The sequence below is a fragment of the Streptomyces sp. NPDC001852 genome, assembly GCF_042891825.1.
Taxonomy (GTDB): domain Bacteria; phylum Actinomycetota; class Actinomycetes; order Streptomycetales; family Streptomycetaceae; genus Streptomyces.
This window is the reverse complement of the sequence record NZ_JBIATN010000024.1, coordinates 56,887-146,239: the sequence shown is the minus strand read 5'-3', so window position 1 is coordinate 146,239 and position 89,353 is coordinate 56,887. Positions and strand designations below refer to the sequence as shown.

Genomic DNA, 89,353 nt, shown 5'->3' with positions numbered 1-89,353 from the left:
GCGATGAAGCAGGCCTGGAAGGGCCTGGCCCAGCTGGCCACCGGCCTGGCGTTCATGTCGAACCCGTTCCTGGGAGCGCTGTTCTGGGCGACGCCGGACAAGTACATGCCCTCCTGGCTGCGCGAGTCACGCAACACGATGAAGCAGACCGGCAAGGCACTGCTGGCGTGGGACGAGTGGGGCAAGAACCCCGCCCGCGCGGCCGGAGCGGTCACCTTCAACGTCCTGACCACCGTCTTCACCGACGGCGCGGGCGCGGCGGCCTCGGGTGCGGGCAAGGCCGGCGCGGTCGCCAAGGCCATCTCGGTCGCGGGCAAGGTCGGCAAGTTCATCGACCCCATGACCTACGTCATGAAGGGCGCGGGCGCGGGCCTGTCCAAGATCGGCGACATCACCAAGGCCCTCAAGGGCGCCGGGAAGATCGACATCCCGAAGCTCCCCGACAACGCCATCACCCTCCCCGAAGGCACCGTCCACCTCCCCGAAGGCACCGTCCACCTCCCCGAGGGCGCACCGATCCCGAAGGGCGGCATCGAACTCCCGAACGGCACCGTGCAGCTGCCCCACGACGCACCACTGCACCCCGCGGGCACCGACCCCCTGCACACCCCCGAGGGCGAGCCGCAGCTGTTCGCCGACAAGGACGGCAACATCGTCGACGAGCGCGGCAACGTGCTCATGCACCACGAGGGCGGCCCCCCGGACATCACCACCCCCCACACCGGCCCCGACGCCCCCACCCCCTCCCCGGCCAAGGAACCCGCCCTGGTCGGCGCGGGCGCCCACACCGCCGACACCACCGCCCACGCCGGCGACCACATCAACCTCGGCAACAGCCTGGATCACAACCTCGGCGACACCGGCCGCACCGGCGAACACGTCCCGACAACGCCTGGGGTCCACGCGGGCGGGGAGATACCCGGCATCCACGCAGGCGACCACCTGCCCGGCGGCGGCCATCTGCCGGGCAACGGCCCGGGCGACCACCTCCCCGGTGGAACGGCCGACCACCTCCCGGGCGGAACCGCCGACCACCTTCCGGGCGGCAGGGCCGACACCCACATGCCGACGAACAGCGTCGACAGTCACGTCCCCGCCGGTACGACGGACCACCCTGCGCCCGGTTCCGGGGCGGGCGAGCACGCGGCGGGCGGCCACACCGGCGGCCCCAACACCCCCAGCCACGACCTGCCGGGGCACGGCGGCGACACCCATGTGCCGGGCCACGGTGGCGAGCCACCTACGGGCGGGAGCGGCCTCGGCGACGGTGCACCTGGAGCAGGTGACCACGCCTCGCCCGGGTCGGATGCCGGTACACCCGCGCACGACGCTCGCCCCAGCTTCATGCACGACGGCGACAACCCGTACGGGCCTGCGGGCTCGCTCACCGACAAGCAGATCCACGACATCCAGGTCTACCGAGCCAACCACGAGCCCGGTTACTTCGAGGACTTCTACAAGTCCAACGGCAACCGGAAGAACTTGAGCCTCTTCGACGAGAGCAACACGACCCCTCCCCAGCTCACCCGAGAGTCACCCGGGCACCCGTGGGTATCGGTCAAGGACGCGCCGGATCCTCTCAAGCCGCACTACCTCGGCGACTGGATCAAGCGGGACCACAAGGGCTTGGCCGACGAGCCGCTGTCCAAGCTGAACGCGGCGGCCGAAGAACGCTACTTCGCCATCAAGCACGACACTGCCATGGACCACTGGAAACAGGATGTCAAGCACGCCCACGAGCAGCACCCGACATGGGAAACCGAGGTGGAGCAGCACGAGAGCCGGGCCGCATATCGGGAATCTCACATCCGCATGCGAGACGCCTCCGAGCACTACGGCGAGGCGATAGCCGAACACCACGTCATCCCGGAGCACTACGAGGGTGCCACCCCGGAGACACTGCACGGCCCACTGAACGGAAACGACCAGTTCGACCAGGTATGGCAGCGGAAAGACGGCGGTTACGTCGTTGTCGAAGCCAAGAGCAGCGTGAACACCGAACTGGGCGCCCGCAACCTTCCAAACGGAAAGCGCGTCTCGCAGGGCACCAGGGAGTATTTTCTCGACATTCTTGAGGAAATGCGCAAACGTGGCGCGGATCACCCGAGCGAACTGGAGCTTGCAGATCGGCTCGAGGCTGCGCTGAAGGATGGCAAAGTCGACTACATCGTCGTCAAGGGGGAGAAGAACACGGGCACGTACGCTGGTTACCACATGCGCAAGTTCGACATCGCAGACAGGAGCAGGCCGTGACCGTCGTCGCAAGGCATGGCACCCCCCGCCCAAATGCCGAAGCCTACGCCGAAGCCCTCGGCAAGAGCCTGGCCATGTCAGTGGGATGGCTCGACGAGTCGGCCTCCATGATCGACTCCACGTTCTCCAAATCCTTGCTTCACGTACAGGCTCGCTGTGCGGCCGACCCCCAGGCGGCGAAAGTGGAGACCTGGGAGGCGATCGTCACAGCGCTGCAGATCGGCACCGCGCTCTTCGCCGTCACCCGTTCGGATCAGGGTACGGTCCGGTGTCGCGTCGGCCATGAAATGCGCACCATCCCAGCCCTCGGCCCCCGACCCTTTGCGGACGCCGGCAACTGGATCACCACCTTCTGGCTGGCTGTCATCTGCCGTGACCGAAGCCGCCTCGACACTCTCTGCGAGATCCCCCTGGAATGGCTACGCTCCGACGACGCCGCCTATGACGAGTACATCTATCACTGGGTGGCCGCGCTCCAATCCTATTGGCTGCAACGGCCGGGCCTCGTGGAGGAGCTGACAGCCGCTTTCCAGAGTTCCCATCCCGACACCGCCCGCATCGCCCCTCGCGACCTACTGCAGAACATCCTTTATCCACCGATCAACCTCTTCTATCGGTTCCTGCGGCAGGACGGCCCGGGTGTAAACCAGGCCCTTGTCGAGGCGCTCGCGTTGCACAAGGCGTACTGGACGGCGGATGAAGACCGAGCCAAAGACCCTTCAGGTGCTGTCGCTCTGGGGCCCTTGGCCGTAGCGTGCCTCGCTTACGACGGCGGCATCCCCATCGAGGTGGAATCCGACTACCTTCCCAAGCACCTCCTGATGCGCAGCTGGCTCGGCGAGTTCGAAACCTGAGCCGTATCCGGGCAGGAAGGCTTGCTTTCGCCCGGGCCGGACGATGAAGGTGCGCGGCTGGCCCCGGTGAGAGCTTGCTGCGAGATGTGCAGCCACTCGAATGGTCGGGAAGCGGCCTGGATCGATCGGTCTGGGGGTGGCGACAAAGCCGCAGGAGTGGGCGACCACGCCATAACCGGGCGGAGGACCATACACCGAGGCCGGACTCCCGCACGCGAGACGCCTTGGGAGGATCATGCAGCCCCCAGCACCAATCCGTCATGATCAAGGCTGGCCACAGCAGGTAAGGCGCCAACGATGCTCTCCGTGCCCCGGCACACCTTCGGCAGGCAAGACACCCCAGGGCGTGAGCCGGTGCTCAGCCGGGGAGTCGTCTGGGCTCTGGAGGATCTTCAGGAGTCCCCGATGGCGGTCAGGGACGCCCTGTCCGACTCGCTCCTTCTGGCGCAGGGACGAGGAGCCGCCGATCCCACGGCGGAGTGGCTGGAGACGTGGGAGGCGTGGGTGACGGCCATGCAGTCCGGTTCGGCGATGTTCGCCGCGGCGACCACGACCGAACCGAGCGTGTCGTGCCTCATCCATCACGAGGTGCGGTCCATTCCCGCCACGGGTCCACGGCCGTGGGTGGACGCCGGGAACTGGCTCACCGTCTTCATGTTGTCGGTGATCTGCCGAGACAAGGACAAGCTGGACGCGCTGTGCCAGATTCCGCTGTCCCTGCTGCGGGAGTCGGGTGCCGAGTACGACGCCTACGTCTACCCATGGGTGGAGACGCTGAGGGCGTACTGGCTGAGCCGGCCGGATCTCGGCGACAGGTTGCTCGAAGCCGCCCAGGGCCTTGCGCCCGAGGCGGCCCCGATCGCCGGGCCCGAAGCCACCACCCGGATCCTCTGGCCGGTCGTCGACCTGTTGCACCGTTTCATCACGTCCGACCACGAGCGCTTCAACCAGTCCCTGGCCAACGCCCTCACCCTGCACAAGCAGTACTGGACCAGGGACGAGGGACGCACGAGGGACGCACGGGGCCTCGTGGCCGTCGGCCCCCTGGCCATGGCCTGCCTGGCGCACGACGGGGGCTTCCCCATCGAGGTCGAGTCCGACTACCTCCCCAAGCACCTGGTCAAGGGCACGTGGGTGGGCGAGTTGCCTACGTAGCAAACGCACTTCCATATCTTCCACGGAGAACACGTTGGTCTCGACCTTCCCCCGGCACCCCTACCCCACAGGGAATGCTGAACGCGGCCTCGCCCTGCTCCAGGGGAACGCGCAGGAGCTGATCGACGATCTGGAAGCAGACTCCAGCAGCCTGGGCGATGCACAGCACATCACGCTCACCCTGGCCAAGTCGCGCTGCCTGCTGGACCCACGGGCAGCGATCTACCCGACATGGGACGCCTGGGTCACCGCTATGCAGGTCGGCTCCGCTGTGTTCGCCGCGGCGACCACGACCGAGGACCAGGTGCAGTGCCGCATCACGCACGAGGACCGTACCCTTCAGGCCACCGGCCCGCAGTGGTACGTGACCGAGCTCCTGGATCAGCGCCTTCTACCTGGCCGTGGTGTGCCGCGAAAGGGACAGGATCACCGCCCTGTGCCAGGTGCCCATGTCGCTGCTCCGGGAGAATGGTTCGCGTTTCGAGGAGTACCACTTCGCCTGGATCGAGACGCTCCAGACATACTGGCTGGGAGGCCCGGATCTCCTCCAGAAGCTGGTAGCCACGGTAGACGGAACCGACCCGCAATCCGTCGCCGACCCGGAGACAGTGGGCAGACTGCTGTACCCGCCGATGGAGATGTTCCACCGCTTCATCGGCAAGGACCACGCCGGCTTCAACCAGGCCCTCGCCAACGCCCTGAAATGGCACAAGGAATACTGGAGCGAGGAAAGCCGAACCCTGCAGGCCTCGGGCCTGGTGGGGCTCGCACCTCTCGCCATGGCCTGCTTCGCCCACGACGCGGGCATCCCCATCGAAGTCGAGTCCGAGTACCTGCCTATCGCCCTCCTCGAGCGCAACTGGTGCGGTGAGTTCGCTACGTAAGACGCACACAGTCAGTCCGTTCAAGGAGAGCAAGTGGCCACCCGCATCGACCGTCATGAGTTCCGCACAGACAACGCGACCGAGCTCATGACCCCAATCGTCAAGAGCACCGAAGACATCCTCGCCCACCTCGAGACCTCCGAAGACGACCGCTACGACGCCCTGTCCACCACCCTCACCCTCGCAAAGTGGCGTTGCCTCACGAACCCGACGGCCGGTGAGTTTCCGACCTGGGAGGCATGGGTCACCGCCATGCAGGTCGGCTGCGGGCTCTTCGCCGCCGGTACGGCCACCGAGGGGCCCGTGCCATGCCGTGTCGGCAGCTCGGGCGAGGTGAAGCACCTTCCCGCCACCGGTCCCCAGGACTATCTCCACGCGGGCAACTGGCTCACCTCGTTCTACCTGGCGGTGATCTGCCGCGAGAACGACCGGGTCAACCAGCTGGCCCAGGTGCCCGTGTCCTTCCTGCGCGCGTCCGGCGCAGAGTTCGACGAGTACATCTACGCCTGGGTGGCAACCCTGCAGAACTTCTGGTTCGGGCGGCAGGAGACCTGGGACACCTTGGTCACCGCCATCAACGGCACCGCCCCCGAGGCGGCCGGGATCGCCGGCCCGGAGCTCATGCTGAAGATCCTGTACCCGCCACTCGAACTCTTCCACCGCTACCTGCGCCGCGAGACGCAAGAGTTCAACGCGACCCTGGTCGACGCCCTCACCTGGCACAAGGAGTACTGGACCGCGAACGAGGCACGCTCCGCCAGCGGCGAGGGCCTGGTCGCCCTCGGCCCGCTCGCCATCGCCTGCATGGCATTCGACGCCGATCTGCCCGTCGACGTCGAGTCCGACTACCTCCCCAAGCACCTGCTCAAGCGCACCTGGGTGGGCGAGTTCCTCACGTAGCGAGCGGAACGGCCTCAGAACAGGCTCAGCAGCGCCTCCGCCGGATCGGTCAAGCCGTGTTCGCCGCCGGGCAGCGGCAACTCGAACCACACCGTCTTGCCGCGAGGCGTCCGGCGGGAGCCCCAGGCGGCGCTGAGGAGGCCGACCAGTTGCAACCCCCGGCCACCTTCATCCGTGTCCCGAGCGCGCCGCCGACGCGGCTGGACCAAACCGGAGTCCCACACCTCGCAGACCAGCGTGCGGTCCAGCAGCAGCCGTAGCCGTATCTCCCCCTCGCCGTACCGCAGCGCGTTGGTGACGAGCTCGCTGACGAGCAGTTCCGTCGTGTCGACCAGCGGCTCCAGGTCCCAGCTCAGCAACTGCCCACGGGCGTACTCCCGCGCCCGCCCCACGCTCCGCGGCTCACGCGGCAGCGTCCAGTCGCCGACGGAATCGGCCGGCAGCCCCTGCACCCGGGCCATCAGCAGGGCGATGTCGTCCTCGCCGTGGTGGGTGTCCAACGTGTTGAGGACGTGGTCGCAGACGTCCTCCAGGGGACGGGAGGGATCGGTGAGTGCGCCGACGAACGCCTGCAGGCCCTCGTCCAGCGGATGGTCGCGGGACTCGACCAGGCCGTCGGTGTAGAGGGCCAGCAGCGCGCCCTCCGGCAGTTCGACCTCGACCTCCTCGAACGGCTCGCCGCCCACCCCGAGCGGCATGCCGGGCGGCACGTCCAGCATCAGGGCCGACTCGCCGGGCTCGACCAGGACCGGGGGCAGATGGCCGGCGTTGGCGAACGTACAGCGTCTGGTGACGGAGTCGTACACGGCGTAGACGCAGGTCGCGAGGTAGACCTCGGACAGGTCGGCGGCCCTCGGCTGACGGGCCGTACGCGTGGCCTGCTGGACGCCGCCCGGGGTGCCGAGCCCCCGTGCGATCTCGTCCAGCGCCGAGAGGACCTCTGCGGGTTCGAGATCCAACAGGGCCAATGTCCGTACGGCCGTGCGGAGTTCGCCCATCGCGACGGCCGCCCGCAGGCCCCGCCCCATCACGTCGCCCACGACCAACGCCGTGCGGTGGCCCGGCAGTTCGATCACGTCGAACCAGTCGCCGCCCACCTCGGTCGCCGCGTTGCCGGGCAGATAGCGGCAGGCGATGTCCAGCCCGGAGGCCTCGGGGTCACCGGGCGGGAGCAGGGAGCGTTGCAGTATCAGCGCGCGCTCGTGTTCCCTGCGGTACAGGCGCGCGTTGTCGATGCAGACCGCCGCGCGCGCCGCCAGCTCCACCGCCAGGTCCCGGTCGCGGTCGCCGAACGGCTCGCTGCCCTTGGTGCGGGCGAACTGGGCGAGGCCGACGACCGTGTCGTGGGCGACCATCGGCACGGCCAGCGTGGACTGCACGAGGCCGCCCTCCTCGGGGGGCACGGCTTGCGGCCGGGCGGTGCGCAGGGCGTCCGCGCAGGGCGAGTTGAAGGGGAAGTGGTGGACCGCGCCGACCTCGACGGGCTCGCCGGAGCCCGCGAAGGGAGCGCCGGAGACGGCGCTCGCGAAGGCGACGCGGCGCATTTCGGCGCTGCCGTCGGCGAGTCCGGGCGGGGTTTCGTCGCCGGTGAGCAGGCCCTGGTAGAGGTCGACGGTGGCGAGGTCGCAGAAGCCGGGGACGACGACGTCGAGGAGTTCCCGGGCCGTGGTCTCCAGGTCGAGGGAGTTCCCTATGCGGGCGCCGGCCTCGTTGAGCAGGGCGAGGTTGCGCCGGGCGGCGGCGGCCTCGCGGGCGGCGGCCCGCCGGGAGGTGATGTCGGTGCCGAGCCAGGCGATGCCGATGGGCCGGCCGCTGCCGCCGTGCACCCGGTAGAGGTTGACGGACCAGTGCCGGCGTTCCTCGGAGCCGGGGACGTGCCCGGTGATGTGCATGTCGGTGATGGACTGGCCCGTCTCCAGCACCCGCCGCAGCGTGGCCGAAACCCGCTCGGCCTCTCCGCGCGGCAGATAGTCGTGAACTCCCTTGCCGCGGTGGTCGTCCGGGGTTCCGCCGAAGGTGGAGGCGAAGCGCTCGTTGGCCCGACGGACCCTCAGATCGGTGTCGATCAGCAGGAATCCGAACGGGGATTGACCGAAAATGGCCTGCGAGGCGGCCAGGTCGGTCTCGATGCTGCGCAGGGTGCGGACGTCCACCACGATGCACACGGCGGCCTTGTCGCCCTCGGCGGTCCTGGTGGGCATGACGTAGACCTCGGCCAGGCCTTCCTCGCCGCGCGCGCCGTCCGCCGCGTCCGGCATCCGGAAGGGCACGACCCCGGTCCACTCCCGCCCGTCGAGAATTTCGGCCATCTTCCGCTGGCCTCGCTCCCGCAGATCCGGGTCGACGAAGGCCTCTATCGGGTCCACGCCGACGGCGCGTGCGGCGGGGATGCCGAAGAGCTGCTCGGCGCGCAGGCTCCACTGGTCGACCAGCCCGCCGGGGCCGATGGAGAAGGACGCGACCTTGATGTAGTCGTAGATGGAACCGGGCGGACTGCTCTGCCACATGGCGTCGCCGGGTGCGGCGGCTTCCGCGGCCTGGTTCATCGCGCCGTCCGACGGGTCCTCGGACTCCGTGGCCTTCGCTGGTATCTCGCTCACGCGAACCGTCCCCTCCAGCTCACCGCGTCCGGCACCGGTCACCGACAGCGGCTGCCCGCAGTATCCAGCACTACGGCGCCGCACGACACGGTGTTCACGATCACAGCTCGGTCCAGATGTTTTTCGGACCGGTCCGTGACAACACATCCACTCTTCTAACCAGGGAACACGCCGCCGAATCACGCACACCGGAACCGGCCGCGCGCCCGCGGCGCACGACGGACGCGCCCCCGCCCGCGCCACACCCCCGCGCCCCCGGATGCTTCCGGCTCACCCCGGCACCGTCAGTTCGAACCAGACGGTCTTTCCGCTCGCGCCGGGCCGGGTGCCCCAGCGGCGGGAGGATCCTGCGACCAGCTGCAGACCGCGCCCGCCCTCGTCCTCGTCGTGGGCGACGCGCTCGCGCGGCGGGTCGGGCAACGGGTCGGAGACCTCCACCAGCAGCCCGTCGTCGAGCCGGACGGGCCGTACGAGCCGTACTCCGATGGGGCCGGTGGCGTGCCGCAAGGAGTTGGTGACCAGCTCGCTGACCAGCAACGCGGCCAGGTCGGCGAGGCAGTCGAGGTGCCAGCCGTGCAACTGCCCGCGGACGGCGGCGCGTGCGGTGCGCACGGCGCCGGGTTCCGCGGGAAAGGTCCACTCGGCGCAGTCGCCATCGGTGTCGATCACGCCGATCACTTCCCAGGCCAGCGAGCCCACCCATGTCCGGTTTCGTGGGGTTAATGGGCACATACCCGATATCCCGGGGGCAGTACCGCGCGGGAGGGCGCACAGTGGCACGAACGGCGTAGGGAGCGCTCAGCGCAGGCCGGCGGTGAGCCGGGGCATGACTTCCCGGACCGCCGGGACATCCTGGTCGAGCCAGTCCACCTGCCAGATCTGGTCCGGGGTCAGCCAGCGCAGTTCGTCATGGTCCTCGAGGGGCCTCGGCGCGGGCGAGCCGGGGCGCAGGCGAGCGGTCCACACCTGCAGGACGTACGGCGTCCGCAGCGGCCACTGCCCGGGCACGCGCTCGACCGCTTCGGCCTCGATGCCGAGTTCCTCGCGCAGTTCACGCACCAGGGCGTCCTCGGGCCGCTCGCCCGGCTCGACCTTGCCGCCGGGCAGCTCCCAGCGTCCGGCCAGGTCGGCGGGTGCGCTGCGGCGTGCCGCGAGCAGCCGGCCTCCGTCGAGCAGGGCGGCTCCCACCACCACGATCCGGTCCGTCATCGGTGTGCCGGGTGTCATGGGCGTCATGGGGCGGAGCCTACGGCAGGGCGCGCGAGGTCAGTTGCGGGTGCCGTCGTTCTGGCCGATGCGCTCGACCCAGTAGACCTGTTTGTGTCCCCGGTCGTCGAGGCTGTCGGCGATCTTCTGGGCCTCGGCGCGGGTCGCGTACCGGCCGACGCGATAGCGATTGCCGTTGTCGTCCTGCCGTATCACGATCCAGGGCAGTGAGACCGTCCCCTCACTCATGGCCCCCACCGCCCGCATCGCTCCTTCTCGCACCGCCCCACCTTCCCCCATGCTCGGCTTCGCTCGCGCGGGGGGACTCCCATCCTGTGGGACCCCGCCGTGTCCCGCCTAAGGAAACCGCAATCCGCATATGCCCGAGCGTACGCCCAACCTTTACTCAGCGAACACGCCTTTTCACAAAGAGGTACGCAACCAGCCAGGACGCAGGGGGCGCACAGAAGCGAACGCGCCGTCGTGAGCGCCGCTGTCCCGAGTCGGGGGCATATCCGAGGGACCCCTGGTCACCTGCGAAAACGGCCGGATTCCGGCGGCGCCTCGGCCTCGACCGCGGGCCAGGCGCCCGCCCTGCCACCGCCTAGTCACCCGAAGGGTGTGCGCTACCTCACTCGGGGGGCGCGCACCGGGCCGGCGTGAGTGATGGGCAGATCCGCTCCGGGCGCTGCGCGCGTTTCCGCTGATCCGACCGTGCCCCGCCCCCGCCGGGCGCCCCCGTCACTTCACCGGCAGGTGATACGACACCTGATACCGATCCGCAGGAATCACCACGTCAGCCGTCTCCACCGGGCGGCCGGAGGCGTAGTAGGTGCGGTGGACGACCAGGACCACATGGCCGGGGACGCCGCCGAGCACGTGCAGTTCCTCGGCGAGGCCGGGGCGGGCGCCGACCTCCTCGGTGACGTTGTCGACGATGACGTCGATGGCGCGCATGCGCTCGACCACGCCCATGCCGCCGAGCGGACCCTCCTCGGGCAGCATCACCGGGGTGCGGCCGGTGACGGCCAGGGGCTCCCAGGAGGTGGAGAGCATCATCGGCTCGCCGGCCTCCCGGAACAGGTACTTGGTGCGCATGACCCGGTCGCCCACCTGGATGCCCAGCCGCTCGGCGATGGCGGCGCCGGCCTCGGCCTGCTCGCTGCTGGACTCCCAGGTGCCGCGCACCGAGGCGTCGGCCTGCTCCTGCCGGAAGGGGGTGGCGCCGCCGGACGGGCGGTATCCGGAGCGGGCCACGCGGCGCGGCACCGGTCGCTCGCGGACGTACGTCCCCGAACCGGAGCGGCCCTCCACCAGCCCCTCGGCCATCAGGACCTTGCGGGCCTCCAGCGCGACGGTGTCCGAGACGCCGTACTCCTCGCGGATGCGGGCCTGGGAGGGCAGGCGGGTGTGGGGCGGCAGCGAACCGTCGACGATCTTCTTGCGGAGATCACCCGCGACACGCAGGTACGCCGGCTGCTCACCGAAAGTCACTGGCCGCTCCCATCAGATTGTACAGACAGCAACAGCGTGGCAACCGTGGGTTGTGCCGTGCAAGTAAAGGCCAGAGAATCACTCGATGTGATTACGTGGGGTGCGAGAAGGCTTTACGCAGGCACTTTCTCCCTATAAATGCGCTCACCCAACCGTGCTCACACCTCGTCCGGGGACACCGGTACCGTGCTCCTGGGCGGGGAGGCAGCTCGAACGGGGCACGAACGGGGGCGGAATGAGGGTGGACACCCTGGCCGGGGGACGGGTGGGCAGTGACGTCGTCCGGGCGGTGAACGGGCTCACCACGCGGTGGGCGGCGACAGCGCAGGGCGGCACGGTCTTCTCGGCGGCCGGGGTCTGGCCGCTGCTGGCCCTCCTGGCGGACGGCGCGGCCGGCCCGGCGCGGGCGGAGCTGAGCGAGGCCGTCGGGCTGCCGTCGGATCAGGCGGCCGGTGCGGCACGGCAGTTGCTCGGCGCGCTGGGCGCCCTGCCCGGTGTGGACTCCGCAGTCGGCCTGTGGACCAAGCGGACGCTGGAGCTCGTCCCGGAGTGGGAGGCGGGGCTGCCCGCCGAGGCGCACGGCGTGCTCACCGGGGACGTCGGCGCCGACCGGCGGGCGCTGGACTCCTGGGCGGCGGACCGTACCGGTGGGCTGATCGACCGGATGCCGGCCCAGCTGACCGAGGACACTGAGCTGGTGCTGGCCGGTGCGCTGACCATGCGGACCAGATGGCTGCGCCCCTTCCACGAGGTTCCGCTGGCGACGGCGTACGAACCCTGGGCCGCCACCGAGCGGTTGGGCCTGTTCCGCAGGAGCACCCTGCTCGACCGGGTCGGCGTCGCCGAGACCCCGCACGGCTGGGTCACCGAACTGAAGGTGCTCGGCACGGACGCGCTGGACGTGCATCTGCTGCTGGGCGAGGAGGGGACGGCGCCGGGCCGGGTGCTCGGCGCGGGCGTGGACCTGCTGCACCGGCCGCGCACGGTCGTACCGGGCTCCCGCCTGCCGTACGGGGAGGTGGGGCCGGGGCTGCGGGTGGTGAAGGAGCGGAGCGCCCGGCGCGAGCCGCCGACCCTGGACGTCCGGACCGCCGCGTACGACGTGACGGCGGAGCACGACCTGCTCAAGCGGCACGAGCTGTTCGGGCTGACGACGGCGCGGGACACCCGGCAGGGGCACTTCCCGGGCATCAGCGGCTTCCCGCTCGCCATCGGCTCGGCCGCGCAGAGCGCCTTGGCGCGGTTCGGGGCGCTGGGCTTCAGGGCCGCGGCCGTCACGATGTTCGGGGCGATCGCGGGTTGCGGGATTCCTCAACTGCGGTACGTGACACGGCGGGTGGACGCCGTCTTCGACCGTCCCTTCGGCTTCCTCGCCCTGCACCGGCACTCGCGGCTGGTGCTGGCGGCGGGGTGGGTGACGGATCCGCTGCCGTTCCCGGAGTACTCCGAGTACGCGGAGCACCCGCAGGATCCGGACGGTCCGTGGGACGACGAGTGAGCAAGGCCCTGTGGAAGGACGAGCAGTGAGCAAGGTGACCGCCGAGACGGTCCGCCGGGTGAACGGGCTGACGGCCCGCTGGGCGCAGGCCCTGCCCGAGGGCACGGTCTTCTCCGCGCCGGGGGTCTGGCCCCTGCTGGCCTTCCTGGCCGACGGCGCCGCGGGCCCGGCGCGGGCGGAGCTGAGCGAGGCCCTCGGCCTGGCGGCGGACCCGGCGGCCGGTGCCGCCAGGGAGTTACTGGGGACGCTGCGGTCGGTGTCCGGACTGGACGCGGCGCTCGGCCTGTGGACGCACCAGGCGCTCCCCCTGCGGGAGGAGTGGCGGTCCGGACTGCCGGCCGGGACGTACGGGGTGTTCGGGGACGACCTCGTCACCGCGCAGGAGCGGCTGGACGCCTGGGTGGCCGAGCGGACCGGCGGGCTGGTGGAGCGCATGCCGGTGACGCTGACCCGGGACGCGCGGATGGTGCTGGCCTGCGCCCTGGCGCTGCGCACGACCTGGCGGCAGCCTTTCACCGAGCTGCCGCTGCGGCCGGATTCCGGCCCCTGGCAGGGGCGTACGCTGCGCGGACTGCACCGGCGCAGCGTACGCCCGGACCGGGTGGGCGTGACGGGCACTGCGGACGGCTTCGTCACCGCGCTGACCGTGCCCGGCGACAACGGCATCGACGTCCACCTGGTGCTCGGCGAGGAACGCATGACGCCCGGTCAGGTGCTGGCTGCCGGGGTGGGGATCGTGGCGCGAGCGCTGCCGCTGACCGGGGGCGGCGCGCTGCCGCACGGGCACGTGGGGCCGGGCCTGTACGTGGAGCAGCAACCGGCCGTCGAGCCGGGGCCGCTGACGCTGGACGTGCGGACGGTGGCGTACGAGGTGCGCGCCGATCACGATCTGCTCGCCCTGGCGGGGCTGTTCGGGCTGACGGCAGCGACCGATGCCCGCCACGGCCACTTCCCCGGCATCAGCGACCACCCGCTGGCCATCGGCGCGGCCCGCCAGTCGGCGCTGGCCCAGTTCGGTCCGCTGGGGTTCCGGGCGGCGGCCGTGACGGCGGTGATGTCGGCACCGGGCAGCGCCCCGCCGCAGTACCGCTACGAGACAACGGTCGTCCGCGCCGTCTTCGACCGCCCCTTCGGCTTCCTCGCCGTCGACCGCGAGTCCCGGCTGGTGCTGGTGGCGGGCTGGGTGACGGATCCGGCGCCGGAGCCCGTCATGAGCTTCCCGGGCGCTGCTCCTCCAGGACTCTGACGCAGCGGGCGAGCAGCCCGGTCAGGGCGTCGCGCTCGGCGCCGGTGAACTCCGCGGCGAGGGCCCGTTCGACGCGTACGGCGGCCGTGTCGGCCTCGGCCATGACGGCGCGGCCCTCGTCGGTGAGGCGGGTCTCCAGGACGTTCTTGTGCCACTCGTGCGGGCTGCGGGTGATCAGGTCGCGGTCCTGGAGGTTCTTCAGGACCGTGTTCATGGTCGGCGGTGTGACCCCGCACAGCCGGGCCAGGGCCGCCGCGGAGATGCCGGGGTTGTCGGAGAGGTGCAGCAGCGCGGCGTACTGGGCGACGGTCAGGCCCGCGGGTTTGAGGACCGCGGTCTTCGTGGCGTTGAGGGCCTGCTCGGCCCGCTTGAGGTGGGAGCCGAGGCGCTCGGACGCGGGCATGGAGGTCACCCGGCCCAGATTAATGCCCGTTGATGCCGGTCAAGGCCCGGGCGGCGATGAAGACCCCGGCGGTAATTAATACCCTGGCGATGATTAGGGCTCTAATGTAGCTTCGTACTCATCCTAGACTGAGTAGCCGAACCGAGAGGCACTGTCGTGTCCCGTTCGATCCACCGCCGTACCTTCCTGACCGGTGCCGCCGCCGCGGCCGTGGCCCTCGCCGCACCCAGGGCCACCGCGGCGACCACGGCCACCGGCGCCCGCATCTCCACCGCCTTCACCCTCCCGGACGACCGGGCCTACCCCGAGGGCATCGCACTCGACCCGCGCACGGGCGACGCGTACGTCGGCTCCTTCACGACCGGCGCGATCTACCGGGCCGCCGCCGGCAGCCGCGCCGCCGACGTCTTCCTGCCGGCCGGCGCGGACGGCCGTACGACGGCCAAGGGGCTGAAGGCCGACCGGGCGGGCCGCCTGTGGGTCATCGACCACACCACCGGCATCGACGTCTACGACCTGCGCGACCGCTCCCTGCTGGCGCGCTTCGAGGTGCCGGAGGGCGACGCGCGCTTCATCAACGACCTGGTGATCGCCGCGGACGGCACGGCGTACGCCACCGACAGCGTGCGTCCGGTGCTCTACCGGGTCACTCCCGCCGAGGTGACCCGCGGTGGCAGCGCACCGCTGGTCGCGCACTACGACCTGAGCGGGGCCGTCCCCCCGCAGTCGCCGGGCACCTACGCCCTCAACGGCCTCGTCGCGGACCCCACCGGACGCCTGCTGTTCGTGGTCGACATGACCGGCGGCGGCCTGTACCGGGTCGACGTGACCGACGGATCGGTCCGCCGGGTCGCCCTGCACGGCGGCGACCTGGTGAACGGCGATGGCCTGGAGCTGTCCCGCCGCACCCTGTGGGCGGCCCACAACAGGTCCAACACCCTGACCCGCTGGCACCTCTCCGCCGACGGCACGGAGGCCCGCCTCGCCCGCACCCTGACCGATCCCGCCCTCCAGATCCCCACCACCCTGGCCCGCACCCGGCACGGCCTCCTCGTCGTCCGCTCCCAGTTCGACAAGGGCGGCCCCATGGGGCAGGGGACGCCGACGACGCCGTTCACGGTGGCCCGGGTGACGGGGATGTGAGCCGGAGTGGGCACCGATCAGGTCGTGGCAACTCCCGGAGAGCCGGGCGCTGTTCGAGGTGATCGACGAACTGCGGCCGTTCCTCCGGTGCTCCCTTCCCGACCGACATGGCCGATGACCACCCAGCACCGGCGACAAGTCCCGGACTCCAGGACGACAGGAACGGCAGCCGCCCGATGACGATCTCGTGGCCCACGCCTCGTCGAATCGCTACGGTTGAGCCATGACCGCACTGCCCGACTGGATGCGCCCGCCGCGCGAGGAAGGCTGGTTCGCGGAAGACCTGGACAGCCTTCCCGAGGCACCCCGCCACACCGAGCTGATCGACGGCGCGCTTGTCTTCATGATGTCGCCGCAGAGGTGGTGGCACGGCCACCTCGTCACCATGCTCACCGTCGCTCTCATGGAGCAGGCGCCCGGCGATGTCAGGGTGGGCCGCGAGATGACCATAAAGCTCGACGAGCGAAACCGGCCCGAGCCGGATCTGCTGTTGACGACGGCCGACTACGACGGAGACCGCACGTGGTTCGCGCCGGACGAGGTGCGACTGGTCGTCGAGGTCGTCTCACCCGAGTCCGCGCACCGGGACCGCACGGTCAAGCTGCGCAAGTATGCGGAGGCCGGCATCCCGCACTACTGGTGCATCGAGGACGAAGACGGCGCCCCTGTCGTCCACGTCTACGAACTCGACGAACCCACTGGCGTCTACGCGCCCGCCGGCATCTTCCGAGGCACCCTGAAGCGCCCTGTGCCTTTCGGGATCAGCCTGGATCTCGACAGGCTCACGCCGCCGACGAGCAACTAGGAGCCAGCACCACGTCAGCACAGGAACGCGGAAGGGGCTGAGCTCGCCGGAGCTCAGCCCCTTCTGATCTGCGCGCTCGGCGAACCGCTCAGCGCTTGGTAACGAGTCGATTACACGTTGAAGCGGAACACATGAGGGCAGATCCTGACCTGCGGCGGGACGCCGATGATGCTCCTGACCAGGTATTTTGCTGTTTGCAAGCGATGGCGTGCGACGGCCGCTCTCGACCGTCCTGCGGACTGTCTGCGGACTCATGGTGAGCAGTCGGGCCGCCCCGAGCAGAAGGCCAGCCGTCTGGGCTCCCGGGCAGCGAGGAAGCGCCCGCGCGGCCATCCGACTCTGGACGCGCCCCTGTCGGCTCGGCCGGTGGACCATCGGCGTCCGAACCTCAATCCACTGGATTACAAGTCCTGGTCACGGCATGACGAGTGGTTCCGGACGGTGCTTCGGGGTCCGGAACCACCAGGTCAGAGCACATTCACAGTGACGAGCGATCTACCTCGTGACGGCACGTGCTACACCGTGCGCTTACGCATCGCTCGCGCAAAAGAGGCTGCTGACCAGTGCGTGAGCCCCCTCCGGGGCGCCTCAGCTTTCGATCAGACTCAGGCAACATCAAGCCCTACGCCAATGGACCGGTGCAGTGCCCGGTTATCGGGGCTCGAGCCTCACCCACCTGCCCAGGCGTGATGCGTGCTCGGATCTTGGGCGGGGGGCAGGGGAACGTTGAAGGGCGCGGCCCGTCCTGATCATGTGATTCCACTCGCAAGATCGTGAAGGCCGCGCCCGTAAGCCACCTTGCCCGACCCTGCCCGCCTCTCGTCAACTCGCCGATCAACTCCGCGTCGAGGATGAGGAGTTGTGCACGCCCGCGAAACTCCCCTCGCTCCTGGAGGCGGTCGGCGCCGTGCCCGACCCGCGTTCTGCGCACCTGGTCACGTACCCTCTCCCGATGCTGCTCGGCCTGGTGGCCTGCGCCCTGTTGTGCGAGGTGCGCTCGCTGCGCAGTGTGATCCGCTGGGCGAACGGCCAGGGAGCAGGCATCCTGGCGGCGCTCGACGTCCCCGACGGTGATCTGGCGCAGTTGCCGGTGGCCACCACGCTCACCCGCGCCCTTGCCCGGATCGACGCCCACGCACTCCGTGCGGCCGTCGGCGCCTTCGTGCAGGCCCACGCCGCCGACCCGCTGGCCGGAATCGCGGGGGATCCGCCCATGCTGCAACTGGCCGCGGACGGCAAGACGGTTCGCGGCGCCCGCGACGCCGACGGCCTGCAGCTTCACCTGCTCGGTGTCTACCAGGTCTATCCCGGCGTGATGCTCGCTTAGCGCGAGATGCGCCACAAGCCCCACGAGACCGTGCACTTCACGCCGCTCTGACCTGATCGCAAACATCACCGGCGCGACGGTGACCGCCGACACCCTGCACACGGTGGCCGATCACGCCCGCTACCTGCACCGACGCGGCGCCTTCGGACTCTTCCCGGTCAAGGAGAACCGCGCTGCCCTGTTCGCCCAGCTCGACGCGCTCAACTGGGACGAGACCACGAACCCGCAGATCAGCATGGTCCGCACCGAGGAGACCAACAGCGGCCGCCACGAGACCCGCATCGTCCGAGTCCAGGCACTGGAAGACGGTCAGGTCAACTTCCCGCACGCCACCCAGGCTCTGCTGGTGGAGCGGTACACCACCGGCCGGGGAGACCAAAAGGTCCACGCGGACGCCGAACTCGGCATCACACCGCACCTGTCCAGGCCGCCGACGCGGCCACCCTCGCCCGCTGCGTGCGAGGCCAATGGGCCATCGAATCCCAGCATTTCGTCAGAGACGTGACCTTCGGCGAAGACGCCAGCCGGGCCCGCACCGGCAGCCTTCCCCGAGCCCTCGCCACCTTCCGCAGCCTGGCGATCAGCCTCGCCCACCTCTCCGGATGGAAGAACAACGCCGCCGCACGCACCGTCAGTTCACCTGATACCGCGTGCGGGTAGACCCCAACGATCTCGGCCCACTCCGCGTCTTTGGCCCGGGGCGTCGCCCTGCAAGGGCGATGGTGACGCGAACGGCCAGCCTGCACGTTTCGGCCAGATCGCCGGGCAAATCTCTCGGTTACAAGACGCTATTTGCCCACCGGTTGTCTGCCGACCCGTCTCCTGACCAGGTCCAATGACAACCGTAACGAATTCCGGACACTCTGCTGCTTCTAGCCAATCTCGTTATGCCTTCTGTGGTGACAGTTTACAGAGAGCTTACTGTGTCCTAGCGCGCTGTGATCATTGAACGCTTGCCCAGACCGAGACTCCATAAGGACGGCAATGATTTTTCTCTACTCGCGCTCAATCAAAATTCTGCTCGCTAGCCTTTCAGTCTGGGCGCTCCTTTTAACCGGAGTGGCCATATCCGCCGAGGCGCTTCCGCCTATCCAAAAAAATGGAGGGCTTGATGAACCGATAGGGCGCGACGTTCCTCACGCCGTAAGCCCGCAGAAAGCCATGAGCCTGAACCAGCGCCGCGCACAAGTTGCACGTGACGCAGAAATACGGTCTAGCCATGATTTTCAGACACAGAGAAAGAAGGGTGCCGCAAATTCACCAGGCTCCCACGAGCCTTCTGTGCGTCACCATGCCAGCACAACTCCGAGATACACATATTTCGCAGATGAGCTGCAACTGCTAAGAGAGGACGGCAGTGTTGCCAGCCTGAGCCACTTGGCGCCCAAACCTTCCTATGACACGGGTGACTTCGTCCCAATGGACGGCGAGAAGCTGACCATTCGTGCTGGCGTTTACTACGATCCAGGGGTGCCAGGACGACTGCAAGATCTAGATTTCGGCCTACAGAACGTACAGCTACGCGTCTCCTATCACTGTGGTTTCGACTTCTCACACGTAGCGGACTCCGTGTGGTCATCACAGACAATAAATATCAAGGCGCCATCATACGTTCACAGTCACTTCATTCTAGATGACCCTCCTGTCGACCCAACCGATCCGCGACCTCTTCCGAAATATCAGGCAGGGGCGCCGCTCGACTTTAGTTTTACCTATGATGCGACGCAATGCAGAAGGGCTCTAGCTGACGGCGATTTCGATCTAACCTCTGAGCCAGTCATCAGTATTGGCATAACAGAGCCGAACACTGACGGCACCTGGCCAAATGGTGGACCTACTCTCGGATATGGATGGGACGTCCGATCGCGTGCCCTCGCAAGCATTGGACCGAACCAGACGTACGGAAACTGCTCCAGTAACTCCGCAAGCACAGCGCACTGCCAGAGTGTCGGCGGGTTCGACGTCAATACTGCTACCGGGGCCTTCGGCCAGGTTCTGAATGATGGATCCACCCTGGGCGGATCCGACCAGGACTTCCAGCGAACGTACTCATCAAACAATGATGCGACGGGTTCTTTGGGCAGTGGATGGGCCGCATCATGGGACACCAAGCTCACGGTCTCAGACAAAGGTGACGCCACATTCCTCGCAGAAGATGGCTCCCGATACATCTTCACCAAAAACGCGGATGGCACTTACTCCTCACCCGTCACCTCCCATGCCGAGTTGAAGAGCGAAACTGACGGATACACCTTGCAGACCCGAGAGGGAAACAGCCTCCAGTTCGACAAGTCAGGCCTCCTTATTTCGCGGACCGACAAGCAAAGCCACACAACAAGTTACGACTACGACGCCTCAGGTCACCTATCTTCCCTGACAAACCCTCTCGGACATCGCGCAAACTTCAGCTACTCTGGTGACCTGCTGTCGGAAATCAGCCTTTCGGACGGCCGGAAAATTCACTACGGATACAACGATGGCCGGCTTACTTCCGTAAGTGACGCAAACGGCCTCGCCATGTCGTACGCCTACACCGGCGGAAGGCTTTCCAGCATTCAGGATGAGCGTGGAAACTACACCATTCGCAACTCCTACAACGTGGCTGGAAGAGTCTACGAACAGACCGACCCCACCGGAGAAAAGGTCAAGTTTTCATACAAGGGCGGCGAGACCGACGTAACGATGCCGGACGGCGGGGTCTGGAGCGACGTCTACAGCAGCGGCAACGTCCTACTCAATAAGTATGACCCTTTCGGGAATAAGACCTCATTCGAGTACACGTACCGACTCGACCCTCTCAAGGTCACCGACGCCGAAGGACATACAGTTACGACAGAGCCTGATGAAAAGGGACGACTCCGAGTAATTCATGCGCCGCTACATGATGAGCGATGGGACTACTCGTCGGACGGCGACATCCTCGACTACTACAACGGAAACAAGAAGGCATCCGGGTACTATTACGATGCCGATCATAAACTCACAAAGTCGACGGACGCGCTAGGAAAGCGAACTTCGTACACGTACAATTCTCGTGGACTGATCGAAACGGTCACCGATCCCCGGGGCAAGACTATATCGTTCGGCTATGATGACGGCGGCAACCAGACATCGCAAACCCTCCCCGACGGTTCCCGCATCACTCGCACCTTCGACGCAGCCGGACGCACAGCCAGTCTGACTGATCCACGAGGGAACGAGCCCAACGCCAATCCTGCAGATTTCACCACGACGTACGATTTTGATGCTGGCGGACGACTGAAATCCACCACGGACACTAAGGGAAACGCAAGCCACCGTGACTACGACGCCGCCGGTAATCTGACCGCAGTAACCGACGCGGCTGGCGAAGTCACCAATTTCAGCTATGACGCCGCCAATAGGTTGACCGATATTAAGGATCCCGACGGTCACACATCAAAGATCTCCTATGACGTGATGGGGAACGTCGCCTCACGTACTGACGCCTCCGGCGCGAGGACGACCTACACGTACGACAAGGCCGGCCACATGCTGACCATGACAACGCCGCTGGGCAACGTCTCCGGGGCGGATCCTGTCAAGTACACGTGGAAGTACGGCTACGACAAGGTCGGCAACCAGGTCACCGTCACCGACCCCGCGGGCAACACCACCAAGACCGACTACGACGCGGAATACCGGCCGATCGCCGTCACAGACCCGCTCGGACACGTGCGGAAGACTGAGTACGACGGCGAGGGCAACGTCACCAAGACCACCGATGCCCTCGGCAAGACCACCGTCTACGCCTACGACGACGACAGCCAGCTGCTCACCACGACAGACCGCGGTGGCAAGACCATCACCTACACCTACGACGACGCCGGCAACCTCGCCTCCGAGACGTCACCGCGGGGCAGCAAGACCACCTACGGCTACGACGACAACGGCCGCCTGACCACCAAGGTGGAACCGCGCGGCAACGCCTCCGGCGCCGACCCGTCCCAGTACACCTGGCGCACCGTCTACGACGCCGCCGGCAACATCGCCAGCCAGACCGACCCCTACGGCGTCAAAGCCGTCTCCAACACCTACGACGGCGACGGTCGCCTCACCGAACGCGCCGACGCCCTGGGCAAGAAGACGGTCTACGGCTACGACAAGCTGGGTCGGCTCACGACCGTCACCACCCCCGACGGCGGAACCACCACCCTCGGCTACGACGACCTGGGCAACCTGACGTCTCGCAAGGACGCCAACGGCCACACCACCAGCTACGGCTACGACGACTCTGGCCGCCTCAACAAGGTCACCGATCCCCTGGGCCGCGCCACTGCCTTCCTGTACGACGTCAACGGCAACCGGACTAAGACCACCAACGCCCGCGGGCAGACCATCACCAACACCTACGACGCCCGCAATCTGGTCACCAAAACCACCTACTCCGATGGCACCCCGGCCGTCTCACACACCTACGACGCGGCCGGCCACCCCAAGACCGTCACGGACGGCACCGGCACCAGCACCTTCACCTACGACAACGAAGACCGGCCGCTGACCATCACCTCCCCTGGGGCCACAAACCCCTACAAGTACACCTACAACCCCAACGGGGCCCTCAGCAGCCGGACCTATCCCGACGGTCGTGCCATCACCTACGCCTACGACGACGACGGCCACATCACGGGCCAGACGGCAGGCGGTAAGACCACGTCCTATGCCTACGACGCCGCAGGGAACCTCACCGCGACCAAGCTGCCCACGACCACAGCCGTCACCGAAGCTCGCACCTACGACAAGGCAGGACGCCTCGCCTCGCTCTCGGAAGGCACCGGCGCCCGCTACTTCCAACGGGACGACGACGGCCGCATCACCGCCGACTACTTCAAGGACGCCACCACAACCGGCCTCGCCGACCGCTACGCCTACGACGATGCCGGCCGGATGACCCGCGCCTGCACCGACGCCTCCACCACCGACTCCTGTCTCACCGGCAGCAGCGGCAGTACCTATAGCTATGACAAGGTGGGCAACCTCACCACCTCGTCCACCTCCACCAGCACCCGGACCAACACGTACGACGCTGCCGACCAGCTCACCAAACGCGTCGAAGGCACAACCACTGTCGACTTCACCTACGACGCCGACGGCAACCTCACCAAGGACGACAACGGCACCTATGTCTCCGACCCGGCCGGACACCTCAAGTCCGCCACTCTCGGCACCGACACCTACACCTTCGTCAACGATGCCGACGGCAACCGCACCACCACCAACAAGAACAACGCACTTTGGCGAACGACCCGGTGGGACCTGGTCGGCCCTCTGGCGCAGATCGCCACGGAGACCAACAGCAGCGGTGCCTTGATCGCGGACTACCAGTACAACCCCGGCGGCGTCGCCGAAGCGCAGAACCGCTCCGCTGGCGTCTTCTACATGCGCCACGACCGCCAGGGCTCCGTCACTGCGGTCTACGACGCGGCTGGCAAGGAGAACTACACCTACACCTACACCGCCTGGGGCGTGTCCACGGGCAAAGCGAACATCACCAACGGTCAGAGCAGCATTTTCGGCTACACCGGCCAGTACAAGGACCCCGCTCTCACCAGCCGCCTGTACCTGCGCGAGCGTAGCTATGATCCCGATAACCGGCGCTTCACCAGCCCCGACCCTGCTCCCGTAGGCAACGACAGCCCCAACCTGTCGACCTACGCCTACGCCAACAACGACCCCGTCAACCATGACGACCCCTCCGGCCGCTGCCCCGTCTGCGTCAGCGCCGGCATCGGTGCCGCCGTCGGCGCCGCCATCGAGGGGGGCATCTACGGGTGGCAACACCGCAATGGCGGGTTCACCTGGGGTGGCTTCGCCGAAGCTACCGGAGAGGGTGCCGTTACGGGCGCCATCGCCGGCGCCATCATGCCCGGCGCCGGCAACGCCGCCGCTCGTGCCCTCGGCCTGAGTGGCGGCCGTGCCCTAGCCACTTCCTCCGTTGTCAACGCCGGCGTGGGAGCTGGCCTTTCGTGGGCCGTCAACGAGGCTCATTGCCAGCCGACCACTCCCTGGGATCTACTGTTCGGTGCTGCAGGCGGCGCCAGCAGCAGCCTCGCCGGCCCGGCCTTCGACTGGCTCAAGGGCAAGTTCACTCCGCGGACGACGCCCCCACGTTTTGGTCCTGGGGCGGCTCACGCGGATGACCCCGCTGTTGCCCCAGTCAAGCAGCCCGGCCCGCATCTCGCTCTTGGCCTCCGTGACATCCGTGGTGGAGAGCGAGGCATCCTGCAGAAGTTCGCTCAAAAGATGGGAGCGATTCTCTACAACGATCCCATCTTCAACCTTCCCGGCGGTGGAGCCACTATGACCCCGAAGATGGTCAAGGACATGATCGACGTAGTGGTCGCGAAGAACGGAAAGATTTCCTTCAACATGCAAGGCATCCAGGGTGTCGACCAAATGCTGTCCGATGCACCCACGTACATCGGACAGTCTGTGACAGCCCACGAGCTCCGGTACGTGTGCGGGAACAAGGCAGCGCGCGCCATCACCACGTTCTACAACGGCGAAGCACCCTGCTAGATCAAAGGTGCCGATCCGTGCCTACGGCGAAAGGTGCCGCCCTCAGGTCTGGAGGGCGGCACCTTTCGCTGCACTTGACCTCGCTCACCAACACCAAGGATGATCGCGCTATGAGAAACCGTGATGAAGAGTGGGACGCCCTACTGGAGGAGTTCAGTCCGCCGCATGCATCCGGCAGCTTGGCCACCGACGAGATGTGGAAGCTAATCTCGGCGGCCTCAGAGAATCCCACGTTGAGATCGCTCTACCCTGCCGTATCGATGTGGTCACTCACATTCTCAGAGGCCGACTCACTCGAAGACATCAAGGATGCATTGCCCGCGATCTCCGCCACCAATGGAGAATACCGGGTCCTTTCCTGGCCTTATCCGGAAGAGACCTGCCTATTCCTTACAAGCGATCCGACTGAAGCGGTTGAATATGCAGCAGAATGGATCGGAAGCCGCGAGCCCCGCCAACGTGACGGAGAATAGAAAACAGTGCGATCTACTCAGTACAGCGACTGAGGTGAATTCCGTAGATGTAGATTTACTGATCGCAGACCTGAATACGATGAAGCGCCTGACCGAAATGCTGATCACCATCGCAGAGCGCCGATAGGATAATTGAGGGCTCTGCTCCGGGCAAGCGAGCTGGAAGGACTCACTCTCGTTCGGCATCGTGAAGGGTGGCAGCTCACCCTGATTGCGTGCGGCATCGTGCCTTTGTCCTTTCTGGCCACGGTGACGCCGTAGGTCTCTACTTCCACCCGTCCAGCGACACCTGAGGGCCATCGGTGAGATATCGGTGGAGGGCGCTCGCAGTGGTGTCCACGAAAATTTCTGGGATGGTCCTGGCGTCGATCCAGCAGACCTGGGCGTGCTTGCGAGGCTCGCGGTTCTGTGGTTCACCGGACCACTCGTGTGCGGTGAAGACAACCGTCAGGAAGCCGTTGGGAGCCTCGACGCCCCAGGCACCGTGGATGATGTGGGCGACCTTCAGGGACTCCGGCTTCACGGTCAGACCGGTTTCCTCGTACAGCTCGCGCACCGCGGTCTCGGTAATCGGCTCACCGGGCTCGCTTTTACCGACAGGCAGGTCCCACATGCCCTGAGCGAACTTGGCATTCTGGCTGCGCTGGAGGAGGACGACGCGGTTGGTGGCCTTGTCGTGGACGATGACAGCGGGGACCAGCAAGGTCATGGAATCGAGCGCGGGCTTGAGGGCCTTGGGCTCGTCGTCGGTTGTCCGCTGAGCCACTCTCAGGCCGTCCTCTCATACGCCGTCTCCAGGTACTCCTTCACCGGGCCCACCAGCTCCTTGTAGAACGGCGTGCGGTCGGCTGCCTGAAGGATCTGGGCGCAGACAGTCAGTTCTGCCACGCGTGCGGCCCGGGTGTCGAGGATGTGGGAGAAGGTCTCGCGGACGCGGGCGGCCGTGACGGGGGTGTGGAGGGAGTAGAGGTAGAGCTGGGCGGCATCGAAGGCGACCGGGGCTCGCCCCCAGCCCTCCCAGTCGAGGATGGTGAGGTCGGGGCTGCCGAGATTGGACCAGTGGAAATCGCCATGGGCGGTGGACCACTCGATCTGACCGACATCGCAGCCCGTGTATTCGGGGACGGCTCGGCGGATGTACTCCTCGCGTACGGCGATGCGTTCTGTGGGGGCTTCGGCAAGGTGGTCGAGTGCCGTCCGCAGCTTCGCCCACCATGCCTCGGGGAGAGCCGGGTCGTGTTCGAGGACCGGTGAGCGGGAGATGACGGTGGCGTCCGTGTGCTGGTACAGCTCCGCCCGGTGCGCCCAGCCAGCGTCCTGCCAGTCATGGACGTCGTGGAGGACAGGACGGGGGATCGCCGGAGGAAGCAGCTCCTGAGCAGTCTTCGGGCCGTCCCAGAGTTTCCCGTACGCCTTGTCGGGCCGCTCCGCGACGACGCGGAGCCAGCCGGTGCCCTGCGCGCTGGTCACGGCGCCGGAGAGGGTCCGGCCGGCGTAGCCCCAGACGGGCTCCTCGGCAAGGTCGGTCAGCATGAGAGCGGCGCACGCAAAAGCCCTGGCGGTACGCATGCGCTGGGCGGTGGCGTCGTCAGGCGCCGAGAACATCGATCACCTCGTGCAGGGTCTTGTCCGGGAGCGGAGGTAGAGCGAGGACGCGCTGGGCGGCCTCCCAGTGTTGCGCATGCCCGGACCCCAGCAGGACGTGATTCACCCCTGGGGTGGACGCGGCGACGCGCAGCGCGGCCTCGGCAGGGGTAGCGCCTGGGTCAATGAGCAGGGCGAGTTCGTCCGTGACCATGGTGGGGAGTTCTCCGCCATGCAGGGGCGCGGAAATGAACGTGTCCAGGCCAGCTGCGGTCGCCTCAGCGAGAGGGCCGGTGCCCTCCAGAGCCTGGGCTACCGGCTTGAGCATGACCAGCGATACGGGGAGTTGGATGGCGGCCAGGTGATGGCCGGGGCCTCCGCAGCGGGTGGCGATGTCGAGGAGGTCGGCAACGCTGAACACACCGTCGAAGCCGGTCCAGGTCGCGATACCGTAGCCACCGATCCGTCCGGCTCGCGCCTCGGCTTCGAGAGCGGTGAAGGCGCTGGTGATTGCGTCGTGAGGGCGGTCGGCTCGTTCGGGGTTGTGGATGAAGACGATGTCCGGCACGCGGCCCAGCTCTGCGACGTTGTGGCGGCTCTGCCAGGCGACGTAGCAGTGTGTGAGGCAGTGGCCTGAAGCGGCTTCGGCTGGTGTGAGAACTCCGGCTTCCTTGGCGGCCGTAGCGATGTCGGGGGTGAAGAACCCGACCTTCGTCGACACACGCAGCTCCGGGTTCCCGGCGAGCACGGGCTGAAGCTGGGCCTGGGCGCGGCCTTGGTGGTAGTTGGGGGCGGTGTCGATCCAGGACGCCCCGCAGGCGACCGCGTGGACGGCCGCCTGCGGTATGTCCCGGCACCGGTACGTTCCCAATGCGAGGTCGGGGCTCACGGCTCGCTCACCGCCGCGATGTTTGCGTTGACCAGTTCGGTAATGAGCCTGGCAACCTGTCCGACTGTGAGACCGCTCGCTTTCGCCAGGTACCCCAGCGATGTCGAGGAGCCGTCGAGGAGTGGCGACAGTACAGCGCGTACGGACGCGGTGAACGTCCACTCTTCGCCGCCGGCGAGGAGCACGACCTGGTCCTGATCGTTGTCGGTGAGCTGGGCTCGGGCTGTGGTGAGCCGGACGCTCAGGTCCTCTCGAGCCGGTACGGCGTCGAGGAAGGGCAGTGACGGCATGGGGCGGCCCGGTTCGATGCCGTCCCTCGCGGTGAGGAAGTCTCTGATCGCGCCGTCGTGGAGGGCGTCCGTGACTTCCTTGCGGAGGAGTTCGAGGTAGGCGGCCTGTTCCTGCGGCGGGGCGAAGACGGGCAGGTGCGCGCGTACGGTTTCCGAGGTCCGCAGCCGGTCTGAAAGCCAGCCCAGCAGATCGGCGCCGGTCGTGGTCTGGAGTCCGCACGTCAGGTGCAGGGATCGGCCCTCGGTGGCCGCCACCGTGTGCCACCAGCCCCGGGGCAGGTACAGCATGTCGCCGGCGTGCAGGACGAGCTCTTCGATGGGCTCGTCGGCCGGAGGTTCCGGGGCTTCGGTGTCACGGTGCATCGGGTTGGTCCGGGTCGGCCCGTACAGACGCCACCGCTTGGCTCCTTCGAGCTGGACCACGATGACGTCGTGATCGTCCCAGTGGGTGCCGAAGCCCTCCGTCGCGGTCCAGGAGGCGTACACGTTGATCTGGACACGGCCCCGGAAGACCGCTTCGAGGGCCTGTGCCAGGCGTTCGGCGGGCTGGTGGAGTTCATCCACGGCGTCCAGGACCAGTGAGGCGCCGTCGTGGAGCTGGCCATGCAGCCGGGAGGGCTGGATGCGCTGCCACACCACGTTCCTGCGGGTGGTGACGACGGTGGCGTAGCGCTGCCAGGGGATGAGTTCCCCGTCGCGGTGAAGGCGGAGGCGAGGCGGTTCAAGGCGGCCCCGGCCGATGACGGTGTTGAGGTCGCCCCATGTCAGGACGGAGGAGAAGTCGGCGACGCTGCGCCAGATGCGGTAGGTGCGGCCGAAGGCCCCGGTGGGGAAGTCCCCACCGAGGCGTTCGACCACCTTCGAGAAGGCGGTCACTTCTGTCGGCTCCGCTCAGTCGTTGGTGTCGGAGACGCCGGTCGAGCCGCCGTCGGACGGCTGCTCCGCACGGGAGCGGGCGGCAGCGATGGACTTCCGGGAGACGATCAGCCCGTGCTCGGCGGGCTCCATGACGACGTTCTCGGGCATCGTGCACTCCTGTTTCTCTCGGCTTCCTCCCGCTCAGTCAGAGCGAGAGGTTTTGGGTAGATCCGCTGTGCCGGTTGCAGTCAGCGGTCTGGAGCGGCGCCCGCCCACCTGGGGGGAGACGAGAGGACGCCGTACCGCCCGGGGCTGTCCTTCGGTACACCGGGCGGGGTCTGTGGGTACTACAGGGAGGCCCGCAGGCCCTCCAGGACGAGCGAGAGCAGCGCCGTGTCCGGCCGGGTGGCCTCGACGGCGGCTCGCCCGTCGGCGTGCCAGTGCGCGAGTCGTTCGTGCCACGCGGCCTCGGCGCGCATGACTTCGGTACGGATATCTGCCAGCGCCAGATCGGTTTCCGTGCGCAGCCGCACGAGGTCGGCGGGTGTCAGGCGCAGGGTGCGGACGGTGATCCTGCCCTGCGTGCGGCGGGGTACAGCCAGCTCCACGCATCGCTCCGGATCGGCGACGCCCGCCAGCTCGTCTTCTGGCAGCAGTCGCAAGGTCAGCATGGCGGGACTGCCAGCTCCGCCCAGACGGTTTTGCCCCAACGCTTTCGGTCATAGCCCCAGCGGTGTGACAGCGCGTCGATCAGTACGAGGCCACGCCCGGTTTCATCGCCGCCGGCGGCCGGACCCATTTTCGGCAGGGCGTGGGATTTGTCGGTGACGCCGATCCGTACGAGATCGTTCGTGACGCGTCGGACGGACACCCGAATCAGACGGCACGGGGTGTGGCGGACTGCGTTGGCCACCAGCTCGGAGACGATCAGTGTGCCCGCATCGGCCATCTCGCCTATGCCCCAGGTGTTCAGCGTGGCCGAGACGAGCCGCCGGGCACGGCGGGCCGTCTCGGGCTCGCAGGGGAGGGTTTCGCTGTAACCGGCCGGTCCGACTGTGGTGGGTCTCGTCATGACGCTCACGGGGTCGTCTCCTCGGGGCTGGGAACGTCCCGCTCGCAACGGGGGTGCGAGCGGGACTCTCCTCCACTGCCGCCGAGGGGAGCCTGGCCTGCCCGGCGACGTCAACGACCGTACGTAGAGCCGGAGTTTTGCCTCAACGGAATTGCGGGGAATTGCGCAATGTCATCCGAGGGAGTCGATCGCCGTGTTGATCAGAGCGCGGGCGGCGTTGCCGTGGACAGCCATCTTCGTCAGCTCCCCGAACGCCTTGCGGTAGTCGGCAAGTTCGCGCGGTTGCACCACGTTGACCTCGGCCGTGAGGGTTTCCACGACGCTGCGTGTGCCGTCATGGAGGTAGAACGCCTCCAGCGGCCACATGGTCCTCTGCACGGTAAAGGGGATGACGCCCAGGGAGACGGAAGGGAGCGGCATTACGGCCAGCAGATGCCTCAGCTGTCCGGCCATCGTCTCGGCGTCGCCCACGCGGTAGCGCAGGACGCACTCCTCCATGAGCACGATGAACCGGTGTCCGCCCTCGTACAGGAAACGGCTTCGGGCGACGCGGGCCGCGACGGCCTCCGAGACGTCGTTGGGGGTCCCCTGGAAGTCGGTTATGGCCTCCATCAGGGCCGTGGCATATGCGGGGGTCTGGAAGAAGCCGGGCACGACGTTGGAGACGTATGCGCGTGTGACGCCGGTCTGCGCGTAGAGGTCGTAGAAGTGCTCCTGGGTCTTGCGCATGCCCATCCGATGGCTTCTGCGCCACTCCACGTACATCGAGTCGACGGCGCGGGCCGTGGCGATCAGGTCGTCGGCCTGGTCGGCGGCGCCACAGGCAGCGCACCAGGCGCGGATGTCCACGTCGGTGGGCTGTACCTCGGCCTTCTGGATGCGGGTGGTTTTCGCGGGGTGCCAGCCGCACCGGGCGGAGAGTTCCTTCCCGGTGAGGCCGGCGTCCTTGCGAAGGTGGGTCAGGCGCACGGCGAGCGCTTCACGGGCAGCCTGAGCGCTGGACGAAGGAGAAGCGGGCATGGGGCGGAGCGGCGGTCAGACGGTGTACTTCTCGTGGTCGACGGCGCGCTCCCACACGGCCTCGAACGCGTCGGAGCACAGCTTGACCACAGTGGGGTCCTCGCTGAATTCCTTGGGCGGATCCGCCCAATCGCCGTCTCCGGTGAAGATGTTGAACTGCACCAAGCGGTCGTCGAACAGCCAGAAGTCGGCTCCCGGCAGGGCGATGTCCACGGCCCGCCGGCGGGGCAGCCAGCGCACCAGTTCACCCGCCTCGACGTTCAGCGGGGTGGCGGCGTGCTCCCAGCGGATGTAGTCCGTCACGGGCTCGGAGACGATCCTGGCCCGGCGCATCACCACGCCCCGGCCGACGGCCTCCCGCACCATGCCCAGCCAGCCCGGCCACCACCGCGACGTCGGATCGAGATCGACGTGGCCGGTGCGCTTGAACTCCTCGAACTCCTCAGCCTCGTCACCGACGCCGTACGCGTCGCGCATCTCCAGATGCACCGCGCTACGGTGGGTACCGGCAAGCAGCTCAGCGAAGCTCGGCACGCCGCTCTGCGACATCGCACGCCTCCCTCAGAATCGGCACCATGCGGGCCGGAATGCGGATCACCGTCTCGTGGGCGGGGATCCCCACCGCGTGACCGGCGACCCACTCCGTACCGCTGACCAGTGCCTCCAGCGCTTCCTCAGCCTTGACGCCCTGGAGGACCAGGTCAGCCGTCTCCTCTTCCACCCACACCGTCGGCGACCCCTCGCCCCCGGTGTTGGGGTCGATCCCGATGAACTGTAGGTCCACGATGCCCTCCCAGATCAAGTCGGTTGCGCGTTCTTGCGTGCGACGCTTCCGAAGTGGGCAAGCGTCGTCAAGGGCACAGGGTCGGTTCGGTGTGACGTTGGCTTGAACGCACCAACTCTCAGTCACAGAAGCTGCGGGGCGCACGGCGAAACCACACGGCGCCTACCGGTGCTTTCGGTGCTGCTGTTCGGTGGGGGTCCCCGCCACCGAGAGCTGGGGACTCCTGTTCTGCTGGGTGGGCGTCGAGGCTGCGATGGCCGAGCGTCGGCGGGCGGCTTCGGCGCGGCGGTTAGGGGCCGGGTTGCGGCCGGTGTGCTGGATGCGGGTGATCAGTACACGGGCGGGTTGGCAGGCTGTGGTCAGTTCGCGTTGGGCGGCGGCCTCCTTGAGGAGTTGGTGGGGTTGGTGGCCTCGGGCTTCAGCGTCGGCGAGGACGGTGGCGAGCGCGGGCCAGGCCGGGTCGGCGAGGATCCTCTCGGCGTGATCGGGGACGGCTGTTCGCAGGTCATTCGCGAAAACGCGGCGGGCTTGATCCCTGGGCGGGCGGGCTGCGAGTTCGGCGAGCGTCGCGGCGAAGGCGCGGTCCGCGGTTGTCTGCAGGTGCTGGATGGTCTGGCGGGCGGCGTCGGCCTGGTGGGCGTGGTTCTTCGCTTCGTGCCAGCGCTCAGCGACGATGGTGGCCCAGACGAGGGCGGCGAGCAGGGCGGCGAGCGCGCTGCCGTCGGGGCCGGTGGCGGTGTGGGCAATGTCGCGTGCCGCACTGCGCAGGGCGTGGGCGGCTCGGTCTTCTGCGCGGATCCGAGAGTGCTGGGCTCGGGCGAACGCCTTGGATGCGGCCTGGAGTTCGGCGCGCAGGTTGGCGGGTGCCTTCTGGGCGGTGGCTTCGAGCAATTCGCCGAGGGCTGCGATGTGGGCCTGGGCGTGGGTGTCGTCGGCGAGGTCGGTGTGGAGGGTGTCGAGCGCGTCGGTGGCCTGGTGCCATGGGGTGGTGGGGCAGTTACGGCGGGCGGTGGGGTGCTCTTCGGGCTGGCCGGATTCGAGACGGGCCTTGATCTTGGGCAGGGAGAGGTCGGGGGCGATCTTGCCTCCCGGGTGGAAGATCTGCTCGTCGTCCTCGTTGAGGTCGCCGGGGCGGCCTACGGCGTAGCCGAGGAGGTCTCCTGACGGCCCGCGCCGGGCCTTGACCTCGATGCCGTCGGCTTCCAGGTAGGCGATGAATTCCTCGGCGTTGGTCACGTGGGGGATGGCGGCGCGGATGCGGTCCTGGAGCCACTCGGGGCTGGTCTGTTCCCAGCCGAGGCGTTCGGCTTTGTGCATCTCGGCCTGGGTGGGGCGGCGGGCGCCGGTGCGGTCGCCCTTCGTCAGCCGGCGCAGCCCGTAGTCCTTCTCGATCTCGCGGCAGGCGTCGCCGACACGCAGGCCGCTGTCGTGGAGTTTGGGGCGGCGGCCGTCCTCGCGCACGGTGGTGGCGAGGATGTGGATGTGGTCGTCGGCGTGGCGTACGGCGATCCAGCGGCAGGCCAGATCATCACCGGCGGGGGCGATGCCGACCGCCTCTACGATGCGCTGGGCTATCTCGCCCCACTCGGCGTCGGAGAGGTAGCGGTCCTCGGGAGCGGCGCGGACGGGGCAATGCCAGACGTGGTCGGTGACCTTCTTGCCGAACTCGTTGTTGCGCAGCCGGACGGGTTCGTCGAGGTAGCGGGCGAGTTCGGTGAGGGTGGCGTCCTCGTCGCGGCCGGGGTCGGGCATGCCGAGCATGGCGAATCCGGCCACGATGTGCGGGTCGAGGTGTTCGTCGTGGCGGCCGGGGCCGTAGAGGTAGGCGAGCAGGCCGCGGGTGTTGGACCCGGCCGGTTTGATGGCGGCGATCACGCGGGCAGTTCCTCCTCATCCAGCTCGGCCGGCCCGGCGGGCTGGCGCAGGGCCTCGGCGATCAGCTCCAGCAGCTGCTGGAGTTCGGTCAGGCGCTGGCGGATGTCGGGTGGGGTGAGGTCGCTGTTGAGGGCGCGGGCGATCTGGTTGATGTTGACGCCGATGCGGTTGAGCTGGCGCAGGACCTGGGCGCGGAAGTGGTGGGTGCGGCGGCGGTCCTCGGACAGCGGCAGGTTGGCGGTGAACCGCCCGGTGATGAAGGCCATGACCACGTCGGCGGCGAATCCGGAGTCGCCCTTGTAACCGTGCTCGGCGGCGACGTCCTGGAGGCGGGCACGCTCCTCATCGAGGAACCGCAGGGGACCGACGCGTGCATCACGCTTCTCGCCGGTAAAGCGACGGATCGTCGGCTGCACGCTCTTCACAGTGGGCTCGCCAGCGGTGGCAGCATCTTCGCGTACGGGGCGCAGGATCTGACGCTGGACGGCGTGGAGTGTGTCCGGGTCGGGGCCGCCCTCGGCCCCGGCCTCCTGGTCCGGCGCCCCCTGGCGCTGGGCCGTCTCCGCCACCCCCGGGGCGGAGACCCCCGAAGACCGGCCTGGAGTCGGACTCGGGGTACTACTGGCTCCGCCAGGGGCTCCGAAGTTGAGCGCCCGCCGCAAACGCTCTTTCCAGCCAGACTGCTTCGCCGGCTCTTCGTTGGGGTCGGCTTCGGGGCGCCGGATGCTGCTCACGGCATCGTCTCCAGAACGGGGTCGGTTGCACGGACGGCGGCAGGGCGGTCCGCGCAGTGCTGGTGGAATGGTCCGGGCGAGGCGCGGTTTGGCCCGGCCGGATGTGGGGGCGTAGAGGGGGCGGCTGACCGCATTCGCGGAAGTCCGCAACGGCTAACCGGACTTCCGCGAAGGGAAAGCCGGGTCTGGACCGGCGTCCGGTCAGTGGCGGGCGGCATCCGGAGCGGAGGCCCGGTCACTCGACGGTGGGGTGCTCGCGCGCTCCTTGGTCCTGCGGGTCGCCCGACTCCGCATGTTCGGCGCGCAGCAGGTTCATCAGCTGGGTGAAGCGCGCACTGCCGATAGGGAGCCCGGCTTCCCGGATGGCCTGCTGGACCACGGCGACGGTCACGCCGTGCTCAGCGACGGCGGGTCGGACGGCCGCCAGGAGCTGCTCCATGCTCGCCCCGGGCGGACGCCCCGTGCGCTTGCGCCGAGCCACCGTCTCGCGATCCGCGCGCTGCGCCGACGACGTGGCAGCGCCGTCGCCATCTGCGGATTCCGGCTCCGGATCGGGTTCGTCCGTGATCGTTGGGAGAGCAGGCTCGCCCGCTTCCTCATGTTCGACAGGCCCACTGGGTTCGGCAAGGGCCGGCATGGTGGCGTGGCGGGCGACGAGGATGCCGAGGTGGACCGCTCCGGCCAGGGCGAGCGGAGCGATCATCGACAGGGCTCCGACTGCCGTGTCACCGAGGTGGAGTCCTGAACCGGTCGGAGCCTGGTCGTTGAGACGAACGGCGTGCAGGGTGTTGGCCCACACGCTGGCGGCGGTGGCGGCCAGGAAGAGGGCCCAGACGTAGGCGCGGGCGGTGAAGGCCGCCCGGCGCAGGATGAGCAGGGCTCGGACGCCGTAAGCGATGAACCCGTCGACGACCAGGGGGAAGAGGTAGGTCAGGGCTCCTCGGACATGGATGGCGTCGGCGGTCTGTCGCAGGGCGTCGTACGACAGGGCGAATCCGGCGGCGGCGAGGACGCCGATGGCGGCGCGGTCCCAGCCGGTGACGCGGCTGACCGGTATGCCGGAGGGCGGTGCGGTGGTAGGCATGGTGGGGCGTGCTCCGTGGGCGGTGCAGGGGGTGGTCGCGGGATCCGTCTTTGCCGTCCTGGGCGTTCCAACAGCAGGTCAGGGCGGTCACGGCAGGAGGTGGTGGGACGGCACGTTGCCGTCTTGGCCGTGTGTGCCGTCTTGCGGGCATGGCCGGTGACCTGGGGTTTTACGGCTGGGACGGCACGGACGGCACAAGACGGATGTCGGTGCCGTCCCACGCCCCGCCTGCCACCGAGGGCTGATGTGCGCTCGGCGACAGGCGGGCAGGGGGCCGTCTTGCGTCCGGTTGCCGTCTTGGCCACAGCCCGTCTGAGCTGCGCAGTTACGGCAGGGACGGCACGTACGCAAACGGCGGAGGGGTCAGCCTGCGGCGCGTTCGGCGGCGTCCAGCGGGTGGACGGTGGGGCAGTACCGTCGCCAGGGGTCCGCGAACTTGTTGCGGGTGTAGCCCTTGCGCTGGATCTCGCCGACGCGCACGTTGGCCGAGGAGATGCCGTACTCGCGCAGCATGGCGCTGAGTCCGCGGGCGGTCAGGCCGCCTCGGCCCCATTCGCCCCACGGGGCCTCGGGGTCGCTGTTGAGGGCGTACAGCAGGTCGTCGGTGCACAGGCTGTCCACGTCGCCCCGGCCGAAGAAGATCCTGCGGATGTCGGCGAGGATCCTCGCGCCGCTGGGGTTGTCCTCCTCGGCCTGGACCTCGGAGGCGACCATGTGCGCGCACGCCTGCCGGGCCAGCCGCGGCCACGGGCCACCCGCCAGGTCGGCGACGATCACCAGGGGCTCCCAGGTGTCGGCGGCCCGGTCCTCGACCGGCATCTCCGGCTCCAGATGCAGGGCCTGGTTCACCAAGGGTTTGGTCCAGGCGGTGAGCCTGGACCGGATCGCGTGCAGAGCCGGGGTGTCCCGCTTGGAGCGGAAGGGGGAGACCCGCTCGCCCGCGGCACGGCGGCGCATGCGGATGACCACCGACCGGTCCATGATCGTGTCCGGCAGATCGCCGATACCCGCGATGGCCGCCATCGCGAACGTGGGGAACCTGCGCGGCGTGTGGTCGTTGCCCACCACCCGCAGCACGTAACGTCCCCGTTGGTGACCAGCGTTGAGCAGGCCCCGCATCTCCTCGTTCTTCTCCGCCATCTTCGGCGTGCCGAAGATGGTGTCCGCCTCATCCACCAGCAGCGTGGGCGGCTCCTCGCCGATCGAGCGGAAGACCGCTGCCGGGGTGGAGTTTACCGTTATCACCGGGTTGTGGACCGTCTCGGTCAGCACATCCAGCAGGCGGGACTTGCCGCACCGTTTCGCCGGGCCCACCACGGCGAGACGCGGCGCGTGCTGCCACGCAGGCTGCAGATGGGTCGCCGCGACCCAGAGCGTGACCGCGTCCAGGGCCTGCTCGGAAGGCAGGATCACGAACCTCGCGATCAGTTCCTTCAGCTGAGTCAGGAGATCGTCGCCCTCAGTGGCCGGCGTGTCCGGCATGGCGTCGAGCCCCGCCGGCCCGCCCGGGTCGTCCGATGCAGCGGCGGCACCGTCTCCACAGGGTGTGGATGCGTCGGCGCGCTCTTGGATCGACCGATGCCGGCCGGGCCGGCCGGGTATCGCTGCCGGAGGCCATGAAGCGTTGAGGGATGCGCCTGCGGCATGCGGGGAAGTAGTCTTCAACGTGCACTCCTGGTGGTGGGGCGCGCGGGCTGGCAGGCCCGGCTCCACCGGTCCGAACGGGCTGGTTGCCTGTGGGGTGTTCACCCGGCTCTCGGCGTTCGCACCGCCGAGGGCCTTTTCACTACCGGGGGCGGGTCGCATCAGGCCCCCAGCGCCCAGTTGTCGCTCTGCTCACGCAGTTCCTGGTCGAAACGGGCGAGTTCGGTCTCCAGGTACAGGACGCGGCGCCCAACCTTCACGCCTCGCGGGCCGTAGCCGGTGTGCCGCCAGTACCGCACGGTGCTCTCGGCGGTTCGGTAGCGCTGGGCGACCTCGGCGGTGGTGAGGTAGCGATCCACGGTTTTCCCTTTCGACTATCTTGCATTTCGCTATGCATAAGTCGTACCGTACGACCACTACTTAGTCAAACGGGATAGAATATGGTTCAATTGGGATAGCGACGGCATGCGATGGAGGCGAGATGGCCAGAGAGACCGGCGAGGGCGAAGCGCCCTTGCTGTACAGCGAAGGCAACGCGGCGGCACGCATCGCTCTGGAGCGGGAGGTCAGAGGGTGGAGTACCACTGAGCTGGCGGCCCGCATGACCAAGGCGGGTGTCCCGATGAACCAGACGGCGGTCTGGCGTATCGAGAACGGCAATCCTCGGCGCAAGATCACGCTCGATGAGGCTCTGGGCTTCTCCCGGGTCTTCGAGCTACCTCTGGACGAGCTGATGTCGCCCCCGCTGCAAGGCGTCGACCTCGAAGGGCGGCGGATCGTCCAGGAGGCGGTCGAGGCGTTCTACGAGGTCCGCGACGTGGAGGACCGCCTCCACCGCGCCGTCGTTGCCACCTCCGACTACATCGAGAGCCGTCCCGGCAGCTCCAAGGGCATCCACGAGCAGTTCCTCCGCCTGATGGGCGAGGAGCGCGACGCCCGCGCGCTCACCGAGTACGTCGAGCGCGGCGGTTACCACTGACGACTGGAGAGATCGACTTGGCCAACATTCAGAAGCGCCCCAACGGCAAGTGGCGCGCCCGGTACCGGGACCTCGACGGCAAGGAGCACGCCCGCCACTTCGACCGCAAGATCGACGCCCAGCGCTGGCTCGACGAAGTCACGGCCAGCGTGGTCACCGGCCAGTACGTGGACCCTCGATCGGCCAAGAAGCCCTTCAAGGACTACGCGGAGGAATGGCGGGCCCGCCAGCCGCACCGACCCTCAACGGCCAAAGCCGTTGCCCAGCACCTGCGTTGCTACGTGTACCCGACGTGGGAGAAGCGGGCGCTGGGAGCGATCAAGCCGGGCGACGTCCAGGGCTGGGTGACCGGGCTGACGACGACCCACGGCCTCGCGGCCAGCACCACGCGAACCGTGTTCAACACGGTCAACGCGGTGTTCCGTGCGGCGGTCCGCGACCGCATGACCCCCGAAAACCCCTGCGCGGCCGCGAAGCTGCCACCGGTGCCACGCAAGCGGGTCGTGCCGCTGTCGGTCGACCAGGTCCGCGAGCTGGCAGCGGCGATCCCTCCTCGCTACCAGGGTCTCGTCCTGCTGGGCGCCGCTACCGGCCTCCGCCCTGGCGAGCTCTTCGGCCTTCAGCTCCGGCACGTCGACCTGCTGCACGCGGCGGTCACCGTGGAGCAGCAGATCCAGCAGACGGCCAGGCACGGCGTCTACGTCGGACCACCGAAAACCACAAGGTCGTATCGCACCGTGCCCCTGCCGAAGATGGCCGTCCGGGCTCTCAAGGCGCACCTACAGGGCTTTCCCGTCAGCGAGCCCGAAGGCTGGCTGTTCACCGCTTCTGAGGGCGGCCCGGTCGTCTACACCCACTTCATGGACGGTGCGTGGCGGCCCGCATGCAAGAAGGCCGGCATACCGAAGGGCACCGGTCCCCACGCCCTCCGGCACCACTACGCCAGCCTGCTGATCAAGAACGGCGAGTCGGTGAAGACCGTCTCCGAGCGGCTCGGTCATACCAATGCCGCGATGACGCTGAACATCTACACCCACCTCTGGCCCGACTCCGAGGAGCGGACCCGCGCCGCCGTGGACCGCGCCTACGGCGCCGGCAACGACGCGGACCAGGGTGACATCCCGACCGCCGAAGCGGCGTAAAGACGCCGGTCGCGTTGGCCGGAGTTGGCAGTACTGCGGACTCCCTGCGGACCGCTAGGCCGCCCAACCCACTCCGCCGCAGGTCAGACGGCCTTCTGTTGATCGCTCAGACGTTGAACCGGAACTCCACCACGTCCCCGTCCTGCATCACATATTCCTTGCCCTCCATGCGGGCCTTGCCCTTGGCGCGGGCCTCGGCCACCGAGCCGGTCTCGACCAGGTCGTCGAAGGAGATGACCTCGGCCTTGATGAAGCCCTTCTGGAAGTCGGTGTGGATCACGCCGGCCGCCTCGGGGGCCGTGGCGCCCTTCTTGATCGTCCAGGCGCGGGACTCCTTGGGGCCGGCCGTCAGGTAGGTCTGCAGGCCGAGGGTGGCGAAGCCGACACGGGCGAGGGTGGCGAGGCCGGGCTCGTGCTGGCCGACGGACTCCAGCAGCTCCAGGGCCTCCTCCTCGTCCAGCTCGGCGAGGTCCGCCTCCAGCTTGGCGTTGAGGAAGATCGCCTCGGCGGGGGCGACCAGGGCGCGCTGCTCGTTCTTGAAGTCCTCGTCGATCAGTTCGTCCTCGTCGACGTTGAAGACGTAGAGGAAGGGCTTGGTGGTGAGCAGGTGCAGGTCGTGGAGGAGTTCGTTGCGCTCGGTGCCCTGCACGATGCCGTGCGCGAAGAGCGTGTCGCCCTTCTCCAGGATCTCCTTGGCCTCCTCGACCGCCTTGACCTTGGGAGCGACGTCCTTCTTGATCCGCGACTCCTTCTGCAGCCGCGGGAGGACCTTCTCGATGGTCTGGAGGTCGGCGAGGATCAGCTCGGTGTTGATCGTCTCGATGTCGTCCTTCGGCGAGACCTTGCCGTCGACGTGTACGACGTTCTCGTCCTTGAAGGCGCGGATGACCTGGCAGATCGCGTCGGACTCACGGATGTTCGCGAGGAACTTGTTGCCGAGTCCCTCGCCCTCGGAGGCGCCGCGCACGATGCCGGCGATGTCGACGAAGTCGACCGTGGCCGGGAGGATGCGCTCCGAGCCGAAGATCGACGCCAGCTTGGCCAGGCGGGCGTCGGGGACGCCCACCACGCCGACGTTGGGCTCGATCGTGGCGAACGGGTAGTTGGCCGCCAGCACGTCGTTCTTGGTCAGGGCGTTGAACAGGGTCGACTTGCCGACATTGGGCAGGCCGACGATTCCGATCGTGAGCGACACGTTGCGACTTCCCGTAGATGAGTGGGCCAGGGGCTGCCAGGGGCCAGAGACACTGGCCGATCCACCAGTCTACGGCGTCCGCACCGGGCGGCCCGCGGGAGCTTCGAACGCCTGGCCAAGCTCTTCTCACCGGCGTGTCTGATGGGCTATTCGGCACATAAACAGACCTAAGTTGGTCCAGTGGAGCAACACAGATCGCGACCCCCGAACGACGGACCGCGACGCGGCGGGCCGCACCAGCCCGCGCACCTGCCCCCGCAGGCCCGGCGTGGGCCCGGCGAGCGCAGGCCGGGCCAGGGGCAGGGGCGGGGGACGCGGCGGTCGGGGCGGCAGGAGCACGGCGGGCGACAGGCGGGGGCCGCCGCCCGACCCTTCCCGCCCGGGCCTCGGCTGCCGGGGCCACGGCTCACCGGGCTCGGCAGCGGACTGTTCTGCGTCGTCGCGATGTTCCTGCTCGGCTGCCTGGACGCGCTGCTGGCCGATGGGGCGCTGCCGGTGTACGGCGTGCTGTTCGTGCCGGTGTGCGTCCTGACCGCGCTGTGGGTGCGGGCCGGGGACGTGCTGACCGCGCCCGTGGTCCTGCCGGTCGCGTTCGCCGTGGGGTTGCTGCCCGTCGCCGACGGGGGCGGGGGGCTGCTCGGCCGGCTGATGGGACTGTTCACCGGGCTCGCGACCCAGGCCGGCTGGCTGTACGGCGGGACGCTCGTCGCCGGGCTGATCGTGCTGGTACGCCGGGTGCAGTGGGTACGGCGGCGCCGGCGGCGGAGCTGAGCCGACGGCCCGGCCGCCTCCGTCATCTCTCCTGGGCCGCTCTCATCGCCGCCCCCACGATCCCCGCGTTGTTCTCCAGCTGCGCCGGAACGATCTCGGCCTTGATGCCGTCGATGAAGCGCAGGAACTTGTCGGCCTTGCGGCTGACCCCGCCGCCGATGATGAACAGCTCCGGCGAGAACAGCATCTCCACGTGCGCCAGGTACTTCTGGACGCGCTGGGCCCACTGCTCCCAGCTCAGGCCGTGGTCGTCCTTGGCCTTGCTGGAGGCTCGTCTCTCGGCGTCGTGGCCGTTCAGCTCCAGGTGGCCCAGTTCCGTGTTCGGGACGAGGAGGCCGTCCACGAAGACGGCGCTTCCGATGCCGGTGCCGAAGGTGAGCAGGATGACCGTGCCCCTGCGGTCCCGGCCGGCGCCGAACTGCGTCTCGGCGACGCCCGCCGCGTCCGCGTCGTTGACGACCGTCACCGGCAGGCCGCCCAGCTTGCCGCTGAACAAGGCGCGCGCGTCCGTGTCGATCCAGCTCTTGTCGACGTTCGCCGCCGTACGGACCGTGGCGCCGCCGGTGACCACTCCGGGGAAGGTCAGGCCGACCGGGCCGGTCCAGCCGAAGTGGTCGATGACCTGCTTGACCCCGTCGGCCACGCCGTCCGGTGTCGCCGGGTGGGGGGTGAGCACCTTGCAGCGCTCCTGGGCCAGGGCGCCCCTGTCCAGGTCCACAGGGGCGCCCTTGATCCCGGATCCGCCGATGTCAACGCCGAAGATCTGCATGGCACCACGTTACGACGGACCACTGACAGTCACGCCCCGGTCGTGCCGCTTCCGCCGCGCTCGGCGGCCAGGGCGGCGGCCTCCTCGCGCAGGTCGCGGCGGAGCTCCTTGGGGAGGGAGAAGGTGATGGACTCCTCGGCGGCCTTGACGATCTCCACGTCGCCGTAGCCGCGCTCGGCGAGCCACTCCAGCACCTGCTCGACCAGCACCTCGGGCACGGAGGCACCGGAGGTGACGCCGACCGTCGTCACGCCCTCCAGCCAGGCCTCGTCGATCTCGTCCGCGAAGTCCACCAGGTAGGCCTCGCGGGCGCCGGCGAGCTTGGCGACCTCGACCAGACGCTTGGAGTTGGAGGAGTTGCGGGAGCCGACGACGACGACCAGCTCGGCCTCGGCGCCCATCTGCTTCACGGCGAGCTGGCGGTTCTGCGTGGCGTAGCAGATGTCGTCGCTGGGCGGGGAGACAAGACCCGGGAACTTCGTCTTCAGGGCGTCGACGGTCTCCATGGTCTCGTCCACGGACAGGGTGGTCTGGGACAGCCAGACCACCTTCGACGGGTCACGGACCTCGACCTTGGCGACGTCGCCGGGGCCGTCGACGAGCTGGATGTGCTCGGGGGCCTCGCCGGAGGTGCCGATGACCTCCTCGTGGCCCTCGTGGCCGATCAGGAGGATGTCGTAGTCCTCCTTGGCGTAGCGGACGGCTTCCTTGTGGACCTTGGTGACCAGCGGGCAGGTGGCGTCGATGGTGGCGAGGCGGCCCTGTTCGGCCTCCTCGTGCACGACCGGGGCGACGCCGTGCGCCGAGAACATGACGATGTTGCCGGGCGGCACCTCCTCCGTACGCTCGACGAAGATCGCACCTTTCTTCTCCAGGGTCTGCACGACGTACTTGTTGTGGACGATCTCGTGCCGGACGTAGATCGGGGCCCCGTACTGTTCGAGGGCCTTCTCGACGGCGATCACGGCGCGGTCCACACCGGCGCAGTAGCCCCGGGGGGCGGCGAGCAGGACACGGCGGCCAGGCGAAGCGGTCATGCGTCCCATCGTAAGGCCGCGTTCGGCGGCGCCGAGATCGCGTGTCCGGTGCCGCGCACTGAAGAGTGACCGCCGGTGTCCGTGGTGGGCATCGGCGCGCGCGGCAGGCCGCGCAGGCTCGAGGGTGCTCCCCTGTCAGTACCCCCCGTTACTCTCAACCGCATGGCTGCGAAAACCACCCCCGAAGCCCCCCTCCCCGTCGGTGAGGTCTCCCGGCTGATCGGGGGCTGGATCGATCGGCTCGGGGCCGTGTGGGTCGAGGGGCAGATCACGCAGTTGTCGCGGCGGCCCGGCGCCGGGGTCGTGTTCCTGACGCTGCGCGACCCGTCGTACGACATCTCCGTGAGCGTGACCTGCTACCGGCAGGTGTTCGATGCCGTCGCCGATGTCGTCGGGGAGGGCGCCCGGGTCGTCGTACTGGCGAAACCGGAGTGGTACGCGCCCAGGGGGCAGCTGTCCCTTCGCGCCGCCGAGATAAGGCCCGTCGGCGTCGGTGAGCTGCTGGCCCGGCTGGAGCAGCTGAAGAAGGCGCTCGCGGCCGAGGGGCTGTTCGCGCCGGAGCGGAAGAAGCCGCTGCCGTTCCTGCCGCAGCTGATCGGCCTCGTCTGCGGTCGCGCCTCCGCCGCGGAGCGGGACGTGCTGGAGAACGCCCGCCACCGCTGGCCCGCCGTCCGCTTCGAGGTGCGCAACGTGCCGGTGCAGGGCGTGCACGCCGTGCCGCAGGTCGTGCAGGCGGTCAAGGAGCTGGACGAGATCGAGGACGTCGATGTGATCATCGTCGCCCGTGGGGGCGGGAGCGTCGAGGATCTGCTGCCCTTCTCCGACGAGCAGTTGGTGCGGGCCGTGGCGGGGTGCCGTACGCCCGTCGTCTCCGCCATCGGTCACGAACCGGACAATCCCCTGCTGGACCACGTCGCCGACCTGCGCGCCTCCACCCCCACCGACGCGGCCAAGAAGGTCGTGCCGGACGTGGGCGAGGAGTTCGAGCGGGTGCGGATGCTGCGGGACCGGGCCAGGCGCTGCGTGAACGCGTTCGTCGAACGGGAGGAGCGGGGGCTGGCGCACGCGCTGGCCCGGCCCTCGATAGAGGATCCGCACCGGATGATCGACGAGCGCGCCGACCACGTGGCCTCCCTGGTCGGGCGCGGTCGGCGGACCCTCGGCCATCTCCTCGACCGCGCGGACTCGGAGCTGACGCACACGCACGCGCGCGTGGTGGCCCTCTCCCCCGCGGCGACGCTCAAGCGCGGCTACGCGGTGCTGCAGAAGACGGACGGGCACGTGGTGCGCGATCCGGACGAGGTGACGGCGGGCGAGGTTCTGCGGGCCCGCGTCGCCGACGGCGAATTCACAGTGAAGGCAGGCGAATGACCGGCAAGGTGGACGAGGCTCTCTCCTACGAGCAGGCGCGGGACGAGCTGATCGAGGTCGTACGGCGCCTGGAGGCGGGCGGTACGACGCTCGAGGAGTCCCTGGCGCTCTGGGAGCGCGGCGAGGAGCTGGCCAAGGTGTGCCGGCGCTGGCTGGAGGGGGCGCGGGCCCGGCTGGACGCGGCGCTGGCCGAGGAGGAGGCGGAAGAGGAGGAGGACGCCGAGTAGGCGTCGGTCCGACGGCTGTGAAGCGGGTCACCGCGGCCGGACCTTTGTTGAAGGTTGAACTTCACTGTCGTAAGGTCGTGGCGTCAGCCGATCCGGACCGCGGTCCGGTACGTCGGATCAAGGCGCCACCTAGGAAGTTCACGCATGTCTCTCGTACTCGACGCCGCCGCCCAGGACCTGCTGTTCCGTGAGGCCCGCACGGCGAACAACTTCACCGACGAGCCGGTCACCGATGAGCAGGTCCAGGCCATCTACGACCTGGTCAAGTACGGCCCGACCTCCATGAACCAGTCCCCGCTGCGGGTCACCCTGGTCCGCTCCCCCGAGGCCCGCGAGCGTCTCGTGCAGCTCATGGCCGAGGGCAACCAGCCGAAGACCGCCGCCGCCCCGCTGGTCGCGATCCTCTCCGCGGACAACGAGTTCCACGAGGAGCTGCCGCAGCTCTTCCCGCACTTCCCGCAGGCCAAGGACCTCTTCTTCGGCGAGCGCTCGGCGCGCGAGGGCAGCGCCGCCCTGAACGCCGCCCTCCAGGCCGCCTACTTCATCATCGGCGTCCGGGCCGCGGGCCTCGCCGCCGGCCCGATGACCGGTCTCGACTTCGCGGGCGTCCAGAAGGAGTTCCTGGACGACGACCACACCCCGCTGATGGTGGTCAACATCGGCAAGCCCGGCCCGGACGCCTGGTTCCCGCGCTCGCCGCGCCTGGCGTACGAGGACGTCGTCACGACCGTCTGAGCCACCCCGGTACGACGAGAGGCCCCCGGCACCGCCGGGGGCCTCTTCGCATGTCCTGCGGGAAGGTCACTGCATCTTCAGCGCCGCCGCGAACTCCGTCAGCTCCGCGAAGGACGCCGTGCCCGCCACCACCGTGGTGGAGCCGGGCGTGCCGTTCAGGACCAGGGCGTCGTAGCGGCCGCCGGTGTAGCGGGTCCAGGTGCGGCCGCCGATCGTCTCGGTCCGCTTCGTCGCCGACGCACCCTGGCTGGCCTCGTCGACGAAGTCGGCCGGCTTCTGCGTGGACTGCTCGATCTGCACGTACTGGCTGTCCGGGGTCTGGAAACCCAGGTGCCAGCGGTCGCCGCTCTCGCCCTGGAAGCGCACGGAGGTCGCCTTCCACGTACTCGGCAGGCCCTCGGGCGCGGCCACCGGGTAGCTCGCCGCGCGACGGGCCGTGAGCAGCTCGACCCGGTAGTCGACCCGCTTGAGGTCGGGAGAGTGATCGTCGTGCGGGATGGCGAGGAAGTAGACGACCAACGCCGCGATGCCGATCAGGGCCAGGGAGAGAATCATGTCCCGGGCCGTCTTCTGCTTGCCGTTCGAACCTGCCACGCCCCCTATCGTCGCAGGTGCCCCATGCGCTCATCCGTGGGGCCCCCTGCTCATTTTGTCTGTCCGGCGATAAAGTCAGGGTCGAATACCCTCATCCGGCCGTCGTCGTATCAGAAAGGTGCGCTCCGATGACCGAAAATCATCACCTGCCGTCCGAGCTCGATGTTCCCTCCGAGGCTCCCGACCGCAACCTCGCCCTGGAACTCGTCCGGGTGACCGAAGCCGCCGCGATGGCAGCGGGCCGCTGGGTGGGACGCGGTGACAAGAACGGCGCCGACGGTGCCGCGGTGCGCGCCATGCGGACCCTCGTCTCCACCGTGTCGATGAACGGCGTCGTCGTCATCGGCGAGGGCGAGAAGGACGAGGCCCCGATGCTCTTCAACGGGGAGCACGTGGGCGACGGCACCGGTCCCGAGGTGGACATCGCGGTCGACCCGATCGACGGCACCACGCTGACCGCCAAGGGCATGCCCAACGCGATCGCCGTGCTCGCCGCGGCCGAGCGGGGCGCCATGTTCGACCCGTCCGCCGTGTTCTACATGGACAAGCTGGTCACCGGCCCGGAGGCCGCCGAGTTCGTCGACATCGACGCGCCCGTGGCCGTGAACATCAAGCGGATCGCCAAGGCGAAGAAGGCCACGCCCGAGGACGTCACCGTCGTCATCCTCGACCGGCCGCGGCACGAGGGTCTGATCCGGGAGGTCCGCAAGGCCGGCGCGCGCATCAAGCTGATCTCCGACGGTGACGTGGCGGGCTCGATCTACGCACTGCGCGAGGGCACGGGCGTCGACCTGCTGCTCGGCATCGGCGGTACGCCGGAGGGCATCATCTCGGCCTGCGCCGTGAAGTGCCTGGGCGGAACCATCCAGGGCAAGCTGTGGCCCAAGGACGACGAGGAGCGTGCGCGGGCCATCGACGCCGGGCACGACCTGGACCGCGTACTGACGACCGACGACCTGGTGTCGGGCGAGAACGTCTTCTTCGTCGCGACCGGTATCACCGACGGTGAGCTGCTGCGGGGTGTCCAGTACCGGTCGGAGACCGCGCTCACCGAGTCGATCGTGATGCGGTCGAAGTCCGGGACGGTACGGAGGATCTATTCCGAGCACCGGCTGAGCAAGCTGCGGGCCTACAGCGCGATCGACTTCGACCGCGCCAAGTAGCTCCCGTGGCGGACGGCACCTGATGCGAGGGGCCGCGGGGCCGTCGGGGGGTGTGGATCGTCCGCGGCTGGTCGCGCCCGCGCGGCGGAGCCGCATGCCGAACACGGCCCGCGCCCCTGAGGCAGGGACACGCCCTCTGTGCGGAGAGGGCGCCCCTCCTCCGCTCTCCTAGCCGGCTATGCGATTCGCCGCCGTCGCCCGTGCCGCCTTCTTCAGCTCCATCTCCCTGCGGCGGCGCCTCGCCAGCACCACCCGGCGTTCCGCTGCCGTGAGGCCGCCCCAGACGCCGTACGGCTCGGGCTGGAGGAGGGCGTGTTCACGGCACTCGACCATCACCGGGCAGCGGGCGCAGACACGCTTGGCCGCCTCCTCCCGGGACAGCCGGGCAGCGGTCGGCTCCTTCGACGGAGCGAAGAACAGGCCCGCCTCGTCGCGCCGGCACACGGCCTCGGTGTGCCAGGGAGCGTCTTGGTCCCTGTCTCGCGCTGGCATCCGCTGCACCGGAAGGGCAGCTACCTGCAGGGACGAATGCGGCGGTTGCAGCACGGTCTACTCCTGACGACGGCTTCGCGAGCGAGAGACGATGCAGCAAGCCCTACCCGCTGTGCGCGCGCCTATGCACAGAGTTCCCAGTCGCGGGCGCTCGGCGGCTCGTTCGCGCCCCCGGCGCGGTCATGCCGGAGGAGCGGAACCTTCCGCTCACCGGCGGATTCGCGACCGTCAATGCCCCAGGTGTTTGCGCAGCTTCCGGTCGACCTTGTCCTGGACTCGCTCCAGCTTGCGGTCGACCTTGCTCTGCACCCGGTCCAGGATGTCCGCCACGCGCTTGCCGCGCCGGGGACATGCCTCGACATTGCCGAGTACGGCCCAGCCGTCGACGTAGACGACCGGCGCGTCCGACTCGACCGAGTCCAGCGTGTCCACCTCGAAGTTGCCGAGGACGCCGCCTCCGGTGCCGCGCAGCGACACGTTCTCCGGGACGCGGATCTGGACGTCGCCGAAGACCGAGACCGCCTTGATCACGACCTGCTGGTACTCGAAGATCGCCTCGCTGAGGTCGATCTCGACGCTGCCGAAGACCGAGTACGCGTGGATCCGGCGGCCGGCGCGCCAGCGGCCCCGGCGCACGGCGCTGCTGAAGACGGCGACAACGTTGGCGTCGGCCTCGGGCGGGATCGCGCCCGGGGTGGGGCGGGGCGGCACGGGCGTGTAGGCGGGGCCGGCCGCGCGCTGGTGGGCCGCGGGCAGGTCCCGGATGAAGACCTCCAGTTCGCCCACCGTCTTGGCGGCGAGGACACCCTCGACCCGCTCGGCGTGCTCGTCTGCGGTCAGCCGGCCCTCGGCCAGGGCCTCACGGAGGATCTCGGCGATGCGGTCACGGTCGGCGTCCGAGGCACGCAGCTCGGCGACAGGTGCGTCGGTGTGCTTCTGAAGGTCCACGAAAGACAGCGTACCGAAACGCGATAGATCGCGACTAGGGGGCTGTGGAAAACCCTCTGCGGCCTCGGCGTGTCGAACTGAGCCTTACCTCACAGGTTCCGTGTCGGCGGCAGGTTCTAGGCTGGTGAGGCCCGCCAGCGCCGGCGGGCGGCCGTCCGTCAGAGTGAGGAATGGGCTGAGAGATGCCTGAGTTCGCGTACACCGACCTGCTCCCCCAGGGAGAGGACACCACCCCGTACCGGCTGGTGACGGCCGAGGGCGTCTCCACCGTCGAGGGCCCGGACGGGCGGACGTTCCTCAAGGTGGAGCCGGAGGCGCTGCGCAAGCTGGCCGAGGAGGCCATCCACGACATCCAGCACTACCTGCGCCCGGCCCACCTCGCCCAGCTGCGCCGCATCATCGACGACCCCGAGGCCTCCGGCAACGACAAGTTCGTGGCCCTGGACCTGCTGAAGAACGCGAACATCGCGGCGGCCGGCGTGCTGCCGATGTGCCAGGACACCGGCACGGCGATCGTCATGGGCAAGCGCGGCCAGAACGTGCTGACGGCGGGCGAGGACGAGAAGCACCTCTCCCACGGCATCTACGACGCCTACACCAAGCTCAACCTGCGCTACTCGCAGATGGCTCCCCTCACCATGTGGGAGGAGAAGAACACCGGCTCCAACCTGCCGGCCCAGATCGAGCTGTACGCCACCGACGGCGGCGCGTACAAGTTCCTGTTCATGGCCAAGGGCGGCGGCAGCGCCAACAAGTCCTTCCTCTACCAGGAGACCAAGGCCGTCCTGAACGAGGCCTCCATGATGAAGTTCCTGGAGGAGAAGATCCGTTCGCTCGGTACGGCCGCCTGCCCGCCGTACCACCTGGCGATCGTGGTCGGCGGCACGAGCGCCGAGTACGCGCTGAAGACCGCGAAGTACGCTTCCGCGCACTACCTGGACGAGATCCCCGCCGAGGGTTCGGAGCTCGGCCACGGCTTCCGGGACAAGGAACTCGAGCAGAAGGTCTTCGAGCTGACCCAGAAGATCGGCATCGGCGCGCAGTTCGGCGGCAAGTACTTCTGCCACGACGTCCGCGTGGTCCGCCTGCCCCGGCACGGCGCGTCCTGCCCCGTCGCGATCGCCGTCTCCTGCTCGGCCGACCGCCAGGCCGTCGCGAAGATCACCGCCGAGGGCGTCTTCCTGGAGCAGCTGGAGACCGACCCGGCGCGGTTCCTGCCGGAGACGACCGACGAGCACTTGGACGAGTCCTCGGACGTCGTCAGGATCGACCTCAACCAGCCGATGGACACGGTCCTCGCCGAGCTGACGAAGTACCCGGTGAAGACCCGCCTGTCCCTGACCGGCCCGCTGGTCGTGGCCCGTGACATCGCGCACGCCAAGATCAAGGAGCGGCTGGACGCGGGCGAGGAGATGCCGCAGTACCTGAAGGACCACCCGGTGTACTACGCGGGTCCGGCGAAGACCCCCGAGGGCTACGCCTCCGGTTCCTTCGGCCCGACGACGGCCGGCCGCATGGACTCCTACGTGGAGCAGTTCCAGGCGGCGGGCGGCTCCAAGGTGATGCTGGCGAAGGGCAACCGCTCCAAGCAGGTCACCGACGCGTGCCACGCCCACGGCGGCTTCTACCTCGGTTCCATCGGCGGCCCGGCCGCCCGCCTCGCCCAGGACTGCATCAAGAAGGTCGAGGTCCTGGAGTACGAGGAGCTGGGCATGGAGGCCGTCTGGAAGATCGAGGTCGAGGACTTCCCGGCGTTCATCGTCGTGGACGACAAGGGCAACGACTTCTTCCAGGACCCCGCCCCGGCGCCGACGTTCACTTCGATCCCGGTGCGCGGGCCTGGGCTGGCGTAGCGCCTGGGGTGCGGCGGGGATGCCCGCGGCGAAGCCGCTGATGGACACTGCGCCCCCGCCGCCCCTACCCGTCCCGTCCCCAGGGGGCTCCGCCCCTTCGGCCCCGCCAGGGCCCCGCCCCCGGACCCCGTCGGCCTGACGGCGTCGGCTCGCCCAGCCCGGTGGCCGTCCGGGGGGCCACCCGGACCCCGGCCTGCCCCAGTGGGCAGTCAGATCCTCACTCAGCGTAATGAGCGGGAACAAGCCGGCGTGCCCGGTCGCTATGACTGCCATGAGCGAATACCGCATCGAGCACGACTCCATGGGCGAGGTCCGGGTCCCCGCGCACGCCAAGTGGCGGGCCCAGACCCAGCGTGCCGTCGAGAACTTCCCGATCTCCGGTCAGCGACTGGAACGCGCGCACATCGAAGCGCTGGCCCGGATCAAGGGCGCCGCCGCCAAGGTGAACGCCGAACTCGGCGTGCTCGACAAGGAGACGGCCGAAGCGATCCAGGAGGCCGCGGCCGAGGTCGCCGAAGGCCGATGGGACGAGCACTTCCCCATCGACGTCTTCCAGACCGGTTCAGGCACCTCCTCCAACATGAACACCAACGAGGTCGTCGCGACCCTGGCGACGGAGCGGCTCGGCCGGGACGTGCACCCGAACGACCACGTCAACGCGTCCCAGTCCTCCAACGACGTCTTCCCGTCCTCCATCCACATCGCCGCCACCGCCGCCGTCACCCACGACCTGATCCCGGCCCTGGAACACCTCGCCGCCTCCCTCTCCCGCAAGTCGGAGGAATTCGCCGACGTGGTCAAGTCCGGCCGGACCCACCTCATGGACGCCACTCCCGTGACGCTCGGCCAGGAGTTCGGCGGGTACGCCGCACAGGTCCGTCACGGTGTCGAGCGGCTGAGGGCGTCCCTGCCGCGGCTCGCCGAACTCCCCCTCGGCGGCACCGCCGTCGGCACCGGCATCAACACCCCGCCCGGCTTCTCCGCCGCCGTCATCCAGGAGGTCGCCCGGGCCACCGGGCTGCCGCTCACCGAGGCCCGGGACCACTTCGAGGCGCAGGGTGCCCGGGACGGGATCGTGGAGACCAGCGGGCAGCTCAGGACCATCGCGGTCGGGCTGACGAAGATCGCGAACGATCTGCGGTGGATGGCGTCCGGGCCGCGCACCGGGCTCGCCGAGATCCGGCTGCCCGACCTCCAGCCGGGGTCGTCCATCATGCCGGGCAAGGTCAACCCGGTGATCCCCGAAGCCGTCCTCATGGTGGCCGCCCAGGTCATCGGCAACGACGCCACCATCGCCACCGCCGGTGCGGCCGGGAACTTCGAGCTGAACGTCATGCTGCCGGTCATCGCCAGGAACGTGCTCGAATCCATCCGGCTGCTCGCCCAGGTCTCCCGGCTGCTGGCCGACCGGACGGTCGACGGCATCACCGCCGACCGCGAACGGAGCCGGGAGTACGCGGAGTCGTCGCCGTCCGTGGTGACCCCGCTCAACAAGTACATCGGGTACGAGGAGGCCGCGAAGGTCGCCAAGAAGTCCCTCGCGGAGCGGAAGACGATCCGTGAGGTCGTGCTGGAGAGCGGGTACGTCGAGCGCGGTGATCTGACGCTGGAACAGCTCGACGAAGCCCTGGATGTCCTGCGGATGACGCACCCGTAACCACGAGCGAACCATTCCGGCCGCGGGCCCGGAACCGTGACGCGCGCCGCAGCGTCGTATGCCTGCGGCACCTAATATCTGTCCATGACGGACGACGGAGCGACGACACACGTGGACTCGGCGGAGACGGGACCGGCGGCCCGCTGGACCCCGGGCGCCCAGATCCTGTGGCGCTACCGGGAGAACGGCGGCGCGCACATTCACATCGCCCGGCCCGTCACCGTCGTCCGCGACGACGCCGAACTGCTCGCCGTGTGGCTGGCCCCCGGCACCGAGTGTGTGAAGCCGGTCCTCGCCGACGGCACGCCGGTGCACCTGGAGCCGCTCCGGTCCCGCTACACCAGGCCGCGCACGGTGCAGCGGGACCGCTGGTTCGGCACCGGTGTGCTGAAGCTGGCCCAGCCCGGCCGGCCGTGGTCGGTGTGGCTGTTCTGGGAGCCGGGCTGGCGGTTCAAGAACTGGTACGTCAATCTTGAGGAGCCGCTGGCCCGTTGGACGGACGGGGTGGACTCCGAGGACTACTTCCTGGACATCTCCGTGCAGCCCGACCGCAGCTGGCACTGGCGCGACGAGGACGAGTTCGCGCAGGCCCAGCGGGACGGGCTGATGGACGCCAGGACCGCCGAGCGGGTCCGGGCGGCCGGGCGGGACGCGGTCGAGGTGATCGAGGCCTGGGGGGCGCCGTTCCCGGACGGCTGGCAGCACTGGCGCCCGGATCCGTCCTGGGCGGTACCTTCTCTTCCCGAGGACTGGGACCGTACGCCCGCGCATGTGTCCTCATGAGACCCTTGATGCGCCCCCGGGCCAGAAACGTAGGATCGTCCTCCGCAAACATGTAGTCAGGGTCAGTGCGAAGCAATGTCGTTGAGGGGTGGTGGCCGGGTGGCGGGAGGGCGCACAAGTGCAACTCCCGGAGCATGCGCCGGGCTTGACCGAACGTCATCGAGGGGCGGCAGCACGTGAGCGAGGGGCACCAGGGCACAGGAACCACCTCTGACCACGCGGGAATTCCGTTCCTGGGGCACGTATTGCGGGTATCGGGACTTCTGCGGGAGCAACTGCGCGCCCGGCGCGCAGTGCCGTACGGATGGATGCGACACGCGTGACGGAGCAGCCCACCTCCTTCGAGCGCCCCCAGGGCGCCGACCCCGCGGAGGGCCGCGGGGCGCTCCGGCATACCTCGAAGCAGCTCGGCGGGCCCGCCGCCTTACCGGTCCAGGCCCGGACCGACGGCACGCCCTCCGGCGCGGGGACGACCACGCCCTGCGGCAAGGGGAACAAGGGGAAGGAGCCCCAAGTCAACGGCCCCGAGCACTCCCAGCCCGCCACCACCGAACCCGGCGCACACCGCCCGCGGCCCGCGCCCGAGGCCGTCTCGCCGCGCCCCGGGCCGGAGGCCATCCCGCCGCAGCCCGGCGCCGAGCAGGAGCGGGCGTCGGGCGGTCAGGAGCGCCGTACCGGGCGCGGACTGCCGCCGGGCCGGCCGATGCCGATGCGGCGCGACGGCGACCGGCTGCGGTTCGTGGGCGCGGCCACCCGGCGGATCGCCCGCGGCCTCGATCTGGACGAGATCGTGATGGGGCTGTGCCGGGCGACCGTGCCGACCTTCTCGGACGCGATCCTGGTCTATCTGCGCGACCCGCTGCCGGTCGGCGACGAGCGGCCCACCGGTCCGGTGGTGCTGCGGCTGCGCCGTACCGACCGGATACCGGAGGACCGGGACACCGACGGTGTGCTGCTGCCGCCCGCCTTCGACTCCTTCGGCTCCGAGCCGGAGGCGAGCGCGCTGGCCGAGCTGTCCTCGCTGACCACCGAGCTGTGCGAGGTGCGCCCCGGCGGCGCGCTGAACGAGGTGCTGCGCGGGGTGCGGCCGGTGTTCGCCGACGCGCCCGCCGCGCGGGCCGCGCTGCCCGAGCTGCTCGGTGAGTGCGCCGAGTCGGTCGTACCGTCCGGGCAGCACGCCATCCTCGCGCCGCTGCGCGGCCGGCGCCGGGTGATCGGCGCGGCCCTGTTCCTGCGCCGCCCGGAGCGGCTGGCGTTCGAGGGCGACGACCTGCTGGTGGCGGCCCAGCTGGCCACGCACAGCGCGCTCGGCATCGACAAGGCGGTGCTGTACGGCCGTGAGGCGTACATCGCCGACGAGCTGCAGCGGACCATGCTGCCCGAGACCCTGCCCCGGCCGACCGGTGTGCGGCTGGCGTCGCGTTATCTGCCGGCCGCCGAGACCGCGCGGGTCGGCGGCGACTGGTACGACGCGATCCCGCTGCCCGGCAGCAGGGTGGCGCTGGTCGTCGGCGATGTCATGGGCCACTCCATGACATCGGCGGCGATCATGGGCCAGCTGCGCACCACCGCGCAGACGCTGGCCGGGCTCGACCTGCCGCCGCAGGAGGTGCTGCACCACCTGGACGAGCAGGCGCAGCGGCTCGGCACGGACCGCATGGCGACCTGCCTGTACGCCGTCTACGACCCGGTGACGCACCGCATCACCATCGCCAACGCCGGTCATCCGCCGCCCGTGCTGCTGCACCTGGGCGGCCGGGCCGAGGTGCTGCGGGTGCCGCCGGGCGCGCCGATCGGTGTCGGAGGTGTCGACTTCGAGGCGGTCGAGCTGGACGCGCCCGCCGGGGCCACGCTGCTCCTGTACACCGACGGGCTGGTGGAGTCCCGGCTGCGGGACGTGTGGACCGGGATAGAGCAGTTGCGGGAGAAGCTGGCCGCGACCGCCCGGTTGACCGGACCCGACCATCCGCCGCCCCTGGAAGCCCTGTGCGACGAGGTGCTGGACATGCTCGGCCCGGGCGACCGGGACGACGACATCGCGCTGCTCGCGGCCCGCTTCGACGGGATCGCGCCGAGCGATGTCGCGTACTGGAAGCTGGAGCCGGACGAGACGGCTCCCGGCCAGGCCCGCCGGCTGGCCCGGCGCGCGCTCGCCCGCTGGGACCTGGAGGACCTGACGGACTCGGTGGAGCTGCTGGTCAGCGAGGTCGTCACGAACGCCGTACGGTACGCGTCCCGGCCGGTGACGCTGCGGCTGCTGCGCACGGACGTGCTGCGCTGCGAGGTCGGCGACGACGTGCCGCAGCTGCCGCGGCTGCGGCAGGCCCGGGCCGACGACGAGGGCGGGCGCGGCCTGTACCTGGTCAACAGGCTGGCCCGGCGCTGGGGTGCGACCCGGCTGAGCACCGGCAAGGTGGTGTGGTTCGAGCTGCACCGGGGCTGAGGGATGCGCCGGGCCTGAGGAAGCGTCAGGTGTGCGAAGGGCGCCCGGGGAGTTCCCCGGGCGCCCTTCGCGTGTGCGCTCCTACTGGCCGCCGTTCTGGCCGCCGCCCGGATCGAGCGGGTTGTCCGTGACACCGCCCGTCGGTGTCTGCGTCGGCGGCTGCGTGGGGGGCTGCGTCGGCGGCGTGCTGGTCGGGGGCGCGGACGACGTCGGCGGCTTGCTGGTCGGGGGCGCGGACGACGTCGGCGGCTTGCTGGTCGCCGTGTGCGACGGCGTCTGCGACGGGGTCTGGGAGGGCGTCGGCGTCTGGGACGGCTGGACGGCCGCGCCCTGGGTGGTGTTCAGGTCGAACGTGCTGACGTCGCCCATCGCCTCGAAGGTGTACGCGGCCCAGATCATCGCCGGATAGCCGCCGCCGTTGATACGGCCGGGGCCGCCGGTGGAGGAGAGCAGGCCCGTCGCGCCCGTCAGCGGAACCTGCGCGTGGGTCTTGGAGTCCTCGCCGAACAGGCCGACCGAGGTGACCAGGCCCGGCGTGTAGCCGGTGAACCAGGCCGACTTGTTCTTGTCGGACGTACCCGTCTTGCCGGCGACCTGCTGGCCGTTGCGCGCCGAGTTGACCGCCACCGAGTCGTGGGCCGTACCGTCGTCGACCACGCCGGTGAGCACCGAGGTGACGGTGTCGGCGGCCTCGCGGGGGATCACCTGGTCGCCGATCGGGTCCGGCAGGGTGAGGTCGGTGTCCTTGTGCTCGGCCGACTTGATGATCGCCGGGGTGACCTTCCTGCCGTGGTTGTCGAGGGTCGCGTAGATGCCGGCCATCTCCAGCGGGCTCGCGCCCATGGAGCCCAGCGTCTGGGCGGGGACCGGCTCCATGCCCTTGGTGTCCATACCGAGTTTGTCGGCGACGGCCATGACCTTGCCCATGCCCACGTCGACGCCCATCTGCGCGAAGACGGAGTTGACGGACTTGTTCATGGCCGTCTGGACGGTGATGGGGCCGTAGTCCTGGTGGTCCTCGTTCGGCGGGCCGAAGCCGACCTTGCTGCCGTGGTCCACGGCCTGGCGGCCGCTGGTGCCGTCGTAGATCGTGTTCGCCGTGATGGGCTGGCCGTCCTGCGTCGTGGCGCCCTCGGCCAGCGCCGCGGCCAGGATCACCGGCTTGAAGGTCGACGCGGGCTGGTAGTCGCGGCGGGTCGCGTTGTTGGTGAAGTGCTTGAAGTAGTCCGCGCCGCCGTACATGGCGAGGACCTTGCCGGTCTTCGGGTCGACGGACACGGCACCGGGCTGGACGTCGGCGTCGACGGAACGCTTCTTCACGTCGAGCTTGCCGGTCAGCTGCTGCGTGACGGACTGCTCCAGCTCGCGCTGTTTCTTCCGGTCGATGTTGAGCGTGATCGTCCAGCCGCCCTTGCGCACCAACGCCTCGGCGTCACCGAGGGAGTTGGCCCGGCCCTGGGCGACGAGCTGCTTCTCCAGCTGCACGTTGGCCGCGTCCACCAGGTAGCCGGTCTGTCCCTTCATGCCGGGCGCCGCCTTGGGCGCCTTCGGCGTCGGGAACTGCAGGGACTGGCGCTTGCCCGCGTCGAGCCAGTGCTGCTTGACCATGTTGTCCAGGACGTAGTTCCAGCGGGCGACTGCCAGCTTCTTGCCGGTGTCGCTCGCGATGGCCCAGTCGTACTGGTTGGGCGCCTGGAGCAGGGCGGCGAGGTAGGCGCCCTCCTGGACCGAGAGGTTCTTGGCGTCCTTGTGGTAGTAGGCCTGTGCCGCGGCCTGGATGCCGTAGGCGCCGCGGCCGTAGTAGCTGGTGTTGATGTAGCCCGCGAGGATGTAGTCCTTGGACTTCTGGCGGTCCAGCTTCAGCGAGATGACCAGTTCCTTCAGCTTGCGCGAGACGGTCTGGTTCTGGTCCAGGTAGTAGTTCTTGACGTACTGCTGGGTGATCGTCGAACCGCCCTGTGTGCCGTGCCCCATGAGGGTGTTGAGCACACCGCGGGCGGTGCCCCTCAGGTCGACGCCGGAGTCGTGGTAGAAGTTCTTGTTCTCGGCCGCGACGAAGGTGAGCTGCACGTCCTTGGGGACTTCGGCGAGGTCGACGCTCTCACGGTTCAGCTGGCCGGTGCGGGCGAGCATCGTGCCGTCGCTGTACTTGTAGATGTTGCTCTGCAGTTGGGCGTCGGCGTTCCCCGCGGGGATGTCCACGTACATGTACAGCCCGATGAAGGCCGCGATCACCAGCAGGCACAGCCCGAAGAAGGTGCCGAGCATCTTCTTCCAGGTGAAGAGGCGGCGTATGCGGCCCTTGGGAGGTCTCGCGCCGGCCGGTGCACTCGCCGAGGGGGTGGAGCGGCGGCGCTTGGGCGCCGCGCGGCGGCCACCGCGCTGTCGCGCTCGTCTCTCTTCCGCTCGTCCCATGGGCCCTTCGCTCCGCTTCCGTCTCAGTGGTCAGCTCCGAAAGCTAACACCCGTCTATATGACAAAGGGCGTCCGATCCGCTCTTTTGCGGACGTGAGAATCAGCACCCGCCCCAAGGGAACCGACGGCTGTGGAGGTCACAGGGTTGCTTCCGGACACCGACAGGCGTAAAAGTGATATCACTTAGCTAGACCGAAGCAAGCAAGACCGGAACGGGGATCACCATGACCGCCAACGACACCGCACTCGACGTACCCGAGATGCCCGCGCCACACGTGCGGGAGTTCACCGCGCACAGCATCGGCGGCGGGCTCGCCCTGCTGCTCGGCCTGCTCGGGCTCGGCGCCACCGCCGGGCTGCTCGCCACCGCCTCGGCCGTCACCGCGGCCGGCGCCAAGGCCGGGCTCATCCTCGCCGGGATCGTCGTCTTCCTCGCGGCGATCATCTCCCTGCGCGGGCTGAACACCGTCGCACCCGGCGAGGCCCGGGTCGTCCAGCTCTTCGGGCGCTACCGGGGCACGATCCGGCAGGACGGCCTGCGCTGGGTGAACCCCTTCACCTCGCGGACCCGGATCTCCACCCGGGTGCGCAACCACGAGACCGCCGTGCTGAAGGTCAACGACGCCTACGGCAACCCGATCGAGCTGGCCGCGGTCGTGGTCTGGAAGGTCCAGGACACCGCCCAGGCCACCTTCGAGGTGGACGACTTCGCCGAGTTCGTGGCCACGCAGACCGAGACGGCCGTACGGCACATCGCGATCGAGTACCCCTACGACGCCCACGAGGAGGACGGCCTGTCGCTGCGCGGCAACGCCGAGGAGATCACCGAGAAGCTGGCCGTCGAACTGCAGGCGCGCGTGGAGGCGGCCGGAGTACAGGTCGTCGAGTCGCGCTTCACGCACCTCGCGTACGCTCCCGAGATCGCCTCGGCGATGCTCCAGCGGCAGCAGGCCGGTGCGGTCGTGGCCGCGCGGCGGCAGATCGTGGACGGCGCGGTCGGCATGGTCGAGGCGGCGCTCGGCCGGATCGCGGAGGCGGACATCGTGGAACTGGACGAGGAGCGCAAGGCGGCGATGGTCTCCAACCTGATGGTGGTGCTGTGCGGCGACCGGGCTCCGCAGCCGGTCCTCAACACCGGGACCCTTTACCAGTGACGGAGCCTTCGGAGACTCCGAAGCGACGGCCGCAGCAGCGCAAGCAGGTGCTGCTGCGGCTGGACCCGTCGGTGTACGAGGCACTTGCCCGATGGGCCGGGGACGAGTTGCGGTCGGCCAACGCGCAGATCGAGTTCCTGCTGCGCAAGGCACTGGCGGATGCGGGGCGGCTGCCGAAGGACACGGGACCGCTGCCGCGTCGGGGCCGGCCACCTGTTTCGGAACCGTGACAATCGGCTCCCACCTGCACCCCCGCACACCCCGCCATGATCTCCCCACTCCGTGTATACATGCGGCGTATACACCGCGTGTAGAGTGCTGGCATGTCCATCGGTCACACCCTTCTGGGACTCCTGGAGTCCGGCCCGCGACACGGTTACGACCTGAAGCGGGCCTTCGACGAGAAGTTCGGTCACGACCGGCCGCTGCACTACGGCCAGGTCTACTCCACGATGTCCCGGCTGCTGAAGCACGGGCTCGTGGAAGTCGACGGGATCGAGGCGGGCGGCGGCCCGGAGCGGAAGCGGTACGCCATCACCGACGCCGGCATCACCGACGTGGTGAACTGGCTCGCCACCCCGGAGAAGCCCGAGGAGTACCTGCAGTCGACCCTGTACACCAAGGTCGTCCTCGCCCTCCTCACCCACCGCGACGCCTCCGTCATCCTCGACACCCAGCGCGCCGAGCACCTGCGCAGCATGCGGATCCTGACCGACCGCAAGCGCAAGGGCGACCTCGCGGACCAGCTGATCTGCGACCACGCGCTGTTCCACCTGGAGGCCGACCTGCGCTGGCTGGAACTGACCGCCGCACGCCTCGACAAGCTCCGCGCGGAGGTGGCCAGGTGACCCCGCCCGCCGGCTCCCTCCTCATCGCCGACAACCTGTGCAAGGCCTACGGCCCCACCGTCGCGCTCGACGGCGCCGGGTTCTCCATACACCCCGGCGAGGTCGTCGCCGTGATGGGTCCCTCCGGCTCCGGCAAGTCGACCCTGCTGCACTGCCTCGCCGGCATCGTGCCGCCCGACTCCGGGTCCATCGTCTACAACGGCCGCGAACTGGCCGGCATGAGCGACGCCGAGCGCAGCGCCCTCAGGCGCTCCGAGTTCGGGTTCGTCTTCCAGTTCGGCCAGTTGGTGCCCGAGCTGACCTGCGTGGAGAACGTGGCGCTGCCGCTCAGGCTGAACGGCACCTCCCGCAAGCAGGCCGAGAAGGCCGCGCTGAGCTGGATGGAACGCCTGGAGGTGGACGACCTCGAGGGCAAGCGGCCCGGCGAGGTCTCCGGCGGCCAGGGTCAGCGGGTCGCGGTGGCGCGGGCGCTGGTCACCGGGCCCCGGGTGATCTTCGCCGACGAGCCCACCGGCGCGCTCGACTCCCTCAACGGCGAGCGCGTGATGGAGCTGCTGACCGACGCGGCCCGCTCCACCAACGCGGCCGTCGTCCTGGTCACGCACGAGCCCCGGGTGGCCGCCTACTCCGACCGCGAGATCGTCGTACGCGACGGCAAGTCCCGGGACATGGAGCGGGCCATATGAACGCCCGCCAATGGAGCCGTGACCTGGGCATGGGGGTCCGGTTCGCCTTCACCGGCGGGCGGGAGGGCTGGGTGCGGATGCTGCTGACGGCGGTCGGCGTCGGCCTCGGCGTGGCGCTGCTGCTGCTGACGACCGCGATCCCGACCGCCCTCGCCGTACGGGACCAGCGCAACCAGGACCGCCTGGACTACACCTACGGCCCGCACCGGCCCAAGGCCGCCGACACCCTGGTGATCTCCGACGCCGACAGCACCTTCCGCGGCAGCGACGTGCGCGGCCGGCTGGTGGAGCCCGAGGGGCCGCGGGCACCGCTCGCACCGGGCCTCACGACGTACCCGGCGCCGGGCGACATGGTCGTCTCCCCCGCGCTGAAGCGGCTCCTCGGCTCGGCGGACGGGAAGCTGCTGCGCGAGCGGCTGCCGTACCGGATCGTCGGGACGATCGCCGAGCCGGGACTCATCGGCTCGCAGGAACTCGCCTACTACGCCGGGGCGAAGGAGCTCGCCCCGCGCATCGACGGCTGGCGGACGGCCCGGATCACCCACTTCGGACCCTCGCAGTCGTCCCGGCAGGACGGGCTCGACCCGGTGCTGATCCTGCTGGTGCTGGTCGTCTTCGTGGTGCTGCTGATGCCGGTCGCCGTGTTCATCGCCACGGCCGTACGGTTCGGCGGCGAGCGGCGCGACCGCAGGCTGGCGGCGCTGCGGCTGGTGGGCTCCGACAGCCGGATGACCCGGCGGATCGCGGCCGGCGAGGCACTCGCCGGATCGCTGGTCGGACTGGTCTTCGGCACCGTCTTCTTCCTGCTCGGCCGGCAGCTCGCGGGCTCGGTCGAGGTCATGGGCATCAGCGTGTTCCCCAGCTACCTCGACCCCTCACCCGCACTGGCCGCGCTGGCCGCGATCGCCGTTCCGACGGCGGCGGTCCTGGTGACGCTGTTCGCGCTGCGCGGCGTGGTCATCGAGCCGCTCGGCGTGGTCCGTACGGCCCGGCCGGCACGCCGCCGGCTGTGGTGGCGGCTGCTGCTGCCCGTGGGCGGCCTCGCGTGCCTCGCGCCGATGATCGGACAGGGCCGCAACAACGGCAGCTTCAACGAGTACCTGGTGATCGGCGGCGTCCTGCTGCTGCTCGTCGGTGTGACCACGTTGCTGCCGTGGATCGTCGAGGCCGTCGTGGCCCGGCTCGGCCACGGTGCGCCGGCCTGGCAACTGGCCGTACGGCGACTGCAGTTGAGCAGTGGTTCGGCGGCCCGCATGGTCAACGGCATCGCGGTCGCGGTGGCCGGGGCGATCGCGCTGCAGATGCTGTTCGCGGGCGTGCAGGGCGACTACACGAAGTCCACCGCGCGGGACGCCGACCGGGTGCAGATGCAGGTCAACCTCTCGCGGGGCCTGCCCTTCGGGTCGGCCGCGCAGACGTTCGCCGCGACGAAGGGGGTCCGCGAGGCCACCGCGCTCGGCAGCACCGAACTGGGCGACGGGCGCTGGAGCGCCGACAAGGGGCCGGAGCACACCGTCGGCCTCACCGTCGGAACCTGCGCCGCACTGCGTACGGTGGCCGACCTGCCGTCCTGCCGCGACGGGGACGTCTTCGCGGCGAAGGGCGGGGAACGGGACACCGACGTGGACACGCTCGCCCGGCCGGGCCGCAGGCTCCACCTCAACACGAGCGACGGCACGGGCGGCGGACCGGATGTCGTGTGGGCCGTACCGCACGGGCTGAAGCAGGCCCGCGTGATCACCGGGCCGGACGGGGTCAAGGAGAGCGGGGTGCTGATGACCCCGGCCGCCGTGTCCGGCCGCATGAGCAGCGCGTTGACCGGAGCGGTGTACCTCAGGCTCGACGAGTCGGTGCCGGACGTGCACGAGTACGTCCGCAACACCGCGGCGCGCATCGACCCGCTCGCGGACGCGATGGTGTGGTCGTCCACCGAGCTGTCGCACAAGTTCACCTCCATCCGCACCGGAACGTCCGTCGGCGCCATCTGCGTGCTGGCGCTGATCGGCGCGAGCCTGCTGGTCTCCCAGCTGGAGCAGTTGCGCGAGCGCAGGAAACTGCTGTCCTCGCTGGTCGCCTTCGGCACCCGGCGGCGCACCCTGAGCATGTCGGTGCTGTGGCAGACGGCGATCCCGATCGCGCTGGGCCTGCTGCTGGCCTCGGCCGTGGGGCTGACGCTGGGCACGGTGCTGCTGAAGATGGTGGGCGCGACGGTGGGCGTGGACTGGGCGAGCCTGCTGTCGATGACGGGCGCGGGTGCGGCGGTGGTCCTCACGGTCACCCTGCTCAGCCTGCCGCCGCTGGTGCGGATGATGCGCCCCGAGGGGCTGCGGACGGAGTAGTTCCCTCAGTCCAGGACCCGTACCGGCAGCGCCCCCAGCGCCCCCCGCAGCGCCGCGGCCAGCTCCTCGTACTCCGCGGATCGTGCCGCCCCCGCCCGCATCGCGAAGGCGACCCGGCGGCTCGGGGCCGGCTCCGCGAAGGAGCCGGTGAGGAGCTGGCTGCTGCGGGTGGTCTCCAGCTTCAGGGCCGTGCGCGGCAGCAGGGTGCAGCCGAGGCCGCCGGCGACCAGCTGGACCAGGGTGGACAAGCCGGCGGCCGTGGTCGTCACCGGCGCATCTGCGCGTCCCGCCTCCCGGCAGATGTCGAGGGCCTGGTCCCGCAGGCAGTGCCCCTCGTCCAGGAGCAGCAGGTTGAGCTCCCTGAGCGCCTCGCGCGGGATGCCCTCGCGGCCGCCGAGCCAGTGGTCGAGCGGCGTGACGAGCACGAAGTCCTCGTCGAACAGCGGGAGTTCGACGATGCCGGGCACGCCGAGCGGCACCGCCAGCAACAGCAGGTCGAGGCGGCCGGAGCCCAGGCCGTCGATCAGGCTGGCGGTCTGCTCCTCGTGCACCTGGAGGTCGAGGTGCGGATAGCGCTCGTGGACCAGCCGCAGCACGGTCGGCAGGAGGTACGGCGCCACGGTCGGGATCACGCCGAGGCGCAGGACACCCGTGAACGGCGCCCGGACCGCCTCGGCCTCCTCCAGCAGCGCCCCGACCGCGTCCAGCACCGCCCTCGCCCGTACGGCCAGGCGCTCGCCGGCGGGCGAGAGCAGCACCTTGCGCGTCGTACGCTCGAGGAGGGTCACCCCGAGGGTCTCCTCCAGTGCGGAGACCGCGCCCGACAGGGCGGGCTGGCTCATCCCGATGGCGGCCGCCGCGTCCCGGAAGTGCAGATGCTCGGCCACGGCGGCGAAGGCACGCAGCTGTGCGAGGCTCGGCTGCCTCCGCTTGCCGTTACTCACGGTCACTGATAACTCCCTCCGATCAACATGACCGAGTGTAGCTATTTCACTAATCAATGCACCCTGTGCCAACATCGACACAGTCCAACCCATGGGAAACGCCCCCAAAAGGGGTGTTCCTCGCTGCAAGGAGAGCGTGTGCTCACTGTCGGTGACAAGTTCCCCGAGTTCGAACTGACCGCCTGCGTCTCGCTGGAGAAGGGCAAGGAGTTCGAGCAGATCCACCACAAGTCCTACGAGGGCAAGTGGCTGGTCGTCTTCGCGTGGCCGAAGGACTTCACCTTCGTCTGCCCGACCGAGATCGCCGCGTTCGGGAAGCTGAACGACGAGTTCGCCGACCGCGACGCCCAGATCCTCGGCTTCTCCGGTGACTCCGAGTTCGTCCACCACGCCTGGCGCAAGGACCACCCGGACCTGACCGACCTGCCGTTCCCGATGATGGCCGACTCCAAGCACGAGCTGATGCGCGACCTGGGCATCGAGGGCGAGGACGGCTTCGCGCAGCGCGCCGTCTTCATCGTCGACCCGAACCGCGAGATCCAGTTCACCATGGTCACCGCCGGTTCCGTGGGCCGTAACCCCAAGGAGGTCCTGCGGGTCCTGGACGCCCTGCAGACCGACGAGCTGTGCCCGTGCAACTGGAACAAGGGCGAGAACACCCTGGACCCGGTCGCGCTGCTGGCCGGTGAGTGACCCATGTCGCTCGACTCGCTGAAGTCCCGCGTCCCGGACTACGCCAAGGACCTGAAGCTCAACCTGGGCTCGGTCATCGGCAACTCGGACCTGCCGGCGCAGCAGCTGTGGGGCACGGTGCTGGCGACCGCCATCGCCTCCCGTTCCCCGATCGTGCTGCGTGAGCTGGAGCCGGAGGCGAAGGCGAACCTCTCGCCGGAGGCGTACACCGCGGCGAAGTCCGCGGCCGCCATCATGGCGATGAACAACGTCTTCTACCGGACGCGCCACCTGCTGTCGGACCACGAGTACGGCACCCTGCGCGCGGGCCTGCGGATGAACGTCATCGGCAACCCGGGCGTGGAGAAGGCCGACTTCGAGCTGTGGTCGTTCGCGGTCTCCGCGATCAACGGCTGCGGCATGTGCCTGGACTCGCACGAGCAGGTGCTGCGCAAGGCGGGCGTGGAGCGCGAGGTCGTCCAGGAGGCGTTCAAGATCGCCTCCGTGGTTCAGGCCGTGGGCGTCACCCTCGACGCAGAAGCCGTGCTGGCCGAGTAGGCCGGCTCGGGAAGACCCCGTTCACTCCTGGTGGACGGGGTCTTCCGCGTTCTCGGCCACGGGCTCGTCCGGGGCGGCCTTCTGCCGCTGGAGTTCCTCCGCGTACTGCCGCAGATACCCGACCACCGTGTTCGTCACCGCCACCAGCGGTACGGCCACCACCGCGCCGCCGATGCCGGCCACCATGCCGCCGGCCGCGACCGTGAGGACGACGGCCAGCGGGTGGACGCGGACCGCGCGGCCCAGGATGAACGGTTGCAGGACGTGGCCCTCGATCTGCTGGACCGCGAGGACGACGACCAGGGTCATGACGGCCGTGAAGACGCCCTGGGTCACCAGGGCCACGATCACCGCGAGCGCGCCGGAGGCGACCGCGCCGACGAGCGGGATGAACGAGAACAGGAAGATGAACACGGCCAGCGGGACGGCCATCGGCACGTTGAGGAAGTAGATGCCGATGCCGATGAAGATCGCGTCGATCAGGGCCACCAGGACCGTGCCGCGGACGTACGCCGTCAGGGTGCGCCAGGCGCGCGGGCCGGCGCCGGCGATGGCCGGGCGGGCGGCGGCGGGCACCAGCTTCAGGAACCACTCCCAGATGCGCCTGCCGTCGTAGAGCAGGAACAGCGTCGAGAAGAACACCAGCAGGAGCCCGGTGAGGAAGTCGACGATGACCTGAACGCCCTCCAGTCCGGCGGACGTTATCTGGTCGGTGTTGGCTCCGATCGCCTCGCGGAGGTTCTTGGCGATCTGGTTGATCTGCTTGTCGGTGACGTGGAAGGGGCTCTTCAGCAGCCAGTTGCGCAGGTCGTCGATGCCGGACTGGATCTGGCTGGAGAGCGTGTCGATGTTCTCCATGACCTGCCAGGTCACGAACCAGGCCATCAGCCCTATGACGACGAAGCCGCTGATCGCGGTGAGCGCGGTGGCCGGGCCGCGCGGCACCCCGCGGCGGGTGAGCCGGGCGACCGTCGGCTGCAGCAGCGCGGTGACGAGCAGGGCGATGACGAAGGCGAAGACCACCAGCTGGACCGCGCTGATGACCTTCATCAGGACCCAGACCGTGCCGGCGAGGACCAGCAGCCGCCAGCCGGCCTCGGCCGCGACCCGCACACCCCAGGGCACGGCCGCGGCGGGGTCGGGGCGGTGAGCCGGCGGTGCGGGCCGGCGGGCGTGCGGTACGACGGCAACGGGGGCTGCGGGCTGCGGCGGGGTCTGCGGAGTGGCCGAGGGCGGGCTGTCCGAGAGCTCCGGAGTCCCCGAGGGCTCCGGGGTGTGCTCGCGCTCCACCTCCGCGCGCCGCTCGTCCAGGCGCTCGCTGATCTCGGTGAGACCGGCACCGAGCTTGCCGAGCCACCCTGGCACTCGCGACATGATGCGTCCTCTTCCCCCGCGTCCCCGCGTGCTCGCCACCTCTCCTCCCCCTGGAGGCGTTCCGGTACGACCGTACAGGGCGAAAGCCCCTCTCCTATGGACGGGGAGGGGCTGCGCGAGGTTGAGCGGGACCGGCCGGGTCTAGTACCAGTGGTTGGCCGCCCAGAACGACCAGGCCTGGCAGGGGCTGCCGTACCGGCTGTTCATGTAGTTGAGGCCCCACTTGATCTGGGTCGCCGGGTTGGTCTGCCAGTCGGCTCCTGCCGAGGCGTACTTGCCGGCGGGCAGGGCCTGGAAGAGGCCGTAGGCGCCGGAGGAGGCGTTGACCGCCTGGTAGTTCCAGCTGGACTCGTTGTTCACGATGTTGCTGAAGCACTGGAACTGGTCGCCGGCCACCATCTGCCGCGCCATCGCCTGGATCTGCGCGACGGTGTAGCTGCTCTGGACGGGGAAGCTGGAGGAGTCGCGGGCGCTGTCGCGGCTGGCCGCCTTCTTGGCCTCGGCGCGCGCCTGGGCGTCCTTGGCCGCCTGCTCGGCCGCCTGCTTCTTGGCGATCGCGGTGTCCGCGGCCGCCTTGCGGGCCGCCTCCTCGGCGTCCTTCTTGGCGCTCGCGTCCGCGGCGATGGCCTGGGCGTCGGCCTGCTGCGTCAGGGACGCGGACTGCACCTGGGCCTGCTGGCCCGCGGGTATGTCCGCGAGGAGCGTGGTGTCGGCTGCCGTCGCCTCGGCGTCGTTGTTGTTCTGCGCGACGCTGCCCGAGGCAACTCCGACGACGCTTCCGACGGCGGTGACCGCGGTGGCCGAGGCCACTGCGAATCCCCGGACCGAAATCCGGCTCACACGGTTTCCTTCCAGCATCGCCCGCTTCGGTGACCCTGGCGGACGCAATCGTGCCCCTGGCACTGGCCTCCCAACTGCGGGGTCACGGGAGGCACGGGCCCGGTGGGCAACTCCCCCTTCGGGGAGCGCCGCGTAGTGCTCGGGCGGCATACGACGAACTCTGTGGAGTTGGTGGTGCTGCTGTGGTGCCGTACCGCTGGGGGTACAGGTGTGTCGTATGCGGGGCCTGACAGGACTGAGACTCTGCCGTAACCGGACGCCGGGTGGCAATTCTGTGTTGCGTGTGAAAGCTCACATCCCGTTTGGCCCTGGGGATTTCCGGAAAGCTCCACACGTCGAGGCGCCGCCCGGCTAGGCTCTTGGCCTTTGCCGGACGGCGCCAACTGCCGTGCAGGTGGGGTCAGATGTGACCGTCCTCCAGCATTTCGGTCACAAGCGCCGCAATCTGGGACCTCTCGGACCGGGTCAGCGTGACGTGGGCGAACAGCGGATGCCCCTTGAGCTTCTCAACGACGGCGACCACCCCGTCGTAGCGCCCCACACGCAGATTGTCCCTTTGTGCCACATCATGGGTCAGAACAACCCTTGAATTCGCGCCGATTCGGGACAGAACGGTGAGAAGCACATTCCGCTCGAGCGACTGCGCCTCGTCCACGATCACGAACGCGTCGTGCAGCGAGCGGCCCCGGATGTGGGTGAGCGGGAGGACCTCCAGCATGCCGCGCGCGGTGACCTCCTCGATGACCTCGCGGCTGGTGACCGCCGACAGCGTGTCGAAGACGGCCTGCGCCCACGGGCTCATCTTCTCCGCCTCGCTGCCCGGCAGATAGCCCAACTCCTGCCCGCCGACCGCGTACAGCGGCCGGAACACCATCACCTTCTGGTGCTGGCGGCGCTCCAGGACCGCCTCCAGGCCCGCGCACAGCGCCAGCGCCGACTTGCCGGTGCCGGCCCGGCCGCCCATCGAGACGATCCCGACGTCCGGGTCGAGCAGCAGGTCGAGCGCGATGCGCTGCTCGGCGCTGCGGCCCTTGATGCCGAACGCCTCACGGTCGCCGCGCACCAGGCGGACGTTGCCCTCGGCGCTGACCCGGCCGAGCGCCTTGCCGCGCTCGGAGTGGATCGTCAGCCCGGTGTGCACCGGCAGTTCCGCGGCCTCGGGGACGTAGAGCCGGCCTTCCTCGAAGAGGATGTCCACCTGCTCGCCGGAGAGCGTCAGTTCGGACATTCCGGTCCAGCCGGAGTTCTCCGTGATGGCGAGCTCCGCGCGGTACTCCTCGGCGAGCAGACCGACCGAGGACGCCTTGATCCGCAGGGGCAGGTCCTTCGACACGACGGTGACGTCGTACCCCTCGGCCTGCAGATTACGGGCCACCGCGAGGATGCGGGAGTCGTTGTCCCCCAGGCGGTAGCCGGTGGGCAGCACGCTGGGGTCCGAGTGGTTGAGCTCGACACGGACGGTCCCGCCCAGCTCCCCGATCGGGATGGGGGCGTCGAGGCGACCGTACTTCACCCGGTAGTCGTCCAGCAGGCGCAGGGCCTGGCGGGCGAAGTAGCCGAGCTCCGGATGGTGCCGCTTGGCCTCCAGTTCCGTGACCACCACGATGGGGAGCACGACCTCGTGCTCGTCGAAGCGTGTCAGGGCGTTCGGGTCGGCCAGCAGGACGCTGGTGTCGAGAACATAGGTGCGCCGGTCTGGCTTGTGGCGCTTTGCGCTGGTCACCACGGAAGGACGTACCCCCTCGGATGAGGTCGGGGAGCGACGAGATCGAGCTGGACCGGTCGACGGCCGCGATGCGTGTGCGCGGGCCGAGAACCGGCCCTCCGCGTCTGCTTCCGTGCAGTGAGGGCACGGTCGGGCTGGTGCAACGGGCCTCCCGGGCGGACGGCCCCGTGCCGCCCGCTGAGATCCGACACCCGTGGTTCGGGTGTCGACCTGACTGGCTTATGCCCTCGAACATGCACCGCCATGCAAAAGTGGCCACCGGCGTGCCGGTGAACTCCTCGTTACGTCCGCCCGAATCCGGGGTATGCCGAACGCCCCGTCGGCGCGGTGGCCGGCGGGGCGTCGTGCGGCGGTGATGCTCAGCCGCCGTAACGGCGGTGACGTGCGGCGTAGTCGCGCAGGGCGCGCAGGAAGTCGACCTTGCGGAAGGCGGGCCAGAAGACCTCGCAGAAGTAGTACTCGGAGTGCGCGGTCTGCCACAGCATGAATCCGGACAGCCGCTGCTCGCCGCTGGTGCGGATGACGAGGTCCGGGTCGGGCTGGTCGCCGGTGTAGAGATGACGGCCGATCATGTCGATGTCGACGGACTCGGCGAGGTCCTCCATCGTGGTGCCCTTGTCGTGGGCGTCGAGCAGCATGGAGCGCACGGCGTCGGCGATCTCCTGCCGCCCGCCGTACCCGATCGCGACATTGACCACTATGCCGTCGATGTGGGCGGTGGCCTCCTCGGCCTCCTTCAGGGTGCGCTGCATGCCGCCGGGCAGCAGGTCCATGGTGCCGACGTGGTGCACGCGCCAGCGGCCGTCGGCGGCGAGCGTGCGGACGACGTCCTCGATGATGCCGAGCAGCGGGACGAGCTCGTCCTGCGGCCGGTCGAAGTTGTCCGTGGACAGCAGCCACAGGGTGACGACCTCGACGTCGGTCTCGGTGCACCAGCCGAGGAACTCCTCGATCTTGTCCGCTCCGGCCCGGTGCCCGTGGACGGTGGTGGAGCCGGACGCCTTCGCCCAGCGGCGGTTGCCGTCCATGATGACGCCGATGTGCTTGGGCACCTGAGCGTGGTCCAGGTGGCCCTCCACCCGGCGTGCGTAGAGCCTGACGAGCAGGCTGCGCAGGTTGTCGCGCAGGTTCACGTGGCCCTCCGGGGGGTGGCGGGGGTTGGGGTGCGGGAGGTTGTTGAGCCTACCCCCCGCTGGGGGCTGGGTTCCGGCCCGGGTTTGGGGATCGGGGGTTTGGGGGGCTTGGGGATCCGTCGTCGGGTTCGGGTCCCTTGCGGCCGGTCGCTCCTCCATGTCGGGCACAGCCCGCGCCCCTGTGGAGGGCGACGCTCGTCGTGCGCCCAGCGGTTCCCGGAGCCCCCTGCGACGGTCCGCCGGTGGCGGCATGAAAAACGGGCCGGTCCGTGGGGGGGAGACGGACCGGCCCGAGGGGGGGTTTCCACCATAACCCTTCGTAAGGGATGGTGGGTGCATTGGCGGGACACAACTACTCTCCGGAATCGCCCGGCGACGCCCTGAGGGCCGCGGAATGCCGGGTTCAGGGGTGCCGCATGGCCGGTTCACAGCGGATTCCCAGGGAAAACCGATCAGATACGAAATGGTTCGAAGAGATCTGACCCGTTTACGCCATCTTGGTGACATCTCGGCGAGTTGCTCCAGGGTCCCCCCGACGGGCTACCCGGTCAGCGAACGATGACTTGACGGTTCCGCTACGACGGCCCGGAGGATCGCCGGGTTTCAGGGCACCGCGCAGCCCCCTCCACTGCGCGGTGCCACCCGCGCGGGTTTGCCGGCGCGAATTACCTTGGTCTGAACTTATGTGAAGGATGAGGCTGATGTGAACCGCACCGGATAACGATGTGGAAACCGTCGGTGAACTGCGGGTGAGTCAGCCGGGCTTGCGGACGTCGAAGAGGTGCCGGGTGCTGTGGGCCACGAACGGCCCCTCCTCGATGCGCTCGTGCAGCGCACGGAGTTGCGGCTGGTAGGCCTCGACCGTGAAGCCCAGGACCATCCACACCACCTTGCGCAGGAAGTGGACGACGGCGGCGATGTCGTGGAACTCCATCCGCAGCCGCTCCGCCCGCAGGCCCGCCACCTCGAGGCCCGCCGCCTCGGCGTCGGCCCGCTCACGCCCGGGGTCCCGGCCGGAGCGCACCTCCTCGGGCACCGGCCCGAGGAAGTACTCCACCAGCTCGAAGACGCTGGCCGGCCCGACATGCTGGGCGAAGTACGTGCCGCCCGGCCGCAGCACCCGGGCGATCTCGTCCCAGTAGGGCCGCACCGGATGGCGGCTGAGCACCAGGTCGAACGTCTCGTCGGCGAACGGCAGCGGCGCGTCGTCCGGGGCGGCGACGACCACCACGCCGCGCGGCCGCAGCAGCGCGGTGGCCTTGGCCACATTCGGCGGCCAGCCCTCCGTGGCGGCCGCCAGCACCGGCCGGGCGGGCTCGGCCCTGCCCAGCGCGAAGTCCAGCACCTCACCGCCGCCGGTCTGGACGTCCAGCACGGCCTCGGCCCGGGCCAGCCGCTCCCCCGCCGTCACGGCGAACCCCCACGAGGGCCGCTCCTCGACGGCCCGCCCCGCGAACCAGGAGAAGTCCCATCCCTCGGTGGGCACGGCGGCGCCCTCGGCCACGAGGTCCTCGAAGGAGCGGTTCGCTGACATGCCGTCCATGATCCCAGGGCGTTGCCGGTGCGGCCTGCTATTTTCCGCCCGTATGACGACATACTCCGCCGGAGAGAAGCAGACCCTGCACGCGAGCCTGGACCGGCACCGGGACGCCGTGCTGTGGAAGCTGGACGGCCTGGACGACGAGCAGCTGCGCCGGCCGATGACACCGTCCGGCACCAACCTGCTGGGCCTGGTGAAACATCTGGCCGCCGTCGAGTACGGCTGGTTCGTGGAGACGTTCGGCGGCGAGGCCGAGCCCCTGTGGTTCGATCCGCACGACGACATGCGGGTCACCCCCGAGGAGACCACCGAGCGGATCGTCGCCTTCTACGGCCGTGCCCGCGCCGCGGCCGACGCGGTCATCACCGCGCTGCCGCTGGACGCCCAGGGCAGCCCGGCCTGGCGGGACATCACCGTGACCCTGCGCTGGACCCTGGTCCACATGGTGGAGGAAACCGCACGGCACGCCGGCCACATGGACATCCTGCGGGAACTGATCGACGGGGCCACCGGGGACCACCCGCCGGTCACGGGCAGGAGCTGAGAAGGGCGGGGCGGCCCGGCGCGCGTCACCCACGCGGGCCGGCCGAAGGCGGGGCGGCGAGGGCGTAGGCCGCCTCGGAGGGCGGGGCGGTGAGCAGCCCGGTGTCCAGCAACCGCCGGGCCTCCCGCGCGCCCGCACCCTCCGCCACCCGCTCCGGTCCGTACCGCACCTCCCACGGCCGCATGAGCAGCGCGCCGAACCGGGCGAGCGGCCGCAACGGCCCCTCCAGGGGGCTCTCGCGCCGTGCCCAGCGGGCCGCGATCGCGCCGCCGGCCTCCGGAACCCGCTCGATGCCACGCCATCCGTCGTCGGCGGCGGCGTGGACGACGTGCGGCACATGGGCGTGGACCAGCGTGCCGGCCGGCTGACCGGGCGAGGCGGCCGTCTCCCGGCCCGCAGGGCCTCCCAGGTCGGCTCGAAGGGCAGCTGCCAGGGGCGGGGATCGGGGTCATGGGGTCCGCGCCGGCCCGCCGAGCACGAGGAGGATGTGCTCGTCCTCTCCGTGCCGGACGGTTCCGGCCCGCTCGAAGCCGTGTCTCTCCAGCAGACGGACGGAGGCGGTGTTGCCGCCGAACGGGTCGGCGTACAGCGGCCGTACGCGCTCCAGCTCCAGGAAGAGCCCGAGCGCGCGCGTGCCGACGCCCCGTGCCCAGTACGGACGCCCGAGCCAGTAGCCCACGAACCGCCGCTTGGCGTCCGCCGTCCAGGAGACGACGCTCCCGGCGACCTCGCCGCCCACGGTGACGGTCCGCACGAGGCAGTCGGGATCGCCGAGGACCCGCTCGCGCCAGTGTCTGAGGAAGGCGTCCCGCGGCCGGGGGGTGAACCTCGACCGCCGGACGGCTTCCGGGTCGTGCTCAAAGGCGAGGAGGACGTGCAGATCGTCGTCCGTGACAGCCCGCAGACTCACTTCACTGTGCTCTCCGTGCTCACCGGTCATGGGAGGCAGTGTGGCAGCGGCCTCTGACAACGCCTCGCCACCTGCGGTTACGGCACCAGCGGGCGTACCTCCTCGGCGGCGAACCGCACGAAGGCCTCCGGGTCGGGCTCGCCGGCGGTCGGCTGCAGCACGACGGTGTCGGCACCGGCCTCGGCGAGCCGCCGTACGGCAGCGGCCACGGTGTCCGCGTCCCCCGCCACGCCCACGTCCGTGGACGACTCCAGCCCTTCGTCGGCGAGTTCGGCCCGCAGCCGGGCGCCGGCGTCGGGGCCCGTGGCGGCGAGCAGATAGACGACCACGGGGTGCTGCTCCCCGCGCCCGGAATCCTTCTGCCCCTCCTCGATGAGTTGCCGGGCCTGCCGTACGCCGTCCGGGGAGGTGGCGGCGGTGAGGACCGTACCGTCGGCCCTGGCGCCGGAGAGGCGGAGGGTGCGTGGCCCGGTGGCGCCGGCGAACACGGGCACGGCCTGCTGCGGCGGCCAGTCGAGCGCGACGTCGTCGAGGGAGACGTACCGCCCCCGCACGGTGAGCCGCTCCCCGCCCAACAGGGCGCGCAGGGCGTCGAGATGCTCGCCGAGGAGAGTGAGGGGCGAGGCGGGGCGGGCGCCGACCTGGCCCATCCAGTCCTGTACCCCGTGCCCGACGACGACGGTGGCCCGCCCCGGGAACATCCGGTGCAGGGAGGCGGCCTCCATGGCGGTGAGCGCCACGTTCCTCAGGGGCACGGGCAGCAGCCCGACACCGACCCGCACCCGCTCGGTCCAGGCGAGCGCCGCGGCGGCGGTCGCCATCCCGCCCTCCCGGAAACAGTCCTCCCACAACCACAGTTCCTCGAGCCCTGCTTCGTCCGCCGCGCGGGCCACCGCCCGCAGCCGCTCGGGCGGAAGCTGGGGGCGGAAGACGACACCGAGTCCAGTCATGGACCTCTTCCTAGTGGGGAGGACGTGGGGTGACAACAGGTTTTGGCCGACGGAGAGTTGTCGGCACCGAGGCGCGCGGGAGGGCACATGGGAAGACGCTGGCGGGACGGTCCGGGCAGCCTGATCGTGCCGCGGGACGAGGGCGGCGAGGCCCCGACGGCCGCCCCGCTGGTCCTCCCCCTGGAGATCGCGGCCTCCTACCGGGCCCGGACGAGGGGTCTGCTGGGCCGGGACTCGATCGCCGGGGCGATGCTGCTGTCCCCGGCGAGCGGTGTGCACACCTTCGGCATGCGCATCCCGATCGACGTCGCCTACCTGGACCGCCGCCTGACCGTCCTCGCGGTCCGCACGATGCGGCCGGGCCGCCTGGGCCTGCCCCGGCTCCGGGCCCGGCACGTACTGGAGGCGGAGGCGGGGGCGATGGCGGGGTGGGGGCTGCGGGCGGGGGTTCCGCTGAGCATCGAGACGGCGTAACGGGTTCCGCGGCCTGTCCGGCCCGTACCGGGCGTTGTCAGTGGTGCGTCCTAGCATCGCGGCATGAGAGCTTCAGGGACGTTCAAGGTCGAGGAGTTCACTCCGGCGGACGTGCGGCTGCCGGAGCCGGTGGTCGAGACGGCGGTGCCGGTCGGGGTGGCCACGATGCGCAAGCGGTACGAGGGTGAGGTCGCCGGGGTGTCGCAGACCCTGTTCACCGCGGCGTACGACCAGTCCAGCGGCACCGGCACGTACGTCGCCATGGAGTCCTTCGAGGGGAGCCTCGGCGGGAGAAGCGGCAGCTTCAACTTCGCCCACTCGGCGACGACCCTCGGGGAGGGCAGAGAGGCCGAGTACCTGGTGATCGTGCCGGGCAGCGGGACCGCGGCGCTGGCCGGCATCCGGGGGTCCGGCGGGCTGCGCATCGACGCGGACGGCACCCATCGGATCTGGTTCGAGTACGAGGTGGGCGACGGCGGTTCCTAGAGCGGTGCCGTCGAGGGCGAAGGTCAGCGTCGTGCCACGTGCACGGCTGCCGCGACACCGAGGGCGACTCCGTCGGGCCCGCGTGGGCGACGATCCCGGCGCGCCCGCGCTCAGCCTCGAGTGGCATTCGGTTACTGGTCAGCCCTCCGAGCGGGGGAAGGACACCTCGACGCGGCGGTTCTTCCTCCTTCCCTCCTCGGTGGAGTTGTCGGCGATCGGGTACTGCTCGCCGTAGCCGCGGACCTCGAAGGTGATGTTCGGGTCGTTCAGGTCCTGGTCGAGGACGGCCTGTACGGCGTTGGCGCGTTGCCGGGACAGGACGTCGCCGTGGGCGGAGGAGCCGAGGTTGTCCGTGAAGCCGAAGACGCGGACCTGGGTCGCGTTCTGCTTCTTGATCTCGTCGGCGATGGTGGCGATGCGGCTCTTCGCCTCGTCGCCGAGTTTCGCGCTGTCCTTGCTGAAGAGCACTTCGGCTTGCAGCGCGAAGGTGACATCGGCGTTGGTGTCCTCGCGTCGCTCGTCCCCGCTCTGGTCCTCCACGACCGACTTGATGTCCAGCACCTTGGGCGCGGCGAGGGTGGCGCCCTCGGGGAGCTTGAGGCCGGGGGCGTGTGGGTCGATCTTCACCGGTGCGCCGGCGGACGGTTCGGTGACGGGGGGCTGACTCGGATCGGTGCCGTCCGCGTGGGCGAGGGTGAGGTTGCCGGCGGCCAGCAGGATGGCGGTGGTGAGGGTGAGGGCGAGACGGGGGGTGGTCATGGGGCTCACCCGGAGATCTTGATGGTGGCGGAGGAGAGGGTAGGCAGTTGGAGGGTCACCTCGGTGGTGTCCGTGGGCGGTGAAGGGAACTGCATGAAGACCGGCAGCGACTGCCCTGACTTGAGCGTGCTGAGGCCCGTTGTGGTGAGTGGGCGCCCCTCTGTGTCGCGCAGTACGTAGTAGCGCTTCTTGCCCTTGGAGTCGACAAGCGTGGCTCCACCGAGGGAGGGGCCGTTCTTGGTGATCTCGGTTTCATTGCCGCTGAGGGCGGATGGGATGAGCAGATCACCGGCCCCGTCATTCTTCAGGGTGCCGTTCACGGTGACAAAGCCACCAGAATCACGCTGCACGGAAGTGATCTGGAGAAGCAGGCCATCCGAGCCCTTGAGTTCGGCCAGCGGTTGGTCCGATTGGCCCTCCTGGGGGCTCGGACCGGAGTTGCCGCCCTGGGAAGCGGACGCGGAAGTGTACGGCTTCTTGTCATTGCCGGCGCTCCCGCCGCAGCCGGCCACACCGACAGCCAGACCAGCCGCAACGGTCAATGCGACCATCCCCCTGCGGGCCTTCGCAGTGAACCGCATGCTCATCGCTCCGCTTCCTTCGTCATTGATCGTTCGCTCGTCAGTCGGCCAGGTGGACGTCGAAGAGGTCCTCGGGCTTGGGCAGCCCCGTGGTGTCATCCGGCTTCAGATGCCAGACCTTGTCCTTGCAGGTGAGTTGGAGCAGCTCATTGTTCCCACCGCCCTCACCAGGCAGCGGGGGCTTGCAGAGCGCTTCGATCACGGCAGTTGTGTGGGCAGTCGAATACGTGTTCTCGGTGCCAGGTACAACCGAGTTGCCCACGGGCTTCTTCGCCCTGGCGTCGACCACATACCTCAGCGGCCCATCAGGCGTGCAAGTCGCCGTCGCGTCGTTCTGCGCGGCAAGCTGGACGGCTCGCCCGCAGAAGTCGCCGCCCCCGACGCCGGCAAAGATGGCCTGCCACTTGGCCGGGTCGCGTAGGTTGTCCACCCACTTGCCCGCGAGCTGGTCACGGGTCTTTTGAGCGGCCGCCAGAGCCGCCGCGTCCGCCGCCGTCTGAGTGCCGCTCCGGTTCACCGCAGCCTGGCCGACCGCCAGATAGGCCAACGCAAGAAAGAGCAGGCCTGCCACCACCGTGATGTAGATGGGGAAGGCCTGCCCTGCGTCGCGGTATGGAGGAATCAGCCGCCGGTGACCTGGCTGATCTTGGTCCTGATCGCGTCGAAGATCGTCTGACCGATGCTCGTACCGGTGATCGCCAACACGATCGCCACCACCACTGCGATGATGCCGAGGTACTCCACCGCGGTCTGCCCCCTGTCGCTGCGAGCAACACGAGCCTGCAGATACGCGACGGTGGTGTTGAACCAGTTGTTCATGGTGGTCCCCTCCGGACTCGCCTCCGATCCGGGCAACGTACGACCCGACGCTCCGGTCGCCGAAGGGCCCCTGGGCCCAACTCCAGGCCCATTCCACGCGCTTCCCCCACACCCCCACCTCAAGCCACCCCCAACCACTTCGCCGCCGCCTGCGACCGGGTGGTGGTCTGGAGCTTGGCGAAGATGCGGTTGATGTGGTTCTTGACCGTCTTCTCGGAGATGAAGCAGGCGGCGGCGATCTGCTGGTTGGTCATGCCGGACGCGATGAGGTCCATGATCTCCGCCTCCCTCGTGCTCAGCCGGAAACTCGAACGGAATGACTGTGGCATGGAGGATTGCAATTGCGAAAGGACTTGAGGTTCACTTTTCCCTAAAAATTGCGGCACTTGAGGCTCCACATGTGCATCTGCATCCACCCGCAGGGCTGTCAGCAACGCCTTCGCCGCCCCCGGAGTCACATGCGGCCGCCCCTCCCGGACATCCCGTACCGCGCGCACCAGCTGCTCCGTCGTGAACTCGCCGTGGACCAGGTATCCCCCCGCCCCCAGCCGCAACGCCTCCCGCACGGTCTCCGTCTCGTGGCTGTAGGTGAGCATCATGACCGGCGCGAGCCGCACCAGGTGCGGCAATGCCGAGATTCCGTCGACCCCGGGCATGCGGACGTCGAGGAGGATGACGTCCGGGCGGTGTCGTACGGCCGCCTCGTAGGCCTCCCGGCCGTCCGCCGCCTCCGCGACCACCGTGGTGTCCTCGCGCCCCGACAGCAGGGCCGTCAGGCCCGCCCGGACCACGGGGTTGTCGTCGGCCACCAGCAGACGCAAGGGAGGTGGTGGCGAGGGGGCGGCCTCGGGCCAGGGGTCACTGTGCTGCATCGTGCCTCCTCTCGGGGGCCACGGGTGACTGGGGCGGCAGAGACGACACGAGGAATTCCACGCGTACCTCCGTGCCTCGTTCGTGGCCGCCCCGACCGATGCGGATCCGGGCGCCCATCTGCGCGGCCCGCTCCACCATGCCGAGCAGGCCGAAGTGGCCCGCGTCGCGGAGCCGTTCGAGCGTGGTACCGGGCGGGAGGCCCCGGCCGTCGTCGTGGATCGTGAGGCGCAGCAAGTCCCCGTGCAGCGCCGCCCTCATCTCCACGTGGGTCGCGCGCGCGTGGCGGTGGGCGTTCTCCAGCGCTTCCGTGGCGATGGACAGGAGGTGGCGGGCCAGAGGGGCGGGCACCGGGGGGAGACGGTGCGGGTCCAGGTCCGGGAAGGTGACCCGTAGGCCCGTGCGGTCCGTGAAGTCGCCTGCTGCATCGGCCAGTTCCTGCCATACCGTCGTCGCGCCCCCGCCGGGCGGATCCGGCTGCTGTCGCCGCAGATCCGTCAGCAGCTCCCTCGACTCCGCCGCCGCCCTGCGCGCCGAGCGGGACACCAGTTCCGCCTGTTGCCGGATGCGGTCGGGGTCGGGTGTGCCGGAAGAGGCCGTGGCCGCCAGGCCGTCCGCCGCCAGCGCGACGCCGTACAGGGTCTTGGCCACGGAGTCGTGCATCTCGCGGGCCAGCCGGGCGCGTTCCGCGCTCACCGCCTCCGCCGCCGCGAGGCGTGCCTGGACCGCCGTCAGGGCGTGGGTCGCGGCGCCGAAGCGGAGCATCAGGTTGCGCAGGGTCGAACCCATGGCACCGGCGATGACGCACAGGCCGGGGAGGAGCAGCGCTTCCGCCACCGGGGCGTGGCGGTCGGCCTTCAGCGTGGCGTGGACCAGCAGCAGGATCAGGGACTGGAGGGAGGCGAAGAACGCCGCGCCGCGCCAGCTGTAGACCAGGCCCGCCAGCAGCGGGGTGCAGACGCTGACGTAGGCGAGCGTGGTGTCCGGGCCGGCCGAGATCAGCAGGAACGAGCCGAAGAGGGTGTCGGCGGCCAGGAGGCTGGGGTGGCGCAGGAGGAGCGGGCCGAAGCGCTCCCAGTCGCGGAAGAGGACGTAGGACACCATGAAGGTGACGACCACGGCCGCGCCGACCAGGCGGGCACCGAGACCGGGGGCCGCGTGGAGCAGCGCGGCGGGGGCGGCCAGGGCGATCATGGCCAGGCGGAAGCCGAAGACCTGTCGGCACATCGCCTGCAGCGCGCTGATCTGGATCTTCTCGGAGGGTTGGGGCGCGGGTGCGGTACCGGTCGTCGTCTTCCGGCGCATGACAAGACGGCCCGTGGTGCCCCTCGACCGCTCCCGGAGCCGGCCGAGGACTTCCCTCACCCTGCCGCCGAGGAGCGTCCCTCCCCCGCGCCCCGTCAGCCCCGTCACCGTCACGCCCGCTCACTTCCCCGTGAGTGAGCCGAAGTCCACGCCGGAGCCGAGGATCAGGCCGGCGCCCAGCAGCAGCATCGTGGCCGGGACCATGAACGTGGTGATCATCAGCGTGGCCTTCGGCACCGCGCGGGCGGCCTTGCGGCGGGCGTTCTGGGCGTCGGTGCGGCGCATGTCCTTCGCCAGGGAGACCAGCGTGTCGACGATGGGCGCGCCCAGTTCCTCCCCCTGCTGCAGTGCCGTCACGAACATCGCCACCTGTTCGGAGTCGTTGCGCCGACGAAGCTCCGCGAAGGCCTGGCGGCGGCTTATGCCCAGGTCCATCTGGCGCAGGGTGATGCGCAGTTCGTCCGCCCAGGGGCCCTCGTAGCGGGAGGCGACGCGGTCGAGGGCCTGGCGGAAGCCCAGCCCCGCGCTGACCACGACCGCCAGCACGTCCAGGAAGTCGGGCAGCGTGCGCTCGATGACGTCCTTGCGGACCCGGATCGCCGACCAGATGCCGACCTCCGTCCAGAACGCGCCGAACAGCAGAAGCAACAGAGCTACGAACCACTGCCCCCGGAACAAGAACACCAGGCATCCCACGCCGCCGAGCGCGCCGTACACCGCCCGCCGGGCCGCGTAGCGGTCGATGGTCAGGCCGCCGGGGTTGCCGGCGAGGTCGATCTTGCGGCGGTACTTGGCCACCAGGCGCGGGCCCATGAGGCGCAGCACGGCCGGGGCGTAGCGCATGCCCATCCGGTCGATGACCGAGCCGACCGCGCCGGTGCGGGTGGCGCCGACCTCCAGGGCCACCGCCAGGTCACCGGGGAGTTTCGCGTCCGCCCGGTACATCCGGATGCCCGCGAAGGCACCCCAGACGCCGAGGCCCATCAGCAGGGCGAGCAGGAATCCGATCACCGGACCGCCCCCCTCACACGTCGATCCGGCTCAGGCGCCGGATGAGGACGAATCCGACCGCGTACATCGCGAAGGCGATCAGTACACAGGCCTGGCCGACGGGTGAGCCGGTCATGCGGGCCAGCGCGCCGTCCTTGACGCCGTTCATCAGGAAGAGCGCGCCGACGCCCAGGACGGGGACGGCGTACGACGTCATCGTCACCTGACTCAGCTGGGTGCGGATCTCACGCCGGGTCTCCTTGCGTTCCTCCAGGGTCTCGGTCAGGTTCCGCAGGGCCGAGACCACCTGGCCGCCCGCGCGGTTCGACAGGACCAGGGTGGTGACCAGGACGACCAGTTCGCGGGAGGGGAGGCGGTCGGCCAGCTCGCCGAGCGCGTCGTCGAGGGAGTGGCCGATGGCCAACTGGTCCGAGACCTTGGCCAGTTCCTCGCCCGCCGGGGCCTCCAGCTCCTCGGCCGCCATGCCGATCGCGGTGCGCAGGGCGAGGCCCGCCTGGGTGGCGTTGGCCAGGATGCGGGCGAGTTCGGGGAGTTGGTTGATGAAGCGCTCGATGCGTTTCTGGCGCTGCCAGTTGAGGAACTGGACCGCCGCCCCGATGCCGAGCAGGCCAGCGAGCGGGCCGAAGAAGGGGGCCAGGGTGGCCTGGCCGATCAGCCAGAGCGCGGCGACGGTGGCGAGCATGTAGACGAAGAACTCGCCCGGGGTGACGTCCAGGCCGGTCGCCGCCAGGCGCAGCTCCAGCCGGCGGCCCAGGCGGGTGCGGCGCAGTCGCCGGTCCAGGTCGCGGAAGCGGCGCGTGCGGCCGGTCGCCGGGGCCGGGCCGGTGTGGGTGAGGCGGTCCACGAGCGCGTCGCGCTGGGCCCGGCCCGAGGCGTAGGCGTGCACGCCGGCCACCGCCAGGACGCAGGTCAGCAGCGTCACACCGGTGGTGAGCTGGACGAGGGTGTGGAGTTCCATGGGGCCTACCTGGCTTCTCGGGTGGCGAGCTGGTCCACGGAGTGGGCGACTCCGAAGGCCTGCGGGACGGGCTGGCTCGCCATGTAGAGGCGGTCGGCGGTGCGGCGGGGCAGCGGGAAGTACTGGAAGCTGCCGTACACGCGCCCGTCGGGGGTCATGGGCCGGGCGTCGAACCGGGCCACGGTCGCGAGCCGGTACGGCTCGCCGCCGTGGCTGTCGAGGAGGGCGATCTCGGTGATCCGGCGGGCGCCGTCGGCGAACCGGGTGAGCTGGACGATGACGTCGACCGCGCTGTTGATCTGGTCGTGCAGGGCCACGAAGGGCACCTCGACGTCGGACATGGAGGCGAGGGTCTGCAGCCGGGTCAGGGCGTCCTCGGCACTGTTCGCGTGCACCGTCGCCAGCGATCCGTCGTGGCCCGTCGACATCGCCTGGAGCATGTCCAGGGACTCGCCGCCGCGGACCTCACCGACCACGATCCGGTCCGGGCGCATGCGCAGGGAGTTGCGGACCAGGTCGCGGATGGTGACCTGGCCCTTGCCCTCGACGTTCGGCGGCCGCGCCTCCAGCCGGACCACATGCGTCTGCTGGAGCTGGAGCTCGGCGGAGTCCTCGATGGTGATGATGCGCTCGTGGGACGGGATCAGGCCCGACAGCGCGTTCAGCAGGGTCGTCTTTCCCGTGCCCGTGGCGCCGGAGACGATGATGTTGAACTTCGCCTGCACCAGCCCGGCCAGCAGATACACCATGTGCTCGTCCAGCGAGCCGAAGGAGATCAGTTCCTGGAGGGTGAAGGAGCGCGGGAAGCGGCGGATGGTGAGGATCGGCCCGGTGAGGGACAGGGGCGGGATGATGACGTTGACGCGCTCGCCGGAGGGCAGGCGGGCGTCCACCATCGGGTTCGACTCGTCGACACGGCGGTTGACGGTGGACACGATCCGTTCGATGGTCTGCATCAGCTGGTCCGCCGAGACGAACCGCAGGGGCAACTGCTCGACGCGGCCGCCGCGTTCGACGAAGATCGCGTCGGGGCCGTTCACCATGATCTCGGTGATCGAGGCGTCTTCGAGGAGGGGCTCCAGGATTCCGAGGCCCAGTGCCTCGTCCACCACCCGGCGGATCAGCTGCGCGCGCTCCACCGTGGACAGCACCGGGCCCTCACGGCTGATGATGTGCCCGAGCACCCGCTCCAGGCGCGCCCGGCGCTCGGCCGCCGCGAGCGAACTCATCTCCGCGAGGTCGATCTCCTCCAGCAGCTTGGCCCGGTAGGAGGCGACCAGATGCCCGTCCTCGCCCCGGCTGCCGTGCTCCTCCGGAGTGCTGATGCGTGCCCGCAGGCTCATGTCGGCATCTCCTCGCCTAGTGGTCGAGCGGCATGGTGGCGGACTTGGTGGCGTCGCCGAAGTCCCAGACGATGTGCGGGATCCTCACCCTGGCGGTGACGGTGACCGTGCCGTCCCCACCCCCGGTCCGGCCGCACGTCACGGTGAGGGGGCCGCTGACGGCTCGGGAGCACGCCTGCTGGGCGTCCTGCTCCAGAGAAGCCGCCCGCGCCCCCGCCCGGGCCGCCGTACTGGCCTGCTCGGCGGCATAGGCGACGGCTCCGATCTGGATGCCGGCCATGGCCACGATCAGGAGGACCGGGATGAACCCCAGGTACTCGATGGCCACCTGCCCCCGGTCTCTTCCACACCGGTACGACATCTCAGTGCTTCACCTCCTCGACGGCACCGGCGTGGCCGGTCACCGTGGCAGGGAAGTCGATCAGGCCGGGGAAGAGGACGGGGACGTGCAGCTCGACGTCGGCCGTCACATAGCCACTCGGGCTGCAGGTCACTTTGGCACTCCCCCTCCACGCCGCCGACAGGTCCTTCAGCCCCGCCGCCGAGCAGGCCGCCTGCCGTGCACCACCCGGCGCCGCCGCCGTCCCCGCCCGCACCGCCTCGTCCGCAGCATTCCCGGCCAGCGTGAAGGTGTACCCCACGAGCACGGCCTGCCACACCAGCACCAACGTCAGAACGATCAGCGGAGTCATGCCCAGGAACTCGATGCTCACCTGCCCCCGGTCCCCACCCGGCCTCCTCATGGCCCGCTCACTCCTTCCGCCGCCGGAACCCGCCCGGACCACGCCCGCTCCCCCGATGCCCCGCAGCCGTCTCGGCCGCACGCACCAGCCCCAGCTCCCCCGCGAGCCCCCACAGCGCCTGCTTCACCGTGCTCCTGCTGTCGAGCTCATGGGCCCGGCCGGCGTCCACAACGGCCTGAAGTTCCTTGAAGTTGGCGGGAATGGCCGTGCGCGCCACCGCGGTCCCGGTGATGCGCTGCACGAGCGCGGGCTGGATCTCCGTGCTGCGCGAGTGCCGGTTGACGACCACCGTCGTCTCCTCGGCCTTGCGGATCTGCAGCCGGTCCCACATCCGTACGGTCCGTTTGGCGGCGCGGACGGCGATGACGTCCGGCGTGGTGACCAGCAGCGCGAGGTCGGCCATCTCCACCACCGCGGCGCCCGCACCGCTCAGCTGGGCGCCGCAGTCGACGACGACCACCTCGTAGCGGGAGCGCAGGGCGCTGACGATCTGGCGGGCGGCGCGGTCGGTGACCTCCTCGCCGCGTTCGCCCTCGGCGGGGGCGAGGAGCAGGACGAGGCCGGTGTCGTGGCGGAAGACGGCGTCGGCGAGGACGCGGGGCGAGATGTCCGTGATGGCGGCGAGGTCGACCACGGACCGCCGGAACTGGATGTCCAGGTAGGAGGCGATGTCCCCGGTCTGGAGGTCGAGGTCGACCAGGGCCGTGGCCCGGCCGGAGGCCTGTGCGGCGAGGGCCAGCTGGATCGCCGTCAGCGTCGCGCCGGTGCCGCCCTTGGCGCCGCTGACCGTGACGACCGTACCGCCGACCCCGCCGAACATGTCGGAGGCGCCGTGGCCGAGATGACGCCGTACCCCCGTCGACCACTGGGCGACCGCCTGGACCCGGCTGGCGAGCTCCTCGTACGACAGCGGGAGCGCGACCAGGCCGCGGGCGCCGGAGTCCATGGCGGCGGAGAACAGACCGGGGCCGGCATCGGTGGTGACGAGGATGACGCCGACGGCGGGGAAGCGGAGCGCGACCTCGCGGATCAGTTCCAGGGCCGGGACCGGGCCGATCCGCTCGTGGACGACGACGACTTCCGGGAGTTCGTCCACGGACTCGGCGGCGAGCCGGGCGAGGGTGTCGACCAGCTGGGTGGAGTCGACGACCGGTGGCTGTGGTTCGGCGTCGGGGAGCTGGCTGAGCAGGGTGATGAGGGAGCGTACGGCGTCCGGGTCGGCTCCCGCCGGGAGGATCCTGGTAGGCATGCGGGCCGCCTCTCACTTGTCCGTCGCGAGTTCGTAGGTGCGGTCCCTGTCCGGGACGCTGGTCTCGCCGCCGGGCGCCACCAGGGCGAGCCGGACGCGCTGGGCGAAGGACTCGGCGTAGGTGATGCGCTGGGCGTCGAGGGTGGACAGCGCGAAGGTGATGGGGACGGCCTCACTGGGCTGCTGCTGGTTCTTGCTCTGGTCCGGGTCGAGGGCGGTGATCTGGCCGACGTCGAGGACCCGGGCGTCGGTGACGATGATCTTCGACTGGTCCGGGTCGCCTTCCTTCTTTCCGGCGAAGGTGGCGTACACGTTGACGTGCGATCCCGGGGTGATCTTCCCCGCCACACCGGTCGCCGCGTCGATCATGATCGCGACCTCCTGCTGTCCGGGCTGGAGGGCGGGCTGGTCGACGACCATGTCGGTCTGGAGCAGGGAGCCCTTGCGCAGGGTGGTGACCGCGATCTTGCCCTGGATCTGCCGCAGGTCCGTGACCGCGTTGCCGGACAGCCACCGCCGGGGCATCTCGATCTTCTCGAACTGGCCCGCGTCCAGGGTGGTGTACGGCTTCACGTCGGACCGCACCCGATAGGCGGTGACCTCCGGCCCGACCTTGGAATCGACGTCGTGGACGACGGAGAGCACGCCGGCGAACGCGCCGAGAGCGCACAGGACCGACAGGATCAGGAGTATCACGCCGCGGCGCTGACGGGAGTTCATGAACCGTGCAACCTCATTGGGGGAATCGGTCGAGCGGGCTGGGGACGTGCGGGGCGGGTCAGGCGGGCGTGCGCTGTTCCAGGGCGCGGGGGGCTTCGGGTTCGTAGGCGGGCGGGGTGGCGGAGCAGAAGACACAGCGGTCGCCGATGACGTCCAGGCCGCACCAGTGACAGGCGGTCTGCCGTACCGACGTGACCAGTTGGTACAGGACGGACAGATCGGCGAGGTAGCTGCAGAACTCGGTCATGCGGGCCGTCCCCCACCACACGGGGGACTCGGCGGGCAGCGGGACCTCGCGCAGCCCGTGCACACTCCACTGCCCGGCGAGCCCGGCGACCCAGTCACCCTGCAGTTGTCCCCTGGCGACGAGCATCCAGGTGTTGAACTCGGGCCCCTTGAGGGTGACACCGGGCGCCACGCGCTCCAGCTGCGGCTCGGGATGCGCGAGTACGGCGAACTGGCTGCCGGGGACCCAGGACTTGGCGTGCGCCTTCAGCCCGACCGGCACCCGGTCCAGCCTGGCGACCGAGCCGAGCACGGCCCCGGCGTGGATGTAGTGGGTGAGCAGCCGCCCGGCGGAGGCGAGCACGCCCGGACTGAGATCGCAGGAGGCCAGTTGCCGCAGCTGCCGGGCGAGCACGGCGATGCCGAGGGGCGGAAGCGCGGGCCGGAACAGGGCGATGCGGTCGCTCTCCAGCAGCGAGCGCAGGGTGTGCAGCCGCCGTACGACACGCTCCGGCGTGGCGGTCGAGCAGACGACGACCAGGTATCCGTACTGCTCGGTCAGGGTGTGCAGTTCGGTGAGCGCGTGCTCCAGGGGCCGCTGGTCGAGGCCGCCGAGCACGACGGCCGGCATGGTCCGTTCGTCCTGTGCCGGCAGTGCCATGTCGGCACTGGTCACGGCAATGGCAGTTGGCACGCGCAGCTCCCCGCTCTTCACACCCGCCGGCCCACGGAGGTAACTCCCGTGCGCCGGGACGACTTCACTGCGTGACTACGTGAGCACTGTATCCACGGCCGTATGACCGGAGAACAGCGTTTGTGAAGCTCGCGTGGAACTCTCCAGGTACAACTCCGGCCAAATACGGACAGCTTGAGCCATGACCCGGAATCGGTTTTGGTCTGGACCTCTTGACACCCCGGATTGGTCTGGACCAACTTGTATGCCCAACGGTGGCCACCGCATCTCCCCCTCCCTCAACGGCTCCCTCTCCGACGCCACTTCCCCACCGGAGGCCCCAGTGGACCATGCACCAGGCATACCCAGACCCCGCGGACGGCGAATCACCCTGTGGTCCGCCGCCACGGCGCTGGCCCTCTCCGTGGCAGGCCTCACCGCGGCCGCCGGCCCCGCCTCCGCGGCGGACGTGAACAACGTGAGGAACGCGGGCTTCGAGTCGGGCCTGTCCGGCTGGACGTGCACGGCCGGCAGCGGCACGACGGTCTCCTCCCCGGTGCACTCCGGCTCCTCCGCCCTGAAGGCGACCCCGGCCGGGCAGGACGACGCCCAGTGCACGCAGACGGTCGCGGTCCAGCCCGACTCGACGTACACGCTGAGCGCGTGGGTGCAGGGCGGCTACTCCTACCTGGGCGTGACGGGCACGGGCACGACGGACGTGTCCACGTGGACGCCGGACACCTCCGCCTGGAAGCAGCTGTCGACGACGTTCACGACAGGCGCGTCGACGACGTCGGTCACGATCTACACGCACGGCTGGTACGGCCAGGCCGCCTACTACGCCGACGACGTCTCGGTGTACGGCCCCGACGGAGGCGGAGGCGGAACCCCGACGCCCACGGTCCCCTCGGCCCCCACCGGCCTGACGGTCTCGGGCACGGCCTCCTCCTCGGTCTCCCTGTCCTGGTCCCCGGTGTCGGGCGCGACGGGCTACAACGTCTACCGCGACGGCACGAAGGTGACGGCGGTGACGGGAACGTCGGCCACGGTGACGGGCCTGACGCCGTCGACCTCGTACTCCTTCCAGGTGACGGCGACGAACGCGGCGGGCGAGTCGGCGAAGTCCGCTTCGGTGACGGCCACGACGACCTCCGGAGGCAGCAGTGGCGGTGGCGGTGGCTCCCTGCCCAAGCACGCGGTGACCGGCTACTGGCAGAACTTCAACAACGGCGCGACGGTCCAGAAACTCGCGGAGGTGCCGTCGTCGTACGACATCATCGCGGTGGCCTTCGCGGACGCCACGTCGACGCCGGGTGCCGTGACCTTCAACCTGGACTCGTCCGGTCTGGGCGGCTACACGGTGGACCAGTTCAAGGCGGACATCAGGGCCAAGCAGGCGGCCGGCAAGAAGGTCGTCATCTCGATCGGCGGCCAGAACGGCACGGTCTCGGTGAGCGACTCGACGTCGGCGGCGAACTTCGCGAACTCCGTCTACTCCCTCATGCAGACGTACGGCTTCGACGGCGTCGACATCGACCTGGAGAACGGCCTCGACGCGACGTACATGTCCCAGGCGCTGCGCGCCCTGTCCGCGAAGGCCGGCTCGTCCCTGATCCTCACGATGGCCCCGCAGACGATCGACATGCAGTCGACGTCGAACGCGTACTTCCAGACGGCCCTGAACGTGAAGGACATCCTCACGGTCGTCAACATGCAGTACTACAACAGCGGTTCCATGCTGGGCTGCGACGGCAAGGTGTACAGCCAGGGGTCCGTGGACTTCCTGACGGCCCTGGCCTGCATCCAGCTCCAGGGCGGCCTCGCCCCGTCCCAGGTCGGCCTGGGCCTCCCCGCGTCGACGAGCGCGGCGGGCAGCGGCTACGTCTCGCCGTCCGTGGTCGACAACGCCCTGGACTGCCTGACCGCCGGCACCAACTGCGGCTCCTTCAAGCCGTCCAGGACCTATCCCGACCTGCGGGGCGCGATGACCTGGTCGACGAACTGGGACGCCTCGGCGGGGAACGCGTGGTCGAGTGCGGTGGGGGCGCATATGCACGCACTGCCGTGACCCGAGATCCCTCTGGTGAGGTGACGACGCCCGGGCCCTGGGAAGGACCCGGGCGTTGCTGCATGTCGACGCAGGTGGACGGTCAGTTGGCGGTGAGGGTCTCGGTGACGCGCGTCAGAGTGGCCGGGGCGGTGCTGGACAGGTTGGTGACCAGGTTGGCCGTGACCGTTCCGCCCGCGGAAACGGCCCACAGGTCGGGTACGCCGTCGCGGTTGGCGTCGGCGGCCTGCAGGGTCAGTGCGGCTCCGGTGTTCCACCCGGTGGCGACCGGATATGCGGTGTACGTGAGATGGCCGGTGTTCGGGTCGGCGGCCAGGTTCTTCCACAGGTCGAGTTCGCCGGTGGACTTCTTCCACAGGAACATCGCGGTGCTGCTCCCACCATCCGCGGCAGGCAGCTGCATGGTGGCGAGAGCCCAGTTGTTCCAGTCCGCGGTGCCGTCGGGCGTGCTGGCGTTGAGCGCGACGGGGAACTGGTAGTTGCCGGCGCCGGCGCTGCTCGGGTAGAGGTTGAGGGCGTAACCGTTGACGCTGTCGCCGGAGACGCCTATGAGGTCGGGGAACCCGGTGTTGCCGCCGGAGGTGTTTCCGGCGTTGGAGAGCTGGACGGGATTGTCACCGTTGATGTCCTGGAACGCACCGGCCGGGACGCTGACGGCGTTCCCGCCGACCGGGTTGAGCGGCGAGCCGTCTCCGTTGCCCTTGATGATCACGCCGCCGCCCGCGTCGTTGCCACCGGGGTAGTAGACCAGCACGTCCTGTTCGGTGCCGCCGGTGAAGCGCCCGGTGACGACCGCTGAGCCGTCGAAGTCCGCAGGCGAGCCGTTGGTGTTCAAGCCGTTGCCGTTGACGCCGATGTCGGCCGGTGAGGTACTGGCGTGCCCATCACCAGTACCGGGGGCCAGCCACAGCCCCGGGGGAAGTCCGTTCTGGGCGCCGACGGTGAGCAGGTCGGGGATGCCGTCGCCGGTCAGGTCGCCGTCGGTTTGATCGGTCGAGGGCGCGGCCGAGTTGAAGGAAATGGTCGCCGTCCCGCCGAAGTTGCCTCCTGCGGACATGCCGGTGACCGAGAGCGTGTTGGTGCGGCTGGTCGGGGTGACCGTGATGGTGGCATTGCCGGTGGTGTCAGCGGTCACGGTGGCCGGGGCGCCTCCGTTGAACTGATACTGGTAACGGCTCGGTACGGTCCCGCCACCGGGCGCGGTGACGGCGATGCTCAACGGCTGCCCGACGGTGGACGCCCCGGGCTGGGCGATCACGGGCGTACCCGGGCGCGTCGGGTCGAAGGAGAAGTGGCAGATGGTCGACCAGGCGCCGGTGCGGTGGAAGTCGGTGGCCCGGACCTTCCAGTCGAACTCGGTGACGGAACCGCCTGCCGCCGACTCCAGAGTGGCCTTCGGGATGACGTAGACGGCCGTGCTGCCGGATTGAGCGGTCAGCTTCGCCGGGTCCGTCTCGGCGATCGCGTCACCGGATTCGCTTCCGTGCGGCGACAGGCGGAAGTCGACGCCCAGAGTGCCGCCGTCGGGGTCCGAGACCTTCGCGTACAGGGTGACGTCACCGTCGCCCACGAGGGTGTCGCCCTGGCAGGAGGTGGCCGGGGAGGTGCTCAGGTCGGTCGGAGCAGCCGGGGGTGTGTCCTGCGTCGCGGCCAGCGCCGCGGTCG

88 protein-coding genes and 2 pseudogenes (1 of these 90 cut by a window edge) are annotated in these 89,353 nt (G+C 69.5%); 38 read left to right on the top strand and 52 right to left on the bottom strand.

All coding sequences use genetic code 11. The annotated features are described in order from the left end of the window. From ACFYZB_RS33500 to ACFYZB_RS33475, 6 genes and pseudogenes are all read left to right on the top strand, one after another. On the top strand, positions 1-2,253 hold a 2,253-nt coding region (locus ACFYZB_RS33500), incomplete at its 5' end, for a hypothetical protein (RefSeq protein ID WP_388764924.1). Then, positions 2,250-3,107 (top strand): immunity 49 family protein, encoded by an 858-nt coding sequence (locus ACFYZB_RS33495; protein ID WP_351209068.1) that lies wholly within the window; start codon positions 2,250-2,252, stop codon positions 3,105-3,107. The genes ACFYZB_RS33500 and ACFYZB_RS33495, both read left to right, overlap by 4 nt. Positions 3,108-3,512: 405 nt before the next feature. Next, positions 3,513-4,262: an immunity 49 family protein gene (locus tag ACFYZB_RS33490; RefSeq protein ID WP_351209069.1), complete on the top strand. Its 750-nt coding sequence runs from the start codon at positions 3,513-3,515 to the stop codon at positions 4,260-4,262. Positions 4,263-4,515: 253 nt separating this feature from the next. Then, positions 4,516-4,572, top strand: a pseudogene (locus tag ACFYZB_RS33485) (hypothetical protein); the annotation flags it as partial. A gap of 91 nt (positions 4,573-4,663) precedes the next feature. Beyond that, positions 4,664-5,146: an immunity 49 family protein gene (locus ACFYZB_RS33480; RefSeq protein ID WP_388764922.1), complete on the top strand. Its 483-nt coding sequence runs from the start codon at positions 4,664-4,666 to the stop codon at positions 5,144-5,146. Between the two features lie 33 nt (positions 5,147-5,179). After that, positions 5,180-6,046, top strand: coding sequence for an immunity 49 family protein (locus ACFYZB_RS33475; protein ID WP_388764920.1), 867 nt, complete (start codon positions 5,180-5,182; stop codon positions 6,044-6,046). 14 nt (positions 6,047-6,060) lie between these two features. On the opposite strand, the gene ACFYZB_RS33470 is transcribed toward ACFYZB_RS33475, so the two are convergent. From ACFYZB_RS33470 to ACFYZB_RS33450, 5 genes are all read right to left on the bottom strand, one after another. Beyond that, on the bottom strand, positions 6,061-8,646 hold the full coding sequence (locus tag ACFYZB_RS33470; RefSeq protein WP_388764919.1) for a SpoIIE family protein phosphatase: 2,586 nt from the start codon (positions 8,644-8,646) through the stop codon (positions 6,061-6,063). A 270-nt stretch (positions 8,647-8,916) separates the two neighbouring features. After that, complete coding sequence (locus tag ACFYZB_RS33465; protein ID WP_388764918.1) at positions 8,917-9,345, bottom strand: ATP-binding protein; 429 nt, start codon at positions 9,343-9,345, stop codon at positions 8,917-8,919. A 99-nt stretch (positions 9,346-9,444) separates the two neighbouring features. Continuing rightward, complete coding sequence (locus ACFYZB_RS33460; protein ID WP_388764939.1) at positions 9,445-9,855, bottom strand: (deoxy)nucleoside triphosphate pyrophosphohydrolase; 411 nt, start codon at positions 9,853-9,855, stop codon at positions 9,445-9,447. A 57-nt stretch (positions 9,856-9,912) separates the two neighbouring features. After that, positions 9,913-10,101: an SPOR domain-containing protein gene (locus tag ACFYZB_RS33455; RefSeq protein ID WP_388764916.1), complete on the bottom strand. Its 189-nt coding sequence runs from the start codon at positions 10,099-10,101 to the stop codon at positions 9,913-9,915. A gap of 492 nt (positions 10,102-10,593) precedes the next feature. Then, a complete protein-coding gene (locus ACFYZB_RS33450) occupies positions 10,594-11,346 on the bottom strand; it encodes a GntR family transcriptional regulator (protein ID WP_388764915.1) in 753 nt (250 codons plus the stop codon). Between the two features lie 235 nt (positions 11,347-11,581). Between ACFYZB_RS33450 and ACFYZB_RS33445 the strand changes: the two genes are divergently transcribed. Then, positions 11,582-12,844, top strand: coding sequence for a serpin family protein (locus tag ACFYZB_RS33445; RefSeq protein WP_388764913.1), 1,263 nt, complete (start codon positions 11,582-11,584; stop codon positions 12,842-12,844). 25 nt (positions 12,845-12,869) lie between these two features. Continuing rightward, on the top strand, positions 12,870-14,090 hold the full coding sequence (locus ACFYZB_RS33440; protein ID WP_388764911.1) for a serpin family protein: 1,221 nt from the start codon (positions 12,870-12,872) through the stop codon (positions 14,088-14,090). Here ACFYZB_RS33440 and ACFYZB_RS33435 read toward each other — a convergent pair. After that, positions 14,053-14,493 (bottom strand): MarR family winged helix-turn-helix transcriptional regulator, encoded by a 441-nt coding sequence (locus tag ACFYZB_RS33435; protein WP_388764937.1) that lies wholly within the window; start codon positions 14,491-14,493, stop codon positions 14,053-14,055. The two genes, ACFYZB_RS33440 and ACFYZB_RS33435, sit on opposite strands and share 38 nt — an antisense overlap. Positions 14,494-14,649: 156 nt before the next feature. On the opposite strand from ACFYZB_RS33435, the gene ACFYZB_RS33430 reads away from it, so the two are divergent. From ACFYZB_RS33430 to ACFYZB_RS33395, 8 genes and pseudogenes are all read left to right on the top strand, one after another. Next, a complete protein-coding gene (locus tag ACFYZB_RS33430; protein ID WP_388764910.1) occupies positions 14,650-15,636 on the top strand; it encodes an SMP-30/gluconolactonase/LRE family protein in 987 nt (328 codons plus the stop codon). Positions 15,637-15,859: 223 nt separating this feature from the next. Then, positions 15,860-16,441 (top strand): Uma2 family endonuclease, encoded by a 582-nt coding sequence (locus ACFYZB_RS33425; RefSeq protein ID WP_388764908.1) that lies wholly within the window; start codon positions 15,860-15,862, stop codon positions 16,439-16,441. Between the two features lie 859 nt (positions 16,442-17,300). After that, positions 17,301-17,768 (top strand): transposase family protein, encoded by a 468-nt coding sequence (locus ACFYZB_RS33420; protein ID WP_388764906.1) that lies wholly within the window; start codon positions 17,301-17,303, stop codon positions 17,766-17,768. A 79-nt stretch (positions 17,769-17,847) separates the two neighbouring features. After that, a complete protein-coding gene (locus ACFYZB_RS33415) occupies positions 17,848-18,273 on the top strand; it encodes a hypothetical protein (protein ID WP_388764905.1) in 426 nt (141 codons plus the stop codon). Further along, complete coding sequence (locus ACFYZB_RS33410; RefSeq protein ID WP_388764904.1) at positions 18,270-18,428, top strand: hypothetical protein; 159 nt, start codon at positions 18,270-18,272, stop codon at positions 18,426-18,428. The genes ACFYZB_RS33415 and ACFYZB_RS33410 overlap by 4 nt, the downstream gene beginning before the upstream one ends. 324 nt (positions 18,429-18,752) lie before the next feature. Next, positions 18,753-19,931 (top strand): annotated as a pseudogene (locus tag ACFYZB_RS33405) (DUF6531 domain-containing protein); the annotation flags it as partial. A 63-nt stretch (positions 19,932-19,994) separates the two neighbouring features. After that, entirely contained in the window at positions 19,995-24,305 is a 4,311-nt protein-coding gene (locus ACFYZB_RS33400; protein ID WP_388764936.1) for an RHS repeat-associated core domain-containing protein, read from the top strand. 74 nt (positions 24,306-24,379) lie between these two features. Further along, a complete protein-coding gene (locus ACFYZB_RS33395) occupies positions 24,380-24,778 on the top strand; it encodes a DUF6193 family natural product biosynthesis protein (RefSeq protein WP_388764902.1) in 399 nt (132 codons plus the stop codon). Between the two features lie 265 nt (positions 24,779-25,043). Here the strand turns inward: ACFYZB_RS33395 and ACFYZB_RS33390 are convergent, their stop codons facing one another. The 15 genes from ACFYZB_RS33390 to ACFYZB_RS33320 all read right to left on the bottom strand — a co-directional run bounded on the left by ACFYZB_RS33390 (position 25,044) and on the right by ACFYZB_RS33320 (position 36,971). Beyond that, positions 25,044-25,544: an NUDIX domain-containing protein gene (locus tag ACFYZB_RS33390; protein ID WP_388764900.1), complete on the bottom strand. Its 501-nt coding sequence runs from the start codon at positions 25,542-25,544 to the stop codon at positions 25,044-25,046. A 2-nt stretch (positions 25,545-25,546) separates the two neighbouring features. After that, on the bottom strand, positions 25,547-26,383 hold the full coding sequence (locus ACFYZB_RS33385) for a hypothetical protein (protein ID WP_388764897.1): 837 nt from the start codon (positions 26,381-26,383) through the stop codon (positions 25,547-25,549). Beyond that, the gene (locus ACFYZB_RS33380) at positions 26,367-27,251 is read right to left on the bottom strand and encodes an aldo/keto reductase (RefSeq protein ID WP_388764894.1); all 885 of its coding nucleotides are present in this window, start codon (positions 27,249-27,251) and stop codon (positions 26,367-26,369) included. Before ACFYZB_RS33380 ends, ACFYZB_RS33385 begins: the two co-directional genes overlap by 17 nt. Continuing rightward, the gene (locus tag ACFYZB_RS33375; RefSeq protein WP_388764892.1) at positions 27,248-28,417 is read right to left on the bottom strand and encodes a cupin domain-containing protein; all 1,170 of its coding nucleotides are present in this window, start codon (positions 28,415-28,417) and stop codon (positions 27,248-27,250) included. The genes ACFYZB_RS33380 and ACFYZB_RS33375 overlap by 4 nt, the downstream gene beginning before the upstream one ends. A gap of 15 nt (positions 28,418-28,432) precedes the next feature. After that, positions 28,433-28,567 carry a hypothetical protein gene (locus tag ACFYZB_RS33370; RefSeq protein ID WP_388764891.1) on the bottom strand — a complete coding sequence of 45 codons (135 nt, stop codon included), beginning with the start codon at positions 28,565-28,567 and terminating at the stop codon, positions 28,433-28,435. Positions 28,568-28,746: 179 nt separating this feature from the next. After that, a complete protein-coding gene (locus ACFYZB_RS33365) occupies positions 28,747-29,070 on the bottom strand; it encodes a hypothetical protein (RefSeq protein WP_388764889.1) in 324 nt (107 codons plus the stop codon). After that, on the bottom strand, positions 29,064-29,471 hold the full coding sequence (locus ACFYZB_RS33360; RefSeq protein WP_388764935.1) for an ATP-binding protein: 408 nt from the start codon (positions 29,469-29,471) through the stop codon (positions 29,064-29,066). The genes ACFYZB_RS33365 and ACFYZB_RS33360 overlap by 7 nt, the downstream gene beginning before the upstream one ends. Before the next feature lie 171 nt (positions 29,472-29,642). After that, positions 29,643-30,491 carry a helix-turn-helix domain-containing protein gene (locus tag ACFYZB_RS33355; RefSeq protein ID WP_388764887.1) on the bottom strand — a complete coding sequence of 283 codons (849 nt, stop codon included), beginning with the start codon at positions 30,489-30,491 and terminating at the stop codon, positions 29,643-29,645. Between the two features lie 15 nt (positions 30,492-30,506). After that, on the bottom strand, positions 30,507-31,040 hold the full coding sequence (locus ACFYZB_RS33350) for a DUF6879 family protein (RefSeq protein ID WP_388764885.1): 534 nt from the start codon (positions 31,038-31,040) through the stop codon (positions 30,507-30,509). Further along, complete coding sequence (locus ACFYZB_RS33345; RefSeq protein WP_225099815.1) at positions 31,009-31,275, bottom strand: hypothetical protein; 267 nt, start codon at positions 31,273-31,275, stop codon at positions 31,009-31,011. Before ACFYZB_RS33345 ends, ACFYZB_RS33350 begins: the two co-directional genes overlap by 32 nt. Before the next feature lie 162 nt (positions 31,276-31,437). Beyond that, complete coding sequence (locus ACFYZB_RS33340) at positions 31,438-33,150, bottom strand: relaxase/mobilization nuclease domain-containing protein (RefSeq protein WP_388764882.1); 1,713 nt, start codon at positions 33,148-33,150, stop codon at positions 31,438-31,440. Further along, entirely contained in the window at positions 33,147-33,719 is a 573-nt protein-coding gene (locus ACFYZB_RS33335) for a MobC family plasmid mobilization relaxosome protein (RefSeq protein WP_388764879.1), read from the bottom strand. The genes ACFYZB_RS33340 and ACFYZB_RS33335 overlap by 4 nt, the downstream gene beginning before the upstream one ends. Before the next feature lie 400 nt (positions 33,720-34,119). Continuing rightward, a complete protein-coding gene (locus ACFYZB_RS33330) occupies positions 34,120-34,968 on the bottom strand; it encodes a DUF2637 domain-containing protein (RefSeq protein WP_388764877.1) in 849 nt (282 codons plus the stop codon). 363 nt (positions 34,969-35,331) lie between these two features. After that, the gene (locus ACFYZB_RS33325) at positions 35,332-36,633 is read right to left on the bottom strand and encodes a DUF3631 domain-containing protein (RefSeq protein ID WP_388764875.1); all 1,302 of its coding nucleotides are present in this window, start codon (positions 36,631-36,633) and stop codon (positions 35,332-35,334) included. Positions 36,634-36,773: 140 nt separating this feature from the next. Then, entirely contained in the window at positions 36,774-36,971 is a 198-nt protein-coding gene (locus tag ACFYZB_RS33320) for a helix-turn-helix transcriptional regulator (RefSeq protein WP_388764873.1), read from the bottom strand. Between the two features lie 122 nt (positions 36,972-37,093). On the opposite strand from ACFYZB_RS33320, the gene ACFYZB_RS33315 reads away from it, so the two are divergent. Both ACFYZB_RS33315 and ACFYZB_RS33310 read left to right on the top strand, forming a co-directional pair. Then, positions 37,094-37,591: a helix-turn-helix domain-containing protein gene (locus ACFYZB_RS33315; protein ID WP_388764872.1), complete on the top strand. Its 498-nt coding sequence runs from the start codon at positions 37,094-37,096 to the stop codon at positions 37,589-37,591. Between the two features lie 17 nt (positions 37,592-37,608). Then, the gene (locus tag ACFYZB_RS33310) at positions 37,609-38,733 is read left to right on the top strand and encodes a tyrosine-type recombinase/integrase (protein ID WP_388764870.1); all 1,125 of its coding nucleotides are present in this window, start codon (positions 37,609-37,611) and stop codon (positions 38,731-38,733) included. A 106-nt stretch (positions 38,734-38,839) separates the two neighbouring features. Here the strand turns inward: ACFYZB_RS33310 and ychF are convergent, their stop codons facing one another. Then, positions 38,840-39,928, bottom strand: coding sequence for a redox-regulated ATPase YchF (gene ychF, locus ACFYZB_RS33305; protein WP_351209082.1), 1,089 nt, complete (start codon positions 39,926-39,928; stop codon positions 38,840-38,842). A 180-nt stretch (positions 39,929-40,108) separates the two neighbouring features. Between ychF and ACFYZB_RS33300 the strand changes: the two genes are divergently transcribed. Further along, positions 40,109-40,699 (top strand): DUF6542 domain-containing protein, encoded by a 591-nt coding sequence (locus ACFYZB_RS33300; protein ID WP_388764867.1) that lies wholly within the window; start codon positions 40,109-40,111, stop codon positions 40,697-40,699. Between the two features lie 22 nt (positions 40,700-40,721). On the opposite strand, the gene ppgK is transcribed toward ACFYZB_RS33300, so the two are convergent. Together ppgK and ACFYZB_RS33290 are read right to left on the bottom strand one after the other, a co-directional pair. Next, positions 40,722-41,468: a polyphosphate--glucose phosphotransferase gene (gene ppgK / locus ACFYZB_RS33295; RefSeq protein ID WP_388764866.1), complete on the bottom strand. Its 747-nt coding sequence runs from the start codon at positions 41,466-41,468 to the stop codon at positions 40,722-40,724. A 29-nt stretch (positions 41,469-41,497) separates the two neighbouring features. Continuing rightward, positions 41,498-42,514, bottom strand: a complete 1,017-nt coding sequence (locus ACFYZB_RS33290; RefSeq protein ID WP_351209085.1) for a 4-hydroxy-3-methylbut-2-enyl diphosphate reductase — start codon at positions 42,512-42,514, stop codon at positions 41,498-41,500. 153 nt (positions 42,515-42,667) lie between these two features. On the opposite strand from ACFYZB_RS33290, the gene xseA reads away from it, so the two are divergent. From xseA to ACFYZB_RS33275, 3 genes are all read left to right on the top strand, one after another. After that, positions 42,668-43,876: an exodeoxyribonuclease VII large subunit gene (gene xseA / locus ACFYZB_RS33285; RefSeq protein WP_351209086.1), complete on the top strand. Its 1,209-nt coding sequence runs from the start codon at positions 42,668-42,670 to the stop codon at positions 43,874-43,876. Further along, on the top strand, positions 43,873-44,103 hold the full coding sequence (locus ACFYZB_RS33280) for an exodeoxyribonuclease VII small subunit (protein ID WP_351209087.1): 231 nt from the start codon (positions 43,873-43,875) through the stop codon (positions 44,101-44,103). Before xseA ends, ACFYZB_RS33280 begins: the two co-directional genes overlap by 4 nt. 144 nt (positions 44,104-44,247) lie before the next feature. After that, positions 44,248-44,838 carry a malonic semialdehyde reductase gene (locus tag ACFYZB_RS33275; RefSeq protein ID WP_388764863.1) on the top strand — a complete coding sequence of 197 codons (591 nt, stop codon included), beginning with the start codon at positions 44,248-44,250 and terminating at the stop codon, positions 44,836-44,838. Between the two features lie 66 nt (positions 44,839-44,904). Here the strand turns inward: ACFYZB_RS33275 and ACFYZB_RS33270 are convergent, their stop codons facing one another. Further along, complete coding sequence (locus ACFYZB_RS33270) at positions 44,905-45,432, bottom strand: DUF4245 domain-containing protein (RefSeq protein WP_388764861.1); 528 nt, start codon at positions 45,430-45,432, stop codon at positions 44,905-44,907. A gap of 128 nt (positions 45,433-45,560) precedes the next feature. On the opposite strand from ACFYZB_RS33270, the gene glpX reads away from it, so the two are divergent. After that, on the top strand, positions 45,561-46,595 hold the full coding sequence (glpX, locus tag ACFYZB_RS33265; RefSeq protein WP_388764859.1) for a class II fructose-bisphosphatase: 1,035 nt from the start codon (positions 45,561-45,563) through the stop codon (positions 46,593-46,595). A gap of 168 nt (positions 46,596-46,763) precedes the next feature. Here glpX and ACFYZB_RS33260 read toward each other — a convergent pair whose 3' ends face one another. Next, positions 46,764-47,141 (bottom strand): WhiB family transcriptional regulator, encoded by a 378-nt coding sequence (locus ACFYZB_RS33260; RefSeq protein ID WP_351209091.1) that lies wholly within the window; start codon positions 47,139-47,141, stop codon positions 46,764-46,766. Positions 47,142-47,315: 174 nt separating this feature from the next. Next, the gene (locus tag ACFYZB_RS33255; RefSeq protein WP_388764857.1) at positions 47,316-48,035 is read right to left on the bottom strand and encodes a DUF1707 domain-containing protein; all 720 of its coding nucleotides are present in this window, start codon (positions 48,033-48,035) and stop codon (positions 47,316-47,318) included. Between the two features lie 182 nt (positions 48,036-48,217). Between ACFYZB_RS33255 and ACFYZB_RS33250 the strand changes: the two genes are divergently transcribed. From ACFYZB_RS33250 to ACFYZB_RS33235, 4 genes are all read left to right on the top strand, one after another. Beyond that, positions 48,218-49,888, top strand: coding sequence for a fumarate hydratase (locus tag ACFYZB_RS33250; protein ID WP_388764855.1), 1,671 nt, complete (start codon positions 48,218-48,220; stop codon positions 49,886-49,888). A gap of 271 nt (positions 49,889-50,159) precedes the next feature. Then, entirely contained in the window at positions 50,160-51,545 is a 1,386-nt protein-coding gene (locus ACFYZB_RS33245) for a class II fumarate hydratase (RefSeq protein WP_388764853.1), read from the top strand. An 84-nt stretch (positions 51,546-51,629) separates the two neighbouring features. Continuing rightward, entirely contained in the window at positions 51,630-52,328 is a 699-nt protein-coding gene (locus tag ACFYZB_RS33240; RefSeq protein WP_388764851.1) for a DUF402 domain-containing protein, read from the top strand. 319 nt (positions 52,329-52,647) lie between these two features. Then, complete coding sequence (locus ACFYZB_RS33235) at positions 52,648-54,771, top strand: SpoIIE family protein phosphatase (RefSeq protein WP_388764850.1); 2,124 nt, start codon at positions 52,648-52,650, stop codon at positions 54,769-54,771. Positions 54,772-54,852: 81 nt separating this feature from the next. On the opposite strand, the gene ACFYZB_RS33230 is transcribed toward ACFYZB_RS33235, so the two are convergent. After that, the gene (locus ACFYZB_RS33230) at positions 54,853-57,186 is read right to left on the bottom strand and encodes a transglycosylase domain-containing protein (protein ID WP_388764848.1); all 2,334 of its coding nucleotides are present in this window, start codon (positions 57,184-57,186) and stop codon (positions 54,853-54,855) included. Positions 57,187-57,410: 224 nt separating this feature from the next. On the opposite strand from ACFYZB_RS33230, the gene ACFYZB_RS33225 reads away from it, so the two are divergent. The 5 genes from ACFYZB_RS33225 (at position 57,411) to ACFYZB_RS33205 (ending at position 62,213) form a co-directional block, all read left to right on the top strand. Continuing rightward, entirely contained in the window at positions 57,411-58,340 is a 930-nt protein-coding gene (locus ACFYZB_RS33225) for an SPFH domain-containing protein (RefSeq protein ID WP_351209098.1), read from the top strand. Beyond that, positions 58,337-58,570, top strand: a complete 234-nt coding sequence (locus ACFYZB_RS33220) for a hypothetical protein (protein WP_351209099.1) — start codon at positions 58,337-58,339, stop codon at positions 58,568-58,570. The genes ACFYZB_RS33225 and ACFYZB_RS33220 overlap by 4 nt, the downstream gene beginning before the upstream one ends. Before the next feature lie 93 nt (positions 58,571-58,663). Next, positions 58,664-59,188 carry a PadR family transcriptional regulator gene (locus ACFYZB_RS33215; protein WP_351209100.1) on the top strand — a complete coding sequence of 175 codons (525 nt, stop codon included), beginning with the start codon at positions 58,664-58,666 and terminating at the stop codon, positions 59,186-59,188. Next, positions 59,185-59,874, top strand: a complete 690-nt coding sequence (locus tag ACFYZB_RS33210) for an ABC transporter ATP-binding protein (RefSeq protein WP_388764844.1) — start codon at positions 59,185-59,187, stop codon at positions 59,872-59,874. Before ACFYZB_RS33215 ends, ACFYZB_RS33210 begins: the two co-directional genes overlap by 4 nt. Continuing rightward, on the top strand, positions 59,871-62,213 hold the full coding sequence (locus ACFYZB_RS33205) for an ABC transporter permease (RefSeq protein WP_388764842.1): 2,343 nt from the start codon (positions 59,871-59,873) through the stop codon (positions 62,211-62,213). The genes ACFYZB_RS33210 and ACFYZB_RS33205 overlap by 4 nt, the downstream gene beginning before the upstream one ends. Positions 62,214-62,218: 5 nt before the next feature. On the opposite strand, the gene ACFYZB_RS33200 is transcribed toward ACFYZB_RS33205, so the two are convergent. Continuing rightward, on the bottom strand, positions 62,219-63,163 hold the full coding sequence (locus ACFYZB_RS33200; RefSeq protein ID WP_388764839.1) for a LysR substrate-binding domain-containing protein: 945 nt from the start codon (positions 63,161-63,163) through the stop codon (positions 62,219-62,221). A gap of 132 nt (positions 63,164-63,295) precedes the next feature. Here ACFYZB_RS33200 and ACFYZB_RS33195 point away from each other — a divergent pair, with 132 nt between their 5' ends. Further along, the gene (locus ACFYZB_RS33195) at positions 63,296-63,850 is read left to right on the top strand and encodes a peroxiredoxin (protein WP_351209104.1); all 555 of its coding nucleotides are present in this window, start codon (positions 63,296-63,298) and stop codon (positions 63,848-63,850) included. Between the two features lie 3 nt (positions 63,851-63,853). Further along, positions 63,854-64,387, top strand: coding sequence for an alkyl hydroperoxide reductase (locus ACFYZB_RS33190; protein WP_351209105.1), 534 nt, complete (start codon positions 63,854-63,856; stop codon positions 64,385-64,387). 21 nt (positions 64,388-64,408) lie between these two features. On the opposite strand, the gene ACFYZB_RS33185 is transcribed toward ACFYZB_RS33190, so the two are convergent. The 5 genes from ACFYZB_RS33185 to ACFYZB_RS33165 all read right to left on the bottom strand — a co-directional run bounded on the left by ACFYZB_RS33185 (position 64,409) and on the right by ACFYZB_RS33165 (position 70,994). Beyond that, a complete protein-coding gene (locus ACFYZB_RS33185) occupies positions 64,409-65,761 on the bottom strand; it encodes an AI-2E family transporter (RefSeq protein WP_388764836.1) in 1,353 nt (450 codons plus the stop codon). Positions 65,762-65,902: 141 nt separating this feature from the next. Further along, entirely contained in the window at positions 65,903-66,601 is a 699-nt protein-coding gene (locus tag ACFYZB_RS33180; RefSeq protein WP_351209107.1) for a transglycosylase SLT domain-containing protein, read from the bottom strand. 400 nt (positions 66,602-67,001) lie between these two features. Then, positions 67,002-68,327: a PhoH family protein gene (locus ACFYZB_RS33175; RefSeq protein ID WP_351209108.1), complete on the bottom strand. Its 1,326-nt coding sequence runs from the start codon at positions 68,325-68,327 to the stop codon at positions 67,002-67,004. A gap of 359 nt (positions 68,328-68,686) precedes the next feature. Continuing rightward, positions 68,687-69,460: an isoprenyl transferase gene (locus ACFYZB_RS33170; RefSeq protein ID WP_388764833.1), complete on the bottom strand. Its 774-nt coding sequence runs from the start codon at positions 69,458-69,460 to the stop codon at positions 68,687-68,689. 754 nt (positions 69,461-70,214) lie between these two features. Next, positions 70,215-70,994 (bottom strand): class I SAM-dependent methyltransferase, encoded by a 780-nt coding sequence (locus tag ACFYZB_RS33165; protein ID WP_388764830.1) that lies wholly within the window; start codon positions 70,992-70,994, stop codon positions 70,215-70,217. Positions 70,995-71,046: 52 nt separating this feature from the next. Here ACFYZB_RS33165 and ACFYZB_RS33160 point away from each other — a divergent pair, with 52 nt between their 5' ends. After that, positions 71,047-71,544 (top strand): DinB family protein, encoded by a 498-nt coding sequence (locus ACFYZB_RS33160; protein ID WP_388764829.1) that lies wholly within the window; start codon positions 71,047-71,049, stop codon positions 71,542-71,544. Between the two features lie 25 nt (positions 71,545-71,569). Here ACFYZB_RS33160 and ACFYZB_RS33155 read toward each other — a convergent pair whose 3' ends face one another. The 3 genes from ACFYZB_RS33155 to ACFYZB_RS33145 form a co-directional block, all read right to left on the bottom strand. After that, the gene (locus tag ACFYZB_RS33155; RefSeq protein WP_388764828.1) at positions 71,570-71,881 is read right to left on the bottom strand and encodes a hypothetical protein; all 312 of its coding nucleotides are present in this window, start codon (positions 71,879-71,881) and stop codon (positions 71,570-71,572) included. 111 nt (positions 71,882-71,992) lie between these two features. After that, positions 71,993-72,484, bottom strand: a complete 492-nt coding sequence (locus ACFYZB_RS33150; RefSeq protein ID WP_388764826.1) for a GNAT family N-acetyltransferase — start codon at positions 72,482-72,484, stop codon at positions 71,993-71,995. 47 nt (positions 72,485-72,531) lie between these two features. Further along, complete coding sequence (locus ACFYZB_RS33145; RefSeq protein ID WP_388764824.1) at positions 72,532-73,491, bottom strand: LLM class flavin-dependent oxidoreductase; 960 nt, start codon at positions 73,489-73,491, stop codon at positions 72,532-72,534. Between ACFYZB_RS33145 and ACFYZB_RS33140 the strand changes: the two genes are divergently transcribed. Then, the gene (locus ACFYZB_RS33140; protein ID WP_388764822.1) at positions 73,492-73,878 is read left to right on the top strand and encodes a DUF192 domain-containing protein; all 387 of its coding nucleotides are present in this window, start codon (positions 73,492-73,494) and stop codon (positions 73,876-73,878) included. Positions 73,879-73,941: 63 nt separating this feature from the next. Continuing rightward, positions 73,942-74,364 carry a DUF3224 domain-containing protein gene (locus ACFYZB_RS33135; RefSeq protein WP_388764821.1) on the top strand — a complete coding sequence of 141 codons (423 nt, stop codon included), beginning with the start codon at positions 73,942-73,944 and terminating at the stop codon, positions 74,362-74,364. A 138-nt stretch (positions 74,365-74,502) separates the two neighbouring features. On the opposite strand, the gene ACFYZB_RS33130 is transcribed toward ACFYZB_RS33135, so the two are convergent. From ACFYZB_RS33130 to ACFYZB_RS33065, 14 genes are all read right to left on the bottom strand, one after another. Continuing rightward, positions 74,503-75,123, bottom strand: coding sequence for an OmpA family protein (locus ACFYZB_RS33130; RefSeq protein ID WP_388764820.1), 621 nt, complete (start codon positions 75,121-75,123; stop codon positions 74,503-74,505). A 5-nt stretch (positions 75,124-75,128) separates the two neighbouring features. Next, a complete protein-coding gene (locus ACFYZB_RS33125; protein ID WP_388764817.1) occupies positions 75,129-75,710 on the bottom strand; it encodes a hypothetical protein in 582 nt (193 codons plus the stop codon). A 34-nt stretch (positions 75,711-75,744) separates the two neighbouring features. Next, positions 75,745-76,329 carry a pilus assembly protein TadG-related protein gene (locus ACFYZB_RS33120; RefSeq protein ID WP_388764933.1) on the bottom strand — a complete coding sequence of 195 codons (585 nt, stop codon included), beginning with the start codon at positions 76,327-76,329 and terminating at the stop codon, positions 75,745-75,747. Next, entirely contained in the window at positions 76,326-76,523 is a 198-nt protein-coding gene (locus ACFYZB_RS33115) for a Flp family type IVb pilin (protein ID WP_388764816.1), read from the bottom strand. Before ACFYZB_RS33115 ends, ACFYZB_RS33120 begins: the two co-directional genes overlap by 4 nt. 119 nt (positions 76,524-76,642) lie before the next feature. Beyond that, on the bottom strand, positions 76,643-77,395 hold the full coding sequence (locus ACFYZB_RS33110; RefSeq protein WP_388764814.1) for a response regulator: 753 nt from the start codon (positions 77,393-77,395) through the stop codon (positions 76,643-76,645). Continuing rightward, positions 77,382-78,698, bottom strand: coding sequence for a sensor histidine kinase (locus ACFYZB_RS33105; RefSeq protein ID WP_388764812.1), 1,317 nt, complete (start codon positions 78,696-78,698; stop codon positions 77,382-77,384). Before ACFYZB_RS33105 ends, ACFYZB_RS33110 begins: the two co-directional genes overlap by 14 nt. Positions 78,699-78,818: 120 nt before the next feature. Beyond that, the gene (locus tag ACFYZB_RS33100) at positions 78,819-79,706 is read right to left on the bottom strand and encodes a DUF5936 domain-containing protein (protein WP_388764931.1); all 888 of its coding nucleotides are present in this window, start codon (positions 79,704-79,706) and stop codon (positions 78,819-78,821) included. A gap of 16 nt (positions 79,707-79,722) precedes the next feature. After that, a complete protein-coding gene (locus ACFYZB_RS33095) occupies positions 79,723-80,667 on the bottom strand; it encodes a type II secretion system F family protein (protein WP_388764811.1) in 945 nt (314 codons plus the stop codon). Between the two features lie 5 nt (positions 80,668-80,672). Next, positions 80,673-82,010 (bottom strand): CpaF family protein, encoded by a 1,338-nt coding sequence (locus ACFYZB_RS33090; protein ID WP_388764809.1) that lies wholly within the window; start codon positions 82,008-82,010, stop codon positions 80,673-80,675. Between the two features lie 16 nt (positions 82,011-82,026). Next, positions 82,027-82,371: a TadE/TadG family type IV pilus assembly protein gene (locus tag ACFYZB_RS33085; protein ID WP_388764807.1), complete on the bottom strand. Its 345-nt coding sequence runs from the start codon at positions 82,369-82,371 to the stop codon at positions 82,027-82,029. Position 82,372: 1 nt separating this feature from the next. Next, positions 82,373-82,753, bottom strand: a complete 381-nt coding sequence (locus tag ACFYZB_RS33080; RefSeq protein WP_388764805.1) for a TadE/TadG family type IV pilus assembly protein — start codon at positions 82,751-82,753, stop codon at positions 82,373-82,375. Between the two features lie 7 nt (positions 82,754-82,760). Beyond that, positions 82,761-84,002: a CpaE family protein gene (locus tag ACFYZB_RS33075; RefSeq protein WP_388764803.1), complete on the bottom strand. Its 1,242-nt coding sequence runs from the start codon at positions 84,000-84,002 to the stop codon at positions 82,761-82,763. 12 nt (positions 84,003-84,014) lie between these two features. Next, the gene (gene cpaB, locus ACFYZB_RS33070) at positions 84,015-84,722 is read right to left on the bottom strand and encodes a Flp pilus assembly protein CpaB (RefSeq protein ID WP_388764801.1); all 708 of its coding nucleotides are present in this window, start codon (positions 84,720-84,722) and stop codon (positions 84,015-84,017) included. 58 nt (positions 84,723-84,780) lie between these two features. Next, on the bottom strand, positions 84,781-85,662 hold the full coding sequence (locus ACFYZB_RS33065) for a hypothetical protein (RefSeq protein WP_388764799.1): 882 nt from the start codon (positions 85,660-85,662) through the stop codon (positions 84,781-84,783). Between the two features lie 301 nt (positions 85,663-85,963). Between ACFYZB_RS33065 and ACFYZB_RS33060 the strand changes: the two genes are divergently transcribed. Beyond that, positions 85,964-87,688: a chitinase gene (locus tag ACFYZB_RS33060; RefSeq protein WP_388764797.1), complete on the top strand. Its 1,725-nt coding sequence runs from the start codon at positions 85,964-85,966 to the stop codon at positions 87,686-87,688. An 82-nt stretch (positions 87,689-87,770) separates the two neighbouring features. Here the strand turns inward: ACFYZB_RS33060 and ACFYZB_RS33055 are convergent, their stop codons facing one another. After that, positions 87,771-89,353, bottom strand: partial view of a hypothetical protein gene (locus ACFYZB_RS33055; protein WP_388764795.1) — the 3' portion only. It continues 97 nt past the right edge of the window; 1,583 of the gene's 1,680 nt are visible here — the last part of the coding sequence; its start codon lies beyond the right edge, outside the window; its stop codon occupies positions 87,771-87,773.

What these genes read in the sequence shown, in the direction of transcription:
- ACFYZB_RS33490 (WP_351209069.1), top strand. Translation starts at nt 3,513, where the DNA reads ATGGCGGTCAGGGACGCCCTGTCCGACTCGCTCCTTCTGGCGCAGGGA.
- ACFYZB_RS33460 (WP_388764939.1), bottom strand. Translation starts at nt 9,855, where the DNA reads ATGACGGACCGGATCGTGGTGGTGGGAGCCGCCCTGCTCGACGGAGGC.
- ACFYZB_RS33455 (WP_388764916.1), bottom strand. Translation starts at nt 10,101, where the DNA reads ATGAGTGAGGGGACGGTCTCACTGCCCTGGATCGTGATACGGCAGGAC.
- ACFYZB_RS33445 (WP_388764913.1), top strand. Translation starts at nt 11,582, where the DNA reads ATGAGGGTGGACACCCTGGCCGGGGGACGGGTGGGCAGTGACGTCGTC.
- ACFYZB_RS33435 (WP_388764937.1), bottom strand. Translation starts at nt 14,493, where the DNA reads ATGCCCGCGTCCGAGCGCCTCGGCTCCCACCTCAAGCGGGCCGAGCAG.
- ACFYZB_RS33425 (WP_388764908.1), top strand. Translation starts at nt 15,860, where the DNA reads ATGACCGCACTGCCCGACTGGATGCGCCCGCCGCGCGAGGAAGGCTGG.
- ACFYZB_RS33385 (WP_388764897.1), bottom strand. Translation starts at nt 26,383, where the DNA reads ATGTTCTCGGCGCCTGACGACGCCACCGCCCAGCGCATGCGTACCGCC.
- ACFYZB_RS33370 (WP_388764891.1), bottom strand. Translation starts at nt 28,567, where the DNA reads ATGCCCGAGAACGTCGTCATGGAGCCCGCCGAGCACGGGCTGATCGTC.
- ACFYZB_RS33365 (WP_388764889.1), bottom strand. Translation starts at nt 29,070, where the DNA reads ATGCTGACCTTGCGACTGCTGCCAGAAGACGAGCTGGCGGGCGTCGCC.
- ACFYZB_RS33360 (WP_388764935.1), bottom strand. Translation starts at nt 29,471, where the DNA reads ATGACGAGACCCACCACAGTCGGACCGGCCGGTTACAGCGAAACCCTC.
- ACFYZB_RS33355 (WP_388764887.1), bottom strand. Translation starts at nt 30,491, where the DNA reads ATGCCCGCTTCTCCTTCGTCCAGCGCTCAGGCTGCCCGTGAAGCGCTC.
- ACFYZB_RS33350 (WP_388764885.1), bottom strand. Translation starts at nt 31,040, where the DNA reads ATGTCGCAGAGCGGCGTGCCGAGCTTCGCTGAGCTGCTTGCCGGTACC.
- ACFYZB_RS33330 (WP_388764877.1), bottom strand. Translation starts at nt 34,968, where the DNA reads ATGCCTACCACCGCACCGCCCTCCGGCATACCGGTCAGCCGCGTCACC.
- ACFYZB_RS33315 (WP_388764872.1), top strand. Translation starts at nt 37,094, where the DNA reads ATGGCCAGAGAGACCGGCGAGGGCGAAGCGCCCTTGCTGTACAGCGAA.
- ppgK (WP_388764866.1), bottom strand. Translation starts at nt 41,468, where the DNA reads ATGCAGATCTTCGGCGTTGACATCGGCGGATCCGGGATCAAGGGCGCC.
- ACFYZB_RS33290 (WP_351209085.1), bottom strand. Translation starts at nt 42,514, where the DNA reads ATGGGACGCATGACCGCTTCGCCTGGCCGCCGTGTCCTGCTCGCCGCC.
- xseA (WP_351209086.1), top strand. Translation starts at nt 42,668, where the DNA reads ATGGCTGCGAAAACCACCCCCGAAGCCCCCCTCCCCGTCGGTGAGGTC.
- ACFYZB_RS33280 (WP_351209087.1), top strand. Translation starts at nt 43,873, where the DNA reads ATGACCGGCAAGGTGGACGAGGCTCTCTCCTACGAGCAGGCGCGGGAC.
- ACFYZB_RS33275 (WP_388764863.1), top strand. Translation starts at nt 44,248, where the DNA reads ATGTCTCTCGTACTCGACGCCGCCGCCCAGGACCTGCTGTTCCGTGAG.
- glpX (WP_388764859.1), top strand. Translation starts at nt 45,561, where the DNA reads ATGACCGAAAATCATCACCTGCCGTCCGAGCTCGATGTTCCCTCCGAG.
- ACFYZB_RS33250 (WP_388764855.1), top strand. Translation starts at nt 48,218, where the DNA reads ATGCCTGAGTTCGCGTACACCGACCTGCTCCCCCAGGGAGAGGACACC.
- ACFYZB_RS33245 (WP_388764853.1), top strand. Translation starts at nt 50,160, where the DNA reads ATGAGCGAATACCGCATCGAGCACGACTCCATGGGCGAGGTCCGGGTC.
- ACFYZB_RS33240 (WP_388764851.1), top strand. Translation starts at nt 51,630, where the DNA reads ATGACGGACGACGGAGCGACGACACACGTGGACTCGGCGGAGACGGGA.
- ACFYZB_RS33230 (WP_388764848.1), bottom strand. Translation starts at nt 57,186, where the DNA reads ATGGGACGAGCGGAAGAGAGACGAGCGCGACAGCGCGGTGGCCGCCGC.
- ACFYZB_RS33225 (WP_351209098.1), top strand. Translation starts at nt 57,411, where the DNA reads ATGACCGCCAACGACACCGCACTCGACGTACCCGAGATGCCCGCGCCA.
- ACFYZB_RS33215 (WP_351209100.1), top strand. Translation starts at nt 58,664, where the DNA reads ATGTCCATCGGTCACACCCTTCTGGGACTCCTGGAGTCCGGCCCGCGA.
- ACFYZB_RS33205 (WP_388764842.1), top strand. Translation starts at nt 59,871, where the DNA reads ATGAACGCCCGCCAATGGAGCCGTGACCTGGGCATGGGGGTCCGGTTC.
- ACFYZB_RS33190 (WP_351209105.1), top strand. Translation starts at nt 63,854, where the DNA reads ATGTCGCTCGACTCGCTGAAGTCCCGCGTCCCGGACTACGCCAAGGAC.
- ACFYZB_RS33185 (WP_388764836.1), bottom strand. Translation starts at nt 65,761, where the DNA reads ATGTCGCGAGTGCCAGGGTGGCTCGGCAAGCTCGGTGCCGGTCTCACC.
- ACFYZB_RS33165 (WP_388764830.1), bottom strand. Translation starts at nt 70,994, where the DNA reads ATGTCAGCGAACCGCTCCTTCGAGGACCTCGTGGCCGAGGGCGCCGCC.
- ACFYZB_RS33160 (WP_388764829.1), top strand. Translation starts at nt 71,047, where the DNA reads ATGACGACATACTCCGCCGGAGAGAAGCAGACCCTGCACGCGAGCCTG.
- ACFYZB_RS33150 (WP_388764826.1), bottom strand. Translation starts at nt 72,484, where the DNA reads ATGACCGGTGAGCACGGAGAGCACAGTGAAGTGAGTCTGCGGGCTGTC.
- ACFYZB_RS33140 (WP_388764822.1), top strand. Translation starts at nt 73,492, where the DNA reads ATGGGAAGACGCTGGCGGGACGGTCCGGGCAGCCTGATCGTGCCGCGG.
- ACFYZB_RS33135 (WP_388764821.1), top strand. Translation starts at nt 73,942, where the DNA reads ATGAGAGCTTCAGGGACGTTCAAGGTCGAGGAGTTCACTCCGGCGGAC.
- ACFYZB_RS33130 (WP_388764820.1), bottom strand. Translation starts at nt 75,123, where the DNA reads ATGACCACCCCCCGTCTCGCCCTCACCCTCACCACCGCCATCCTGCTG.
- ACFYZB_RS33125 (WP_388764817.1), bottom strand. Translation starts at nt 75,710, where the DNA reads ATGAGCATGCGGTTCACTGCGAAGGCCCGCAGGGGGATGGTCGCATTG.
- ACFYZB_RS33115 (WP_388764816.1), bottom strand. Translation starts at nt 76,523, where the DNA reads ATGAACAACTGGTTCAACACCACCGTCGCGTATCTGCAGGCTCGTGTT.
- ACFYZB_RS33110 (WP_388764814.1), bottom strand. Translation starts at nt 77,395, where the DNA reads ATGCAGCACAGTGACCCCTGGCCCGAGGCCGCCCCCTCGCCACCACCT.
- ACFYZB_RS33105 (WP_388764812.1), bottom strand. Translation starts at nt 78,698, where the DNA reads ATGCGCCGGAAGACGACGACCGGTACCGCACCCGCGCCCCAACCCTCC.
- ACFYZB_RS33095 (WP_388764811.1), bottom strand. Translation starts at nt 80,667, where the DNA reads ATGGAACTCCACACCCTCGTCCAGCTCACCACCGGTGTGACGCTGCTG.
- ACFYZB_RS33090 (WP_388764809.1), bottom strand. Translation starts at nt 82,010, where the DNA reads ATGAGCCTGCGGGCACGCATCAGCACTCCGGAGGAGCACGGCAGCCGG.
- ACFYZB_RS33085 (WP_388764807.1), bottom strand. Translation starts at nt 82,371, where the DNA reads ATGTCGTACCGGTGTGGAAGAGACCGGGGGCAGGTGGCCATCGAGTAC.
- ACFYZB_RS33080 (WP_388764805.1), bottom strand. Translation starts at nt 82,753, where the DNA reads ATGAGGAGGCCGGGTGGGGACCGGGGGCAGGTGAGCATCGAGTTCCTG.
- ACFYZB_RS33075 (WP_388764803.1), bottom strand. Translation starts at nt 84,002, where the DNA reads ATGCCTACCAGGATCCTCCCGGCGGGAGCCGACCCGGACGCCGTACGC.
- cpaB (WP_388764801.1), bottom strand. Translation starts at nt 84,722, where the DNA reads ATGAACTCCCGTCAGCGCCGCGGCGTGATACTCCTGATCCTGTCGGTC.